Source organism: Candidatus Thiothrix phosphatis, assembly GCF_035668035.1.
In the GTDB taxonomy this organism is placed as follows: Bacteria; Pseudomonadota; Gammaproteobacteria; order Thiotrichales; family Thiotrichaceae; genus Thiothrix; species Thiothrix phosphatis.
This window is the reverse complement of the sequence record NZ_JAYMYJ010000160.1, coordinates 1-115343: the sequence shown is the minus strand read 5'-3', so window position 1 is coordinate 115343 and position 115343 is coordinate 1. Positions and strand designations below refer to the sequence as shown.

General features: G+C 56.2%; 114 protein-coding genes and 1 riboswitch (1 of these 115 running past the window's edge). Of the genes, 53 read left to right on the top strand and 61 right to left on the bottom strand.

Features of this window, described 5'->3' with window-relative positions; translation table 11 throughout:
* From VSS37_RS21285 to VSS37_RS21270, 4 genes are all read right to left on the bottom strand, one after another.
* Positions 1-1291 carry the 5' portion of an ATP-binding protein gene (locus VSS37_RS21285; protein WP_324698512.1) on the bottom strand. Its footprint begins 590 nt before the window's first position, so 1291 of the gene's 1881 nt are visible here — the first part of the coding sequence; its start codon is at positions 1289-1291; the stop codon falls past the left edge of the window.
* 147 nt (positions 1292-1438) lie between these two features.
* Positions 1439-3043 carry a hypothetical protein gene (locus VSS37_RS21280; protein WP_324698511.1) on the bottom strand — a complete coding sequence of 535 codons (1605 nt, stop codon included), beginning with the start codon at positions 3041-3043 and terminating at the stop codon, positions 1439-1441.
* A 107-nt stretch (positions 3044-3150) separates the two neighbouring features.
* Positions 3151-3546 (bottom strand): hypothetical protein, encoded by a 396-nt coding sequence (locus tag VSS37_RS21275; protein WP_324698509.1) that lies wholly within the window; start codon positions 3544-3546, stop codon positions 3151-3153.
* 168 nt (positions 3547-3714) lie between these two features.
* Positions 3715-4062, bottom strand: coding sequence for an FUN14 domain-containing protein (locus VSS37_RS21270; RefSeq protein WP_324698507.1), 348 nt, complete (start codon positions 4060-4062; stop codon positions 3715-3717).
* 106 nt (positions 4063-4168) lie between these two features.
* On the opposite strand from VSS37_RS21270, the gene VSS37_RS21265 reads away from it, so the two are divergent.
* The 6 genes from VSS37_RS21265 (at position 4169) to hisH (ending at position 10782) form a co-directional block, all read left to right on the top strand.
* Positions 4169-5443: a hypothetical protein gene (locus VSS37_RS21265; protein WP_324698505.1), complete on the top strand. Its 1275-nt coding sequence runs from the start codon at positions 4169-4171 to the stop codon at positions 5441-5443.
* Between the two features lie 13 nt (positions 5444-5456).
* The gene (locus VSS37_RS21260) at positions 5457-7232 is read left to right on the top strand and encodes a trypsin-like serine peptidase (protein ID WP_324698503.1); all 1776 of its coding nucleotides are present in this window, start codon (positions 5457-5459) and stop codon (positions 7230-7232) included.
* Between the two features lie 301 nt (positions 7233-7533).
* The gene (rnd, locus tag VSS37_RS21255; protein ID WP_324698501.1) at positions 7534-8673 is read left to right on the top strand and encodes a ribonuclease D; all 1140 of its coding nucleotides are present in this window, start codon (positions 7534-7536) and stop codon (positions 8671-8673) included.
* 29 nt (positions 8674-8702) lie between these two features.
* Positions 8703-9488 (top strand): sulfite exporter TauE/SafE family protein, encoded by a 786-nt coding sequence (locus VSS37_RS21250; RefSeq protein ID WP_324698500.1) that lies wholly within the window; start codon positions 8703-8705, stop codon positions 9486-9488.
* 62 nt (positions 9489-9550) lie between these two features.
* On the top strand, positions 9551-10144 hold the full coding sequence (gene hisB / locus VSS37_RS21245) for an imidazoleglycerol-phosphate dehydratase HisB (protein ID WP_324698498.1): 594 nt from the start codon (positions 9551-9553) through the stop codon (positions 10142-10144).
* Entirely contained in the window at positions 10144-10782 is a 639-nt protein-coding gene (gene hisH / locus VSS37_RS21240; RefSeq protein WP_324698497.1) for an imidazole glycerol phosphate synthase subunit HisH, read from the top strand. Before hisB ends, hisH begins: the two co-directional genes overlap by 1 nt.
* Before the next feature lie 157 nt (positions 10783-10939).
* On the opposite strand, the gene fusA is transcribed toward hisH, so the two are convergent.
* Positions 10940-13030, bottom strand: coding sequence for an elongation factor G (gene fusA / locus VSS37_RS21235; protein ID WP_324698495.1), 2091 nt, complete (start codon positions 13028-13030; stop codon positions 10940-10942).
* A 129-nt stretch (positions 13031-13159) separates the two neighbouring features.
* Positions 13160-14203 (bottom strand): tRNA (5-methylaminomethyl-2-thiouridylate)-methyltransferase, encoded by a 1044-nt coding sequence (locus VSS37_RS21230; protein WP_324698494.1) that lies wholly within the window; start codon positions 14201-14203, stop codon positions 13160-13162.
* A gap of 68 nt (positions 14204-14271) precedes the next feature.
* Between VSS37_RS21230 and VSS37_RS21225 the strand changes: the two genes are divergently transcribed.
* From VSS37_RS21225 to VSS37_RS21215, 3 genes are all read left to right on the top strand, one after another.
* Positions 14272-14775, top strand: a complete 504-nt coding sequence (locus tag VSS37_RS21225; protein ID WP_324698492.1) for a fatty acid desaturase — start codon at positions 14272-14274, stop codon at positions 14773-14775.
* 121 nt (positions 14776-14896) lie between these two features.
* Positions 14897-15286: a ribosomal maturation YjgA family protein gene (locus tag VSS37_RS21220; protein WP_324698490.1), complete on the top strand. Its 390-nt coding sequence runs from the start codon at positions 14897-14899 to the stop codon at positions 15284-15286.
* A gap of 186 nt (positions 15287-15472) precedes the next feature.
* Complete coding sequence (locus VSS37_RS21215) at positions 15473-15736, top strand: hypothetical protein (RefSeq protein WP_324698488.1); 264 nt, start codon at positions 15473-15475, stop codon at positions 15734-15736.
* On the opposite strand, the gene VSS37_RS21210 is transcribed toward VSS37_RS21215, so the two are convergent.
* The 11 genes from VSS37_RS21210 to VSS37_RS21160 all read right to left on the bottom strand — a co-directional run bounded on the left by VSS37_RS21210 (position 15726) and on the right by VSS37_RS21160 (position 29416).
* Positions 15726-16571 carry a ferredoxin reductase domain-containing protein gene (locus VSS37_RS21210; RefSeq protein ID WP_324698486.1) on the bottom strand — a complete coding sequence of 282 codons (846 nt, stop codon included), beginning with the start codon at positions 16569-16571 and terminating at the stop codon, positions 15726-15728. The two genes, VSS37_RS21215 and VSS37_RS21210, sit on opposite strands and share 11 nt — an antisense overlap.
* 128 nt (positions 16572-16699) lie before the next feature.
* Complete coding sequence (locus VSS37_RS21205; protein WP_324698484.1) at positions 16700-16891, bottom strand: chemotaxis protein; 192 nt, start codon at positions 16889-16891, stop codon at positions 16700-16702.
* A complete protein-coding gene (locus VSS37_RS21200) occupies positions 16888-17475 on the bottom strand; it encodes an electron transport complex protein RnfA (protein WP_324698482.1) in 588 nt (195 codons plus the stop codon). Before VSS37_RS21200 ends, VSS37_RS21205 begins: the two co-directional genes overlap by 4 nt.
* Positions 17468-18121 carry an electron transport complex subunit RsxE gene (gene rsxE / locus VSS37_RS21195; RefSeq protein ID WP_324698481.1) on the bottom strand — a complete coding sequence of 218 codons (654 nt, stop codon included), beginning with the start codon at positions 18119-18121 and terminating at the stop codon, positions 17468-17470. The genes VSS37_RS21200 and rsxE overlap by 8 nt, the downstream gene beginning before the upstream one ends.
* Positions 18118-18777 (bottom strand): RnfABCDGE type electron transport complex subunit G, encoded by a 660-nt coding sequence (locus tag VSS37_RS21190; protein ID WP_324698479.1) that lies wholly within the window; start codon positions 18775-18777, stop codon positions 18118-18120. Before VSS37_RS21190 ends, rsxE begins: the two co-directional genes overlap by 4 nt.
* Entirely contained in the window at positions 18774-19823 is a 1050-nt protein-coding gene (locus tag VSS37_RS21185) for an RnfABCDGE type electron transport complex subunit D (RefSeq protein WP_324698477.1), read from the bottom strand. Before VSS37_RS21185 ends, VSS37_RS21190 begins: the two co-directional genes overlap by 4 nt.
* Positions 19823-21187 (bottom strand): electron transport complex subunit RsxC, encoded by a 1365-nt coding sequence (gene rsxC, locus VSS37_RS21180; protein WP_324698475.1) that lies wholly within the window; start codon positions 21185-21187, stop codon positions 19823-19825. Before rsxC ends, VSS37_RS21185 begins: the two co-directional genes overlap by 1 nt.
* Positions 21188-21315: 128 nt before the next feature.
* Positions 21316-26247 (bottom strand): 2-oxoacid:acceptor oxidoreductase family protein, encoded by a 4932-nt coding sequence (locus VSS37_RS21175; RefSeq protein WP_324698473.1) that lies wholly within the window; start codon positions 26245-26247, stop codon positions 21316-21318.
* Between the two features lie 33 nt (positions 26248-26280).
* Positions 26281-27174, bottom strand: a complete 894-nt coding sequence (locus tag VSS37_RS21170) for an RnfABCDGE type electron transport complex subunit B (RefSeq protein WP_324698471.1) — start codon at positions 27172-27174, stop codon at positions 26281-26283.
* Between the two features lie 447 nt (positions 27175-27621).
* Positions 27622-27789, bottom strand: a complete 168-nt coding sequence (locus tag VSS37_RS21165; RefSeq protein ID WP_324698470.1) for a PIN domain-containing protein — start codon at positions 27787-27789, stop codon at positions 27622-27624.
* A gap of 4 nt (positions 27790-27793) precedes the next feature.
* Positions 27794-29416 carry an ABC-F family ATPase gene (locus tag VSS37_RS21160; RefSeq protein WP_324698468.1) on the bottom strand — a complete coding sequence of 541 codons (1623 nt, stop codon included), beginning with the start codon at positions 29414-29416 and terminating at the stop codon, positions 27794-27796.
* Positions 29417-29554: 138 nt separating this feature from the next.
* Between VSS37_RS21160 and VSS37_RS21155 the strand changes: the two genes are divergently transcribed.
* The 3 genes from VSS37_RS21155 (at position 29555) to hemF (ending at position 31741) form a co-directional block, all read left to right on the top strand.
* Positions 29555-30184, top strand: coding sequence for an MBL fold metallo-hydrolase (locus tag VSS37_RS21155; RefSeq protein WP_324698466.1), 630 nt, complete (start codon positions 29555-29557; stop codon positions 30182-30184).
* Positions 30185-30319: 135 nt separating this feature from the next.
* Complete coding sequence (locus tag VSS37_RS21150; RefSeq protein WP_324698465.1) at positions 30320-30760, top strand: CAP domain-containing protein; 441 nt, start codon at positions 30320-30322, stop codon at positions 30758-30760.
* 60 nt (positions 30761-30820) lie between these two features.
* A complete protein-coding gene (hemF, locus tag VSS37_RS21145) occupies positions 30821-31741 on the top strand; it encodes an oxygen-dependent coproporphyrinogen oxidase (RefSeq protein ID WP_324698463.1) in 921 nt (306 codons plus the stop codon).
* A gap of 278 nt (positions 31742-32019) precedes the next feature.
* Here the strand turns inward: hemF and VSS37_RS21140 are convergent, their stop codons facing one another.
* From VSS37_RS21140 to purE, 7 genes are all read right to left on the bottom strand, one after another.
* On the bottom strand, positions 32020-33252 hold the full coding sequence (locus tag VSS37_RS21140; protein WP_324698462.1) for a S8 family serine peptidase: 1233 nt from the start codon (positions 33250-33252) through the stop codon (positions 32020-32022).
* A 67-nt stretch (positions 33253-33319) separates the two neighbouring features.
* Complete coding sequence (locus VSS37_RS21135) at positions 33320-34072, bottom strand: hypothetical protein (RefSeq protein ID WP_324698461.1); 753 nt, start codon at positions 34070-34072, stop codon at positions 33320-33322.
* 23 nt (positions 34073-34095) lie between these two features.
* Positions 34096-34704: a sigma-70 family RNA polymerase sigma factor gene (locus VSS37_RS21130; RefSeq protein WP_324698459.1), complete on the bottom strand. Its 609-nt coding sequence runs from the start codon at positions 34702-34704 to the stop codon at positions 34096-34098.
* Between the two features lie 827 nt (positions 34705-35531).
* Positions 35532-36122, bottom strand: coding sequence for a class I SAM-dependent methyltransferase (locus VSS37_RS21125; protein WP_324698458.1), 591 nt, complete (start codon positions 36120-36122; stop codon positions 35532-35534).
* Complete coding sequence (locus tag VSS37_RS21120; protein WP_324698457.1) at positions 36122-36499, bottom strand: SirB2 family protein; 378 nt, start codon at positions 36497-36499, stop codon at positions 36122-36124. Before VSS37_RS21120 ends, VSS37_RS21125 begins: the two co-directional genes overlap by 1 nt.
* Positions 36500-36510: 11 nt before the next feature.
* On the bottom strand, positions 36511-37638 hold the full coding sequence (locus tag VSS37_RS21115; protein WP_324698455.1) for a 5-(carboxyamino)imidazole ribonucleotide synthase: 1128 nt from the start codon (positions 37636-37638) through the stop codon (positions 36511-36513).
* 13 nt (positions 37639-37651) lie between these two features.
* Complete coding sequence (purE, locus tag VSS37_RS21110; protein WP_324698453.1) at positions 37652-38155, bottom strand: 5-(carboxyamino)imidazole ribonucleotide mutase; 504 nt, start codon at positions 38153-38155, stop codon at positions 37652-37654.
* A 74-nt stretch (positions 38156-38229) separates the two neighbouring features.
* On the opposite strand from purE, the gene VSS37_RS21105 reads away from it, so the two are divergent.
* The 3 genes from VSS37_RS21105 to gspC are packed head-to-tail and all read left to right on the top strand — an operon-like array spanning position 38230 to position 41189.
* On the top strand, positions 38230-39129 hold the full coding sequence (locus VSS37_RS21105; RefSeq protein ID WP_324698451.1) for a phosphoribosylaminoimidazolesuccinocarboxamide synthase: 900 nt from the start codon (positions 38230-38232) through the stop codon (positions 39127-39129).
* A 13-nt stretch (positions 39130-39142) separates the two neighbouring features.
* Complete coding sequence (locus VSS37_RS21100; protein ID WP_324698450.1) at positions 39143-40159, top strand: NAD-dependent epimerase; 1017 nt, start codon at positions 39143-39145, stop codon at positions 40157-40159.
* A gap of 22 nt (positions 40160-40181) precedes the next feature.
* Positions 40182-41189, top strand: a complete 1008-nt coding sequence (gene gspC / locus VSS37_RS21095) for a type II secretion system protein GspC (RefSeq protein WP_324698449.1) — start codon at positions 40182-40184, stop codon at positions 41187-41189.
* Positions 41190-41195: 6 nt separating this feature from the next.
* Here gspC and VSS37_RS21090 read toward each other — a convergent pair whose 3' ends face one another.
* Positions 41196-43352, bottom strand: a complete 2157-nt coding sequence (locus tag VSS37_RS21090; RefSeq protein ID WP_324698447.1) for a RelA/SpoT family protein — start codon at positions 43350-43352, stop codon at positions 41196-41198.
* A 34-nt stretch (positions 43353-43386) separates the two neighbouring features.
* The gene (locus VSS37_RS21085) at positions 43387-44070 is read right to left on the bottom strand and encodes an HAD family hydrolase (RefSeq protein WP_324698445.1); all 684 of its coding nucleotides are present in this window, start codon (positions 44068-44070) and stop codon (positions 43387-43389) included.
* A 78-nt stretch (positions 44071-44148) separates the two neighbouring features.
* Between VSS37_RS21085 and VSS37_RS21080 the strand changes: the two genes are divergently transcribed.
* The 11 genes from VSS37_RS21080 (at position 44149) to VSS37_RS21030 (ending at position 53395) form a co-directional block, all read left to right on the top strand.
* Positions 44149-44961, top strand: coding sequence for an esterase/lipase family protein (locus tag VSS37_RS21080; RefSeq protein WP_324698443.1), 813 nt, complete (start codon positions 44149-44151; stop codon positions 44959-44961).
* 197 nt (positions 44962-45158) lie between these two features.
* On the top strand, positions 45159-46028 hold the full coding sequence (locus VSS37_RS21075; protein ID WP_324698441.1) for a cell envelope integrity TolA family protein: 870 nt from the start codon (positions 45159-45161) through the stop codon (positions 46026-46028).
* A 27-nt stretch (positions 46029-46055) separates the two neighbouring features.
* Positions 46056-46622 (top strand): YqgE/AlgH family protein, encoded by a 567-nt coding sequence (locus VSS37_RS21070; RefSeq protein WP_324698440.1) that lies wholly within the window; start codon positions 46056-46058, stop codon positions 46620-46622.
* Positions 46619-47065 (top strand): Holliday junction resolvase RuvX, encoded by a 447-nt coding sequence (ruvX, locus tag VSS37_RS21065; RefSeq protein ID WP_324698439.1) that lies wholly within the window; start codon positions 46619-46621, stop codon positions 47063-47065. Before VSS37_RS21070 ends, ruvX begins: the two co-directional genes overlap by 4 nt.
* Positions 47046-47555, top strand: coding sequence for a bifunctional pyr operon transcriptional regulator/uracil phosphoribosyltransferase PyrR (pyrR, locus tag VSS37_RS21060; protein ID WP_324698437.1), 510 nt, complete (start codon positions 47046-47048; stop codon positions 47553-47555). Before ruvX ends, pyrR begins: the two co-directional genes overlap by 20 nt.
* 60 nt (positions 47556-47615) lie before the next feature.
* Positions 47616-48146 (top strand): bifunctional adenosylcobinamide kinase/adenosylcobinamide-phosphate guanylyltransferase, encoded by a 531-nt coding sequence (gene cobU, locus VSS37_RS21055; RefSeq protein WP_324698435.1) that lies wholly within the window; start codon positions 47616-47618, stop codon positions 48144-48146.
* On the top strand, positions 48134-49177 hold the full coding sequence (gene cobT, locus VSS37_RS21050; RefSeq protein ID WP_324698433.1) for a nicotinate-nucleotide--dimethylbenzimidazole phosphoribosyltransferase: 1044 nt from the start codon (positions 48134-48136) through the stop codon (positions 49175-49177). Before cobU ends, cobT begins: the two co-directional genes overlap by 13 nt.
* Before the next feature lie 6 nt (positions 49178-49183).
* Positions 49184-49861, top strand: coding sequence for a histidine phosphatase family protein (locus tag VSS37_RS21045; RefSeq protein ID WP_324698431.1), 678 nt, complete (start codon positions 49184-49186; stop codon positions 49859-49861).
* Entirely contained in the window at positions 49861-50589 is a 729-nt protein-coding gene (locus tag VSS37_RS21040) for an adenosylcobinamide-GDP ribazoletransferase (RefSeq protein ID WP_324698429.1), read from the top strand. Before VSS37_RS21045 ends, VSS37_RS21040 begins: the two co-directional genes overlap by 1 nt.
* 157 nt (positions 50590-50746) lie before the next feature.
* On the top strand, positions 50747-52513 hold the full coding sequence (locus VSS37_RS21035; protein WP_324698427.1) for a hypothetical protein: 1767 nt from the start codon (positions 50747-50749) through the stop codon (positions 52511-52513).
* Between the two features lie 36 nt (positions 52514-52549).
* The gene (locus VSS37_RS21030; protein ID WP_324698425.1) at positions 52550-53395 is read left to right on the top strand and encodes a hypothetical protein; all 846 of its coding nucleotides are present in this window, start codon (positions 52550-52552) and stop codon (positions 53393-53395) included.
* A 27-nt stretch (positions 53396-53422) separates the two neighbouring features.
* Here the strand turns inward: VSS37_RS21030 and cobO are convergent, their stop codons facing one another.
* The 6 genes from cobO to VSS37_RS21000 form a co-directional block, all read right to left on the bottom strand.
* A complete protein-coding gene (gene cobO / locus VSS37_RS21025; RefSeq protein ID WP_324698423.1) occupies positions 53423-54028 on the bottom strand; it encodes a cob(I)yrinic acid a,c-diamide adenosyltransferase in 606 nt (201 codons plus the stop codon).
* A complete protein-coding gene (locus tag VSS37_RS21020) occupies positions 54025-54996 on the bottom strand; it encodes a tRNA dihydrouridine synthase (protein WP_324698422.1) in 972 nt (323 codons plus the stop codon). The genes cobO and VSS37_RS21020 overlap by 4 nt, the downstream gene beginning before the upstream one ends.
* 26 nt (positions 54997-55022) lie before the next feature.
* Positions 55023-56003, bottom strand: a complete 981-nt coding sequence (locus VSS37_RS21015; protein ID WP_324698420.1) for a nuclease-related domain-containing protein — start codon at positions 56001-56003, stop codon at positions 55023-55025.
* A 266-nt stretch (positions 56004-56269) separates the two neighbouring features.
* Complete coding sequence (locus VSS37_RS21010; protein ID WP_324698418.1) at positions 56270-56833, bottom strand: hypothetical protein; 564 nt, start codon at positions 56831-56833, stop codon at positions 56270-56272.
* A 14-nt stretch (positions 56834-56847) separates the two neighbouring features.
* Positions 56848-58686 (bottom strand): TonB-dependent vitamin B12 receptor, encoded by a 1839-nt coding sequence (gene btuB, locus VSS37_RS21005; RefSeq protein ID WP_324698416.1) that lies wholly within the window; start codon positions 58684-58686, stop codon positions 56848-56850.
* A gap of 57 nt (positions 58687-58743) precedes the next feature.
* A riboswitch (cobalamin riboswitch) is annotated at positions 58744-58943 on the bottom strand.
* A gap of 20 nt (positions 58944-58963) precedes the next feature.
* The gene (locus VSS37_RS21000) at positions 58964-59791 is read right to left on the bottom strand and encodes a metallophosphoesterase (RefSeq protein ID WP_324698413.1); all 828 of its coding nucleotides are present in this window, start codon (positions 59789-59791) and stop codon (positions 58964-58966) included.
* A 173-nt stretch (positions 59792-59964) separates the two neighbouring features.
* Between VSS37_RS21000 and VSS37_RS20995 the strand changes: the two genes are divergently transcribed.
* Both VSS37_RS20995 and VSS37_RS20990 read left to right on the top strand, forming a co-directional pair.
* On the top strand, positions 59965-60741 hold the full coding sequence (locus VSS37_RS20995) for a TatD family hydrolase (RefSeq protein ID WP_324698410.1): 777 nt from the start codon (positions 59965-59967) through the stop codon (positions 60739-60741).
* A complete protein-coding gene (locus VSS37_RS20990; protein WP_324698408.1) occupies positions 60738-61232 on the top strand; it encodes a hypothetical protein in 495 nt (164 codons plus the stop codon). The genes VSS37_RS20995 and VSS37_RS20990 overlap by 4 nt, the downstream gene beginning before the upstream one ends.
* Positions 61233-61236: 4 nt before the next feature.
* Here the strand turns inward: VSS37_RS20990 and VSS37_RS20985 are convergent, their stop codons facing one another.
* The 10 genes from VSS37_RS20985 to VSS37_RS21935 form a co-directional block, all read right to left on the bottom strand.
* Positions 61237-61923 carry a helix-hairpin-helix domain-containing protein gene (locus VSS37_RS20985; RefSeq protein ID WP_324698406.1) on the bottom strand — a complete coding sequence of 229 codons (687 nt, stop codon included), beginning with the start codon at positions 61921-61923 and terminating at the stop codon, positions 61237-61239.
* 2 nt (positions 61924-61925) lie between these two features.
* Entirely contained in the window at positions 61926-62666 is a 741-nt protein-coding gene (locus VSS37_RS20980) for an OmpA family protein (RefSeq protein ID WP_324698404.1), read from the bottom strand.
* Between the two features lie 163 nt (positions 62667-62829).
* Positions 62830-63903 (bottom strand): FimV/HubP family polar landmark protein, encoded by a 1074-nt coding sequence (locus VSS37_RS20975; RefSeq protein WP_324698402.1) that lies wholly within the window; start codon positions 63901-63903, stop codon positions 62830-62832.
* 2 nt (positions 63904-63905) lie between these two features.
* Positions 63906-64652, bottom strand: a complete 747-nt coding sequence (locus tag VSS37_RS20970) for a PhnD/SsuA/transferrin family substrate-binding protein (RefSeq protein WP_324698400.1) — start codon at positions 64650-64652, stop codon at positions 63906-63908.
* Between the two features lie 4 nt (positions 64653-64656).
* Positions 64657-65142, bottom strand: a complete 486-nt coding sequence (locus VSS37_RS20965; RefSeq protein ID WP_324698398.1) for a PAS domain-containing protein — start codon at positions 65140-65142, stop codon at positions 64657-64659.
* A 145-nt stretch (positions 65143-65287) separates the two neighbouring features.
* Entirely contained in the window at positions 65288-65650 is a 363-nt protein-coding gene (locus VSS37_RS20960) for a roadblock/LC7 domain-containing protein (protein ID WP_002708840.1), read from the bottom strand.
* A 38-nt stretch (positions 65651-65688) separates the two neighbouring features.
* Positions 65689-66336 (bottom strand): hypothetical protein, encoded by a 648-nt coding sequence (locus tag VSS37_RS20955; RefSeq protein ID WP_324698395.1) that lies wholly within the window; start codon positions 66334-66336, stop codon positions 65689-65691.
* Positions 66336-66878, bottom strand: a complete 543-nt coding sequence (locus VSS37_RS20950) for a GTP-binding protein (RefSeq protein WP_324698394.1) — start codon at positions 66876-66878, stop codon at positions 66336-66338. The genes VSS37_RS20955 and VSS37_RS20950 overlap by 1 nt, the downstream gene beginning before the upstream one ends.
* A gap of 4 nt (positions 66879-66882) precedes the next feature.
* Complete coding sequence (locus tag VSS37_RS20945) at positions 66883-68262, bottom strand: hypothetical protein (RefSeq protein WP_324698392.1); 1380 nt, start codon at positions 68260-68262, stop codon at positions 66883-66885.
* A gap of 22 nt (positions 68263-68284) precedes the next feature.
* Positions 68285-69076: a hypothetical protein gene (locus VSS37_RS21935; protein ID WP_324698390.1), complete on the bottom strand. Its 792-nt coding sequence runs from the start codon at positions 69074-69076 to the stop codon at positions 68285-68287.
* 111 nt (positions 69077-69187) lie between these two features.
* Here VSS37_RS21935 and VSS37_RS20935 point away from each other — a divergent pair, with 111 nt between their 5' ends.
* The 10 genes from VSS37_RS20935 to VSS37_RS20890 all read left to right on the top strand — a co-directional run bounded on the left by VSS37_RS20935 (position 69188) and on the right by VSS37_RS20890 (position 75743).
* Positions 69188-69583: a hypothetical protein gene (locus tag VSS37_RS20935; RefSeq protein ID WP_324698388.1), complete on the top strand. Its 396-nt coding sequence runs from the start codon at positions 69188-69190 to the stop codon at positions 69581-69583.
* 67 nt (positions 69584-69650) lie between these two features.
* The gene (locus VSS37_RS20930; protein ID WP_324698386.1) at positions 69651-70007 is read left to right on the top strand and encodes a bactofilin family protein; all 357 of its coding nucleotides are present in this window, start codon (positions 69651-69653) and stop codon (positions 70005-70007) included.
* A gap of 217 nt (positions 70008-70224) precedes the next feature.
* Entirely contained in the window at positions 70225-70446 is a 222-nt protein-coding gene (locus tag VSS37_RS20925; protein ID WP_324698384.1) for a hypothetical protein, read from the top strand.
* Between the two features lie 123 nt (positions 70447-70569).
* Positions 70570-70887, top strand: a complete 318-nt coding sequence (locus VSS37_RS20920; RefSeq protein ID WP_324698382.1) for a (2Fe-2S) ferredoxin domain-containing protein — start codon at positions 70570-70572, stop codon at positions 70885-70887.
* Positions 70887-71741, top strand: coding sequence for a 4-hydroxybenzoate octaprenyltransferase (gene ubiA / locus VSS37_RS20915; RefSeq protein WP_324698381.1), 855 nt, complete (start codon positions 70887-70889; stop codon positions 71739-71741). The genes VSS37_RS20920 and ubiA overlap by 1 nt, the downstream gene beginning before the upstream one ends.
* A gap of 54 nt (positions 71742-71795) precedes the next feature.
* Positions 71796-72311, top strand: a complete 516-nt coding sequence (gene fabA / locus VSS37_RS20910; protein WP_324698379.1) for a 3-hydroxyacyl-[acyl-carrier-protein] dehydratase FabA — start codon at positions 71796-71798, stop codon at positions 72309-72311.
* Between the two features lie 95 nt (positions 72312-72406).
* Positions 72407-73096, top strand: coding sequence for an SIMPL domain-containing protein (locus VSS37_RS20905; RefSeq protein ID WP_324698377.1), 690 nt, complete (start codon positions 72407-72409; stop codon positions 73094-73096).
* 51 nt (positions 73097-73147) lie between these two features.
* Positions 73148-73396 carry a type B 50S ribosomal protein L31 gene (locus tag VSS37_RS20900; protein WP_324698376.1) on the top strand — a complete coding sequence of 83 codons (249 nt, stop codon included), beginning with the start codon at positions 73148-73150 and terminating at the stop codon, positions 73394-73396.
* 82 nt (positions 73397-73478) lie between these two features.
* On the top strand, positions 73479-74459 hold the full coding sequence (locus VSS37_RS20895; RefSeq protein WP_324698375.1) for a M48 family metalloprotease: 981 nt from the start codon (positions 73479-73481) through the stop codon (positions 74457-74459).
* Between the two features lie 60 nt (positions 74460-74519).
* Positions 74520-75743 (top strand): malic enzyme-like NAD(P)-binding protein, encoded by a 1224-nt coding sequence (locus VSS37_RS20890; RefSeq protein WP_324698373.1) that lies wholly within the window; start codon positions 74520-74522, stop codon positions 75741-75743.
* Here the strand turns inward: VSS37_RS20890 and VSS37_RS20885 are convergent.
* From VSS37_RS20885 to hemC, 4 genes are read right to left on the bottom strand one after another with little or no spacing between them, the layout of a single operon-like run.
* Positions 75738-77021, bottom strand: a complete 1284-nt coding sequence (locus tag VSS37_RS20885; RefSeq protein WP_324698371.1) for a heme biosynthesis HemY N-terminal domain-containing protein — start codon at positions 77019-77021, stop codon at positions 75738-75740. The two genes, VSS37_RS20890 and VSS37_RS20885, sit on opposite strands and share 6 nt — an antisense overlap.
* A complete protein-coding gene (locus tag VSS37_RS20880; RefSeq protein ID WP_324698369.1) occupies positions 77018-78271 on the bottom strand; it encodes a uroporphyrinogen-III C-methyltransferase in 1254 nt (417 codons plus the stop codon). The genes VSS37_RS20885 and VSS37_RS20880 overlap by 4 nt, the downstream gene beginning before the upstream one ends.
* The gene (locus VSS37_RS20875; protein WP_324698367.1) at positions 78271-79047 is read right to left on the bottom strand and encodes a uroporphyrinogen-III synthase; all 777 of its coding nucleotides are present in this window, start codon (positions 79045-79047) and stop codon (positions 78271-78273) included. Before VSS37_RS20875 ends, VSS37_RS20880 begins: the two co-directional genes overlap by 1 nt.
* A complete protein-coding gene (hemC, locus tag VSS37_RS20870; protein WP_375339159.1) occupies positions 79040-79969 on the bottom strand; it encodes a hydroxymethylbilane synthase in 930 nt (309 codons plus the stop codon). Before hemC ends, VSS37_RS20875 begins: the two co-directional genes overlap by 8 nt.
* A gap of 529 nt (positions 79970-80498) precedes the next feature.
* On the opposite strand from hemC, the gene VSS37_RS20865 reads away from it, so the two are divergent.
* Positions 80499-81176, top strand: coding sequence for a DUF3299 domain-containing protein (locus VSS37_RS20865; RefSeq protein ID WP_324698363.1), 678 nt, complete (start codon positions 80499-80501; stop codon positions 81174-81176).
* A 3-nt stretch (positions 81177-81179) separates the two neighbouring features.
* On the opposite strand, the gene VSS37_RS20860 is transcribed toward VSS37_RS20865, so the two are convergent.
* Positions 81180-81575: a VanZ family protein gene (locus tag VSS37_RS20860; protein ID WP_324698361.1), complete on the bottom strand. Its 396-nt coding sequence runs from the start codon at positions 81573-81575 to the stop codon at positions 81180-81182.
* Here VSS37_RS20860 and VSS37_RS20855 point away from each other — a divergent pair.
* Positions 81574-82239, top strand: a complete 666-nt coding sequence (locus tag VSS37_RS20855) for an energy-coupling factor ABC transporter permease (protein WP_324698359.1) — start codon at positions 81574-81576, stop codon at positions 82237-82239. The two genes, VSS37_RS20860 and VSS37_RS20855, sit on opposite strands and share 2 nt — an antisense overlap.
* Before the next feature lie 3 nt (positions 82240-82242).
* On the opposite strand, the gene VSS37_RS20850 is transcribed toward VSS37_RS20855, so the two are convergent.
* The 9 genes from VSS37_RS20850 to dnaA form a co-directional block, all read right to left on the bottom strand.
* Positions 82243-83178 carry a patatin-like phospholipase family protein gene (locus VSS37_RS20850; RefSeq protein WP_324698358.1) on the bottom strand — a complete coding sequence of 312 codons (936 nt, stop codon included), beginning with the start codon at positions 83176-83178 and terminating at the stop codon, positions 82243-82245.
* Between the two features lie 3 nt (positions 83179-83181).
* The gene (locus tag VSS37_RS20845; RefSeq protein ID WP_324698356.1) at positions 83182-84303 is read right to left on the bottom strand and encodes a hypothetical protein; all 1122 of its coding nucleotides are present in this window, start codon (positions 84301-84303) and stop codon (positions 83182-83184) included.
* Between the two features lie 241 nt (positions 84304-84544).
* Positions 84545-85018 (bottom strand): hypothetical protein, encoded by a 474-nt coding sequence (locus tag VSS37_RS20840; protein WP_324698354.1) that lies wholly within the window; start codon positions 85016-85018, stop codon positions 84545-84547.
* Entirely contained in the window at positions 85015-85782 is a 768-nt protein-coding gene (gene xth / locus VSS37_RS20835; protein WP_324698353.1) for an exodeoxyribonuclease III, read from the bottom strand. The genes VSS37_RS20840 and xth overlap by 4 nt, the downstream gene beginning before the upstream one ends.
* Positions 85779-87827, bottom strand: coding sequence for a M3 family metallopeptidase (locus tag VSS37_RS20830; protein WP_324698351.1), 2049 nt, complete (start codon positions 87825-87827; stop codon positions 85779-85781). The genes xth and VSS37_RS20830 overlap by 4 nt, the downstream gene beginning before the upstream one ends.
* 8 nt (positions 87828-87835) lie before the next feature.
* Positions 87836-90259: a DNA topoisomerase (ATP-hydrolyzing) subunit B gene (gyrB, locus tag VSS37_RS20825; protein ID WP_324698350.1), complete on the bottom strand. Its 2424-nt coding sequence runs from the start codon at positions 90257-90259 to the stop codon at positions 87836-87838.
* On the bottom strand, positions 90256-91383 hold the full coding sequence (recF, locus tag VSS37_RS20820; RefSeq protein ID WP_324698348.1) for a DNA replication/repair protein RecF: 1128 nt from the start codon (positions 91381-91383) through the stop codon (positions 90256-90258). The genes gyrB and recF overlap by 4 nt, the downstream gene beginning before the upstream one ends.
* A gap of 18 nt (positions 91384-91401) precedes the next feature.
* Complete coding sequence (dnaN, locus tag VSS37_RS20815; RefSeq protein WP_324698346.1) at positions 91402-92511, bottom strand: DNA polymerase III subunit beta; 1110 nt, start codon at positions 92509-92511, stop codon at positions 91402-91404.
* A 223-nt stretch (positions 92512-92734) separates the two neighbouring features.
* Positions 92735-94132, bottom strand: a complete 1398-nt coding sequence (dnaA, locus tag VSS37_RS20810; protein WP_324698344.1) for a chromosomal replication initiator protein DnaA — start codon at positions 94130-94132, stop codon at positions 92735-92737.
* Positions 94133-94365: 233 nt separating this feature from the next.
* Between dnaA and rpmH the strand changes: the two genes are divergently transcribed.
* From rpmH to VSS37_RS20760, 10 genes are all read left to right on the top strand, one after another.
* Complete coding sequence (gene rpmH / locus VSS37_RS20805; protein WP_324698342.1) at positions 94366-94500, top strand: 50S ribosomal protein L34; 135 nt, start codon at positions 94366-94368, stop codon at positions 94498-94500.
* 25 nt (positions 94501-94525) lie between these two features.
* Positions 94526-94909 carry a ribonuclease P protein component gene (gene rnpA / locus VSS37_RS20800; protein ID WP_324698340.1) on the top strand — a complete coding sequence of 128 codons (384 nt, stop codon included), beginning with the start codon at positions 94526-94528 and terminating at the stop codon, positions 94907-94909.
* 26 nt (positions 94910-94935) lie between these two features.
* Positions 94936-96606, top strand: coding sequence for a membrane protein insertase YidC (yidC, locus tag VSS37_RS20795; protein ID WP_324698338.1), 1671 nt, complete (start codon positions 94936-94938; stop codon positions 96604-96606).
* A 13-nt stretch (positions 96607-96619) separates the two neighbouring features.
* A complete protein-coding gene (gene mnmE, locus VSS37_RS20790; RefSeq protein ID WP_324698337.1) occupies positions 96620-97960 on the top strand; it encodes a tRNA uridine-5-carboxymethylaminomethyl(34) synthesis GTPase MnmE in 1341 nt (446 codons plus the stop codon).
* 4 nt (positions 97961-97964) lie between these two features.
* On the top strand, positions 97965-98330 hold the full coding sequence (locus tag VSS37_RS20785; protein WP_324698335.1) for a cupin domain-containing protein: 366 nt from the start codon (positions 97965-97967) through the stop codon (positions 98328-98330).
* 220 nt (positions 98331-98550) lie between these two features.
* Positions 98551-99156, top strand: a complete 606-nt coding sequence (gene lexA / locus VSS37_RS20780) for a transcriptional repressor LexA (protein ID WP_324698332.1) — start codon at positions 98551-98553, stop codon at positions 99154-99156.
* Between the two features lie 151 nt (positions 99157-99307).
* Positions 99308-99649 carry a hypothetical protein gene (locus VSS37_RS20775; RefSeq protein WP_324698330.1) on the top strand — a complete coding sequence of 114 codons (342 nt, stop codon included), beginning with the start codon at positions 99308-99310 and terminating at the stop codon, positions 99647-99649.
* Between the two features lie 82 nt (positions 99650-99731).
* Entirely contained in the window at positions 99732-101219 is a 1488-nt protein-coding gene (locus tag VSS37_RS20770) for a hypothetical protein (RefSeq protein WP_324698329.1), read from the top strand.
* Positions 101220-101338: 119 nt separating this feature from the next.
* Positions 101339-102604, top strand: a complete 1266-nt coding sequence (locus tag VSS37_RS20765) for a FimV/HubP family polar landmark protein (RefSeq protein WP_324698328.1) — start codon at positions 101339-101341, stop codon at positions 102602-102604.
* A complete protein-coding gene (locus VSS37_RS20760) occupies positions 102594-103253 on the top strand; it encodes an esterase/lipase family protein (RefSeq protein ID WP_324698327.1) in 660 nt (219 codons plus the stop codon). Before VSS37_RS20765 ends, VSS37_RS20760 begins: the two co-directional genes overlap by 11 nt.
* Here VSS37_RS20760 and waaC read toward each other — a convergent pair.
* Positions 103219-104193: a lipopolysaccharide heptosyltransferase I gene (gene waaC / locus VSS37_RS20755; RefSeq protein ID WP_324698325.1), complete on the bottom strand. Its 975-nt coding sequence runs from the start codon at positions 104191-104193 to the stop codon at positions 103219-103221. The genes VSS37_RS20760 and waaC overlap by 35 nt on opposite strands.
* 427 nt (positions 104194-104620) lie before the next feature.
* Here waaC and VSS37_RS20750 point away from each other — a divergent pair, with 427 nt between their 5' ends.
* Positions 104621-105616, top strand: coding sequence for an adenosine kinase (locus VSS37_RS20750; protein ID WP_324698323.1), 996 nt, complete (start codon positions 104621-104623; stop codon positions 105614-105616).
* On the opposite strand, the gene ribF is transcribed toward VSS37_RS20750, so the two are convergent.
* The gene (ribF, locus tag VSS37_RS20745; protein WP_324698321.1) at positions 105592-106530 is read right to left on the bottom strand and encodes a bifunctional riboflavin kinase/FAD synthetase; all 939 of its coding nucleotides are present in this window, start codon (positions 106528-106530) and stop codon (positions 105592-105594) included. The two genes, VSS37_RS20750 and ribF, sit on opposite strands and share 25 nt — an antisense overlap.
* A 129-nt stretch (positions 106531-106659) precedes the next feature.
* Here ribF and VSS37_RS20740 point away from each other — a divergent pair, with 129 nt between their 5' ends.
* A complete protein-coding gene (locus VSS37_RS20740) occupies positions 106660-109677 on the top strand; it encodes an NAD-glutamate dehydrogenase domain-containing protein (RefSeq protein ID WP_324698319.1) in 3018 nt (1005 codons plus the stop codon).
* Positions 109678-110000: 323 nt separating this feature from the next.
* Positions 110001-113108 carry an SdrD B-like domain-containing protein gene (locus tag VSS37_RS20735; RefSeq protein ID WP_324698317.1) on the top strand — a complete coding sequence of 1036 codons (3108 nt, stop codon included), beginning with the start codon at positions 110001-110003 and terminating at the stop codon, positions 113106-113108.
* A gap of 40 nt (positions 113109-113148) precedes the next feature.
* Here VSS37_RS20735 and pyrC read toward each other — a convergent pair whose 3' ends face one another.
* The 3 genes from pyrC to VSS37_RS20720 form a co-directional block, all read right to left on the bottom strand.
* Entirely contained in the window at positions 113149-114192 is a 1044-nt protein-coding gene (pyrC, locus tag VSS37_RS20730) for a dihydroorotase (protein ID WP_324698315.1), read from the bottom strand.
* Positions 114193-114233: 41 nt separating this feature from the next.
* Complete coding sequence (locus VSS37_RS20725) at positions 114234-115109, bottom strand: Dyp-type peroxidase (RefSeq protein ID WP_324698314.1); 876 nt, start codon at positions 115107-115109, stop codon at positions 114234-114236.
* A partial coding sequence (locus tag VSS37_RS20720) for a hypothetical protein (protein ID WP_324698312.1) occupies positions 115106-115343 on the bottom strand: 238 nt, incomplete at its 5' end. The genes VSS37_RS20720 and VSS37_RS20725, both read right to left, overlap by 4 nt.

The window sequence follows — 115343 nt, the reverse complement described above, 5'->3', positions numbered from 1 at the left end:
ATGGGACGGTGCTGAACGGGATGCGCGGCTGCATAGCGGACAGCGGCGTAATGTCCAGCGCTTCCGGCTCTTTCGGCAAGGTGGCGTGGAACAGCATCAGCCGCTGGTTGGCCTCTTTCCACGCTGTCGGCCAGTCATACCGGAACTGCCGTTGGTAAGCCTCCCGCACCCATTGCGGCAGCCAGAAACAGCGCCCGGTCAGCGACAGCAAGCCCAATTCCCGTAATTGCAGGGTGGCCTCGTAACGTTTTTTCTGCCCCAAACGCCCAAACGACGCCACCAGGCTGCTGTAATTGTCCTGGTTTTTTTTCTGGAACAAGCGCAGCAATGGCCAGCCGCGCTTTGCTCCGAGCAGGTTTTCCAGCCTGCTCCAGTGGGTCGGGCGATACAGCATGCTGAGGAGGTACAGCAAGGATTCGCCAGGTTTCCCCGCCAGCTCCGTCGCGTTGGCGACCAGGATGCGGCGAGCCTGGCGCCCATCCTGCTGCTGGTCCATCAGCACCGGAATCCGATCCATCCGCCGCCAGTCACCGCCGTGCCAAACTGCCAGATAGCCGCCCAGCAAAGTCAGTGTCAGGGGATTTTGCCCATAATCCACCGCCATCTGCCGCAACCTGTCATCTTCCCCCTGCACGCCTTTGTAACGCAGCAGTCCGATGCAATCCTCTTCTGGCAGATTTTCCAGGCCATACCGCTGCACGCCCGCCTTTGTGGCGAACCCGCCTTCCAGCGGCTCCCGGCTGACGGCGACGCACAAGCCTGGATTGTGTTCCGCCAACCGCTCCAGCAAGGTCAGCATGCGCGGGTCGCCCAGTTTGCCGATGCTGCTGCCGCTTCTGGCTTGCAGGATTTCCAACCCGTCCAGAATCAGCAGGGTATGGTGGGATTGCGACAACCGCGCCAGCATTTCCCCTTGCAGCAAATTGGGGCAGGCAGCGGCTTCCTCCCCGCCAAACCAGAGCAAGGCATGGTGAAAAAATTCTTCCACTGGATCTTGGATGGAGTGGGCGAGGTCGGGTGGGTAAAACGACCAGCAATAAACCGCGTCGGCATCAAGCCATTGCTTGCTTTGCATCGAATGCAGCCATTTTTGCAAGAGGGCGGTCTTACCCACGCCGGTCGCGCCGTTCAGCAGCAACAGATGCGATTGAGAGCTTGTCCAAGCCTGAGTGAGCAGCCCGATTTCCTCACTGCGGCCAAATACGCCCGCCAGTTGCTGCTGCCTGACAGCATCGCGTGTGTCAACAGCCGCATTACATCCGTCCTCATCACGGATAAAAATCTTGATCATTCTGTAAAGTCCCCAATGCCCGTAAAATATTTTTATGTGGCTACAAAGTAGCAAATCATCCCCCGATGTCAAGCGGCTTGCCAACGGCGATAGCCCAATCAGCCCCCAGTCATTCAGTCACCCCCCTGTGCAAAAAGTTCAGCAGGCCTACGCTGTCAGCCGTGGCGCAGAGGTTTCCTTGCCACAAACCGTCCGGGTGCGCTGCAATAGGAATGCAGCTTCACGCGTCCCGCCAGTCAGGCGCAACAGGCGGGTCAACAGTTTCATGTTCTGCAACAGGCTAGGCTGGTCGCGGCTGAGTTCCGCATACGCGACCCCACGGCGGGCGCAGTACATGGCGGCGGACAGATTGCCAAGGATCAGGTGATGTTCGCAGAGGTGATTGGCGATAATGGAAGCCCGGTACCAGTGCTTTTGTAAGGCAGATTTTTCCAATTTGACGCCCAGTGACCGGGTCGCCTTGATGGCTGCCTGCATGTCGGCAAACCCCAAGCGCCGTTCAACACCGGCACCAGGCAAAACAGGCGCGGCGGGCGGCAGGATGGCCGACAGGGTTTGCGTGCATTTTTCCAGTACCGGCTGCAAGCGCTCCGGAATGCCGGGAAACCGGGCCCTGACCCGCTCGCGGAAATAAGTCCGCAACAGGGCGTGCATTTCCAGCGCGCCGGTATCCGGGGCGGATGAAATCAGGCGCAGTTTATACAGGTGCCGCTGTACCCGGGAAAAATCACGCAGGCTAAGTTTGCTCAAGGGCGCAAGGGCTTGCAGGGTTTCATCCGGCCGCAACCAGCGCTGAAACCACGCCTGCCGCTGGCTATGCAGCAGCAAATACAGGTCTTTCTGGGTGGCAGGGCGGTCAAGCAGGCTGACCAGATACAGCAATAGCAACTCCGGCGTTTGCCACAGCCAGTTTTCCAAGATGGCCAGCGCCCGCCGGGTTTGCAGGCCTTCACGCTCCTTGTCGCGCCAGGCGAGGATCGCACTCACATCCGCCAGTTCCCCGCCATTGCCCAGGTAGGAGCCTAACAGATCCAACGTCAGCGGATGCCCGCAAAAATCGTGGGAAAGCTTACGCAACGTTCCCGGCGGCAGCATGACTCCGCGTTGGCGCAGCAGGTCAGCGCCCGCATCCATCCCTAGTTCCGGCAAGGTGTATTGGATGATGTGCTGTTGGAAAATTTCGCTGACGGGCAATGGCTCACGGGCGGCGATGACACAAAGGCCGGGGTTGTAAGCTGCGAGGGAATTTAGCAAAACGCCCAAAGGATGGGCGTTTTGGGCGTTGTGTTCACCTTCGATTTCCAGCTCAAAACTGGGAAAATTATCCAGCACCAGCAAAGTGCGGTGGCGTTGGGCCAATTTGCATAATAAATTGACCCGTTCAAGGGGGCGGGAGGGAAGCTTCAGATCGCAAGCGAACCAATTCAGCGCATGCCCAATGAATTCATCTGTCAACGCCTGCACATCAACATCATCCGTGACATCGGGAAACGACCAGCCATAGACTTTGTCCGCGTCCCGCCAGCCATCCCGCTCCAGCGAGCTCAACCACGCTTGCAGCAAGGAAGTTTTACCGGAGCCGCCCAATGCATTGAGCAGGAACAGATTGGTGGATTCATCCCGCCATGCCTGGTCCAGCATCACCAGATCCTGCCGCCGTCCGATCAGCTTATCCTGGATGGGTTCCTGCAAACCGTTTAGGGCGCTTTTTGCCTGCCGATGCCGCCAGAAGGTGACGAATACCCCAATCATTTGCGTTTGCCCGATAAGTTAATCAAATATACTTATTTATCGGCAATTCCGTGGCACAAGTAAAATAAAATATTTAAATTAATTTATTTTAATATTGATTAGCTGAATTATTTACCAGCATTCAACTGCTCCGCTGCGGGGTCAGGCGTTTCAACCAATTCCCCTTGCACCAGTTTTTCAGGGCTATTGCGGTTAACCTGCTCAGAAGAAGGGGCTGCGACCGCTTCACCACTATCTTCCGCCACCAAGGGCAAATCTTCCTGAATGCCTTCGCTCAAATCGGTCATGCTGTTCAAACAAGCGTTCAGGTAACCAGCTTTTTTGTCGGCGGCGACGCCGTCTTCTTTCGCATACGTATTGCATAGGTCAGCAACAGCGGAAGCATTGCTTTCCGTTGCGGTGCCAGCATCAGCCGACTGCTGCATGGAAACCGCATCATCAGCCAGAACCATTGGGTGAATCATCATTCCAGCCATTACCAGCAGGGCAGTCAGGTATTTCATGGGTTCAACCTTTTTTGGGCGTATTCGGTATGGATTGGGGAGGTAACATTTCTCTATCGACACCAGCTGTACAGATTTGTTCATTATAGACAATCAGACAATCCCAAGGGGAGTTAACGGAAACATCCCGCCCTAACACGTCTGGCGAACCATTGCAAATGCCCTGGCCTAGCCAATTTTTAGGCCAACAAAGAAGCCCGCCACTGCGCTGACGCCCTTGCTGGTGATGTGCGACAGACGCTCCATCAGAAAACCACCGGACTGTTTGGCGATGCCGGTAGCAGCGGTAGCCGCGCTTTGCAGCTTCTCATCTGTCATTTCTGTAATACCGTAATACTCGGTGACGAATAACAACACAATCGCTGCCCCTCCCAGAAACAGGGCCAGCCGCAACATTTTTTTGGCGAAATAGCCGACAGCCAAACCAATGACAAAAGGTGCCCCCACATTTCCAAGCAAGAAGGCAGAAGACAAAATGTCACTTTGAGGCGACGAATGGATGGGGTAGTCGTTCATTATTTGCCCTTTATGATACCGTTTGGGTAATTTGAGTTTTAATCGCCGAGATGGTTCTGATAAGTTTACCGCTAATCATAAAAAATATCATGGATAACCCCTCGGCATGAAGCACTCTGTCACGCTGACTTGCGTCCTGTTATGGCTGGCGCTGCCTGTTCACGCCGCTCAAATTATAACACCTGCCCAGCCTAACCAATCGGCCAGCAGCGGCACAACGATTACTTTTTCACCTATCTATACACTTTCCGCCCCACAAGATGGCACGGAAACCGGGCTAGGGTTGCGCGTCCACTTCAACTCCAACGCCTTGCAGTCAAGTAACGTCAGCAACCGTTTCGCCTATGGCCTCCAACCAGTTGGCGAGATCACGGCAGATACGCAGGATTTTGACGCCGACCCCACCACTGACAAGTATTTCATCATGCCGTGGGTGGACGTCACTGCGCAATGGCCGGGGGCAGATGAATTGCCCCTCAATCTGGCGACAATTACCTTTGCTGTGAAAACTGGCTTTGTCGGCACAACCTACATCCGCACCTCGGCTGTGGACACCGCTGATGGGGCTGCGTTCCAGACCACGCCCATGACGGTCAAAATCGCAGCTGAAAACGTCAGCATCAACATCAAGGCATTCCTGCAAGGCGCGTATGAAACAACCACCAGCCTGATGCGGGACAGCCTGCGCAGCGCGAACCTGATCCCCTTGGCGCAGCCTTACGCTGACCTTGGCTATACGGGCGCGGAAACCACCACTGCCAGCATACTGAACACCTCCGGTGCCAATGCCCCGGTTGACTGGGTGCTGGTGGAGCTGCGCGACAAGGCCAACCCGATAACCCGGTTGGCCGCCAAAGCCGCCCTGCTGCAACGCGACGGGGATGTGGTGGATGCGGCCACCGGCAGCAACGCCCTGGTGTTTGCAAACACAGCATCAGGCAATTATTTCATCGCCTTGCGCCACCGCAACCATTTGGGGATCATGAGCGCAGCGCCGATTGCCCTCTCCAGCATCCCACGACTGCTGAATTTCGCCTCCCCCACACAAGCCGTTTACGGGCAAGACATCCGCATCCAGCAAGGCTCCATCCGGCTATTGCCAACCGGCGATGTCAACCACGACAACAGGTTGATCACAGAAGGGCCAGGCAATGACAAAAACGCCATCCTGAGCACCGTCGTGACCAGCGCCGCCAACCCAACCGCCCATATCAACTACCAGTTGGTTGGTTACAACCCGGCTGACCTGAATTTGGATGGCAAAACGCTGTACTCAGGGCCGGACAATGATGTCAACACCCTCCTGGGCGACATTCTGCTGGCACCGGATAACGCCACCAACAGCACCAACTACATTATGCCCGGCAGCCTGCCTAATTAAGGGTAATACATCAATGAAAGCCGCTTCTCTTGCCTGTCTGCTCCTGCTGCTGACCAACACCGTAGTCGCCGCCAGCGACAGCCATTCCAGCCCGGCCAGGGCTGAACCGGAAACATTTCAAGCGCCTCCGGCGTCACCGGTTGCAACGCAACCGACCTTACGCCTGAAACCTGCCACGGCAGCGGCGCGTTCAGCCTCTGCCGCCAGCAGCACCCCCGCCAACGCCATCACCTTACCGGCCTTGACCGACAGCGAAATCCAGTCGCTGCAAAACGCCAGCAACGAAAAAGCCTACCGGGCCGGCATTGGGCGCAACCTGCCGGACAGCCTCAGCCAACCCATTGACCTGGGCAGTTGGCAATGGACGCCCGTCAGCGGCGGCAAGGTTGCGCATTACAGCCTGACCTCCACCGGCGCGGCGCGGGTACGGGCGCAAGTCCTGTTGGGCAAGGCTCCTGCTGGCGTTGAGCTGCGTTTTTACGCGCCCAGCGACACCGCCACGGTGTTCGGCCCCTACACCGAATCCGCCGAACCCTTCTGGTCACCAACCGTGACGGGCGAAACCTTGGGCATGGAGCTGTTCCTGCCTGATGGCGTCACGGCGAGCGACGTGGCGTTGAGCGTTCCCCGCCTGTCCCACCTGGTTGTCGACCCGGCCAGCAGCCAGATGAAAAGCAACCCCAACATTTACAAGTCCGCCGATTATGCCAGTTGCCAGGTGGATCTCGCCTGCGCCAGCGCCGCATGGCAGGAAACCGGCAAATCCGTGGCGCGCTATGTCTTCACGGACAGCAACGGCGCAAGCTATCTCTGCTCGGGAACGGTATTGGCAGATCAAGACCCGTACACCCAGGTTCCGTATTTTTTCACCGCCTCGCACTGCGTTGACAACCAGTTGTCGGCCAGCAGCATGGATCTGTTCTGGCTGTATTCCAACCCCACCTGTGGCGGCAGCGGTGCCAGCGCTGTCCAGACCAGCGGCGGCGCGCAATTGCTGATGACCAAGACAACCCTCGACACCACCCTGTTACGCCTGAACAACAACCCGCCTGCCGGTGTCACGATGTCCGGCTGGACAACCACGCCATTGACGGAGAACCAGGAGGTTGTCGGCATCCACCACGCCCTCGGTTACCCCAAGAAATATGCGCAAGGCAAGTTCCAAGCCCATGCACGCCTTTCCCTCAGCAATGGCGGCTACACCATTATCGCCGACCCTAACGGCGACTTTTCCAAAGTGGTGTGGAGCACCGGCATCACGGCACCTGGCAGCAGTGGTTCGGGTATTTGGGTGGAGCAAAACGGCACCCGTTATCTGAATGGCACGCTCTTGGGCGGCTCGTCCGACTGCTCCAACACAAGCGCCCCCGACGAATACAGCCGGTTTGAAAGCACTTGGCCCTATATCAGCACTTGGCTGGGCGCTGCCGGGTCGCCGCCTTCGTTGCGGCTGATCGATTCCGGCAAACCCGCCGCCGCATTGGTGGAAGGCGTCATTATCAACCGTTACCTGCAAGGCACCCGAGGAACGCAGCTATTGGATGGTGTCACCAGCCAGACCCCGGATATTGCCACGCTGGAATCCCGGCTTGCTTCCGTCATGCAGATCATGGACATCGACAACGACGGCAGCAAAGACGCCAGCAAGGATGGTGTGCTGCTGCTGCGTTACCTGATAGGGCTGCGCGGCGCACCCCTATTGCAAGGGCTGGATGTCAGCGCCTCGGGACGCAACACCCCCTCAGCGGTCGCCGCCTATCTCAACCCTGTCCTAAACGCTTCAAACTGAATAAAAAAAGCCCGGCCTATAGGCCGGGCTTCCCGCTCAGAACCATACGCAACCTAGCAATACTGCGCATGGCGACTACCCTCACTAGCGGTTTAAAACGGGTGTATAAGGCTTTGTATACAATATTTTTGGATTCCCAAAATTCGCATAAAAGCCAACTTGCTGTCAACAAACAGTTGATATTTAAAATATTATTAAACTCTCACTTTGCAGCGCACAAATCCAGGCGCTTTCCATGCAAATGGATTAATTTCCGGTTTGCCGTACAATCACCAACATTCATTCCCTCAAACCAACGCTCATGTTTGACTACATCGACAACAACCAAAAACTGGCCGACCTGCTTGCCCGTCTCGACCATGCGCCATGGGTTACGCTCGACACGGAATTCATCCGCGAGAAAACCTACTATCCCCGCCTGTGCCTGATCCAGATCGGCAGCGCTGATGTCCTCGCCTGTATTGACCCGTTGCAAATTGACGACTTGCAGCCGTTTCTCGACTGGCTGGACGAACCACACCGCCTGAAAGTCCTGCACGCCGCGTGGCAAGACCTGGAAATTTTCCACCACCTCAGCGGCAAGGTCCCCACGCCGGTTTTTGACACCCAGATCGCCGCCGCCGTACTCGGCATGGGCGACCAATTGGGTTACGCCCGGTTGGTGGAACATTTGCTTGGGGTGCAACTGGACAAATCCCAGTCCCGCACCGACTGGGCGCGCCGCCCGTTGACCAGCAAGCAACTGGAATACGCCATTGATGATGTGCGCCATCTGCGCACCGCCTACCTGCTGCTGCGGGAGCAACTGGAACAACTTGGCCGCATGAAATGGCTGGACAAACCCTTCCAGAAACTGACCGACCCTGCCAGCTACGCCATTGATCCGCGCACCATCTGGCAGCGGGTCAAGGGCGTGCAAATCCTCAAATCCCGCCAGCTGGCCATCCTGCGCGAACTGGCTGCTTGGCGGGAAGAACGCGCCTTGCACAGGGACATCCCCCGGCGCTGGATACTTTCCGACGAAATCCTGCTGGACATGGCCAAGATGCAGCCCAAAAACGCCGACGCCTTCAACCAGATTCGCGGCCTCAGCACAGAACAGATTGAGCGCAACGCCGGTGAATGGCTTGCCTGCATCCAACACGGGCAAAGCCTGCCGCAGGAGGAATGGCCGCAACTGCCGCGCCGCCGCAAGCTGGACGACAATATGGGCGTGCTGGCCGACCTGCTGACCGCCCTGCTCAATCAGGTCGCCAGTGAAAATGACATTTCCGCCCAAATGATCGCCACCCGCCCGCAAATCGAAAAAATGCTGGAGGAAGGGCGCACGACGGTATCGGATGACTGGCGCGGCGCGCTGGTCAACGACCTGTTCACCGAAGTGCTGACCGGCGCGGCCAGCTTGCGCGTGCGCAATCAGCGGCTGGTGGTGGAGCACTGACAAGGAGCAATCCCCTGGACATCCATTTATTGTTGATCCTGCTGGCGCTGGGCGCGGCGGTAGGCTTTTTCGCCGGATTATTCGGCATCGGCGGCGGCGGCATGATGGTGCCTGCGCTGACCACCCTGTTCATTGCCAAAGGGTTCCCCAGCGGACAAGTGGTGCATCTGGCGCTGGGAACCTCAATGGCGGCGATCGTTATGACTTCCCTGTCCAGCCTGCGCGCGCATCACGCCAAGGGTGCGGTGTTGTGGCCGGTGGTGCGCCACATCACGCCGGGGATTCTGCTGGGGACTTTCGCCGCCACCTTCTTGGCGACCTACCTGTCTTCACGGCATCTGGCGACCTTTTTTGCCTGCTTCATGGCCTATGTGTCCCTGCAAATGGTTTTGAACGTGAAGCCCAAACCGCACCGTGAGCTGCCGGGCGCGGCAGTGTTGGCTTCCGTCGGCGCGGCGATCGGTGCGGTGTCGGCGCTGGTGGCGATTGGCGGTGGCTCGCTGACCGTGCCTTACCTGACCTGGTGCAACGTCAATATCCGCAACGCCATCGCCACCTCCGCCGCTGTCGGCCTGCCGATTGCGCTGGCAGGCGCGCTGGGCTACCTGCTGAACGGCTGGGGGCAAGCCGGGTTGCCGGAACATACGCTGGGCTACATCTATTGGCCTGCGGTCGTGTTGATTTCCGGCGTCAGCTATTTCACCACACCGTTTGGGGCGCATCTGGCGCATTCATTGCCGATCCCCACGTTGAAAAAAGCCTTCGCCTTGCTGCTGATCCTGTTGAGCCTGAAGATGCTGCATTCAGTGCTGTAACTTGCCGCCCGTCAGCGGGGTTGTGGTAATATCCGGGGAGATTTACCACAACAGGCGCACCCATGACCGAACGCACCGCCAGCGTGGAACGCAACACGCTCGAAACCCAGATCCGCATCACCATCAACCTGGATGGGACTGGCAAAGCCCGCTTTGACACCGGCGTCCCGTTTTTGGAGCACATGCTGGATCAGGTCGCCCGCCACGGCATGATCGACCTTGAAATCGAGTGCCGGGGCGACCGCCACATCGACGACCACCACACGGTGGAAGACATCGGCATCACCTTGGGGCAGGCGTTCGCCAAGGCAGTTGGCGACAAGAAAGGCATCCGCCGTTACGGGCACGCCTATGTGCCGCTGGATGAGGCGCTTTCCCGCGTGGTCATCGATTTTTCTGGCAGGCCAGGGCTGGAGCATCATGCCGACTACTTGCGCTCGCATATCGGCGCATTCGACACTGATTTGTTTTACGAATTCTTCCAGGGCTTTGTGAACCATGCGCTGATAACGCTGCACATCGACAACCTGCGCGGGCGCAACGCCCACCACATTGCCGAAACCATCTTCAAAGCCTTTGGCCGTGCGCTGCGCATGGCGCTGGAGCTTGACCCACGCATGGCAGGCATCATGCCATCCACCAAGGGGAGCCTGTAATGCAGAAGATCGCCATCATCGACTACAACATGGGCAACCTGCATTCGGTGGAGCGCGCCGTCACGCACGTAGCTGGCGGCAAAGCCAGCGTCGCCGTCACTTCCGACCCCGACATGATCGTGCAGGCTGACCGCGTGGTGTTTCCGGGGCAGGGCGCGGCGCGCGACTGCATGCGCGAGCTGGAAACGCGCGGCATGGCCGAAGTGGTGCGCGAAGTCATCCAGACCAAGCCATTCCTTGGCATCTGCATGGGGATGCAAGTGCTGATGCAACATTCCGAAGAAAACGGCGGCATCGAATGCCTCGGCGTCTACGCAGGCAATGTGCGCTTTTTCCGCAATGTGCATCAGGAAATCGGCGTGCGCCTGAAGATTCCGCAAATGGGCTGGAACCAAGTTTGGCAACAGATGGAGCACCCGCTGTGGCAAGGCGTCAAAGATGGGGCGCGCTTTTATTTCGTGCACAGCTATTACGTGGAGCCGGTCACGCCGGATTTGATCGCCGGGTCAACCGATTACGGCATCAGCTACGCCTCCGCGATAGCGAAGGACAACGTGTTCTCGATCCAGGCGCACCCGGAGAAATCAGCGGATGATGGCCTGAAACTGCTGGAAAACTTCGTCAACTGGGTGGTGTAGGGCCACGTTTGCCCGAATTTCACTGCCAGTGCAGCTTTTCCTTTCTTAACCCAAATTCAGGTTTACAACAAAAAATCCCCGCCAGTCGCCCAGCGGGGATTTTTTGTTGTCGCCAGGAACGGAAACGGCGTAAGCCGCTTCCGTCCATTGGCCTGCCTTAGTTTTCGGCAGCCTTCTTGCGTTCCTGGGCTTCCTTGATGACCTGGTCAGAGACGTTCCTTGGGCACGCCGCATAATGCGAGAACTCCATGGAGAACTGGCCACGGCCAGAAGTCATGGTGCGCAGGTCGCCGATGTAACCGAACATTTCGGACAGCGGCACATCAGCCTTGACGCGCACGCCGATAGGCGCAGTGTCCTGGGACTTGATCATGGCGCGGCGGCGGTTCAGGTCGCCGATGACGTCGCCGGTGTAATCGCTGGGCACAAACACGTCGACTTTCATGATCGGTTCCAGAATCTGCGGGCCAGCTTTCGGCATGGTCTGACGGTAGCCGCCTTTGGCTGCAATTTCAAACGCAATGGCGGAAGAGTCAACCGCGTGGAAAGCACCTTCGCGCAGGGTCACTTTCACGTCTACGACTGGGTAGCCAGCCAATGGCCCCCTGCCCATGCTTTCCCGGAAGCCCTTGTCGATCGCAGGCCAGAATTCGCGTGGGACGGAACCGCCCACAACCACGGATTCAAACGCATAACCAGCGCCTGCCTCGTTCGGCTCAATGGTGTAATCGATCTTACCGTACTGGCCGGAACCGCCGGACTGCTTCTTGTGGGTGTAGCTGTCTTCCACCCGCATGGTGATGGATTCACGGTACGCAACCTGTGGCTTGCCGACTTCAACTTCAATACCATGGGTACGCTTGAGGATGTCAACCTTGATGTCGAGATGCAGCTCGCCCATGCCTTTGAGGATGGTTTCGCCGGTTTCCTGGTCGGTCTCGACACGGAAGGACGGGTCTTCCTGAATCATCTTGTTCAGTGCCATGCCCAGCTTCTCAGCAGCGCTCTTGTTTTTAGGCGCAACGGCAATGGAAATGACCGGATCAGGGAACACCATCGGCTCAAGCGTGGCGGGCTTGTTCACGTCACACAGGGTGTGGCCAGTCTGGACGTTTTTCAGGCCGATCAGCGCAATGATGTCGCCCGCCTGCGCCGTTTCAATTTCAGAACGGTCGTTGGCGTGCATTTCCACCATACGGCCAACACGCTCGGTCTTGCCGGTGAACGTGTTCAGCAACGTGTCGCCTTTTTTCAGGGTGCCGGAATACACACGCACGAAGTTCAGCGCGCCAAAGCGGTCATCCATGATCTTGAACACCAGCGCACGCACCGGGCGGGCAGGGTCAACGATGGCAAATTCGCCGGTCGGGTTGCCTTCCAAGTCGGTTTCTGGCTGCGGGTTGACTTCAGTCGGGTTCGGCAGGTAATCAACCACGCCATCCAGCACCAGCTGCACACCCTTGTTCTTGAAGGAGGAGCCAGGGAAGGTCGGGAAGAAGTCCAGCGCGATGGTGCCTTTGCGGATGCAACGCTTGAGGTCGTCGATGGATGGCTCTTCACCTTCCAGGTACATCATCATCATCTCGTCGTCCTGCTCAACCGCAGTCTCGACCAGCTTGTGGCGCCATTCCTCGACCTTTTCGGTCATGTCGGCAGGCACCTCCTGAATCTCGTAGTTCATTGGGTCGCCGGAGTTGTCCCATACCCATGCCTTACGGGTCAGCAGGTCAACCACGCCGACAAAGCTGTCTTCGAAACCGATTGGCAGGGCCATGACGACTGGCTTCGCACCCAGCACATCTTCCACCTGCTGCACAACGCGGTAGTAATCGGCACCGATACGGTCCAGCTTGTTGACATAAATGATGCGCGCAACCTTGGATTCGTTGGCGTAGCGCCAGTTGGTTTCTGACTGTGGCTCAACACCGCCGGAACCGCAGAATACGCCGACACCGCCATCCAGGACTTTCAGTGAACGGTAAACTTCGATGGTGAAGTCAACGTGCCCCGGGGTATCGATGATATTGAAACGGTGGCCTTTCCAAAATGCGGTGGTCGCTGCGGACTGGATGGTGATGCCGCGCTCGGCTTCCTGCTCCATGAAGTCCATGGTGGATTCGCCTTCGTGTACTTCACCGATCTTATGGATTTTGCCCGTCAGTTTCAGGATACGCTCAGTTGTTGTCGTTTTGCCCGCGTCGACGTGGGCAAAAATGCCGATGTTTCGGTAGAGTGTTAAGTCAGTCATTAGTCCAAATCTCAAAGAAAACGCATGAATTGCGGTAAGGGGGCGATTGTAAAGCATCTTGAAGCACGGAGTAAGAGGAATTTCAAGCCCAAATCCGTCGTTTCAATGATTTTTTCGTTAAGGAATTGCTCATAACAGCCAGCTTGCAGGAATCTCGCCCGCCAATGGCGCAACGCTGATTTCGCGGAACGTTTCCCCTGGCCTCGCCGCCTTGCACACCACGGCTGGTTCGCTTTTGCCCTTGCTGTATTTGGCGGAAATTTGCGCCGCCAGTTCAATGTCATCATCCGTGATGCCATCGCCATCCAGAATGGTCAGGGGGCCGGAATGGCTGGCGGTTTTAATCCAGGTGAACTGGTTCTTGTAGCCTTCGAGGAAATTGGTTTCGCCCTCTTCACGCGACACGATCATCTTGAAATGCGGGCGTGGGCGCAGGTGCCGACCAATTTTCAGCAGCATGATGTCATCCAGCTCATAGTCGCGACTGGGGCGGTGCGCCCACAAATCTTTCAGTTTGTGGGTGTAATTGGCGTCCGTGAGGAAACAGCAGCCGCCCGCCGGTTGGGCGTATTCCTCAATGCCCCATTGTGCGGCCAGCGCCATCTGCGGCTTGCGGCTACGCCCACTGAAACCGAACAGCCTTTCCCGATCAACCCAACCTTCGCGCTCCGGCAGGCTCGGCGGCAGGTTATGCGCGGACAGCGGACGCAACAGCAAGTCTTCCGCCCCTGATTCCCGTGCGACTATCGGCATGGTGGCGGAACGCTGCGACATGGGGCGCTGCCCGACGACTTCACCCGTAATAATGAAGTCGAAAGCGTGTTTCCGGATCCACTCGTGCGCCTTCTTCACCATGAAAATCTTGCAATCGAGGCAAGGGTTCATGTTCGCGCCGTAACCGTGCTTCGGGTTCAGCACCACATCCTTGTATTCATCCACGATGTCGACGATGTGCAGCTTGATGCCAAGCTGTTCCGCCACCCACAGCGAATTGTTGCGTTTCGGCTTGGCCTTGTCCTGCTTGCGGATGGCGTGGGTATGGCCTTCCACGCAAAAGCCGGTGTAGAAATTGATGCCTTCCACCTGTACGCCTTGCTCCAGCACCGCTTTGGTCGCAAGCATGGAGTCAAGTCCGCCGGAAATCAGGGAAACGGCGCGGTATTGTCGGGTCATGGGCGTCTCTGTGCCTATTGGGGAGGCGACATTATGCCAGAAAGGCTTCAGCCGAAATATTTTCCTGGATGATCATAGCGGAAGCCTTGCCTGCGCATCCGGCTGTATGCTGCCTGCAATCCAACCACCAGCAGGTTGTTGCGCGCCAAGGCTTGAGGGAAACCTTGCTGAAAGGCCCGCTATTCCCGCTGCGCCTGCACCTCGACGCATGGCGCTTCGCCAGCCGCCGCCAAAAGCGCTGGATTCGCGCAGAACTGCTGGGGAATGCCATCGTCCTGGGCGTCATCTGGGGCTGGCTGGACAGTCCTGCCCTGCAAACCCACAACCTGCTGATGCTGGCGGCTTATTGCCTGTCCGCCTTCTTCGCGGTGTGGACAGTCCACCATGATTGCGCAACCGACCACTGGAACAACGCCCGCACCTTGCGCTCGCCGTGGAAAAGCCTGCTGTTTTACAACATGTTTTTCCACATCGAGCACCACCTGTTCCCGGCGGTTCCCACCTGCCATCTGCCGGAACTGGCGCGGCGGCTGGATCAGGCGGGCTATCGGGAACACCGCTGGGTTCTGTAAGGCAGAAAGCCACATTCATAAAAGATACGGCAAGCTTGCATATTATCTGCAAAGCTTTCGCCGATAATGACGCCTGGCGGGTTCAACCGGCAAATATTTAGGCTGACCAATAGGGGGATTCATGCGTTTACATTTACCCTGGCTGCTTGCTGCCATCGCGTTGTTTGCGGTGGAAGCCATCATTGCCACCAAGCTTAACCACCTGCATTTCATCCGTGCCTATTTCGGCGATTTTTTGGTGGTGATGCTGGTGTATTGTGCGGTGAAGGCATTCTGGAACGTGGAGGCAAAACGCCTGGCGCTGGGTGTGTTCGTATTCGCCTGTACGGTTGAACTGGCGCAGCTATTCCGGCTGGCGGATGTGCTGCACCTGACCGGCTGGGCGCGGGTAGTGCTGGGGACCAGCTTCAGCGTCCACGACATCCTGATGTATGCCGCAGGCTGCCTGGGCATTTGGTGGCTGGACACCCGCTGCGCAGTCATCAAGGCCAAGCGAGTTATCCTGGAATGAGTAGAGGCTAATGGGTTAGCTGGGCTAACCGCTGTTTTGGTGTAATACGATTTATTCGGCACAAGCCAAACTGTCATTTGCGGATCATGTGAATGCGGCGGCAAGGCTGATCGAAGAAACCGGCCACCACCGCCGCGACAAGGAGCTGCTAGAATTACAGCAAGCCCTTGCCAAGGACAGCAGCCCATGAAACAAGCCTTCCACTATAATCTGATCCGCCTTCAGCCCGATGTGGAAATCGGCGAACTCTCTGATATTGATGAATTCGTAGCCCTGAGCGGGCAAGGCAATTCTCACGACTGGAAGTTTGACCGGGATGAGTTACACGAAAGAATATTTGGCAACAAACAGCACGGTTTGGAACCATTGAAGAAACTACAAAACCATTTCGGAGATATTGAAAAGGGCGACCAAGAGAATAGCCGCCCTTCTCACCACGTCAATACGTGAGTTCCGCCCAGCGCCCCTCTGCCTGCAACCGGCTTTTCAACGCCTGCCAGTTCGCCGTCGAACCCGCCAGCTCACTCATCACCCTGTCCAGCACCGCCACCTGTTTCTGCAACCCTGCGAGGTAGACATAAGTGTTCGGCATCTGCATCAGCACCCAGGTTTTCGCCCCATTCTGTGACAGGCTTTTGCCCAGCGTTTCCGCCACATCCGCATAGGAATACGGGCTGATCGCCTGATACGCCTCGAAAGTGGCTTCATCGTAGTAGTTGGCCAGATCATTGTTCTGGTCGTTCATGTACAGGTTGTCCAGACCGCTTTTCGCGCCGTAGAACAGCCGCACCTTGCCCTGCCAGCCGCCGTGTGTGGCGTACACCGACCTGATCAGGCTACGGAATGGCGCAATCCCGGTGCCCGTGCCGATCATCAACAGGTTGCTGGATTTGTCGGCGGGAACCCTGAACGGTGCCTTGTACGGCCCGGTCAGGGTAATCTGCTTGCCGGGCGCTGCATCACACAAGAATTGTGAAGCAATACCAGGGTATTCCTCCCCCGATATTTCATCGATGTAGGAACAGCGCCGCACCAGAATCTCGATGTCAGTGCCTTCGCCACTCGGCTGCGCCGACACCACGCTGTAATAACGGTGATGGAACGGGTTGCCGAACGGATGTGGCCCCGGAACCAACACGCCGATATTCTGCCCAGCCAATGCCCGGAACGCCGGTTCATCAACACTCAGCACCAGCTCGCGCACTTCGTCCGTGCTGCTGCTGGTAATGCGGGTACTGGCCTTGAGGGTCGCCTGGCAGGTAGCGCCAACAGTTTCTTCAGTCATTATTGTCTCTCCCAAATAGTCAATTAAGAAACCCCTCCCAACCTCCCCTTATCAGGGGAGGAGCCGGATGCGACTCCGAACCTCTGACTCCCTCCCCTGATAAGGGGAGGGTCGGGGAGGGGTTTCTTCTAATGTCCACGATTCTTGCACGCGCCCTTGCCGCTGCACCCGCACGACGAACCGCAGCCGCCGCCTTCTTCCCGTGGTGGGCCGAACTCGGGGTGGCGCAAGGCGTATTCGCGCACAATCCGCTGCACCACAATCCACGCCAGCAACAACACCGGCATCGCCAGCATGGCAATCACATAATCCCGCATCATTCCGCCCCCAATCCTGCAAAGCCCATGAACGCCAGCGACAGCAAGCCGCCCAGAATCAGGCTCAGAGCCGCGCCTTGCGTCACACTCGGCAGTTTCGCCAGCTCCAGCCGCTCACGCAGGCCCGCCATCAGCAACAGCGCCAGGATAAAACCTGCGCCCGCGCCCAACGCATACGCCAGTGACTGCATGAAGTTGTATTCCTTGAAGGTCTGGAACAGCGCCAACCCCAGAATCGCGCAATTGGTGGTGATCAGCGGCAGGTAAATCCCCAGCGCGCGGAATAATGTCGGGCTGAGTTTCTTCAGGGTCATTTCCACCAGCTGCACGGCGGAGGCGATCACCACGATGTAGCTGATCAGGCGCAGGTACTCGATGCCGAACGCCACCAGCAATTCATTCAGGAAATAAGCGCACACCGAGCTGACCAGCATGACGAAGGAAGTCGCCAGCCCCATCGGCAGCGCGGTATTCAGCTTGCCGGAAACGCCCAGGAACGGGCACAAGCCCAGAAACATCGCCAGCACGAAGTTGTTGGCCAGAAAGGCGTTGAAAAAGATGAACGTAATACTGTCAGCGTTACCCATGTGTGGCACCCTCCGCGCCCAAAACCTGATCCTGTTTGCGTGTTTTCAGCCATTCAAAGAACAGCAGCCAGCCGCCCAGCACCAGGAAACCACCCGGCGGCAACACCATCACCACCCACGGCTGGAAATGTTCGCCGAACAGCGGCAGGCCGAATAATGAGCCGCTGCCCAACAGTTCGCGCACGCTGCCAAGGCTCAGGAGCGCCAGGGTGAAACCCAGCCCCATGCCTGCCGCATTCACCATCGATTTCAACGGCTTGTTGCGCGAAGCACAGGCTTCCGCCCGCCCGAGGATAATGCAGTTCACCACGATCAACTGGATGAAGGCACCCAACGCGTGGTACAGCGGCTGGCTCACCGCCTGCATGGTGTAATCGACGATGGTGACGAAGGTGGCAATGATCACGATGTAAGTCGCAATCCGCACCTCCGACGGGATCAGGTTGCGGAACAGCGACACCAACAGGCTGGAGGCAATCAGCACGAAGGTGGTCGCCACCCCCATCGCCAGCGCGTTCATTGCCGAATTGGTGACGGCCAGGGTCGGGCACATCCCCAGCATCATCACGAACACCGGGTTTTCGCGCCAGACGCCTTCGAGGAAGGTGTCCAGCGTAATGCGGTCATCCTGTTTGATCAGGCTCATGGCTTGGCTCCTTCAATCTTGGACAGTAACGGCACAAGCTTGGGCAATACGTCCTGCGCGCTGCCGTTCAGCCCCTTGGCGATGGCCTTGGAGGAAATGGTCGCGCCGCTGATGGCGTCGATTTCCCACGGGTGCTGCTTGGAGCCGTGCTTGACCGCGACAATGGCGTTGGCCAGTGCTTTGCCCGCCGCATCCAGCTTTGCTTCCAGATGCTCGAAGTTGGCGACGAAAGCCTTGTCGGTAATGGTCTTGTCGCCCAGCCCCGGCGTTTCGGTCTGCTTGATGACCTTGACGCCGGTGATGCATCCGCACGCCGGGGTGTAGGCGTAAATGGTGTCGACCGAACCGGAATAACCCTGCGCGCTGCCTTCCGCCGCGACCCCCAGCAGTTTGCCCTGCGCATCGTAACCGGCATACACATTGACGCCTTTCATGCCAGGGGCGGCCTCCAGCAGTTCGCCTTGCCCATTGATGATGAAATGCTTGTCGGCGGTCGCGCCCGTGATCACCTCCAGCACGGTTTGCTGGATAGCCAGACGCTTGTTTTCCTCAATCGCCGGTTTGGTGGCCTGGAACACCGTCACAATCAGGAAGCCGGACAGCGCGGTCACAAACCCCAGCGTGGCGACCATCGCCATACTTGTTTTGCTGCTCATGCGGATTTCTTCCTCGGTAGCGCGCCAAACAGCCTTGGCTGGGTGAAGGCGTCAATCAACGGGGTGGCGGCGTTGCCAAGCAGAATGGCGTACATAATGCCCTCCGACAGGCTGCCGTAGACACGGATCACCACCGTCAGGCCGCCGATCAGCAGCCCGTAGATCATCACGCCCCTGGGTGTCAACGGCGACCCCACCATATCGGAGGCCATGAACATCGCCCCCAGCATCAACCCGCCGGAAAACAGCATAAACAGCGGATCAGCGCATTTGGCCGGATTGATCAGGTGCAACACCCCGGAAGTCACCACCACACCGATGAAAATCCACGCAGGAATCTTCCAGTTCATCATGTTGCGCGCGATCAGATACAAACCGCACAGCAGGATCAGGATGGCGGAAGTTTCCCCCGCCGAACCCGCCACCGCGCCGCTGAACAGATCCAGCGGGCTGGTGGCGACATGCTGGAACTTGTGCAGCGCCAGCGGGGTAGCCCCGGTAAAACCATCCACCGCGACCTGTTTCACCCACTCTGCCGTCTCCGGCGGAATCAGGAACGGCAGGGTCAGGGTGGAAGGCACAAATTCGGTGAAGCGCCCACTGAAAAACGCTGGCGTCCAGGTGGTGATCGCCACCGGAAACGCCGCCTGCACAAATGCCCGCCCAACCAGCGCCGGGTTGAACACGTTGAAACCGATCCCACCGAACACCGCCTTGCCGATGGCGATCCCCGCAATCCCGGCCAGCGCCCCCATCCACAACGGAAAACCCGGCGGCAAAGTCAGCGCCAGCAGCATGCCGGTAATGGTGGAAGACCAATCCCCCAGCGAATTAGGCTTGCCGCCCATCCAGCCGAAGAAACGTTCGGTGCCAAGACAAGCCAGCGTGGTGACAATCACCAGCGCCAGCACACTGATGCCGAACTGGTACACCGCATACGCCACAATCGGCAACAGCGCATACACCACGTTGCGCATAATGGTCGGCACATCCTGCGGCTTTTTCACATGCGGGGCGGTGTGTAGAACGACGTGTTTATTGGCCATCAGGCAGCCCTCTCCTGCAATTCGCGGTTAACCGCCTTGGCGATGCGGAAGTATTGCACCAATGGAATATTCGACGGGCATACGAAACTGCAACAGCCGCATTCAAAACAGCTTTTGAGATGGAATTCGGTTTCCATCAGTCCGTACTGGCGTTTGCCAGCAAGCCAGCCCATCTGCGCCGGGTTGAGGTGCATCGGGCAGGCATCCACGCAACGCCCGCACTTGATGCAGGGGTAAACCGCTGCGGTATTTTCGCCATCCATGAAAGTGCGGCCCTGAAACACCAGCACGCCGGAAGTGCCCTTGGTAATCGGCACATCCAGTGAAGCCAGGGAAGCGCCCATCATTGGCCCACCGAGGATGACTTTCTCGTGGTCGGCTTCCACCCCCATTTGTTCGAGGATGAAACGCACCGGCGTGCCAATCGGCACCCGATAATTGCCAGCCTTGGGCATATCGACGTTGTAACCAGTAATGGTGACCACGCGCTCAATCAAGCCTTCGCCAGACGGTAGCAGCCTGCCCAGTTGCGCCAGCGTACCGACGTTATTAACGACGATCCCCAGATCAATGGGCAGGCCGCCTTCCGGCACCTCCACGCCTAGCAGCGATTTCAGCAGCATCTTTTCCGCGCCCTGCGGGTACTTGGTTTCCACCAACTCCACCGTAATCCGGTCATCAGGGCGCAAGGCGGCTTTGAGTGCAGCAGCAGCATCCGCCTTATTGTCTTCAATCCCGACGATGGCCCGTTCTGCTCCGGTGATGCGCAGTGCGTAGCGGATGCCTTGCAGCAAATCCTGCGGTTGTTCCAGCATCACCCGGTGGTCACAAGTGAGGTAGGGTTCGCATTCGCAGCCGTTCACCACCAGCGTGTGCGCAGCCTTGCTGGCAGGGATTTTCAGCTTCACATGCGAAGGGAAAGCCGCCCCGCCCAACCCGGCCAAGCCGGTCGCCTGTACGCGCTGGATCAGTTCCGCGCGGGTCAGCGTTTCCGGCTCCACCGGCTCGCCGTACAACACCTGCTGGGAGGCAGCCTTGTACACATCGATCACAATCGACAGCACCCGTGGGCCAGCCGCACTCGCCATCAGGCCGATGTCGCGGACGATACCGGTGGCTGGCGCATGTACCGGCACGGACAGAAAACCATCCGCTTCGGCAATCACCTGCCCGCGCACCACTTCCTCACCCACTTTGACGATGGGTTTGGCAGGTCTGCCAATGTGCTGCATAACGGGCACGATCAGACGCGGCGGGAAAGCCAGCCGCTTGATGGCTTTCCCCTGGGTCGCTTCCTTGTGGTAATGCGGATGGATGCCGTGCGAGAAGCGGCCTTTGCGCAATTTGTCAAACAGAGCAAGCATGAAAAATCCTCATGATTCCCATCTTAAGAAACCCCTCCCCGACCCTCCCCTTATCAGGGGAGGGAGTGAAGAAAGATGTGCCACCTTCTTGTTCCTCCCCTGATAAGGGGAGGTTAGGAGGGGTTTCTTCACTGATACTTCGCCGCCCGTGCTACCAGCTTGTCGAGGCCGGGTTCGTTCGGGTTGTGCGGAGTGCCGGGGTGCAAGCAGCCTGCCGTGCATTTTTCAGCCGCTTTCACGATGTCCTTGAAAGGCCCGCCCTGCGGATTGATGACGATGGCTTTCTTGGCATCGTTGTAAGCAAAGATGCCCGGGTTGATATTGATGCACTCGTCGCAGGCGGTGCATTCCGGCGTTTCCACCCACACCGGCTCATAATCGGCAGCATTGGCGGCAGCACCATTGGACGCCGTTGGAGCCAGTGCGCCGTTGCCGCCGCTGGCCAGCAGATTGGCCGGAACACTGCCTGCCGCCATCCCCATCAGGGTGGCGGTCAGTTGCTGGGCAACTTCGGCCTTGGCTTGCAGTTTGATGGCATCCAGATCAACTACCTGATCCACACCTGTCAGCGACTTGAGCTGATGCCAGAAACCACGGCGCTCTTCGGTCGAAGCCACGATTTCCTGCGCTACCAGCACCCGCATCAGCCGGTTCTTGCCGTCCACTGCCCAGATGTACGGGTACTTGCCGTCGCGCTCGTCTTCGTCCAGTTCGATGAACTCGTGCAACTGCACCATATTGTTGTTCCAGGTTTCCGGCGGCGCTTTGCGGAAGCTCTTGCGGAAACGGCCTTCAGTCAGGGCGAAATCGGCGAAGGTCATTGGCACTTTCATGCTGGCGGCTTTGCCTTTTTCGTCGGTATATTCCAGTGCGTAGGTCGGCCAGTCTTCGTCCACGAACGGGTTGCCTTCGATGCTGGCGCAGTCTTTCAAGGTTTCACCGGCATCCGGGTCGAAGCGGAACAAGGGGTAGGCGCGCGATTCGACCGCCAGCTTGCTCTGCTGTTCGGCGGCGTCATCTGCCACCCCATGTTCCGGCTGGCACACGGCGTAGATATTGAACAAGGCCGGACGGCGGCTGTTCAGACCATCAATGAAGCCTTCGATCATGTGGGTCATATTGGAAATGGAGGCTTGCAGCACGAAAGAGGTGCGGTGTGCCATACCAATCAGGCTCATTTCCTTGCGGATTTCGGTCTTGCCTTTCCACGCCTTGCCGTATGGCGCCATGTCGGATACCTGGCCGATAAAGCCGGAAGTACAGGCCTGGCCACCGGTGTTGGAGTACACCTGCGTATCCAGCACCAGCACCTTGATTGGCATCCCGGACATCAGCGCGCGCGACAGGTTCTGGAAACCGATGTCATACATTGCGCCATCGCCGCCAACAGCCACTACCGGCGGGCACAGCCGCCATTCTTCATCGCTGAAGGCTTTCCAGTTGAAGTAGGTCAGGAAGTTGTCGTGCTCAGCCGGGTCGTACTTGTCAGCAATGATCAGCTCGGCCTTGCGGATCGCCTTGAAGCCTTCCGCCATTTTCGCCATGTGGCCTTCGAAGATACCCATCGCCATCGATGGCGCATCCTGGAACAAATGGTTAGCCCATGGGAACGGGTACGGGTTGAAGGGGAAAGTGGACGCCCACACGGAAGTACAGCCGGTGGCGTTGATGATGCCCATTTCGGCACGGCCCTGGTTGGTCTGGCCTTCGGTGTATTTCCACTTCAGGCTGCGCAACGCATCCAGCAGCTTGGTAATGTCTTTCAGCCATGCCTGATTGAGCGGATGGGTGTGGCCACCTGCCTCCTCCAGTGAATGCGACAGAATGCCCAGCGTCAGGTCATGTTCCTGGTTATTGTCGATGGCATTGCGGAAAGCGGCGGTGTTGCCGAGGTCGATATTGCTCGCCAGCTCCATGCGCACCTTGGTTTCCAGCGCATTGATCAGCTTGTCGATCTTTTCCAGATGCACTTTGACGCGTGGTTGCAGCAAGGCTGTCACGGTAGCGGTGAACAGGTGGATACTGGTTTTTTCACCGCAACCCAGGCACGCGCCATCGCCGGACATCATGGCGTGGTAGTTGTGCTTGTCGAGCAGCAGGGTTTCCAGCGCGCCGACCTTTTCGTCCAGATCGTCGATGCGGCTGAAATCCGGGCTGGTGGTGGGCAGGTCGAGCCAGAATTTCCATTCCTTGCGCATCCGCTCCACGCTTTCGGCGGTTTGCGGTACGGCGACCAATGCGCCATCGTCACAGACTTCGATACATTCCATACAGCCTTTGCAGGTGTACGGGTTGAGGGTGACGGCGAACAGCCCGCCGCTGCCTTTCTGCTTTTTCTCGCGGTTGGTGTAGTACGGCTTGGTGACGGCGAAACGGAAGTCGCCGATGACTTCGAGCAGGCGGGCGAATTCGCGTTCCAGGCTTTCCTTTTCCTTGCCTTCCAGTTCGGACTCGGCCAGCAGTTCCAGCACCGCGTGGTCGAGGAGCTGGTTGACGTTGGCTTCTTCACCCTTTGCGTCGATCAGCGCCCGCAGTTTCTTTTCCACGCCACGCACTTCACGGCGCAGGAAACGGGTCGGGTTGCCGCCGCGTTCGATGCGCATGATGGCGGAGTTGAATACGTCGGCGATGGAGTTGACCAGCCCCGGAATGGCGCTATCCGGGCACACGCTGTAGCAGTTGCCGCAGGCGGTGCAGTTTTCCGGCTTGAATTCGGGGTACTCGAAGCGGATCTGGGTCATGTCGCGGTAGAAACCGGTCGCAACCGGCATCAGGCCAGTGGCCATGTACGGGTCGGCGAGGTTGCCGCTGCCCTTGCCCGCGATGTAGAAGCTGCCGGTCTGCTCCCAGAAACGGTGGATGTCGGAAACGTGGCCGTCGCCTTCCGGCAATTGTTTCAGCATGACCGGCAGACTGCTGGCCTGCTTGCGCACGGAATCCGGGGTAACACCGACGGTTTTCTCGGTGATTTCGACGATTTCATCGAAACCGCGACGCACGACCTTCAGGTTGTCTTCTACCACCCGTGCGCCCTTGCCGCCGAACTTGTCGCGCAACTGCTTTTCGATCGCGCCGAACAGGGTTTCGCGGGTCATGTTGTTGCGTTCCATCAGCGGGGAAGCGGCGAAGAACGCGCCCTGGAAGGCATTGCCCTGCATACGGAATTGCAGCTCGGCGTTGGAGGCTTCCTCACGCGCAATCTTGAAACCGTCGACGTAGAACACGCGGATACCGTGATCAACGATGTATTTCTGTGCGTTGCGTGGAATTTGCGCCCACACTTCCTGCGGCGAACCGAGGTTGCTCTGGATGATGAACACGCCATCCTTGTCCAGACCGTGCAGCGGGTTGGAATGCTGGAACACGTTCGGGTCGGGCGACAGCACCACGTCAACGTAGTGGTATTCGCAGTTCAGACGGATCGGCTCCGGCGCTGCCGACAGGTAGTAAGTGGTCGGCTGGCCTTTCTTCTCGGAACCGTATTTCGGGTTGGCACGGATGTCGAAACCGAGCAGGTCGTACAAGGTCATCGCCAGATTCTTGCCGGTGGTGATCGCGCCCCAGCCACCGACCGAGTGCATCCGCACGGTGATGGAACCTTTCGGCATCAGGTTGGGGTTTTCGCTACCGTAAATCGACAGGTCTTTAATTTGCGGGTAACGGCTCAGCAGGTCGCTGAAATACACTTCCTGACGCGGGGTGGCTGCGTCGCGGAAGAAGTCGATGCCGAGGTAGAAGAAACGCTTGTTTTTGCCTTCCGGCAGCATGTTTTCGACTGCGCCGATAATACCTTCCGGTTGCAGGTCGCGGCTACCGAGGCCATAGCAGCCGGAGTACAGCGCAGGCGCATCGCCCGGCTTGTAAGCAGCATACAGTGGGTATGGCAATTCGCCACGCGCAACCATGCCGTTTTCGATGCTCTTGGTGAGGGAAGCGCGTACTTCACGCATGATCGGCAGGTCTTCGGCCAGCGGCTGGTCGGTACGCTCCAGCACCACGCAGCCTTTCTTGCCTTTCAATGCCTTGCTGACCAGATCGCCGGGGAACGGGCGGTACATGGTCAGGTTGATGACGCCAATTTTCAGCTTGCGGGTGTCGCGCAGGTAATCGGCAACGGCTTCCGCCTGCACGATCATGCTGCCCTGGCCGAGGATCACGTAGTCGGCGTCATCGCAGCGGTATTCGGCAATGCGGCCATAGTAACGGCCAGTCAGACCGGCGTATTCGGACATGACCTTTTCAGACAGGTCACGGATGTGGTCGAAAAAGTACGGGCGCTGCGCGGCGGTGGCCTGCATGTAGGCGTCCTGGTTCTGTACCGTACCGGCCACCATCGGGTTGTCGACGCTCCACACTTCCGGCACGCGGCGGCGTTTCGGGCCGTAGATCATTTCCTGCGCCGGGGTCGGGCAGTCGATCATGTCGGATGGGCTGCCGAGGAATTCGTCGATCAGCGCCCGTTCCGGCACTTGCAACGGCTCGATCAAATGGGTGGTGAGGAAGCCATCCTGCGCCACGGCGGCAGGCGTCAGCGACAGTTCGGCAATCTTGCGCCCGATCAGGTTGAGGTCAGCGGCTTCCTGCGCATTCTTGGCAAAAATCTGGAAGAAACCGGTGTCGTCAATGCAGTGATAGTCATCATGCCCGCAGTGCACGTTGAGGCTGGCCTTGGTGATGGCGCGGCAACCGATATTCAGCACGTAAGGCAGACGCTTGCCCACCGCCGCGTACAGGGATTCGTGCATGAACGCCACACCCTGCGCGGAAGAGAAGTTGGTGGCGCGCAAGCCGGTCATGGACATACCCGCAGTCACGGCAGCGGCTGCGTGTTCGGATTCCGGCTCGACGAAAATCAGCGGCTGGCCGGAAGTATTGATGTGACCCTTCGCCACCTCTTCCGCCCAGTATTCGCCCATCTGGGTGGAAGGGGTGATGGGGTATGCACCCGCCGCGTCAGATGCCTCGCGTTCACACATGATGACGGCGGCGTTGCCATCCATCGCCATGCGCGTACCGGGGTACTTGACGGTAGGTTTTGCTGGTTTCTTGCTTCCGAACATTTTGACTGCCTCACGGAAAGAATTTTTAAAGGGTTACGCGCGGCCAATGACCGGCAAAGCCTGTTTTCTGATGACGGCTTTTGCCTTCTGGCCTTTTTCAATGTTCCCTTTGTCATCCAGCCAGACGATGGCGCCGGTCGGGCACCGCTGAATACTGACCTTGGAGGCCAGGGAATTCTTGCTGTAATCAATGATTGCCAGGTTGTCCCTGACCGTTATCAAGCCTTCGGGGGAATCGTTGGCGCAGCGCTCACAGGCGGTGCAAGCCACTTCGCATTCGGTTTCTGCTTCATTGCCATGGTGAAGATTTTTGCAGGCCACCCACAATTGATGGCTAATGGGGTGCAGTTCAAACAGTTGTTTGGGGCAGACATCGACGCAATCGCCGCAAGCGGTGCATTTGGTGATGTCGACGACCGGCAGGCCATTTTTATCCATGCTGATTGCGCCGAATTCGCAGACATCCTTGCAATCGCCCATGCCGAGACAACCCCAGGCGCAGCCTTTGCCGCCGCCGCCCACCATCGCCGCGCCCCGGCAGGATTGCAGGCCGGAATATTGCGCGCGCATGTAGGCGACATGGTTGCCGCCCGCGCAGGCCAGCCGCGCCACCCGCTTTTCCTGGTTGCCGAGGTCGACGCCGAGGAAATTGGCGATGGCAGCATTATTTTCCGGCGCATTGACCGTGCATTGGGCAGGGCTGACTGCACCGGCAATCAGCTTTTCGGCGAAGACGCGGCAACCGGCTTCCCCGCAAGCGCCGCAATTGGCATGTGGAAGGGCGGAATCCACTTCGTCAATACGCGGGTCTTCGTAAACAAACAGAAACTTATTGGCGATAGCCAGCAATATAGCCAGGGTTACCCCTAAGGCGAGCATGTAGCCCAGCGCCACGCCCATATCGGCAGTAAAGAGAGCATTTACCACGGTGAAAGTCCTGCGATCCTAATATGACATTCACGTTACTAAGAATGGTGCGGCGCAATAATGACATGGATCAAACTTTTATATTGCGTCGCACAACAAAAAGAGATATGGGCATAGCCGAAAAGGGATAGAACGAAGATATTCCATGCACCACAGAGATGCATCACATATTGCGAATTATCAATGCCTTGAAGATAAACCCATAATAACAGTCAGATATAAGCACGGAAACAGGGCGAAACGGAAGGGGAGTCACAGGCGCGCGGCAGGGCAGGAGACCGACGACGGCAAAGGCGTCAATTTTGAAGGCGTGGTCATTACGCAGACGCTGTACGACCACTATATCAGACTGTCGAAATAGCTGTAGCGATAACGCTCCCCCAACAACAGCGCCTGCTCAATTGTCCGGGTCGTCACGGTCGTGACCTGAAAATTGCCTTGCAGCTCCTAGATGACCTTCAGGGTGTCCGGGTAAGCCTGTTGTTGCTTGCGGCGCAACACATTGCTGACTTCGTTCAATACCTGCGTGCTGATCCACGCATCCGGCTCCTGGGCGCATTGCAGGGCAAGAGCCGCCTTTTCCGGCTCATCTTCGGAATACAGGTAAATCAGCACAAGGTCATTCCAATCCCTGGCTTTGCAGGTATTCGTCGTAGGCGCCACGGTAGTCAACAATCACGCCATTGCCTTTCACGTCGAAAATGCGGGTGGCGAGCGAGCTGACGAACTCGCGGTCATGCGACACGAACAGCAGCGTGCCGTCGTAGCGGTCAAGCGCGCCGTTGAGCGATTCGATGGATTCCATGTCCAAGTGGTTGGTCGGTTCGTCCATCAGCATGACGTTGGTGCGGGAAAGCATCATGCGCCCGAAGATCATGCGGCCTTTCTCGCCACCGGACAGCACTTTCACCGGCTTTTTCACCGTGTCGCCACCGAACAGCAGACGGCCCAGCGTGCCGCGAATCTGGGTTTCGGCGTCTTCGCCTTCGTAGCCTTCCTTGCGCACGTAGTCGGCGATCCAGTCGGTCAGCGGCTTGTCGCTCTTGAATTCGTCCTCGTGATCTTGGTCGTAGGTGCAGAAACGGGCTTTTTCCGCCCATTTAATGCCGCCTTTCTGCGGTGCCAGCTTGCCTTCCAGCAGCTTGAGCAGGGTGGTTTTGCCGACACCGTTTTCGCCGATGATGGCGATCTTCTCACCTGCCTCGACCGTGAAGCTGAAGTGGCGGATCAGGGTCTTTTCCATGTTCTCGTAGGCGAAGGTGAGGTCTTCCACTTCCACCGCGAAACGGTGCAGGCGCTCTTTCTCGTCGTATTCAAAGCGAATCCACGGATACTGGCGGCTGGACGGCTTCACGTCTTCCGGCTTGAGTTTTTCGATCAGCTTGCGGCGGCTGGTGGCCTGCTTGGCCTTGGATTTGTTGGCGGAGAAACGGCGCACGAAATCCTGCAATTCGGCAATGCGCTCCTTGGCCTTGGCGTTGGCGTTGGCCTGCCGCTCACGCGCCTGGGTGGCGGCCTCCATGAAATCGTCGTAGTTGCCGGGGTACACCTGAATCTTGCCGTAATCGAGGTCGGCGGTATGGGTGCAGACCTGGTTCAGGAAGTGGCGGTCATGCGAAATGATGATCATGGTGGAATCGCGGTTGTTGAGCGTTTCCTCCAGCCAGCGGATGGTGTTGATGTCGAGGTTGTTGGTCGGCTCGTCGAGCAGCAGGATGTCGGGGTTGGCGAACAGCGCCTGGCACAACAGCACGCGCAGTTTCCAGCCGGGCGCAACCTGGCTCATCGGGCCGCTGTGTTGTTCAGTGGGGATGCCGACCGCCAACAACAGTTCACCGGCGCGCGCTTCGGCGGTGTAGCCGTCCATTTCCGCGAACTGGCCTTCCAGTTCCGCCGCGCGCATATAATCGTCTTCAGTCGCCTCCGGATTCATGTAGATGGCGTCTTTTTCAGCCATCACTTTCCACATTTCCTCATGCCCCATCAGCACCACATCCAGCACCCGCTGGTCTTCGTAGGCGAACTGGTCTTGGCGCAGGTAGGCCATGCGTTCGTTCGGGTCTTTGGAAACATTGCCGTGGGTCGGGTCTTGCAAACCACACAGGATTTTCATGAAGGTGGACTTGCCCGCGCCATTGGCCCCGATCAGGCCGTAGCGGTTGCCGTCGCCGAATTTGACGGAAACATTGTCGAACAGCGGCTTGGCGCCGAATTGCATGGTGATATTGGCAGCGACTAACATGGTCAATCCTTGGGCGAATCTGGGGCTAAAATCAAAGAGTGCGTACTTTAGCATTTTCTGGATTACTGAACCATGCTTCGCAGGGTTTCATTCCCACGTATAATCTGTGCCCTGAATAACCAAACGCGGGGCCAACCTATGCAGTACCTGACCATTCCCGTAACCGCTTTCGAACAAAATTGCAGTCTTGTCTGGTGCGAGGAAACCAGCGAGTGCGCTTTTGTCGACCCAGGCGGCGATGCCGACAAGCTGATCGCCGCCGTCGCCCAATATGGCCTGAAACCCGTCGGCGTTTTTCTCACCCACGGCCACCTGGATCACGTCGGCGCGACGCTGGCGTTGGCCGGGCATTACCAAATCCCCATTTCCGGCCCGCACACCGCTGACCAATACTGGCTGGACGCCTTGCCGCTCCAAGCCAGACAGTTTGGGCTGCCGCATTGTGACGCCTTCGTTCCCGGCCATTGGCTACAGGAAGGCGACGCCCTGCATTTTGGCAAGCAAACGCTGGAGGTGTTGCATACGCCAGGCCACACGCCAGGCCATGTGGTGTTTGTCCACCGGCAGGCGGGCGTGGTGTTCGCAGGGGATGTGCTGTTCAACGGTTCAATCGGCCGCAGCGATTTTCCAGGCGGGAACCATCGCCAACTGATTGACTCTATAAAGACTAAGTTGTGGCCATTGGGTGATGATATAATTGTCATTCCTGGTCATGGGCCCAACACAACCATCGGCAAGGAGCGCCATTACAACCCCTTTATTCCCTGATATGAGGACAATAAAGTGCGCAACGTTTCCATCCTGAGCCTCGCGCTGCTGTGTACAGCGTGCGGCGGCGGCTCATCTTCCGACACAAATGAAGCCCCAACGCCCACTACAACGACCCTGACTGATCCGCCCGATATGACAGGCATGCTGGATATACATAACCAGGAGCGGGCTTTGGTCGGTTCCATCCCTTTAATTTGGTCGGAACAGCTGGCTGAATACGCAAAAAGCTGGGCCGATCACCTTGCCAATACGGGCTGCCAATTAACGCACCGCACTTCAGCCGAAGACACCCTGAACACGGGTGAAAACATTGCGTGGTACAGCAATTATGGTGGGGCTATCCAGGCAATCGATTCAGCTCGCCCGGCGCAGGCCTGGGCTGCGGAGAAAACGGACTATACGTATGCAACGGACACCTGCGCCGCTGGAAAGCCTTGCGGGCATTACACACAAATGGTCTGGAGCACAACGCTCAATATCGGCTGCGCCCGCACAGTTTGTTCAGATAACAGCCAAATATGGGTATGCAACTATAGCCCGCCAGGAAACTACATTGGAATAAAGCCATACTGACCCACATAGCCCTCTTTTCCGGCTACAATAGGGAGTTTTGCAACCAAACAAGGACGCCCCATGCCGCAAGTGGATATTGCCGCCGTCAAAGATTACCTACTGGCCTTGCAGGATGACATTTGCAGTCAATTGGCGGCTGAAGATGGCGGCGCGGGCTTTGCAGAAGATGCGTGGGAACGCCCCGGCGGCGGTGGCGGACGCACCCGCGTAATCAGCAATGGTGCCGTGTTTGAGCAAGGCGGCGTCAATTTCTCCCATGTGTTTGGCGATAAATTGCCGCCATCCGCGACAGCGCAACGCCCGGAACTGGCCGGACGCAGTTTCCAGGCCCTAGGAGTATCGCTGGTTATTCACCCGCATAACCCGATGGTTCCCACCTCCCATGCCAATGTGCGTTTTTTCATCGCGGAAAAACCCGGTGAAGAGCCGGTCTGGTGGTTCGGCGGCGGCTTTGACCTGACCCCCTACTACGGTTTTGAGGAAGATTGCGTTGCTTGGCACCGCGCGGCAAAAGCCGCCTGCGACCCATTCGGGGAGGGTGTGTACGCCCGTTACAAGCAGTGGTGTGATGATTATTTCTTCCTCAAGCACCGTAACGAACCGCGCGGCATTGGTGGCCTGTTCTTCGACGACCTGAATGAATGGGGATTCGACAAAAGCTTTGCATTCCTGCGCAGTGTCGGCGATAGCTACATCCAAGCTTACCGCCCCATTGTCAGCGCCCACAAAAACCTGCCTTTCACCGAAACACAACGTGACTTCCAGCTTTACCGCCGGGGCCGTTACGTGGAATTCAACCTGGTGTATGACCGAGGCACCTTATTTGGCCTGCAATCCGGCGGCCGCACCGAATCCATCCTGATGTCCCTGCCCCCACTGGTCAAATGGCGTTATAACTGGCTGCCTGCCGCTGGCAGCGAGGAAGCTAGGCTTTACACCGATTTCCTGCGCCCCCGTGATTGGCTGACAGAAAATGCCTGAACCTTACCAGGTTTTTTCGCCCGGCTGTGGCTTATGGCCGGAAAGCTTATAGAATTTCCACCCTAGGTAGCCCAGGAAACCTAAAATGAAGACGATGGTAAACACGGACATAAACACAATGCCTTGAGCGCTAGAGAAAAAGTGTGCCATTTATACTGCTCCTTACGAAAAACTGCGGCTATCGTAAAGGCAGGAAGCGCTAATCTCTTTGAGCAAAATCAAAACGTTGCCGCATCTCCAAGTTTTCTTGCTTCAAGTCAAATTTTTGCAGAAATGAGTTAATAGGCTGACAACACTCGCTCCGCATTGATCAGGCCATAGCCGTAATCGCTATCCCTTCCCGGCTGGCCTAAGTCAGTCGCAGTAAAGTTGAGCCACTCAGGATTGAACGCCGGGTTCAGCGATTTCATCAAGGCGATCAAACCACTGACATGGGCAGCCGCCATCGAAGTGCCGCTAGCGGTGCGAAAAGAATCACGCGGCGCAGTCGTTAAAACGCTGACGCCAGGTGCAGCAAGATCAATGTAATCACCCCGGTTCGCCCGGCTAAAGACATTTTCCGTCTGATCCACCGCAGTCACGGCAATAACGCCAGGCAACGCCGCCGGGTAAGCTGGTTGCGCCCCAGGCCCGCCATTGCCAGCGGAAGCAACCACCACAATGCCTTTTTGCACAGCAGCCTCCACCATTCTGTCCACCAGTGGGTCTGAATGCCCCTCAAAACTCAGGTTCAGCACTTGCACATTCTTTTGCATGGCTATTTCCAAAGCTTTGGCGATCAGGCCTGAATTGCTGCGGCGTTCATCCGGATTGTTCGGGTTGGTGCTGAAAGCGCTGATGGCGACCAATAGCGCATCCGGAGCAATGCCAATAAGCGAATTTCGGCTGATCAAGATACCCGCCACTTCCGTGCCATGCAGACGATTAAGCGCATCGCCTTGGGGAACCAAGTCAATGCGGTCAATGGTGGAATGTAATGCGGCATGGTCAATGTCGATTGGTGTGTCGATCATACCAATGATCACCCCACCACCCGCAGTACGTTGACGGGCCGCGCCCACTCCCGTCAACCCCAAAGGCCAGATAGGCATACCACCGGTCTGGATTGCCGCAGTAGTGAAAAAGTTGCTGGTATTGGCATCCACTTCCTTTTCATTATGCTTGATCGCCTTAACCACATCATACGGATCCTGCCCATTGGTGGCCGCTGTAATCATGGTCGTGTTAATAGAATCTAAGTTGTCACTGCGTTTAGCCCGCAATTTGTATTTTTTCAATACAGCATCGGCTATTTCCGATGGCTTTTGGCTATTATAGGTGATCAACATTTCGTCTTTTTCATAATTCACTGGACGAAACTGATAAGTGGCGACGCAAATATTTTCGTTAATTTGGCATGCTCCTGAATCTTCAGCAGTACCTAAAACTTTATATTTGATGGGAGCACCACTACAGGCCACAAGCAGTAATGATAAAATAGACGGGATAAAAAAATAATGAAGAGATTGCATGGTATATCCGGGCTACTGAATTGCGGGTAACAGTATAACGAGACCATGAAGAAAAAGCAGGCAGGAATTAGAACTCCCGTCCGACGAAACCAACCAACACCTGATTCTGTCGGATTTGCTGCAAAATTGACTCCGATCGCTGGTCAGAAGAAGGCACATCCTTGATTTCAATCCTGAACAGGTTACTTGCATCCGGGCCATCCACAATATGGGCGTTCCATTGCTTCAGAAAATCCCGCACTTCACGCATTCGGGCAGACTCATTGAAGCTTATCAGCAGGATCATTCCGCTAACCATTGGCACTTTTGCTTTCTTATCAACGGTATCCACTGCGCTCGCAGTAATATAAACATTACTTTGTGGGTCGAAGTATGAATGGGCAAACCAACCAATCAAACCAGCTTGCGCCAGTAACAATACAGCAAAGACAGCTCTCGCCGACATCAACCAACTGCCTTGCGGCAACAAGCTGCACCAAAGCTCCCGCCAAGCAAAAGCTGCCTTTTTTCTATTCGCCTGCCTTATCGCTTGCTCCGGAAACGTGTTTTTCTTCGTCTGCTCCTCACGCTCAATACGCTTCATCAACTTATCCAAGCGCTGCTGGGTCGTATCAACCGCAGTTAACTGCAAAAGGCTGCTATTGGAGCGAATCATATCCACCATTTTAAGTTCGCGGAGATATTCCTCTTTTAACTCAGCATTCTGCTCCAGCATGCTTTCCACCAGTTTACGCTCTGGTTCGCTCAATTTTCCGGTAATGTACCAAGGAAGAAGGAGATGCGCCTCTTCGACAGGACTACCACTTGGATATAGGCTCATAATTAATTGCTTTCCTGACTGTATCAAAGGTCAAATCCGACTATTCCTGCTTTTTCCAGCAATTGTGCCAATCGCTTGCGAGCATAAAACATTCGGGTTTTGACTGTGTTTTCGGAAATATCCAGAATTTCGGCAACTTCCTTGACTGATTTGTCCTCAAAATAAGTTAGCCTGATAACCTCTCGATGCTCATCCGTAAGTTGATCCATCAGTCGCAACAACTGCTGTTTCATGTCATCCAATGCCAATACCTCATGAGGGTTGGCGGCAGGGTCAATCATGGCGTCCAATATCGACTCATCTTCCAACGTCAGCTCCGAGGTTTTGCGTAACCACGACACAACCTTGTTGCGGGCGATAGAATAAATCCATGTCGAAACCTTGGATCTGCCTGCAAAATTTTCTGCTGACCGCCAAACATCAAACATAGCCTCATCCACAAGATCAGCAGCCTGAGCAATATCATCCCGCAATACACGAGAGCAATATTTCACCAACCTGGGTTGGTAACGTAAATACAAATGGCTGAACGCTTGCTGGTCTCCGCTGCTGATGAGTTCCATCAACACTTCATCACTGCGCTTGCCTACTACTTCCGCTTGCTGCTTGCTGCTTGGTGAATGGCCTTTCATCGTGTAAGTCGCTCTTGTTGGCTGTTTGGTTCTAAATTTCACTCGATTAACAAACAAAAAAGTTTAAATGACAATTTTTGCAGTTTTGTTTGAACCGACACGCTGGTGGCAGCGACTTAATCAGCACACTACACACTCAACTAGTAATTCTTAAAAGTTATAATACTCCCTCGCAAGTCTGGCGGATCTTCGGATCCGCCTTTTTTTAGTTACGAATCATTGACATCACCACATCATCATTAACTTATAGAGTATACAGTTTTTATCTAAATAAGATTGTGTATCACTTTCAATTTTAAGATTTTTTACCTTTTGAAACCAGGATTTTTATGTATCATGGTCGGCGCTACATTGACACAATTTATAGTTAAAAAGCGGCGCAAACATGTAGGACGCACCAACCATCAGCCAGGTACGCCACGCGGTCACTACCTAGCGGCCTTTGATCCGCTGAATAGTTCATCCACAATATGGATATGAATGTACCCATTGACACTATTTTTTCCATCATCAAAACGCCTGAAGGCGTGGAAATCCCGACTGGTGCTGATTTCATTCAGCCTGACGTCAAACACATAGCCACTAGGCTGAAATGGCAAGCGGCGCTTATTTATTCGAAGCCAATCCGAGGGGCTGCCATGCTGAACAAATAATCAGCATGGCAGCCACCGCCAATAAGCGCCGCGCATTATGGGAATCCAGTCAACCGGGTTAGCCCAACATGTGTTGGTGTGATGGGATCACGGAATAGGAGGCATTGGTGACGGAATATCACGACGCCGCCTGATTCTGCAGTGTTGACGGGATGAATAGATATTAACCAACCCCTAAAGCTTTTCGGCATAGGAAACCGTATACGCCGCACCCTGCTTCAGCTTGTCGAAATTGCCGAAAACCTCTTTCAGATTGCGCTTCATGTATTCCCGCAACCCATTGATGGTGACAAGGTAAACACGCCCCCCCGGCTTAAGGCGCTGTTTCATGTCGTGCAGCAGGATGCTCATCATTTCCTTGCCGACTTTCGCCGGGATATTGGACGCGATCACATCAAAGCGCAAATCCCTGTCAATATGCTGGAAGCCATTACTGAGCATAGCCCTGGCGTTCGGCAACCGGTTCAGGGCGGCGTTGCGGTTGGCGTATTCCACCGCCATGAAATCTTTGTCCACCATCAGCGTCTGGCCTTGAGGGGCCAATTTCGCCATTGCCAGACCAATCGGCCCGTAGCCGCAACCCAGGTCGAAACAGTCGTCAGCCGGATTGATTTTCAGGTATTTCAGCAGCAACGCCGTCCCCTCGTCGATTTCACGCGGGGAAAAAATTCCCCAGGTCGACAGGAAGGTGAAATGCTGCCCGCAAAGCTCTGCCTCCAAACGGAGGTCTTCGCGCAATTTATCAGTGTAGGGGATATCTGCCATTACAATAACGCCGGAGCCATGCCTTTTGCGAACAGGAAAGTATAGATGAACGCCGCCAGCCCCAATAGCCACAGCACAATGGCGATGGGTTTGTCCAGGCCCGGCTTCAATGCGATCACACCCAGCACCACATACACGATCAGGCCAATGGATTTGATGATCACAAAGGCATCAACACCATGGGTTGTGCTGAAAAACGCCAGCCACAAGCCAGTCCCCAGCAGGAGCAACATGGAAAGCGAAGCGCCCGCCAGCACCGCCTTGCCCATTACCGCCTGGCTGTTGGCCAACATCCAGAAGCCCCTGAGCAGGTAAATGGCGACAGACAACAACGCGACGATGGCGTGTAACTTAAGCAAGAGGGTGTGTGCTTCCACGTGGCGCATCCTTATTGCAATTGTTGAAAAATCCGTTCGGCTTCGGTAGTGGCGGCACTGACACTTTCCGCCAGTGTGCAGTAATGGCCCATTTTGCGGCCAGGTCGGGCATCGCGCTTGCCGTACAAGTGTAGTTTGGTGTTGGCGCTTTGCAGCAACGCCAGCCAATCCGGTTGCATGCCATGCCAGACATCGCCCAGCAAATTGACCATCACCACCGGGGAAAGCAGGTGGGTGTCGCCAAATGGCAACTCACACACCATGCGCACCTGCTGTTCAAACTGTGAGGTCAGGCAAGCGTCCAGGGTGTAATGCCCGCTGTTGTGGGTGCGCGGGGCCATTTCGTTGACCAGCAATTCGCCTTGCTTGGTGACGAAGAACTCCACCGCCATCACGCCGATGAAATCCAGCCGCCCCGCCATGCGGGTGGCGGCAGCCTGAGCCGCTTCCGCCAGTTGCGCATCAATCCGTGCAGGAACGATGGTCTGGTGCAGGATGCCATTGCGGTGCTCGTTCTCCGCCACCGGGTAACAACGCGCCTCGCCGCCGACACTGCGGGCCAGGATCACGGAAATTTCGCGCGCCAACTCCACCCGTTGCTCCAGCACGCAATCCACCCCGCCCAATTTGGTGAAGGCGGCCTCCGCTTCTGCTACGGATTTGACCGTCGCCTGCCCCTTGCCGTCATAACCGAAACGCGCGGTTTTGAGGATGGCCGGGTAATGGAAGGAACCTTCTGCTGCGGCAATATCCTCCAGCTTGCGGATGGCGGCGAATGGCGCTGGCGATAAGCCGCAGGAACGCACGAATTCCTTTTCCACAATCCGGTCCTGGGCCATTTGCACCGCTGCGGCGGATGGCCGCACCGGGCAGTATTGGGCAAGAAACTCCAGCGTGGACGCCGGTATGTTTTCAAACTCGGTGGTGACGACGTCACAGGTTTCGCCAAACATCGCCAGCGCGGCCTTGTTGTCGTAAGCGGCGGTAATGTGGTCATCGGCAAGCTGGCCAGCGGGGCTATGTGGATCAGGCTCCAGCACGATGACGCGGTAGCCGAGCGTGCGGGCGGCCACTGTAAACATGCGGCCAAGCTGCCCGCCCCCGAGCATGCCGATAGTTGATCCGGGAAGTAGAGTCATAAAATAGAATGGGTCAAGACGTTGGGGGTAACTTCATGTTCAGGGCGTGCTGGCGCTGTTCCTCACGGAATTGCGTCAGTTTTTCCAGTAGCGGCGGGTCTTCGTTCGCCAGCAACGCCACAACAAACAACGCAGCGTTGGCGGCGCCCGCCTCACCAATGGCAAAGGTCGCAACCGGCACGCCTTTGGGCATTTGCACGATGGAATACAGGGAATCGATCCCATTCAGCGCGCGGCTCGTCACCGGCACGCCCAACACCGGAACCGTTGTTTTCGCCGCCAGCATCCCGGGCAGGTGCGCCGCGCCGCCAGCTCCGGCAATAATGCACTTCAGGCCGCGCTCACGGGCGGTTTCCGCGTATTCAAACAGTAAATCTGGTGTACGGTGAGCAGAAACGACGCGGTATTCGTGAGCAACGCCGAACTTTTCCAGCTGCTCAACGGCTTTGGCCATGACAGGCCAATCGCTGTTGCTGCCCATGACAACCCCCACGACCGGCTGGACGGGTTGAGTCATGATGCTACCCTTGTTTGCTACAAAATCTGATATTATACCGTGGTCTATACTTTCGCACTAACTAACAGTCACCAATGAACACAACCGGCACTCCTGCAACCGTTTTCGAGACGCACGTTTCCTCCCTTCCCCTGCTCGCGCGCGGCAAAGTCCGCGACATTTATGCCGTCGATGAGCAGCACATGCTGATCGTCACGACTGACCGCCTGTCGGCTTTCGATGTCATTATGCCCACGCCGATCCCGCAGAAGGGCGTCATCCTCACCCAGGTCGCCAACTTTTGGTTTGGCTTGCTGGAAGAGGTGATCCCCAACCACCTGAGCGGCAAAACCCTGGACGGACTGCCCTTGAGCGCGGAAGAAAAGGCTGGACTGCAAGGCCGCAGCATTATCGTCAAACGCTTGCAACCATTGCCGGTGGAAGCGATCGTGCGCGGCTACCTGATCGGCTCCGGCTGGAAGGATTACCTGCAAACCGGCGCGGTGTGCGGCATCACGTTGCCTGCCGGGCTGCGGATGGCGGATCGCCTGCCCGAACCGATTTTCACCCCATCCACCAAGGCCGAAGTCGGCACACACGACATCAACATCAGCTTCGGGCAAATGCAGCAGCAGATCGGCGCGGAACTGGCCGAACAGGTGCGCAGCGTCAGCCTGGAGCTGTATAACCGTGCCGCCGCATACGCCCTTAAGCGCGGCATCATCATTGCCGACACCAAGTTCGAGTTCGGGCTGGATGCGGATGGCAACTTGGTGTTGATCGACGAAATCCTGACCCCGGACTCTTCCCGTTTCTGGCCAGCCGATCAATATAAACCGGGCATTAGTCCGCCATCCTTTGACAAACAATTCGTCAGGGATTATTTAGAGACCCTGGACTGGGGGAAAACAGCTCCAGGGCCAGAATTACCTGCGGACATCGTCGACAAAACAGCGGCAAAGTACCGCGAAGTGGCGGATCGGCTTACCCAATAATTAGGAACATAACATGCGTACATTGATCACGGGGGCGGCGGGTTTCATCGGCATGCATCTTGCCCTGAAACTGCTGGAACGCGGCGACGAAGTCGTCGGCATCGACAATTTCAACGACTATTACGATGTCAGCCTGAAAGAGCGCCGTTTGCAGCGCATCATCGATGCTGACAAGCAGGGCAGGTTCACGTTTATCCGTCTTGACCTTGCTGACCGTGACGGCATGGCGAAACTGTTTGCGGCGGAAAATCTGGATGCCGTCGTCAATCTGGCCGCCCAAGCCGGGGTGCGCTATTCCATCGAAAATCCGCTGGCTTATGTGGACAGCAACCTGGTTGGTTTCGCCCATGTGCTGGAAGGCTGCCGCCATCACGGCGTAAAACATCTGGTGTACGCATCCTCCAGTTCCGTGTATGGCGCGAACGAATCCATGCCGTTTTCCGTGCATGACAATGTGGATCACCCGCTGTCGCTGTACGCCGCCTCCAAGAAGGCCAACGAGCTGATGGCGCACACCTATTCGCACCTGTACGGCCTGCCGACCACCGGCCTACGTTTCTTTACCGTGTATGGCCCCTGGGGCCGGCCGGACATGGCACTGTTCAAGTTCACCAAGGCGATGCTGGCGGGACAACCCATCGACGTCTTCAACTATGGCAAGCACCGCCGTGACTTCACCTATGTCGACGACATTGTGGAAGGTGTCATCCGCACCCTAGACCACACCGCTGCGCCCAACCCGGACTGGAACGGCACCAATCCCGACCCAGGCACCAGCAAGGCACCCTGGCGGGTCTACAATATCGGCAACCAAAATCCGGTCGAGCTGATGGACTACATCGGCGCGATTGAACAGGAACTGGGCGTCAAGGCCGAGATGAACCTGCTGCCGCTGCAACCGGGCGATGTGCCCGACACCTATGCGGATGTGGAAGCACTGGTGCAGGATGTCGGTTACCGCCCAGCCACCCCAGTGGGGGAAGGCGTGCGCCGCTTCATCCAGTGGTACCGGGAATATTATCAGGTCTAAAACCGGCAGGAGGGGCTTGAATATGCCAAGCAGTCAACACATGCGCCTGTTCAATCGCTGGCTGGAACATGCGCCGGATTACGTCAGTTTCGGACTGGTCATACTCTGCGGTTTCCTGCTGGCGCATTTGACATGGATGCTGTTTCCTGCCGAACCGCGTCCGGCGCTGACGGAATCAACAGCCCCTGCCTCCTCCCTCCCGGCCTCGCCGACCCAAAGCCTGGGCGATAAAATCGCCGGTTACCACCTGTTTGGCAATTACCAGCCCGATGCAGGCAAACCCGTTGCAACCAATATCCAACCCACCCAATTGGCGCTTAAGCTGCAAGGCATATATGCCCCTTCCCGCCAAAAGGGCTATGCCGTCATTGAGGAGAACGGCCAACAAAACATCTATGCAATTGGTGAAAATATCGGCAACTCCAACGCACAACTGGAGCAGATACTGGCCGATCATGTGCTATTGCGGCGTAATGGCTTGCTGGAAAAACTGGACTTGCCCAAACCCGAACGCAGTGGCGGAGGCGGTGACGCCCCTCCCGGCGGCTTCATGGATAGCAGCAGCGGGGGCGAAGCGGATTACATCGCATCCACCGACACCTCACCGCCGGACAGCATGCCGCCCCCGGATATGGTCAACCCCGATTCCGCTGGCGCAGTCCCGCCCCCCTTATCCGCCATGGAAACGCAGGAACCCCCTCCAGGGTCACCTGACGGCAACAACCTGAACGAATTTCGCCAATCCGTATTGAACAACAATGCACGGCTGCTGGAAGTCGCCAGCCCACAACCGTATGAACGTGACGGCAAATTCCTCGGTTTTCAACTGAACCCAGGCAGCAACGTCGGCTTGTTCAACCAGTTGGGTTTGCAGGCGGGCGACATCGTGACCTCCATCAACGGCACAACCCTGGACAGCCCCGCCATCGCCATGAAGCTGTTGCAGGATGCCTCAACCTCCCCCCAAGTCAACTTGAACATCACCCGCAACGGCCAGGCAATCAGCCTGCCCATCAATTTCCAGCAATAGCCGTGCTTACCCTTTGCGCTGGGCGTCGATCACGGAAGAAAGCTGCAACAGCTTTTCCAGCACATCGCCCAATTGCTCCACATCACGGATTTCCAGGGTAAAGTCCATGACGGCAAGGCACGGGTCGTGGATTTCCCGGGTGTGCAGGCTGTGGATATTGACCTTTTCCTTGTCCAGCAGGCTGGTGATGTCGCGCAACACGCCGGTCTTGTTGTAGGTCGAAACCGTAATGTCAGCGGCGTAAGCGGCGGCATTAGCACCCCAATCCACTTCTTCGATAATCCGTTCCGGACGCTCCTTGCGCAAATTCGCCAGGTCAGGGCAATCGGCGCGGTGCACAATCACCCCGCGCCCTTGCGAGAGGTAGCCGATGATGGGATCACCATTGACCGGATGGCAGCAAGTCGCCATCTGCGTGTAGAGCTTCCTGACCCCGCGCACCTCCACATCATTGCGGACGGTTTCCCGGCTTCTGGTGGTGCGCAGCTTGAATTCCGGCTCATGCGAACGCAGCAGGAAACTGCGGATCTGCGCAGGGGAAATTTCATTCCTGCCGATGGCAATCAGCAAATCGCGCTCCGTATTGCGGTTGAACTGGCGCGCAAGCTCCGCATGATCCAACTTGCCAAGATTGACCAAGTGGCGCTCTTTTTCCAGGATGCGCTCGCCGTCCCGGTAATTCTGCTCGTAGTTTTGCTGGCTGAACCACTGCTTCACTTTCTGCCGGGTGCTGCCGGAGCGGATGAAACCCAGTTCCGGATTGAGCCAGTCCTGGCGTGGCCGCTCTTCCTTGCTGGCCAGGATTTCCACCTGCTCGCCGTTGTTCAGGACATAATTGAGCGGCACGATGCTGCCATTGACCTTGGCCCCACGGCAGCGGTGGCCAATGCTGGTGTGTACATGATAGGCAAAATCCACCGGCGTGGAGCCTTTCGGCATGTCGATGATCCTGCCCTTTGGCGTGATCACAAACACCCGGTCACTGAACACCTCAGTACGAAAATCCTCCAGCAATTCACTGTCGCTTTCATTGGACTCCAGCAGGCGGCGCATCGAATTGATGGCCTCATTCATCGCCTTGTCCTGCTTGCCGCCCTCCTTGTAATGCCAGTGGGCAGCCACCCCCAGCTCGGCGAAACGGTGCATTTCACGGGTGCGGATCTGCACTTCGACATATTTGCCGTCGGGGCCAATCACCACGGTGTGGATGGACTGGTAACCATTGGGTTTCTTGTTGCCGATGTAGTCGTCGTATTCTTCCGGAATGTGCCACCACTCTTCGTGCACAACATCCAACGTCTGGTAACAGATATTGGTGTCTTCGACGATGACGCGCACGGCGCGCAGGTCGTAGAGTTCCTCGATGCCGACGTGCTTGCGGCACAGCTTTTTCCAGATGCTGTACAGGTGTTTGGGGCGCCCGTAGACTTCGGCGCTGATATTGTGCCGATCCAGCAAGGCCCTAAGGGTTTGGATGAAGTCGGCGATGTACTGCTCACGTTCAATGCGCTTGTCCGCCAGGGAAGAGGCGACGCTTTTGTAGGTTTCGGGATTCAGGAAACGGAACGACAGGTCTTCCAACTCCCATTTGACCTGGCTAATGCCCAGCCGGTTGGCCAATGGCGCATACAAATCCATGGTCTGGCGCGCCACGCAGCGGTGCAGGTCGGAGGTGTCCACCCGCGCCAGCAGACGCAGGTATTGCAGGTTCCAGGCCAGCTTCAACAGGACGGCACGAATATCCTTGATCATCGCCATCAGCATGCGGCGCAACTGTTCGCCCTGCTCCTGGCGGGAAATGCCGGTGTCGGTCGTTTCCACACAATCGCGGAAACGTTGCAGGTTGCGGATATCCTCACACAAGCGCCGCACCGGCTGGCCGTAATATTGTTCGATGTCCTCCAGCGTCAGGAAGTCATGGAAACGCTTGTCGCACAACAGGGCGGCGAACAAGGTGGTCTGGTCAACGTCCAGATGGCGCAAGATTTCCGCCACATCCAGGCTGCATGGCTGCATCAGGTCGGTGGGTGGAGGCAATTGCATAATACTTTCAATTATCTGCCCCAACAGATAATAATCCCGCTCGCTGTCTGACACCCAGAAACGGTCAATCCAGGCCTGACGGGTACGGGACTCGGTATTGGTGGTTTTGCTATGTCGCATGTCGGCAAGGCATCCTCGTTGCCATATTTATTATTTATAGCGTTGTAATGACAGCTTCCAATTGCGCCAGATGGGTGATAATGGCGTCCGGTTCCTCTCCCCCGGGCCATTCCGCGCCTGCCGGATTAAACCAAACAGTACGCAAACCGGCGCTCGCTGCCCCTTGTATATCCCTTATCGGGTCATCGCCCACGTAAACAGCCTGCCCCGGTGGAATGTCCACTTTCGCCAGCGCCTGACGGAAAATGTCCGGGTGCGGCTTGGCGACCCCGGCCTCTTCAGCGCTGTGGGCAAACTGGAACAAATGTCCCACCCCGATGTGATGGACACTGGCGTTGCCGTTGCTGATAACCCCCAGCATGTACTGCTCCGCCAATCCATGCAGGACTTCCAGCGCGCCTGCAAAAAAGCTGACTTCATTACGGGCCAGCCAGAAAATTTCAAATCCCGGCTCCACCAGCGCCACAGGATAGTCATGCTCCTGCGCCAAGTCCGCCAGCCAGTTTTTACGCAAGCGGGTAAGATTATACAGCAATTCAGGGTATTGCTGCATGTAGTTGATGCGTTTTTTGATGAGTTCCGTTGGCGTATGGCGTTCGGTAATGCGCGGATAATGCCTTTCCAGCCATTCATAAAAGCGCTGTTCGGCGCGTTCAATCACCGGCTTACAAGCCCACAGAGTGTCGTCCAAATCAAAAGCGATGCATCGTATAGTCATGATGAAACCCAACATTCACTTGCAGTAGAATCCAATATTAGCAATAGCTAACACAGTTAAATACAAACGGAGGTTTGCATGAAAATCCGTAGCCTGATAATTCTGGCAATAGGCTTGCTGGTATTTCCTGTTTCCCTGTGGGCAAAGACGACGGTGCTGATACACGGCTTCCAAGGCAATGGGATGAGCTGGCGGATGGATGGCGTGACACCGGCGCTACAGCAAAATGGCTGGGTGGATGGCGGCAATTTCATCCCCACGCCGCAAGGCCCCTATGACCCTGTCAGCCCCCAGGGAAAGCCGGAACGGATATTCTACACCGTGGAACTGCCTTCCCACGCACCCATCATGGCGCAGGCCAGAATGCTGGATGCCTACCTGCAACGCATTTACGCCCTGCGGCAGGAACCGCTGACCCTGGTTGGGCATTCAGCAGGCGGGCTGGTGGCACGCGCCTGGCTGGTCGCCGTCCGCAGCGTCCCCGTGGAAACGCTGGTCACCATCGCCACGCCTAATATCGGCACACCAACAGCGGACATGGCTTGCCTGGCCAATGACACCCCACTGTCCATGTTCGCCGGAGCCATCATGGGAATGGGCCAGTGGGTCGATGGTACCGATGATTTGTACCGCGACCTGCGCACTGAAAAGCCGGGCCGTTTCCTGTACTGGCTGAACCACCAGCCGCATCCGCCTATCCGCTATGTTTCAATCGTGCGCGACAATCAGCTGCGCCCTGACCGGTACGACTTTGTGGTTCCCGAGACTAGCCAGGATATGAACAAGGTGTTCGCCCTGCGCGGACAATCGGAATACTGGGCAGTGAAAGGCTCACACTTTCTGGGCGTCCCTGACGGTTATGCGCTGGCGATGGCGTTGAGCCGCCCGTAAGCCAGCCTACACCAGCGCCAAGTTGCCGCCGCCACAACACGGCGGCGACCTGTTTCCACATAACCCCCTACTCAATTGCCCAACAATAGTGTTAAGATGACTTTATTCACAGGGGTATGACCTTGAAAAAAAGCAAGCAGGATAATATTAAAATCAACATCCTGTCCGTAGAATAAGCTGTCTGCGTACCAAACACCATGCACGTATTACCCATGAACTTGGCGGATGAGCCACTGACCATCACTTTTCCGATTGCGGCTGTGCTGCACCTGATGCTGATTTTCGGCATTGGTTTCCTGCCTGCACCGGATCCTTCCAAACAACTGGCACCGGTGCTGGACATTACCCTTGTCCAGACCCACTCCGAACAAGCGCCCGACAAGGTTGACTTCATCGCCCAGGCCAATCAGGAAGCCAGCGGCAGCAGCGATGAAAAGAACCGCCCGCAAAGCCCGCTGTCATCGCTGCAACCCATTGAATCCACAGGGGAGTCGCCGGTACAGTCGGAAGCCAGTTCGCCAGACAGCCAGCTCAAGCTGCAACCGCAAATCCTCACCACCAAAGGTGAAACCTTCAAGCACGTCGACAAGGCACCCGAGCAGCCTGAAGAAGAGGACGTGCCGGTAGCCGACGAACGCACCGACTCCACCCAGGAAATCGCCCAATTGCTGGCAGAAATGGATGAGGAGGAAGCCCGTTACGCCCGCCGCCCGCGCATCCACTTCATTGACGCCGTCAGCGCCAAAAGCGCGGTGGAAGCCGAATACATCGACGCCTGGGTGAAAAAGATCGAACGCATCGGCAACATCAATTTCCCCGAGGAAGCCATTGCCCGCAACCTCAGCGGCAAGTTGATCCTCAACGCCACCCTGGACCATGATGGCCGTGTCGTGAATGCGCAAATTAGTCTATCATCAGGCTATGACGTGCTGGACAAAGCTGCCTTGCGTATTGTCAGGCTCGCAGGCCCTTATCCGCCGCTGCCAGAAGAAATCCGCCGCAAGTGGGACCAGTTGAACATCACCCGCACCTGGATTTTCCATAGCGGGACGCTCAACACCCAATAAATAGCCTGACTGCAAGCTGGTAACGCCGTGACTCAAGACATCCTCAATCTGCGCAACCATTTGCTGATCGCCATGCCCAGCATGGGTGATCCGAATTTTGACCATACGGTCAGCTTGGTTTGCCAGCATGACGAATTCGGCGCATTTGGCGTCACCATCAACCGCCCGCTGGAGATGACTGTCGGTGAACTGCTGGAACAGCTTGACATCAACATCCATGACCCGCACATCGCCGGGCAGGCCGCCCTCAGCGGCGGGCCGGTGCAGGCCGAACAGGGGTTCGTGCTGCATGACGGCGAACGCAGTTGGGAAAGCACGTTGCGCATTACCGACAATCTGGCGCTGACCTCTTCCCGCGACATTTTGCAGGACATCGCCAACGGCGCTGGCCCGCGCCATTTTCTGCTGGTTCTGGGTTGCGCAGGCTGGAGCCCCGGCCAGTTGGAGCACGAAATCAAGGAAAACGCTTGGCTAACCTGCCCATCAACCAGCTCAATCCTGTTCGAAACGCCTTACACCGAACGTTGGCGTGGCGCCGCGCTGACCATCGGCATTGACGTCAATTTGCTGGGAATCGCCGCAGGCCACGCATGAACCATCTGACCGTGCTGGGATTCGATTATGGCAAGGCGCGGATCGGCGTCGCTGTCATCAACACATTGGCTGGCGTCGCCATCCCGCAATCCGTCATCGCCGCGCGTGATGGCGCGCCAGACTGGGAGGCCATCAGCCGTTGCTTGCAGGAATGGAAACCCGCCCGGCTGGTGGTGGGCATGCCGCGCAAACTGGACAATTCCGCCAGCGCCATGCAGGAGCCGATTGAACGCTTTATCCGCCAATTGCAGGGCCGCTACCAACTGCCGGTGGATGTGGTCAGTGAACAACTTTCATCCCGTGAAGCCGAACAACGCCTCAAACTGGCGCGGCAAGCGGGCCGCAAGCGCAAAATACGCAAAGAAGAGATCGACCAGATGGCCGCCGCCATCATCCTCGAAAGCTGGATGCAGGAATATGCCCATGGACAACAAGAACCATAACGTCAACACACTGATCGGCCAACTCGAACAACAAACCCGCCAGTGGATACAGGACAAGGGCATCACCAACCCGGTCATGGTCGGCATCCACACCTCCGGCGTCTGGATTGCGCAGGAATTGCATCAGCGCCTGCAACTGCCGGAACCCTTGGGTGAACTGAGCGCCACCTTTTACCGCGACGATTTCGACCAAGTTGGCCTGCACCGCCAGAACAAGCCTTCCCACCTGCCATTTGACATCAAGGATCGCCATGTATTGTTGGTGGATGATGTGGTCTACACTGGGCGCACATTGCGTGGGGCCATGAATGAGCTGTTCGACTTTGGCCGCCCTGCCAGCATCACCGCCCTGGTGCTGATTGCGCGCGGTGGCCGCGAACTGCCGATTGAGCCGCAAGTCGCCGTGCTGCATGAGGAGCCCGGCCCGCGCTTCCGCTACGAACTGTCCGGTCCGCAACCGCTCGCCTTGCAACTGGTGGAGCTGGCGTAAGCCGCCTACGGGGAAGCTGTCGGTTTGGCCGCAATTCCCCCAACTTTAGCAGGACTCCCTATGCAAGCCCTCATCCTCGGCGGCGCACGTTCCGGCAAAAGCCGCCACGCCGAACAGCTTGCCCGGCAATCCGGGCGCGAAGTCATTTACATCGCCACCGCCGAAGCACAGGATGGTGAAATGCAGGCGCGCATCGCCCATCACCGCGCCAGCCGCCCCGCCCACTGGCGAACTGTCGAGGAACCATTGGCGCTGGCGGCGGCCTTGCAACAGCACGCCGCCGCCAACCGCTTATTACTGGTCGATTGCCTGACCCTGTGGCTGGCCAATCTGTTGGGCGTGGACGCAGGGCAGTGCCTGCACACCGAAACACAGGCCTTGCTTACAACCCTTCCCAGCCTGCCCGGCGATGTCCTGCTGGTCAGCAACGAAACCGGCCTCGGCGTCGTGCCGCTCGGTGAACTGACCCGCCGTTATGTCGATGCGGCAGGCCGTTTGCACCAACAACTTGCCGCGCAACTGGATGCCGTCGTGTTCATGGTGGCAGGCTTGCCGCTTACCCTGAAAGGAACCCCCACATGGAATGGCTGAACACCCCTTGCCAAATCCCCAACGCCGCCGCCATGGAAGCTGCCCGCTGGCATCAGTCGCAGCTGACTAAACCCGCGGGTTCACTGGGGGAACTGGAAACTATCGCCATCCGGCTAGCAAGCCTGCAAGGGCGTGAACGGCCAACCGCCGACAAGGTATTCATCAGCGTGTTCGCCGCCGACCATGGCGTGGCGGAAGAAGGCGTCTCGGCCTTTCCGCAAGCGGTCACTGCACAAATGGTGGCGAACTTCCTCAACGGCGGGGCTGCCATCAGCGTACTGGCGCAGGAACTCGGCGCAACGCTGGAAGTGGTGGATGTCGGCGTCAAAACCCCCATTGCCCACCCCAGGCTGATCAGCCAGCGGGCGGGCGCTGGCACTGCCAACAGCGCCATTGAAGCGGCAATGGCCCACAACCAGCTTGCCCTCGCCTTGCAAGCCGGAGCGGACGCCACTGCACGCGCCCAAGCCGCCCAAACCGACCTGTTCATTGGCGGGGATATGGGCATCGCCAACAGCACCGCCGCCACCGCCATCTATTGCGCCCTGCTGGATACGCCGGTCACGGAGGCAACAGGTTCCGGAACCGGCTTAAACAGCGCAGGAGTATTGCACAAAGCCGAGGTGGTGCAACGCATCCTCAATCGCCACCACCAGCATTTCGGGCAACCGCTGGAAGTGCTGCGCCGCCTGGGCGGCTTCGAAATCGCCGCCCTGACTGGCGCGTATGTGCGGGCGGCGCAACTTGGCTTGCCGGTGCTGGTGGACGGTTTCATCAGCACCGCCGCCGCCTTGCTCGCCAGCAAAATTCAGCCTGCGGTGGCAGACTGGCTGATCATGTCCCATACTTCTGCTGAACAGGGGCATCACTTCGTCATCACGGAGTTGGGACAGCGCCCCTTATTGGATTTGGGCCTGCGCCTGGGCGAGGGCAGCGGCGCTGCGGTCGCCGTCCCCCTGCTGCGCATGGCCTGCGCCCTGCATAACCGGATGGCGACCTTCGCTGAAGCCGCCGTCGCCAGCAAATTGTAAGCGAATATGGACCAAAAAAACGACAATCCCGAACAGGACAACCGGCCGGAATCCACCCCTGAACAAGAGGCGCAGGAATCCGCCCCCATTACGGCCCCGACCACCATTGACCTGCTGCGCCACGGCCAAGTCGCCACCCCCAACCTGTTCTGCGCCCCCAGCAACGAACCGCTGGGCAACAACGGCTGGAAACAGCTCACCCGAGCCACCCAAAGCGGACGTTGGGATGCCGTCATCACGTCCCCCACCCGCCGCTGCCATGACTTCGCCAGGTTGCTGGCGCAACGGCAGGGCTGCCCATTCACAATCGATGAACGCCTGAGCGAAATGAATTTCGGCGACTGGATCGGCAAAACCCAGGCGGAAATCTGGGAGCAAGACGCCGAACTGATGCAACGCCTATGGCGCCAGCCACGCCGTTTCATCGCCCCCAATGGCGAAGCGATGGAAGATTTCATCATCCGCATCCACACCGCCTGGAATGACCTGCAAGCGCAGTACGCCGGGCAACAGGTGCTGGTGTTGACCCATGCTGGCGTCATCCGCGTGGTGCTGGCGCGGGTGCTCGACATCCTGTACCAGAAAAGCCTGCGCTTTGAAGTCGGCTACGCCCAGTTGAGCCGGGTGCGCGTTTATCCGGATGGGGAAGCTTCCCTGGTGGGGCACGGCCTGCCGCAAGCCTGATGTGGAAACACGCCTGGCTGGCGGTTGCTTTCCTCACCCGCCTGCCGACGCCGGATCTGGGCAAGCTGGAAGCGGAAGATTTCGCCCATTCCGCGCTGTTCTACCCCTGGGTTGGCGCGCTGGTCGGCGCATTGCTTTGCCTACCGTGGCTGCTGTTTCCCCACGCCCCAGCGTTGCTGCTGGCCGCGATCCTGACCGCATTGTGGGCCGGGCTGACTGGCGGGCTGCATCTGGACGGCCTGGCCGACAGCGCGGACGCTTGGCTGGGCGGCTTTGGCGATGAGGAAAAAACCCACCGTATCCTCAAGGATCCGCTGACTGGCGCAGCGGGCGTGATTGCCGTCGTCAGCGTCATGCTGCTGAAATTCGCCGCCCTTGCCGCATTGCTGGAGGGCGGGCAAGGGTTGCTTATTTTATGTGCGCCTATTATGGGGCGGGCGTTGATCCTGTTGTTATTCCTGACCACGCCGTATGTGCGGGCTGGCGGGCTGGCCAGCGCCGTCACAACGCATTTGCCGCGCGCCACCGCCTGGGGGACGGCGTCAGCCTGTTTGGCGGCGGGGATAGTTGTTTCCGCCTGGGGAACAGCGGCCATGCTGACGGGATTCTGGCTGCTGCGGCGTCTCATGTTGCAACGGTTGCAGGGCTGCACCGGCGACACCGCAGGCGCCACCGTCGAATGCGGTGAAATGTTCTGGCTGGTTGGCACAGCCTTATCCATGCCGTAAAGCAAACCATACCCGACCAAAGATTTCATTTTTTAGACAAACCGTCATAATCCGCCGAAAAAAATTGGCGTGAACTGGTTCACCCATCTAACTTTATAAGAATCTGTCGATCTATATAACAACACTGGGCAAACAATAATCTGTGGGGAGCACCGTTATGCCACAAACCATTTCCGTCAGCGCTGACAACCGCACTGCTGTCAAAACCCGGATTCAGGAACTCAACCGCTTGGCGCAGGACGCCGATACGCAGATGCGTAACGCCCTCACCGCCCACAACCAGGAAGCAGCCACCCAATGGCGGCAACGCCGCGACGCCTACAATGCCGAGGTGAAAAAGCTGACTGACTGGCTGAACAACCCATCCGGCCCAATGCCCGACCTGGGTGGCGGAAGCGCCACAGGCACCGCCGCCGGGCTGACAGCAGCGGAAGCGCAACGTCTGGCCAAACTGCCTTATGACATCCAATACGCCGAACAACAACTGGCCAAAGGCGACTCCCGCTATCAGGCCATCCTGCAAAACCTCCAGGCGGAACAGGCAGCGCTGCTGCGGAAGCAGACAGGTGGGGCGCCAGATCCGGTCAGCCGCATGACGCCGGACGAAATCAGGAAACGCCTGGGCGAGTTGCCGTACAAAATCCAATACGCCGAAAAAATGCTGGCAGAATACCGCCGCTACAACAACAGCCCCAAAATCGCCGAATGGACGCAGGAACTGCAAAACCTGCAAGCGGAGCAGGCGCGGCTGACCCAACTGAGCGGCAGCGCAGGCAATACCGGCACCACGGGTGCCGTCGGCGATAGCGGAAACGCATCCGGCGGGAGCTCCGGCAACCCAGCCGCCAGTAGTGGCGACTTCATCACCACCACCGCCGACACCTTCAATGCTGATGGCAACCAGGATTTCGCCCACAACGCCATCCTCAATGAATTGCTGGCGAACAAATACAGCGTGGCCAATATGCGCAACGACGCCAATGCGCGCGCCTATGATGCAGTCCGCCAGAACAGCGGCCAGCCTTTGCACTGGATCCGCAACCAGCAACAGGCGGATGCGCTGTCCAACAGCCTGCCAGCCGCTGGCGACCTGGAAAGGCGCCGTTTCCCGCGCCTGAACCTGAGCGGCAGGCGCAGCGGGCAGGCGTTCTTTATCCGTGATTTCATGCAGGTTTACAGCGCAGGCAACCTGAGCGTAGTCAACCTGGTGGCCGTGGATGACACGGTTTACTCCGCATTCGCCCAGGATTTCGACAAACTGGTCAGCGGCATCAACGAGCGCCAACGGCAACGCGGACGCACCTACCGGGTGTTCCCTTTCATGCAGATGGGCCACCGCGACGCCTTCCAGCTGATTCCGGAGCCAGCGAATGGCGTTGACCGTTTCGGTGGCGTACAGATGCGCAATGTCAGTGTTTCCGGCAATGTGGTGTATTCCGACGGCGCATTGCAGGGTGTTTTTGCCTCCGACGGCGCGTTCCGCAACCTGCACATCCGTGACAACAGCTTGCAGATTGGCGGGCAGCACACCATTTCCATCAGCGGCATGTTGAGCGGCTCCATCATGGGCAACACCGACATCAACAACAATCCGTTGGCGGACAGCAAAATTGCCCTGTATCCTTTGCGTCTGGGTGGCGGAGCCAATATTTATGTACTAAGTTTCCGCAATAAATCCACGTTGAGGCCAACGGACGACAATTATTACCAGTATGAGGACATTTTGGGCGTACCGGCCACACGCGATTTCCGGCGGCAGGTCACGCCTGAAACGGCGGGGCGGAACAGCGTGTTTTACCGCAATGTGGACATGCCCGAACTGCATGCCCTGTTGAAGCGCCAACCACCCCAGACGGCGGCCCAATGGCGGGGTATCATGACAACGCTGGCCAGCCAGGGCTTCGCCCAGTCCGCCAGCAGCTAGAGGCGACCAGATTGATTATGGAGGATCGGCCAGACCATGGTGTGCAACAACAAGATCTTTGCCCTGTTACTGTTGGCCGGGCTTTCCTGCGCCGCCAGCGGCGACAGTCTGGCCGACAGCTCCCGGCGCACCAGCACACTGCCTTCCAGTTGGTACAAAGCCGCCTTTGAAACCCGTTTTCCGCCCGTTATCCCCAGCCTGCCGCCCGCCAATGGCTGGGCGGTGCTGTACAAGAACAAGGCGGACACCATGGGCAAGGAATACGAAAACATCTTCCAACCCATTGGCAAGGAGCTGGACGCCGCGTTGTCCGCAACAACCACCGAAAACCCATTCCGGAACCTGTTTTTCGCCATTTATGCGCCCACCAACATCGAAAAGCGCCAGCAATGTCTGGTGTTGGGCACACCTTTCGAGCTGGATGACAAACCCGCCACCAAGGAGTGGATCGTATCGTTTTCCGCCGTGCAATGCCTGAGCCAGGATGAAAGCCTGAAACTGCGCCAAGGCGACAATGACGCCCACAAATGGGTGGTGCAGAAAACCTCCACAGGCAAATACCGGGTGCTGGCGGAAGGCGACGGTTCCCTGTACGTGACCAATCACAACAAGGAGCAGGGCTACAAGGAAATCCGCACCCGCCTGCTCCTCAAATACGCCTTTCCGGACGACCCGCTGCAATGCGGCGGGGCTGAATTCACTTGGCGCTACCGCAACAATGGCTATTATCTGGCTGACACAGCCTACATGGCGCAGGATTGCCAGCCGCTGCATTTTCCCGAGCTGACTGGCGAAGCATGGCAAAACGCTTACGATGAATACGAGCGCCGCGCCAAACTGCTGGTGGATGAATGGCTGAAGCCGTTAAAAAAGGCTGACTGAAGCAACAAAACGGCAAGCGGTTTTCCCCTACAGGTCAATGCCCTTTTGCGCCTGGATGCCGCTGCGGAAGGCGTGTTTCACATCGGCGATTTCCGCAACAGTGTCAGCCAGCCCGCACAGGGCGGGGCTGGCGGCGCGCCCTGTGACAACCACATGTTGCAGTGGTGGGCGGGCGGCAATGGCCTTCAACACCTCTTCGGCGTCCAGATAACCGTAGTTGAGCAGGTAGGTAAGCTCGTCCAGCACCACCAAAGCGTAGTTAGGATCGGCCAGCATCTGCCGGGCGACCTCCCAGCCGTGCTGGGCGGTGGCGATGTCCTGTTCGCGGCTTTGCGTTTCCCAAGTGAAGCCGTCGCCGAGCACATGCCATTCGCAGCCGGGCTGGCGGCCAAAAAAGGCTTCTTCGCCGGTGTCGGTGCGGCTTTTGAGGAATTGGCAAACGCCGACCTGCATACCGTGCCCAAGCGCACGCCCAACCATGCCGAAGGCGGAAGAGGATTTGCCCTTGCCGTTGCCAGTCAACACGACCAACAGCCCCTTGTCCTGATTGGCGCGGGCGATGCTGGCATCGATGACGGCTTTTTTGCGCTGCATACGGGTCTGGTGGCGTTGGTGCTGGTCGGAGCCGGTCATGGTGGCGAGTCCTTCGTAAAGCCGCAGGGAGGGAGGATAATAGCCTCTTTAATCTCCATGGGCAGTTTCAAGCGTTTTATGTGTTGGAAAAGGGATTCGGCTTCCGGGTATTGGCGGCGCAAGTAGGTGAACCACTGCTTGATGAAACTGGCGGCGTATTTGGGGGCATGCCCCGTCAGCGTGTCCGCATAGCGGACAACCAACGGCAGGATTTCAGGCCAGGGCATGGGCTGGTAGGATGCGCCACCCTGTTGCGCCTTGATCGCCAAGGCCAAATCGGGGAAAGCGAGCGCGCCACGGCCCAGCATCAGGTCAGCACAGCCGCTGTCAGCCTGAGCTTGAAGGGCGGCACCCGGAGACCAGATGTCACCATTGGCAATGACCGGGATGTGCAATTTGGGTTTGACCTTGCCGATTTCTGACCAATAAGCGGGCGGCTGGTAGCCTTGCTGACGGGTGCGGGCGTGGACACAAAGTTCGTCAGCCCCAGCTTGCTGGATGCCCAAGGCAATGTCTTCGAACAGGCTGCCGTCGTGAAATCCGAGGCGGATTTTGGCGGTGACGGGAACCTGCGGGTCAACGGCGGCGCGCACGGCGCTGACAATGGCGCACACCCGTTCCGGTTCGCGCAGCAGGGCGGAGCCGCCATCACTGCGGTTGACGGTTTTGGATGGGCAGCCAAAATTGAGGTCGATGCCGGGCGCGCCCAATTGTTGCGCGACGTGCGCATTGGCCGCCATGACCGCAGGGTCGCCGCCCAGCAATTGCAGGAAAACCGGCATCCCGGCGGGTGTGGCACCCCCCGTCAGCAATTCCGGGCAGGCACGGTAGAACACGCGCGGCGGCAATGGCCGGTCAGTCACGCGCACGAATTCTGTCACGCAACGTTCATAGCCGCCGACGCGGGTCAGAATGTCGCGCAAGGTATGGTCAAGGACGCCCTCCATCGGGGCAAGGATCAGGCGCATGCAGGCAACATGGAGGCAATCATGCTTCAAAGATTGGTGAAAAACAGCGTGCTGCCATTGCAGGCGACGCACTCCCGGTAAAAATTATTCCCTTCCTTACGGATACGCGCTTTGCAGCCATCCTTATCGCAAGCCGCCTTGAGAGGCGTATTGCCATCACAGTCAAAGCATTTGAAATAATAGCCGAATTTCCCGTATTGGATGCCAATATTGGCGCTGCCGCACTTACGGCAGACAGGCGCATCGGCTTGCGATGGCTGCCCAACAACCTGCCGATCTGGCAAACCGAACTTTGCTTGGTAATCGACCGTGATGGGTTTATGCAAGGCAACCAGTTGCTTGGCGATGGCTTCCAGGGTTTCGGTTGAAACCATCCGGGCCGCTGCCCCCAATGTGTCCATAACCCCCAGTTTGTCGAATTTCTGCATGATGGTGTGCTCCAGGACATCCGCCTTGATGATCTGGCTGGTGTCCAGATGTTTGGGGCGGTCAATCCTGGAGGACGCGGAAACCAGCACATAGGGGACAAACGAAGGCTTTAACCTGATCCCCAGGCGGACTGGCATATCCAGCAAATTGAAAGCCTCTTTCAACACCACAATATGGCGCTCATTCTGCGCTACCGGCGATGGCATGCCTTCGTAGGTTTTCTTAAAATCATTCCAGCGTAAAAACTCAGCGTTCTCGTTAATTTTAATGCCGCAATTGAAATGCTTGGTTTCCAGCACAAATACCATCAGGCTACGGTTAATGAGCAAGTGGTCAATTTGTGCAACCCGGTCGTTGATCTCCAAACGTAAATCATGGATCACCGCATTGTTTTTGGAGCCTTTAAAGTGGAAATCGATCAGATAAGCCGCTTCCTCTTCGCCTTTTATCCCCGCCTTCAACAGGCGTATTTCTTTTTCAATGGCTTTTTGTTGGGATTCCGTAATGTTTGGATATTGTTTAAACCGCTCAAGAAGCTTCAAAGCGCCAGTTTTGCTGTCAGCAGATTTGATCAACATGTTTTTGCCCTGTATTTATGCAGATTTTATTGATTTTCTGTCCAGCAAGAAGAAGCCATAGACAGACCGATACGATCATAAATCAAACAGATTGTTCCCTCAAATGGTACACCGCCAAGAGGGCGACAGGTATTTCAACCCCTTCCGCCTCCCCGCATTTCACAAAGGGGCGCATCAAGGCAAAAAGCAGAGCCGCCCGCCACCGGAGCCGGATACAGCGGGCAGGTTGTTTGGGGCATGGCCACCCCACACAAGGCAAGCAATGTTCAGGCAGCAGTATGCCCCGTCAAACGGGACACTTGCATGACAGCGGCATGCGCCAGCGCAGCGATGCTGACGTAGAAACTGGTGACGCCCAAATCATGCGGCAGGTATTTAATCATATCCTGCGTAAAACCAGCCCAACCCTCTGCCGCAAACCGTGGCGACATGGCATAGAAACTGCCGCTGGAAACGGCTTCGCACACCACCACGCCCAGCAGCAAAGTAGCCGCCAACGGCAACAGCGCCGACAGGTTGTTGCGGTATTGGCCGCCAAACCAGCGCCCTGCCGCATACAGCGCGCCATACGCCGGAACCAGCGCCGCATATGCATCCGTCACGCAGAAACTGCTGACACCCATCTGCTTGATGGCAATGTAGTCAATCGCCACCGCCGCCGCCATGAACGCGCCAAAACCCAGCCAGTTGCGCAGGTAGAAACCCGCCAGAAAAAACACCGCCCACGATGCATCCTGCAAGTGGTCACCGACATGGATGCGGGTGGCCAGCATCGCCAGCAACAGCACACCGCCAACCAGCCATTGGTTTTTACGTGAAAGTACAAACATAAAATTTCTCCTTGTTACTTCGGCGCGTATTTCAGCGTCACCAAACCATTGACGCCATCCTGATTATAACCCTTGTTGGTCTGGTAATCTTTGTCCAGGACATTGCCGACCTTGACGCCAATTGTCCAGTCCTTCACCAGTTTATAGCTGGCGCGCATATCAAGCGTGGCGTAACCCGGCAATTTTCCACTGTCCGTGTTGGCTTCATCGGCATAGCGTTTGCCTTCGGCGTGCAGATCCGCACCCAGGCTAAATTTGCCGAAATCACGGTCGACCGCCACATTGGCAATCCGTTGCGGACGGTAAATCAAGGTCTTGCCCGCATTCACGCCATTGCGGTCTTGTGGCTGTTGCAAGGTCAGGTTGGCGTCGACATCCCAGCCCGCCAGACGGGTGCCCGCGCTGGCTTCCAGGCCACGGATGCGCGCCTGATCCACATTGGCAGGAACCCAGTCGCCGTTTGCATCCGGTGCCCAGGCAACCAGGTCTTCCACCCGGTTCTGGAACGCATTGGCCGACCAGTGGCCGTTGGGTAACGTTCCCTGCAAGCCCAGCTCCAGATTGCGGCTGGATTCCGGCCGCAAATTCGGGTTGCCGGAAAATGGGTAATACAGGTCGTTGAAGCTCGGCGCCTTGAAGGCAGTGGCGTATGACGCAGTGGCCCGCAGGCCATTGGCCAGATCGCGTCCGATAGCGGCCCCTCCGGTGTTGTGGCCGCCAAACTGCCCGTTGTCATCATGACGGGCAGATATATCCAGCCGGTTGCCGCCCGCCTCGGCCTGGTAGGCGGCAAACACGCCGGTATTGTTGCGGGAAGTGCGCGCATAGGCGCTGTCGCTGGTGACATGGTCATTCTGCTGGTCCAGGCCCAGCGAGAGGGAGCCAGCGGCACCCACGTTGATATCCGCCTGCAAGGATGCCGTATCCCGGCGGGTGTCGTAGGTGCGGAACATCGCCAGCGGTTCGCCATTGAGGTAATTGTCCGCCTCATCGCGCCCTTGCCCGACCTGCGCCGTCAGCAATACCTTGTCATTCAACGGCTGGCGAAATTTTCCTGCCAGCACGGACTGGGCAAAACGGGTTTCATTGTTGAAACTGTTGTCGAAATGGTTGTTCCCGGTGGCCTGCAAAGCACTGACTTCCACTTCCGCACCATTGCTGAAACGGTGCCCTGCGTGCAGGGACACGCTATCGTGCCGGTAGCCATCCTGATCCGGCTCCGAATTGTCCGCCAGCACGTTGAAGCCATCCGTCTGTTCGTGTCCGGCGTTGAAGCTGTACCAGGCATTGGCGTCGCCACCAGCCAGATTGATGTCCGCCTTGCCAGTATTATGGCTACCGGCACCGAACGTGATTTCCGGCTGGAAACCGTGGCCGCCCTTGCGGGTAAATATCTGGATCACGCCACCGATGGCTTCCGAACCATACAGGCTGGAGCGCGGGCCACGCACCACTTCGATACGTTCCACCTGGTCCAGCGGCAGATCTTCAAACGCCACGCTGCCGGTCGTGGCAGACCCAACCTTGACGCCATCCACCAGCACCAGCACATGGCTGGAATTACTGCCACAGATGAAAACAGAACTGATCTTGCCCATCCCGCCGCTGTTGCTGATGTTGACGCCGGGAATGCGTTGCAGCAATTCGGGAATGCTGGCGGCTTGCGAGGTTTCGATAGCCTGACGGGTAATGATGCTGACCGGGGCAAGGGTCGCATCCACGGTGCGCGCCTTACGGTCAGCGGTCACAACCACATCATCCAAGGGCGTGGCGTCTTCCGCCAGCGTTGCCGCCGATGCCAACAAACCAATACAGGATACGCCGCAGCAAGCGGCCACAGACAATAGTTTCATGGGGTAAAGTCCTAACTGTGCGCCCACCGCGCACGTTGAGTGAAAGTGATGTGGGGTGACATCACGCCTTGTCAGGCCGGTATCCGGGCTTGCAAGTGGAAAAAATCCCTTTCCGTCGCCACGCCTTCCCATGCTTGTGCACAGTGGCTTTGTGTAGCGGTTTGGCTTGCTTACCGTTGCGGGGGCAGCGCTGGCATTGCACCAGCTTCCCGTTTAACGCCTGCCAACGCAGACGCACCTGAACGGCTGGAGAAGCTACGGGATTCCAACAAGGCTGTCAAATGGAGGCGGTGATAATGTCCGTGAACAAAGTGCCAGGCAGATAATGCACACGGGTTTCCACATCACCATCGGCCAACAGCGCAATATCCCGCCACGCAGGGCGGCTATGGTCGAATTCAATGTGCTTGTGCAGCGGTTTCATCTGCACACAAGTCGCAGGCGTACCGTAGACGCCTACTTTGCGCCCATCCGCATATTCATAGTGGCCGTTGAACTCCTGATGGATATGGCCATTGAACACTGCCTTCACCTGTGGAAAATGCTCCAGCAGATTCCAGAAATAGCCTTGTTCACGCAGCCCCATCACATCCATCCACTCACTGCCGATAGGCATAGGGTGATGGTGCATGAAAACAGCCACAAAATGATCCTCAGGAATGGTGCCCAACAGCGTTTCAAAGCGGCTGAATTGTTCATCCGTAAGGCGCCCATTTGGTTTGCCGTCAGCATGGGTGTCGAGGAACAACAAATGCCAATCACCCAGCGCCACGGCTTCCGGCATTTGCACATTGCCCTTCAGGTGCGCGCGCATCATTTCTGGAATGTCGTGGTTGCCAGGAATCGTAAACACCGGCAAAGGAAAAGCATTCAGCATTTCATTGATGCGCTGGTAGGTGGCAAACGTTTCTTCCTGCGCAAGATCGCCCGTCAGCAATAACGCACTGTATCCATTCCTCCGGTCTTGAAGATGGGACAGGACAGCCTGCAAGGAACGGTTGGGATAAATTGGCATGTCCGTCCATGTCAGACGGGCATCATCACTAGCGTAACAATGACTATCGCTTACCTGAAACAAGCGAACGGTGTCAGGTGCTTTTCTCATATTCATAGCCCCCTCACGAGACTGGTATTAGGATAACTGACCACATAATTACATTTTATAGTGAATTCAGTTTCTTTGGCTAGTTCCTTTTTTCGGGCAATAATATCCTTGCCCTAGACAGGCACCATTAAGTTTCACCACGAAACACACTTAACTACGTTATCTTACTGCAAATGAAACTGATCGATACACATTGCCACTTTGACGAACCTGACTTCACAGATGACCGGGTATTATTAGTGGAGAAAATGCACAAAATTGGAGTGAGCGACCTTATATTACCCGCCATAACGGCCCGCTTCTGGCCTCGTTTGCGCAATATTTCTTCTATGTCGCCAAATATTCATGCTACTTATGGCCTTCACCCTGTATACCTGACACAACACTCTCCCAAAGATATTGTGGATTTACGTCATTGGTTGGAACAGGAACGGCCCGTGGCTATCGGTGAATGCGGGCTGGATTTCTATCTGCCCGAACTGGACGTTGCGCAACAAGAATGGTTCTTCACCAGTCACCTGAAATTGGCACGGGAATATGACCTCCCCTTGATCATCCACGCCCGCCGTTCAGTAGACAGCGTCATCAAACAGCTCCGTCGCTTTTCTGGGCTACGCGGCGTTATCCACAGTTTTGCTGGCAGCCAGCAGCAAGCTGACACCTTGATCAGGCTAGGTTTTTATCTGGGCGTCGGCGGAACATCGACGTATCCGCGCGCCCAACGTTTGCGAAAAATACTGGCGACCGTACCCTTGGAAACCTTATTGTTGGAAACCGACGCCCCTGACCAGCCGGACAGTGAGTGGCGCGGCCAACGCAACGACCCAACACGCCTACCCGTAATCGCCGCCAATCTGGCAGAATTGCGCCAGGAAAGCTTTGAGCGGGTCGCTACGGTGACCACGGCTAGTGCAATGCAATTGTTCAACCTTACACACACACCCATATGAAATATGCTTCCCCTATCCTAATGGCCCTGGTTATCCTGGCCGGACTCAGCCTGATTGTTACCCCTTATATTGCCGAAGTGTTTTTTCCAGCCCAGCAAACAACCCTGCGGACAGCCAATCCCCAGCAAGTTGCCGAAGCGCTGGCCAATTGGATGGAGACAACGCCAGATAAACTGGCCGGAACACAAGGCGTTAACCAAACTTCCGCTGACGGCAAAACATCCTGGTTTATGTTTACAGTTGAACGGCAACCGGTCGAGCACTTCATCCGCAAAAACCGCTTGCAACAGCAAGATCTCACCCCTCAGCTCCTACGGGAGGTATTCACCGGGCAAAATCCTCCCGCAGAGTGGTGGCAACCCGCCTCACTGGAACGTGAAACCTGCTTTATTGGTACGGATGAAGGCCGTGAACTTGGCCTAATTTATGATGCCGAACGGCAAAAAGGGTTTCTGGTAATCAGAACCCGCACAAAAACCAGTAACTTTTAGTGAATCACCCTGCCTGCAATTGCTGGCATTTCTGCTGAAACAGGGAACGCGCGCTTTGGATCCATGCATCTGGCGCTTGTGGGACATCAACGTCAATGATCCTTTGAACATTGCGCACATCATCCACAGTAAACTCGGCCAACTGCCGATAGCTCAGGATGCCTAACGCCTGCAACTTGCTTGCCAGTCCCGGATTGACGCCCTGAATACAGGTTAGGTCGTCACGCTCATGTAACTGCACAACGTCGTCAGCTTGTGAAGCTGCTGATAAAACTGAAGTTTGTTTATGACTTTCCACCCGCAGCACATCCAATTGCCGCCTGCTGTCCTGTAAATCCCTTTTTAGTCCAGCCAACATTTTTTCCTGTTGGTGGAATTGCTCCAGCAAGCTTTCATACTGACGCCGGTTCTTTTCCAACGCCTTACGAAGCTGTAAGAATTTGCCATAATCAGTCTCAGAGGGGGGAACACTGGCTTTACGCACCACTTTTTCCAAACACCGCAACTTATGACGTAAACTGATATTTTCCTGCAGCGAGTCATCATAATTGCGGCGCAACCCAGCCAACTCAATCCGGCCTTTCACTGCATGCTGTTGATACAGGAATCTTGCCATCCACCAACCTGCCATTATTCCTACAATCACAGAAACGGCCATAAAAGTAGCAACCTGGATAGCAAGATAACCCATGCCTATTCCTCGAGCACAGTAATTTCAATACGTCGGTTTTGCCTAGCCCCTTCTTCGTTGGCATTATCGGCAACCGGCCGGGTAGAACCATAACCTCGCGCCTTGACCTGTTTGGCATCTATGTCTTGCGATAACAGGTAATTGCGGATCACCTCCGCGCGCGCCTGGGTGACAGCCATATTGCCCAGCGCTGTCCCTTGGTTATCGGTATGGGCTGAAACTTCAATTTTCATGCTGGGGGTTTTCTTCAATTCAGCAATGACCTTTTGCAATGCGTTAATGGCTTCAGCATTCAATTCAGCCTTGGAATATTCAAACTGGATAGCGCTAAGATCTATTTGCTCAATTGGATATTTTTTAGACGGTGCGTGCAGGCCACCGCTTGGAGCAGGAAGAGGTTCCGGTGTTCCTTGCGTGGTCACCACTATCGGGACATTAACCGGAATCAGCCGGTTGCTAACAGCCCTCACCCCATAGACACCACTAACGACCGCCAGCAGACGCTCGGCGTCAGCATCACTGGCGACAGTTCCGGTAAGGATTCCATCACGCCCGCTAAAATGGACAATATCCGCAGGCAACCCGGCTTCCACCAATGCCTGCCGGGTACGTTGCAACAAATCCGTTTCAATTACCGATTGTTTAAACAGCAGGCTCAACAGAGTCAACACGCCCACTACAACCAACATGGTCAATGCGGTCAGTGGCAATAATTGCTGTCTGTTAAAAGCGAGGATGGCCATGAAAAACTCCGAATCTCGTTACTCAAACCATTGAATATAGACCAATGGTTCAGCATCGAGATTAGAAACTTTGATGGCTATCTACTAGCAATGACTGGATGGAGGGGAATAATGGCCGGATTAACAGAACAAGTAGTTAATTTTTAATGATTAACGGAGTAATTTAAGTAATAAATGACAATATTTCACGTGCCTCTTGGCGTTGTTGCTCACCACCTTCCACCAGGACATCTTGTAAAATATCGGCTGCCGCCTCGGAATCACGCAAATCCAAATAGGCCCGGGCAATATTCAGCTTAAGGTCAGCATCAGGGTTCCCTGGTGTGGCCGCCGCCACAGCAATCTGATGCTGGTTCTCTTCGATAGAAACAGTGTTAGATTCTTCCTCTTCCACCATTTGAGCAGCAGGAACAGGCGACGTGATCGGTGCAACTTCCCCTGGAGTTTCAACCTTAGCCGCCAACGGAGCAGGCGCAAGAGCCTGCCCCTGCTTGCGGCGTAACAACCAGATCAATGGCAGCGTCAGCAACGCCAACAACCCCAACAAACTCCAGGGAAGTATGCTTGAGGCAGAATCCTTGTCTTCAGCTACTGCCGCCGCCGCCCGAATCTGCTGCAAATCGTTTTGCAGGGCTTCGTTCTCATGCTTGGATCCAGCCAACTGTTCTTCAAGCGTTTTGGCTTTTGTTTGGCTGGCCTGCAGCTCCTGTTTAGTGCTATCTAACTGTTTTTGTAGATCATCACTGTCTGCGCCAGCCGCCGACTTGGCTTCCGCATACCCTTTAACCATTTCTTGCAAAGAAGCATTTTCTTCCTCCAGCATTGCGATGGTTTCTTTTTGTTCCGCAACCTGGGTTTTCAGGGACTGCAAAGTATCCTGACTTTCGCTGCCAGCGTTTCCTGCTTTTTCCGGTTTCGGCGCAGGAGCCTCAAGTTCAGGAATTTCATCAGGGGCAGGCAATTTCAAAGTTTTGCCTACAATCAAACGATTCATATCGTTATTCAGGAAAACATCCGGATTGCGGCTGAGAATTTCCTGCATGATGGCGGTACGATTGCTGTAGCCAGGGTACTGGCCAGCTACAACCTTGCCAAGAGAATCTCCTGCTTTGACTTCCCATGTCTTATCTTCAGCCTGGGCAACCTCAGCCAACCCTACGCTCAATAGGGCGGTCAAAACCCATACGCTTGAAAATTTCAGGTACGCCCATTTGTTGAAAGGAATAGACATATTCATGTTCAGCCAACCAATGTATCCATCAAATCAATCATAAATTCAGTATCTTCTTGCTCCTGAATTTCCCAACCGTGCAAACCCAAGCTGGCGAGCACGCTTTTGCCTTTGGGATCCGTGCTCATGGCAGGCAAGATACGCCGCAAATCAGCGTGCCTGTCGCGAATGCGCGGGCCCGCCAGTAAAACATGACGAATAACATGAATCTCACTATGCACCAGTTCCCGTAATTGCCGCTGGATCATAGTGGACAGTCCTGTAAAAGCATCCCGCAAAAAGAAACCGATGTCCGCCTCCCCCTGCAATAATTGTTTGGCCACCAATACATAGGTATCAACCGTTTGTACCTGAACATTCTCCATAGACAAATCGGCAGGCTCAAGCATGATCATCGAAATCAGGTTCACATCCGGGTCGTCCGTTGCCGCAATTCGGGTTCCTGGAAGCAAATCCTCCACATGACGCACAGACGAATCCTTCAATACAGCGATAATGGCCTCATCTGATTTGTGCTGTGGCGTTGCAATCGCCGTAAAGCCTTTTTCACGCACCAACATAGCCGCATCAAATGGGTTAGCATAAATCAGGTCAACACCATCCATCTGAATGACCCTACGCTGGCTGGCGAAGTCTGGAAACAGCTCCATATGGATCTGTTCGTTCAATTGACGTTGTAACCAAGTATTGAAAATATACCATCCGGCAATCTGGATGGGAGGAAAATCCGGGCTAACTGTCATGGTGTAACGCATGGCTTTATTCCTCTTCCTGTTTCATGCGAGCGTAAAGCGCCGTACATGCTTTCACTTGAGCGCGGGAAGGCTTGCGTCGCACTGATGTGCAACTGATTGCCTTGCCATCACGGATATTAAGGATGATGGTGGCGTACACCCAGTAGTAACGCCCATCTTTCCGCAAATTTTTGACGTATCCATGCCATTTTTCGCCTCTTGCCACCGTCTCCCAAGCATCCTTAAAAGCAGCCTTAGGCATATCCGGGTGCCGCAAAATATAGTGGGGCTTCCCTATCAGTTCCATCTCAGTGTAACCTGACATCTCCACAAACGCCCGGTTACAGTGAGTGATCACCCCTTGCAAATCCGTGCGGGAAACAATCAACTTGCCTTCCGGGAAAGGAACCTCTTCATCTTTAACAAGGACACGCCGAGAGCTGCCATCGTAATAATGCAGGAGATGTTCCGTATAGGGAGCTTGCACATCCTTGCTAGTCATGTCTTCCATCGCATCACTCCACAATGACCAGCACCATGTGTGACGCGCCACAACGCCACACCCAGTGACTGCATTCACTGATCAATTATTTTATTGTTTTCAGGTCATTGAAATTTCTATATATTTGCCTGATTTCTTATCAGAGTTCAGACAACTAAATAATTTTGGCGATATTTTCTGCCGCACGTTTGACATCCAGGAAAATTAGGCCCAGGCGGGCATTTGGTTTCGCCAGAACGGTAACCACCGCTTCCTTACCTGCATGCGTCATCAGGATGTAGCCCCGATCCCCTTTGATCAGCACCTGTTCCAAAGCGCCACGCGCCAATTCTTCCGCAGTGCGGTCACCCAGCGACAACATAGCGGCGCTCATCGCACCCACACGGTCTTCATCCATCCCTCCAGGAAGCAATGAAGCCATCATCAAACCATCAGTCGACAGAACCGCCGACGCTTCGATATCTGCAGAAGAACCGTTCAAATCACTCAGGATGGAGTTAAGCATTTCAGAGCGCATCTCGTTTTCTCTCCTTGGTTATAGTTCGTCGTTCATATTTAAACAGGTATTTCAGTATCACCGTAACGCATTTCCAGCGCCCAGACCAAACGTTTGAAGCCTGGCTGATTGAATTGCGGAACACCGCCAATGATCAGGGTAAACCGGTTCTGCCCAATATAGAGCGGCCAGAACCCCACTTCACTATTGCCACTAGCATCTATCAGGCCCCAAGCATGCTGCCGGTAGCCAAGGTTGCCATGTAACAGCTCCTTGTGGCGCGCATATACCGAAGCCAAGTTGGCGCTGAGTGCCGCCAATTCCTCAGCCGCCTCATGGGTAAAACCGGCGCTGCCAAGATAAAGGCCACGGCTTTCCGCCAGAATCGCCTTACCCTCATCTGACATGGTGCGTAACAACTGGGGCAATAGCCGTTCCAAGGTTTCTTCTGGCGCAGACTCGCTTTGATCCAACCCCTGAACCAGACCGGCCTCCTGCATCCAGTGCACGAACTCCAGCGCCCGTTTTTTCTTATAGCCACTCAATTCACAAGCCACATCGACAGTGAATAGCGGCGTAGTCGGCTCCTGCAACAGACGGTGCAAAAACAACCGTCCAGGCTCTTCAGCACTATCCTGCACCGCATAAAAAGTTCCTCCCGGCGTAATGCCCAGATGCAGGTTCTCCGTGAGTATGTATTCGCTCATCAGTTGGTTACCCCCGGATCCAATGAGAACAGCAGAGCCTGAATCAACATGGTGACATCCCGGTGACTGCGGGCGTCCACATCAAACACAGGAGCTTGCAGAGATAACGATTCCAAATAGTGGCGATAATCTGCCAATCCAGGCTTACGTTGCAGATCCATTCGCGTCACACCCACCACCATTTGCTGCTTTTCAATAAAGTCGCGGAAAGCATTGGTGTAAAAACGGATATCCTGAAATGGATCTTTGCGGGTATTGTCCAACAACAGGATCAAACCAATTCCGCCTTTGGTGAGGATATCCCACATGAAATCGAAGCGCTCCTGGCCTGGAGTGCCGTACAAATGAACACGTTCATTTTCACTCAGGCGGATCAGGCCATAATCCATCGCCACTGTAGTTTGCGGTTTGCGGCTTTTGGTCATATCCGAAGCATATTCATCAGTCGTGATCGGTCTTATATCGCTGATAGAGGCGATGGCTGTTGTCTTGCCTGCTCCAACAGGGCCGGTAAAGATGATTTTGCGGTTGATCATACTCATAAAACTATTTCGCGCCCCCTCCCAGCAAACGCTTCAACAGACGTGAGAAGAAACCCCTGCTCTCCTTCGGCTTCTCTTTTTCCCGGCTCTTGAGTTTGCTTTGATCCATTTCAAACAGGTTAAGTGCATTGGCTGCCGTGTGGAATGAAAACACGTAGCGTTGCGGCACACTCAGCGCTTCGGCGATTTCAATCGGGCTGGCCGGACGCTGATGCCATAATGCAGCAATACGCATAATGTGCGGAAACTGCTCCAGACGTGTCAGATTAGGCCAGTGTTTCAGGGAAATTTTCCGATCAATCTCAACGCTACGCCCCAACCGTCCCTTAGCGGCCAACAGGCAACTGACCCAAACAAACGCCTCCAGATCCAACAGGGTGTCAGCATCCTCTCCAGCCTGCTGTTCCAACTGATCCAGCTCTGTGCTGCTCGGTATATGTAGCGCAACTTGCCCGGTTTGTACGGGATTACCGCATAACACGGCGAATTCATCTGACCGAGTGTCAAGCGTGCAGAAGGCAAGATCCTGTTTGGGCATCAATAACGCATAGTCACTCGCCGAAAACTTGACTTGAACAGTTTGCTGAGAATCCATGGATAATCTCATGCCATCCAAAATGCTGGCCAGCACATAATTTTCCGGCGTAAACAGCACAACTTCAGCACTTGAGCGCACATCATCTTGCTCACCGCACAGCATCTTCCACCTATGTTCCGCCACTTCCTGCGAAATAGATGGCTCAATCGGCCGGTCAACCTCTTCCAATGAAATATCAGTTTCCGCAGGGTCAAACACCTCAGGGGCAGGGGAGGCCTTAACTGCTGTTGGCTCAACAACGGAAACGGGCGCAACAGCTTCCTCCACATCATCGTCATCATCCGGCAAACTAATCACCAGTGAACGCAATTTACGCTCAGGCCGGGCAGGCACACCAAACGGGGAAGCCGGGGGAGCTTGAAATTGCTGCCCCGCATGTTTAACTAGATTTTTTTCAGTGGCCGATACAGGGGGTGGGGTAATGGCTGGGCGGTTAACCACCGACGCCTGCCCCTCCAGCCTGGCCAGCACTTCATAAACCCGGCTTGCCGCATCACCCAATGCACGGGATGTCAGTGGCTTGGGGATCCAGACACAATCTGGCAAATCCGATTGGTGAACCGATAAAATAATGCCCGGCTTGTGCAGATCTGCATGTCTGTCCCAATCCTCTTTTGCATCCGGGTGATCATAGTCCAGAATAAAGGCATCTGCTTCAGCAGGCTGCACCACCTTGAACAGGTTGCGACCGGCTCCTGAGAAAAAAAACTCAAGAATCGCCCTGTTATGCGGGCTAATCGCCAACAAGGCAACCCTTAACGGGCCTGATTTGGAATGTTTCAGCATAAATCCATATCTCGTTATTTTTTTACCATTGTTCAGATTCTTGCTGCTTTTCTCGCCACATGGCGGGAACATTGCGGCCTGCTTCCTCCATATGCCTGATCATATTCGACAGGCCCTCTTGGTTGCGGGTGTACTGATAAATATTCACAAGTTCCTGCTCCATGGCCTCGTCCGACGTTCCAGCCAGCACTTCAGCCTCCAGTAATTCCCTCGCTGTATCCACCTGGCCATACTCCAGACAGGCAAATACCTCCTCCATAATATTCGAATATTGAGCGCTCTCTTGTGTGCGCTCAATGTCCACTAGCTTTACGGCCGCACCCTCTTGTCCCGCAGATAATACAGATCCACTGCGCCAACGCTGACCCTGCCCAATCTCAATGTTGTCCTGCAACCATCGCTGAAAGAGCAACTGATCCTCATCATCCAGGTCATCTTTAACTAGGCTGAACAGATGTTCACGCAACAGCTTGCCGCCATTGCCCAATGCAAGAAAAACGTCCTGGAGGCTGCCAGCCAAGTACCCACGCAACGGCTCACTCTGAGCCAACAGGATTCGTTGGGTATGCGCACGCAAATCCTGTGGATAGCGACGAATCTGATGTGAAAGAAAACGCCACGCACCAACTGGATCATAATTTTGGTGAACACGCAGTTGCCTATCAGACGCTAGGCTAAAGGCAAAAGGCAAATCGGGTGGAGGATATTTGTTTCCTCCGCGTAATAACTTTCCTAACATGTTTTTAAGACCATCAACACTCAACTCTTGTTTTATAGTACATTCTACGCGGATACTAGAAGACTTTTTAATCATAGTCCATAAGTCTTTGGCAAAAATCTTTTTCTGACAAAAGGGTACGTTCTCTATTTGCCTGAGACTGCGTACAATAATGCTGGCTGGACGATATGGCAGGAGGGAGTCTGAATGTTTTATCTTATTTTACAAATTGCTTTCCTTTTATCCATTGCTGTAGTGATTGGCTTGATTTTAGGTTGGTGGGCACATGGCAGAACATCCCAATCTATGCCACCTGGCAAAGAATTAGGCGACAACCCGTTCGACGCCCGCTTCCGACTTGAACAATGCCATCGTGACAATGCCGCTTTACGCCGTGAATTGAAGGAGACAGAGGAACGCGTTGACAAACTGAATGCCCGCCTTGACCATACGCCTCAGCAAGATAATGACTTACTGGAGCGCCTAGAAACTTACGAGATCCGCGTGCAGGCCTTGATGGAGGATCTGCAAATGCGTGACGACACCATTGCCGTACTAGAGCAAGAACTGGAAGAAATGCGCCAGGCCCGCAATAAAGCATGATGTTTTCCCGCACTCCTGCTACTATCAGCTCCATCCAATTTATGAACTCGAAAATCACAATAGCTTCATGGTCACTAGAAACACATCCTCCGCCTCCCTGCTCGAAAAAGATTTAGGAATTGTTGGCGACATTTCCTTTCAAAATAATTTATATATCCATGGAAGAGTAAATGGCAACATTGTCGCCCCAACAGACTCACGGGCCACTCTGTATATTCAAGAGGACAGTGAGGTTATCGGCGAAATCCGTTCCCCAGTCGTTATCATTGCAGGCAAAACTTCAGGCGACATAATTGCCTCCCGTCATCTATCGCTTAAATCAACTGCCCAAGTAACCGGCAACATTCATTACATCGAGATGCAGATAGATGAAGGTGCCGAAGTTAATGGCAGCCTTACCTGTATTAATGGCAAACAACACTAAAACATAATCTATATTAAGGACTTCTTAAAAACTTGATACAAAAAGTCCAAAAGAGTGCTAGGATTACGTGCGAAGGAATCCCCCTAATCGGGAAGCATGGATTGCTCAAACAACTCACGGTTTTCAAGGAAACTGGAAAATCGGTAAGTCTTGGTTATTACTTTATTATATAGCCGACACTTAGAATTTATAAGTCAACATTTGTGGAGATGAAACAATGACTCAATATCGTCTGCTGATCGCTGCTCTGCTGGCTGCTTTCGCCCTGTCTGCCTGTGGCGAGAAAGCTGCCGAAGCTCCTAAAGCTGAAGCCCCTGCTCAGGAAGGCATGAGCGGCATGGCTGGCCAGGCCCCTGCCCAGGAAGGCATGAGCGGCATGGCTGGCCAGGCCCCTGCCCAGGAAGGCATGAGCGGCATGGCTGGTCAAGCACCGAAGTAATCTGACAGCCCCAAGCTGACTGATGATTACAACAGGGCGGGTTTCCGCCCTGTTTTATTTTATGGGTATCTATCGATCTGGCATAATCGACCGCTGAACCTCCTAATTAGCACACGGTAACTCATGAGTTATTACCACTATCACGTTTTTTTCTGCACCAACCAACGCGAAGATGGTGAGGTCTGCTGCGCCAACTTTGATGCGCAAACCATGCGTGATTACGCCAAAAAACGCATCAAAACACTTGGATTGCACAAAGACGGCCGCTGCCGCATCAACACCGCTGGCTGCTTAAACCGTTGCGCTGAAGGCCCAGTCGCCGTGGTGTATCCTGAAGCAGTTTGGTATACCTGGGTCGACCAAGACGACATCGATGAAATCATTGAAAGCCATCTACAAAATGGCCAACCCGTCAAACGCCTGATGCTTGACCCACAATAATGGGAAAACTGCACCATTATATCCGGTTGGTGCGGCTTGATCGTCCTATCGGCATTTACCTCTTGTTATGGCCCGCCTTGTGGGCATTGTGGATTGCCGCAAAAGGCATGCCGGATTTCCGCATTTTGTTCGTATTTGTCGCTGGCGTGGTGTTGATGCGCTCCGCTGGTTGCGCCATCAATGACTACGCTGATCGCCACATTGATCCGCATGTGGCGCGCACCAAGACCCGTCCGCTAGCAACTGGCGACATATCTCCACGGGAAGCAGTGGGCGTATTCGCTGTTTTAACGTTGATTGCATTCCTGCTGGAGCTGCAATTGAACACGTTGACTATTATTTTATCGCTGGTCGCTGTATTACTGGCGATGACATACCCTTTCATGAAACGTTTTCACCACTTGCCCCAAGTGCATCTCGGGGCTGCATTTTCCTGGGCCATCCCAATGGCGTTCACCGCAGTCACTGGGGAGATGCCGCCGGTATCCGCTTGGCTACTGTTTGTGGCGGCCGTATTGTGGACAACCGCCTATGACACGATGTACGCCATGTGCGACCGTGATGACGACCTGAAAATCGGCGTCAAATCAAGTGCAATCCTGTTTGCCCGACATGACCGCCTAATTATTGGCATATTGCAATTGCTGACCCTGCTGTTACTGGGAATAGTGGGCGTCCTGAACGGGCTGGACAATTGGTATTGGCTAGGCCTGCTGGTCGCCGCTAGCTTTGCGCTCTACCAGCAATGGCTGATCCGTGACCGTGAACCCCTGCCCAGTTTGCAAGCCTTCCTCAACAATCACTGGCTAGGGATGTCCGTATTTGCAGGATTGGCATTGGATTATGCTTTCTGAGCGCCATTCCGTTACAATCCGCCTTCTGCCAATCAAACCCTGAGCCTTTGTATTATGTCCAGACAGTCCGCTTATAACCGTGAAGAACTCCTGCAATGTGGCCGTGGTGAAATGTTCGGCCCGGGCAACGCCCAGTTGCCTGTCCCCAATATGTTGATGATGGATCGCATCCTGCATATCAGCGATGAAGGCGGCGCATACAACAAAGGCCAGATCCTGGCGGAATTGGATATTGTCCCCGACTTGTGGTTTTTCGAGTGCCATTTTCCTGGCGACCCGGTGATGCCAGGTTGTCTGGGGTTGGATGCCATGTGGCAACTGGTCGGTTTTTATCTGGCATGGCTGGGCAACCCGGGGCACGGGCGCGCCCTGGGTGTTGGGGAAGTCAAATTTTTTGGCCAAGTACTGCCAAAAGCAAAAAAAGTCACCTACAAACTTAACCTTAAGCGCGTCATTACCCGCAAACTGGTCATGGGGATCGCCGACGGCAGCATGGAAGTGGACGGGCGTGAAATCTACACGGCACAAGATTTGCGGGTCGGCCTGTTCACCTCGACAGACAATTTCTGACAGGCGACACTCCTGTATTCAAAACATGAACTTCCTGCCTGGCTGTTTTGTCCAAGCTGGCAGGATGCAACACTCAATTGATCAGGAGCGCCACCATGAAAAAACAACTTGCCGTCTTGCTGCTGGGGCTTTCCGCCTTGGGAATGGCCTACGCTGAAGACAAACCAACCTATGACCGGGTCAGCTTTTCCGTCAGCGCCGCCAAGGAAGTGGCAAATGACCTGTCAAGCGCTGTCCTTTACGCCGAGCAGCAGGGACAAAATACCGTCACAATGGCCGATACCGTCAACCAAGCCATCACCTGGGCGATGGACATCGCCAAGCAGGAATCCGCTGTAGAAAGCCGCACCCTGGATTACACCACCAACCCGATTTATACCGACGGAAAAATTACCGGCTGGCAAGTGCGCCAGAGCATCCAGCTCAAAAGCAAGGACAGCAAAGTCCTTAGCACCCTGTTGGGCACGTTGCAGGAAAAACTGCGCATTGAGGGCATCAGCTACAGCGTTTCCCCAGAAGTCCAGAGCAGCACGGAAGACGACCTGATCAACACCGCGCTGGCCAATTTCAAAAAGCGTGCTGATCAGGTCAAGGCCAACCTGGGCCGGGCGGAATACCGGGTCGTCAAACTGGATGTGCAATCCATCAGTGGCGAATACCCCCAACCCCCAATGTACCGGATGGCCGCCATGGAAGCACCAGCTCCTGCCCCCCCGACATTGGCAAGTGGCAAGCAGAACCTGCAAGTCAATGTGCAGGCGGAGATTGAACTTTCAACCAATTAGCGGTAGAATGCCGCCCTTTTCGCATATACCGAGTAACTTGAGGATTTCAGCATGAAGCCCGGCATTCATCCAAAATACAGAGAAGTCGTTTTTCAGGATCTGACCAGCGGCTTCGCGTTCCTGACCCGTTCAACCGTAGAAAGCCGAGAAACCATCGCATGGGAGGACGGCAACGAATATCCCCTGATCAAAGTGGAAATTTCCAGCCATTCCCACCCGTTTTATACCGGCAAACAGGCGATGACGACCACGGCAGGCCGTGTCGAGAAATTCAAGAATCGTTATGCCCGCGGCAAGTAAGCGCTGGCAGACTGTTCTGGAATCATGCATGATTGAAAGGCGTCCGATGGACGCCTTTTTTGTTTTCCAATGGAGAAGCGGAATGCGGCTGGCCCTTATTTTTTTCAACCTGTTAGTTGGCTCCGCCATGCTGGTAGGCTGCGCCGCCAACCCTGTGACCGGCAAAAGCGAACTGGCGTTGATGTCGGAAAGCGAAGAAATGCAGGCAGGGCAACAGGCCAATCAGGAGGTTCTCCAACAGACCCCGGCTTACCGTGACCCAACCCTGCAAGCCTACGTCAGCCGCATTGGACAAATGATGGCGGCGCAAAGCCCGCGCCAAAATCTGCGCTTTTCCTTCACCGTCCTGGATGACCCCGCAGTCAACGCCTTCGCCCTGCCTGGCGGCTATGTCTACATCACTTCCGGCCTGATGGCTTACCTCAACTCGGAAGCGGAACTGGCGGGTGTGCTGGGGCATGAAATCGGCCACGTTTCCGCCCGTCACAATGTCAGCCAAGCGTCATGGAGCGCAGTGGGTGGCATACTGGCCTCAGTTGCAGGTGAAAAACTGGGTAACAAGGACTTGTTCAATACGATTGGCGAGCTGGGCTTGACCCATTACAGCCGTCAACAAGAGCTGGAAGCTGATGGCCTTGGCGCACAATTTCTCGCTAGCGCCGGTTATGACCCGGTTTATATGGCGAACGTCATCGCCACCCTGCAAGCTTATGACCAGTTTACCGGCGGCTCCACCGACCCTTACCGCGACCTGTTTTCCACACACCCCAGCAATGACGTCCGCCTGCAACAGCTCATCAGTCAGGCCCGCCAGTACGGGCGTGGCGGGCGCGACCCTGGCCATGAGGCCTATTTGCGCCAAACGAATGGCCTGCGCCTGCCGCTAGGCAACGGCGAAACCGTACAGATACGCCTGGTCACCACCCGCCCCGGCGACACTTTCGAGTCACTGGCGCAATCCAGCCGTTTGCGCAACAACGCCGCCATGCATCTGCGTGTCTTCAACGGCATGTACCCTAGTGGCGAACCTCGCCCTGGGCAACTGATAAAAACCATCCAATAAACTAGCCAACGCACACAGTTAGCACGTATTTTTCAATTGGGATACACCGAAGGAGGAGATATGTCCACATTAAAAGAAGATGCGTTGAAATATCACGCCGAACCGCGTCCTGGCAAAATCGCCACGGAAATAACCAAGCCAACCCTGACCCAGCGCGACTTGTCGCTGGCCTATACGCCGGGCGTGGCCGAACCTGTGCGTGAAATCCATAAAGACCCGGAAGCCGCCTACCAATACACTGGCAAGGGCAATCTGGTCGCGGTCATCTCCGACGGCTCTGCGGTGCTGGGCCTTGGCAATGTCGGCGCGCTGGCGGGCAAACCCGTGATGGAAGGCAAGGGCGTGCTGTTCAAGCGCTTTGCAGACGTGGACGTTTTCGACATCGAAGTCGCCACCCAGGATGTGGAAGAGTTCATCACTGTAGTGAAAAACATTGCAGGCACCTTTGGCGGCATCAATCTGGAAGACATTTCCGCCCCACGTTGCTTCGAAATTGAAAAGCGCTTGCAGGAAATGCTGGATATTCCGGTCTTCCATGATGACCAGCATGGCACTGCTGTCATTATCTCCGCTGGCTTGATGAATGCGCTGAAAATTCAGGGGAAATCCCTGTCCGAAGCCAATATCGTCTGCGTTGGTGCAGGCGCGGCGGGCATCGCTTCCATGAACCTGCTATCCGCATTGGGAGCCAACCGGCAAAAGATGTTGATGGTGGACAGCAAAGGGGTGCTGCACACTGGCCGCACCGACCTGAACAGCTTTAAGCGCGGCTATGCAGTCGAAACCGACAAACACACGTTGGCGGATGCTTGTAATGGCGCAGACATTTTCATCGGATTGTCTGGCCCCAATGTGCTGAGTGTCGACATGCTCAACAGCATGGCCGCCAACCCGATCGTATTCGCGCTTTCCAACCCCGACCCAGAAATTGCGCCCGACATAGCGCTGGCGGCGCGCGACGACTTGCTGATGGCCACCGGACGCAGCGATTACCCCAACCAGATCAACAATGTGCTGGGCTTCCCCTTCCTGTTCCGGGGAGCGCTGGATGTCCGGGCGCGTTGCATCAATATCGACATGCTGAAAGCGGCGGTCTATGCGCTGGCGGAGTTGGCGCACGAACCCGTACCGCCAGAAGTGCTTGCCGCCTATAGCCTCGACAGTTTGGCGTTTGGCAAAGATTACATCATCCCCAAACCATTCGACCCGCGCCTGCGGGAGCGTGTGCCGACAGCGGTTGCGCAGGCTGCGGTGGCCAGCGGCGTCGCCCGCTTGCCGCTATAGGCCATTGTAAGGGGTCAACTCCGGCAATTTGGTCGCCTGCGGGTTAGCCTGCGGGCGTTGCGTCGGCGTCAGGCTAAGTTTTTCCCCTTCACTGCGGATACAGTAACGCAAGCCCAGCCGGTAACAGCGCTGGGCGTTTTCCGGCTCCTTCATGGTTTCCAGCAATTCCGCCAGCTCCAGGTATCCTTCGGCATTCGGTGCCTGGTTGAGGCTGGATTCGTAGTAGCTTTTCGCCATTCCCCATAATTTCTGCTGATTGTATAACCGCGCCAGCAACAACAGCAGGGCCGGATTGTTGTCAGGCTGGGAAAGCTGCCATTTTTCCGCCTGCTGGATCGCATTGCCCAAACTGTGGTGCTGGATGCTCCCGTACAGACCGGCCAAACCATCATCCCAACGTTTGTTGAGGAGATTGCTGATCAAACTGGCACAAGCAAGATCGTCGCCCCCATCATGCAGCGCCTCAGCATACAGCAGGATAGCCTCCGGATTCTCCCGAACCGGGGCGGGCAATTTTTTCCACATCAATTGCAGTTTGTCGGTTTGCCCATCCTTGGCGTAGTGCTGGAACATCGCCTTCAGGGTCGCGCCCTGCACCTTGTGCATATCTTCGTTTTTCAGCAGGTTCTGTTTAACCAGATCAGGCAACAACTCCAGCAGCGCATCCCAGTTTTCTTGCCGGTACAATACTTTTGCCAGCAACTTAAGTACGTAAGGGTGTTTTGGCGACAGTTCACGCAGCCGCGCCAAGGTTGCATATGCCTGTTCAAGCTGCCCACTGCCGAATTGCATATCGGCCTGGGACACCCCGACAGCGACACTGGCCTTGCTGTCGCTTTCAATCGCCTGCTTGAGCAACTCATCCCGGCGTTCATACGCTTCACGCATATGGGCGGCGCGCGCCCCAGCCAGATAATTAAGCAACGGTGTGTCGCTAAAAGGCGCATTGTCAACCAGCAGCTTTTCCGCCTTATCCCAATGCCCTTCGGTCAACTGGATCAACCCCTGGGTAAGCGCGCGGTTGGCCTTGCTGCCTAACCGGGCAGCACGATAGCGGCTAAAGTTCCTGCGTATCCCCAGCACATACCTCACCAGCGCCACCAGCAGATAAAAAACGACACACATCAGCACGACCGCCGCAACCAAGGTGGCGGTTTTCATTTCCAGGCTCCACACGCCCCAAGTGATAGTGGCCGCACCGGGGTTGGACAACACCAACTGCCCGAGCCATAGCGCGGCGGCAATCAGGAATAGCAGGACGATTATGTAAAGGATCATTCGCGCCTCCTCTCTTGCTTTTCGCTGGCACCCGCCTCGGGCTTGTTGGTTGCTTCAGGTTTGTCGGCTGATTGTGTTTTTTCTTCTTGGGCTTGTGTGGTTTCAGTGCGGCGGGCATTTTCCAACTGCTTGAGGCTGGCTGATATATCCGGCAGTTTAGGTTGCAGATCCAATGCGTCAAACTCATTCAGCGCCGTCAGCAAGGGTTTATCTTGACCCTGCGGGTAATAGGCGTTGATAGCCTCCCTGATCAAGCCCAGTTCAGCGTGAAAACCGGCATTATCACGCTGGAGCGCCAGCAGGCGCAGGCTCTCTAAGCGCAGACGCAATAACTGATAGAGATTCAGGCGCGCCTCAGCATCCAGTTCCAATTGGATTGGCCTGTCGTGCCGACGGATAACGATCGCCTCATCCAGCGCATTCATGAATTTTCGCTTGTAATCAGCCCACAAAGAATTCCCCTCGTCCGTTGTTTCTTCCCCTGCCAGTTCCACCTGCTTGCCAGAGCCTGAAGCCAGCGTAGGCAACGGCTTCAGCTCCAGCATCAGCGCATTGATATGCTGGGAAATCCCGGCAACATCCGGTGCTGGCGCGGCTTCCACGGCGGAAATGTCACGGGCGATCTGTTGGCGCACGGGCAAGTAAACAACCGAACCCACCTCTGCCAGTATGGAGTCTGCTTCCTTCAACGCCACAACCGAGGTGCGGGCGTCCTGGCCAAGATGCAAGGAACGGTTGGCCAGCTGCAACAGGAATTCGACTTCCGCCACCCGCCATTCCTTTGAACTGGCTGGGGCGGCGTTTTGTTGCGCCTTTGCCTGCAAGAAGGTGATCTGCTCCATCTGGGAGGCTACCGTATCGGCAAACTGGCGGGTCTGGTTCAGCATGCGTGCCATTTCCTGCTGCATCTGCTCATTGTTGGCATGCGATTGCGTCGTTTTGTCCTCCAGCTCTTTCTGCAACCTGTCCAATGAATCACGGGCAGGGGTCTCCTGCAACTGTTTGCGCAACTCGGCAATATCTGCGGCATTGTTGCGCGCCCTGTCATTCATACGCTGCCAATGCTTGTAACCGGCGGCGATGCCGATCAAGGTGAACAGCAGGGCCAGCACTGCCAGGAACAGGGCGAAACGCGCGCTCCCTGCTTTCGGAGCCTTGCCTGCATCATTGTCCAGACTGTCGATGGCGTCGACCTTGCGATCGAATGTTGATGAATCTTTTGCTTCGTGTGTCGCTGGTTTATCGATCATTATTGGCATTCCTGTACCCAATGCGAAAGCGCTTGCATCATGGCCTTATCACTCGGGTTATCTGCGATGACTATGCTGCCGGTAAAGCCGGTCTGCCGCGCCGTTTCCCCTATCCTCTGGCTACCAACCAGTAAGGGAACCGTTTTTATCCAGTCAGGATTATCCAGCATGGCGAGCAGGTTCAAAAGCCCCTCGCTGCTAGTGATGGCAATTATATCAAGCTGTTGTTGTTTATGACGCTGTTTCAGGCAGTTGGCGTCAATTTTCGGGCGAACCCGCCGGTAGACTTCCACATAATCCACACTCGCGCCGCGCCGCTGCAAAGATTCCGCCAGCAACTCACGCCCGCCTTCACCACGGAAAATCAGGATGCGCCTACCCGCCAGTTGCTGGGTTTCCGGCAATGCCAGAAACGCTTCACTCGTGAACGCCCCACCAGGGACCCATTGGACAGGATAACCGCACTGCTGCAATGCCTCGGCGGTTTGTTTACCGACAGCGCCAATGACAAGCCGCCGCAAACACTGTTGCAGTGTTTCATCCAACAATTCAAGACCAAACCTGACGGCGTTGGCGCTGATAAAAATAGCGGTGTCATAAGCATCCAACCCAGCCAGCACCGCCTTCGCAACCGCTTGATTTTCAGGCGGAACAATGGCAATGACCGGAAATAAGACAGCCGTTGCCCCGGCCTCTCCCAACAAATGCTGAAAACCGGCAGCCTGTGAAGCAGGGCGGGTCACGACAACAGACAAACCGCGCAAGATGTCAGGCATGGATGCCCAGTGAATTCAACACCTGGTCACCGCCTTGAGCCAGCAGATCCTCGGCCACTTCCAGACCAAGCGCGCCTGGATCCACCACACAACCGAACTTTTCGCAGGCGTACAGCGCAGAACCATCTGGAAAGCCGATCAGGCCGCGCATCCTCAGGGCACCGTCAACCAGTTCCGCAAAACCAGCCACCGGAACCTGGCAACCGCCATTAAGGCGCTGGTTCATGGCGCGCTCGGCCCGCACCCGCACGGCGGTTTCCGGATGCAGCAATGGAGCCAGCAGGTTTTCCACCCGGGGATCATGGCGGCGGCACTCAATGCCGACAGCGCCCTGGCCGATCGCGGGTAGGCTTTGTTCAGTAGAGAGGTATGCTGTGATGCGGGATTGGAACTCCAGACGGATCAACCCGGCGGCAGCCAAAATAATGGCGTCGTACTCGCCGTTGTCCAGTTTGCCTAGGCGGGTGTTGACGTTGCCGCGTAAATCCCGGATTTGCAAATATGGGTAACGCGCACGAATCTGGGTCTGACGGCGCAGGCTGGAAGTGCCGACAATCGCGCCTTCCGGCAATTCATCCAGATCACGGTAACGGTTGGAGACAAAGGCATCGCGCGGGTCTTCACGCTCCATGATGACTGGCAGGTGCAAACCATCTGGAAACTCCATTGGCACATCTTTCATGGAATGCACGGCGATGTCAGCGCGGCCTTCCAGCATACCCATTTCCAATTCCTTGACAAACAAGCCCTTGCCGCCAATTTTGGATAAGGGGCTATCCAATATCTTGTCGCCACGCGTGACCATACCCACCATTTCAACCTGGAGGCCGGGGTGAACTTCCTGCAGGCGACGGGCAACGTGCTCGGCTTGCCACATGGCGAGGGGACTGGTGCGGGTGGCGATACGGATAGTGTCGGACATCAATTCCTCTGCGTGCCTGATCCAAATGGAATGCCTCACTTTACGGCAAAGCGATCATAACTTCCATGGCCGTAAAATATTTATGACCAATCTTTGGTCTTAGCCCTTGAATTTTTTCCCATTCAGGCTACATTAAGGATACGACCAACGGAATGAAAAAATAACATGGAAGTTATCCCTATTTCTTCCTTCTAACGTGGTTGTGCGGGGACAGGCGAAGTGATCAGCCCCCATAATGCTTCGCTTGCAAACGCGCCGGATCTTTAGCCCGGATCCGGCGCCTCCCTGTTTATCTCTAGCGTCCCTCTTCCCGCCTTAAACAGGGCGATTATTGGTAAACCAAACCAGTATTACCCTTGTGTGCCTGACCGATGACATACTATCAAGAAACTCACTGCCCTGGATGCAGGCTCCCTAGCCAGCCTACTGCTTGCAGTCGCAGCGGCGCTTGCGTTACTGTTCAGCCTGATTCCGGGAGCGGCCGCTTACCGCCGTTCCCTGCAAGATGGTTTGACCGTAAGGGTGTGAGATGAAAAAACGGATTCTGTCCATAATGTTGTCCGCCAGCCTCAGCCTGCTGCTAGCTGCTTGCGGCAAGGAAAAAGCCGAGAGCGCGACCGCACAAGCCGACCTGCCCGCCAATGCGCCGGCGGTTGGGACTCCAATCCAGGACGTCGCCAAGCAAGCCGACGGCAAACCCAAGCAGGGTGGCGAATACGCCACGACCGCCTGGGAAGACCTTGAACTGCCAGGACAGGGGCTGGAAGACATCGTCAAAAAATATCAGCCGCAAATCGACTCCATTCCAGAAGGCGACCCGGCGGAAAACGCCGTGATGGAAAAGATGCAGTCCGAACTCAATTCCGCGCCGGTCAACCCCGCCCTGGATGGCAAAAAGATCAAGATCGCGGGCTTCATTTCCCCGCTGGAGGTGGATGACAAAAAGGGCATGGTCAAGGAATTCCTGCTGGTGCCTTATTTTGGCGCCTGTATCCATGTGCCACCGCCGCCGCTCAACCAAACCCTGTTAGTCAAACCGCAGGAAGGCAAAAGCATTGGCATGGAGCAGATGTATGAGCCTGTATGGGTTTCCGGCACCATCCTCACCAAACAGGTTCACACCAATCTGGCTGAGGCCGGTTATCAAATCACGGACGCCAAGGTGGAAATCTACCAGGAAAGCGACGCACAGCAGCAGGACAACTGACCATTAACCGTTGGCGTGCGGGAGATAACGTTGCAGCCAGACCCGCCACAACAGCCAATAGAGCAGCAAACCGGTAGCGTCTGCGGAAAAGTCCGCCACAGAAAAAGAACGCCACGGCGTGAACGCTTGCAATATCTCAATGAAAGCGCCATAAAATAACAGTAAAGGTACTTTCCAGCACCAGAAACTGCGGGCAGTCGCCAAATCCAATAGGAGGGTGAAGCCGAAAAAAACTGTGGCGTGAATCAGTTTATCGGCGTTATCGACATCAAGGTTAATGCCGCGCATGGGCATCAATGCGACCACCAAACCGACAAGGATCAAGCTGATGAACAGAAACTTCAGCGCCTTGCGGAATTGTGGCTGATCCGCCAGTAACCGTGAGAGAATTGCTTGCATGGACATACCTGCTAGTGTTTTCAATGAAGACTGGCTGTTAGTCGCCAGTTTTGCCTTTATAATCTTATTGGGAAACGCCTTGCGGCGCGCGCCCTGGGGTTATGTGCGCGAACACACGCATGTTTACCTAGGCACCATCGCATTTGCAAGCCTTATCTGGATATTAAGGGCTGGCATCGGCGACAGGCTCAATTTCCATTTCCTGGGCATCACGGTCATGACCCTGATGTTTGGTTGGCGCTTGGCGCTGATTGCGGCCACCGCCATTGTCAGCATAACCTTCTGGCGGCTGGGGTCAGGGTTCCTCGCCATCCCTGTCAACACGTTGGTAATGGGGGGGATTCCAATCCTGGTCACCTACGGTTTGCTGCGCTGGAGCCAGCGCCACTTACCCACCAATATTTTCGTGTTCGTCTTTGTGAACGCCTTTTTTGCGGCGGTGTTGGGCGTCATCTTGGCCGTCTGCGTCGGCAGTCTGCTGCTTTGGTGGACAGATGCCTTTTCCGGCTATTACCTGCAAACCTATTATCTGCCCTACATTCCATTGCTGATGCTGCCGGAAGGGCTGCTCAACGGCATGTTGACCGTCATTGCCATCGTGTATGCGCCGCAATGGATTCCGCTGTTCGATGACGCCCGTTATCTGCGCAAGCGCGGGGAATAACCGTCACAACTCCAGCAAGCCATTGATTTCTGCCTGCATCCGCCCCACCACAGCGCGGCCTTCGCTGATGGCCTCTTCAGCACGGAAAAACTCCAGCAAGCCAATGTTTTCCAACCGTGGCACCAGCAGGATTTCCGGCGGGTCGCCTGCCATACGGCTGCGGGTGATCTTGTCCTGCATAATATTGATGGAAGCCGCCAACGCATCCATCAGGCCAGGGACATATTCCTTGTCACGGCTGCTGTCCGGCAGCAATGCAGAGGAATATTCACGCAAAGAAGCCGCCAAGCTATCCACCAGCCCCTCGGGCTTGGCACTGGCCGGTTGGACAGCCTTTTTATCCACCCGAGCCTTTTGGGTGTGATGGGCGTAACGCCGGGCGACATTGCCATTCAGATTGACAGCGATGACCACCTCCGCCCCCAAAGCACGGCAAAGGGAGACGGGCACCGGATTGACCAGGCCGCCATCCACCAGCCATTGGCCTCGGTGACGGAACGGTGGGAACAAGCCGGGCAGGGCGATGGAAGCCCACACCGCATCCATCACCAACCCTTCGCTGAACCAAAGTTCACGCCCATTCTCCAAGTTGGTGGAAACCGTGGCGAATGCGTGCGGCAGTTCCCCAATCAACAGGGTTTCATCACACACATGGGAATGGAAAAATTGTTGCAGCTTGTCACGCTTGACAAAACCATTCAGGGAGACATTAAGCTCAAAAAAGCGCATCAATTCCAACCGGGACAGGGAAAGCACCCAGCTTTCCAGCGCATCCAGATTGCCCGCAGCATAAGCGGCCCCGACAATGGATCCTACTGAACAACCACAAACGATTTCTGGATGAATCCCCATCTCCGCCAATGCACGCAGGACGCCGATATGCGCCCATCCGCGTGATGACCCGCTACCCAGGGCAATGCCAATACGGGGGGAGGGCATGGCTTAATCCATCGCCATGACAATGTTGTTATTGCTGCCGTTCAATACAGTAAACTCCCGCCGCCGTTCACGGCCATCCAGATTGGCGACGGCTTCATAATGGCCGGGAGCCACCACTAGGATGGCGGAATGCCGTCGGGGGGAAGCCACTTCCTGCCTGCCTCCATCCAGCCGGTACAAAGTCCAGCGCATGGGACGCATGGCGGGGGAATTCCCCAGCGTCGCCACCAAACTGACCGTACCAGTTGGCACCGAGATACTGGCGGTGCTTACTTCGCCACGGTTGACCCGCACCCGTTGCGTTTGGCGGGCGCTGTTGACGGTCGCGGTCACATCATATTCACCCACTGGCACAATCGTGTTGATCTGGTCGCCACCCGCGTGTTCCAACACATTACGTCCCACCACTGGGCCACTCGCAGCCACCACCCGCCAATCCGCTTGCATATTGCTGGAAACCCGCAAGCGGCCAATGTCAGCCGCAAAGTTGGGAGCCGCCAGCTTGCCATCCACCACTTCAACAGACGCCTGCTCCTCATACCCGCCAATTTGCAGATTGACCTCGTAACCCCCAACCGGCAAAGACAATTGCAGGGAACGCCCCGCCATTTGCCGGTCTTCCCCCCCATCCCGCGCATGAATCTCCCAAATCACATCCGCATTGCCAAGCTGCAGGGCTGCGGGGACATTCGCGGACAGCAATAGGTTAGGCTGCTGAATTATCAAACCTTCATGCCCTTGACGCTGGGGCAAATCCTCTTTCAGTGCAGCCGGAGTATTTTCAACCCTCCGGAACATCCCACCTGGAGCCACCACCCGTTGCAGTGTGTCAGGCAAGGGCAGGTGCGCCAACAAATGTTCCCGTTTTTCGTTGTTTACCTGCTGCAAACGGGGATCATCCTGCACTGGCGGCGTTTCTATCCAATAAAATGCGGGGGAATGCCCGGAACCCAAAGACGCAGCACTGTTCACCCAGCCAGCGACTTCTTCCAACAAGGTTGGTTTGCCTTTTTCAGGTTCAGGTTGTTTATAAACTTGTGGATCAATCCCTGCCATGCTGACGGATCCCGCCACCAACAAACCGCAGGCACCTAGTTTGCTTGCTGCACCAAGCCGAGTTTTCATGGAGTATTCCTCCGTCAGCACATGACGGGGCTGATTTCCGCTCCCCCTGCCTGTTGTAGTCAAAAAACACTCTTTTAGCCATTTTCGCAGAGGAAATGGTGAATTTTTATTATTTGTTGTCATTTAAATCTATACCGCGTTCCGACACATTCCCAATAGAAAGCGATTATGGATTCAATAACAATATTTGCCAGACAGGCCACCGCATTTTTGCGGCTGATGGCAAAGGGACAAAGGAATTTTAGCGGGAGGTCGTAAACGGGAAGTCAGCGCGATACTGTTGGCCATCGGCGGCAACCACAAGCACCGAAGCTTTCCACTGCATGGTTTGCATCGAGCACACCGGCAGCGTAAATTTACCCTGTAATACTGTTGTAGAATTGCCCGCCTGCAAATCTGCCGATTGAAACCCCATGAACATATTCACGCCTTCGACCGTCAGATTGGCGGAAACTGGTTGCCCCAGCCCGGCAGTTTCAACACTGGCAACCAGTTCCTGCATCAAAGGAATGCTATTGGGTGTAATGCTGAAACGGATAGATACGCCTGCATCATTACGGGCGGAGCAGGCTCCCTGACGCAAGTCGCAAAGTTCCTGTAGGGACAGCAGAGTAGCATGGGAATCATTTGGAGCAGATGACGGCGACAACAGAAAATACTTACCCGCCAGCGCCAAAACAAAAACACACACACCCAGCAAGATATAGGGCTTCACCCAACAAACTCCGCCACAACCGGAGCATGGTCGGAAGGCTTTTCCCAGGTGCGTGGCTCACGGTCAACGATGCAACTTGAACAGGAATCAGCCATCACTTTGCTGGCAAGGATCAGGTCAATACGCAGGCCGAGATTGCGCCGAAAGCCGCCAGCGCGGTAATCCCACCAACTGAACGACTTGTCCGGCTGCTCGAACTGGCGAAAGACATCGCTCAAGCCAATGGCTTGCAGGGCAGACAATGCGGTGCGCTCAGGTTCGGAGCAAAGGATCTTTCCGGCCCAGGCCGCCGGATCGTGCACATCACGGTCTTCCGGCGCAATATTGAAATCACCCAGCACTATCAGTTTCTGATATTGGGCGGCCTGCTCCTGCAACCAGGCAGTGACTTTTGCCAGCCAGTCCAACTTGTAAGCGTATTTGTCGGAGCCAACCTCGGATCCATTGACCACATACAAATTGACTATACGCAGACCGCCAACCGTTGCGGCGAGGATGCGGCGTTGCGGGTCGTCCAAATGGGGGATGTCCGTCACAACATCAGCCGCCACTGACTTACTGAGGATAGCGACGCCATTGTAGGTCTTTTGCCCTGAGAACACAGCCTGATAGCCAGATGCCGCAATTTCCTCTGACGGAAATTGCCCATCAACCATTTTGGTTTCTTGTATGGCCACAATATCCGGCTGCGCCGCCGCCAGCCACTGCAATACATGCGGCAGCCGCACCCGCAGGGAGTTGACGTTCCAGGTGGCAACTTTCATCCGTTTTTTTCCGTCAGCCCATTGTGGCGCAGCAGTGCGTCCACCGTTGGCTTGCGCCCCCTGAAGGCAGTAAAGGACTCCATCGCTTTCCGGGAACCGCCCACTTCCAGCACTTCATGCAGGAACGCTTCCCCGACGCCCGCGTCGAACAGCCCTTCCTCTTCAAAGCGGGCAAAAGCGTCGGCAGACAGCACTTCCGCCCATTTGTAGCTGTAGTAGCCTGCGGCGTAACCGCCCGCAAAGATATGCGAAAAGCTGTGCGCCATGCGGTTGAAGGCAGGTGGCTTGACCACTGCGACCTCATCGCGCACTTGCTGCTGGATGGTTTCCAGCCTGCCCGGCTCTGCCGCCTGCGGATCAAGGTGCAGGCGCATGTCGAACATAGCGAACTCCAACTGCCGCACCGTCGCCATCGCTGTCTGGAAATGGCGGGCCGCCTGCATTTTCTGGTACAGGTCTTCCGGCAATGGTTCGCCAGTTTGCCAATGGGCGGCGATCATATCCAACACGCCGCGTTCCCAACACCAGTTTTCCATGAATTGGCTCGGCAGTTCGACGGCATCCCATTCCACGCCATTAATCCCCGCAATGTCGGGGTAGTCGACTTGCGTCAGCATGTGGTGTAGCCCATGACCGAACTCATGGAACAGGGTGACGACTTCATCATGGGTGAACAGTGCAGGTTTGTCGCCAACCGGCGCGCTGCTGTTGCAGGTCATGAAGGCGACCGGAATTTGCAACCCATCATGGCGACGGAAACGCCCGCAGAAATTACTCATCCAAGCACCGCCCCGCTTGTGCTGGCGCGCATACAGGTCGAGGTAGAAACAGGCCTGCACCGTACCGGTACGGTCATGAACCAAATAGAAACGCACGTCAGGATGCCACAGGTCGATGTGCGCCTGCTGTTGTTCGATGCGCACGCCAAACAGTTTTCCCACCAACGCAAACAAACCACTGATCACCCGGTCGGCAGGGAAGTAGGGTTTGAGGTCTTCCTCGGAAAAATCGAAACGCGCTTGTTTCATTTTTTCGCTGATGTAGGCCACATCCCACGCCCGCACATCGTCCAAACCCAATTGGCTGCGGGCGAATGCTTGCACTTCCGCAAACTCCGTTTCAGCGAAAGGCTTGGCTTTCCCCGCCAGACTTTGCAGAAAATCCAGCACTTCCTGCGGGCTTTCCGCCATCTTGGTCGCCAGCGACAAGGCGGCATAGTTGTCATAACCAAGCAGTTCGGCTTCTTCCTGACGCAAACGCAAGATGTCGCGCATCACCTGGGTGTTGTCCCAATCCGGATTAGCCCCAAGTTCAGAGGCGCGCGTCGTGTAGGCACGGTACATTTCCGCGCGCAGTTCACGATCGTCAGCATAGGTCATCACCGCGATGTAGGAGGGAAATTGCAGGGTCAGCAACCAGCCTTCCAGATCACGTTGCTTGGCCGTTTGTGCCGCCATTTCAAGGGAAGATTCAGGCAGCCCTGCCAGTTCTGCGCCATCGGTAATGTGTTTGCTCCACGCATTGGTGGCGTCCAATACATTATCGGAAAAGCGGGAATTCAATTGCGACAATTGCTGGCTGATGGCACGGAAGCGTTCTTTCTGCTCAGGAGGAAGTGCGACACCGGATAGCTTGAAACTCAGCAGGCTGTCATCCAGGCTTTTCTGCTGGGACGTATCCAGACTGCCGTCCTGTTCGCGGATGTAGCGGATGGCATTGTACAACTGCTCGTTCTGCCCCAACTCCGTGTGATAGTCACTCAGCCGCGGCAAGTTGGCGTTGTATTCCTTGCGTAATTCATCCGTGTTGACCACTGCATTCATATGGCTGACCGGCGACCAAGTACGATCCAGCCGATTTCCCGCCTCATTCAGTGGAGCAATTAAATTATCCCACGCAAAGTGGATATCACTGGCCAAAGTCCTGGCCAACCAGTCACGGTTTTCCTGCAGCACAACCTCCAGCGCTGGGGTAATGTGTTCAGGCCTGATTTGGGAAAACAGCGGCAGCTTGCCGATGTCCAACAAGGGATTTTCCTGTTTCACGTGAAACCTCAAATGTCCAGATTGGCAACGGACAATGCATTCTTTTCAATAAAATCGCGGCGCGGCTCGACCTCATCACCCATCAGGGTAGTGAAAACTTCATCGGCGGCGACGACATCCTCAATGCGCACCTGCATCAGGCGGCGGCTGTTCGGGTCAAGCGTGGTTTCCCACAACTGGTCAGGGTTCATTTCGCCCAGACCTTTATACCGGCTGATCTGCAAACCACGGTTGGCCTCCTGCATCAGCCACTCGACCACCTGATCAAAACGGCGGGCGTCCTGCTTGCGTTCGCCCCGCAGAATGGTCGCCCCCTCACTGAGCAAACCTTCCAGTTCCCGATTGGTTTTCAGCAACAGTTTCATTTCCGGCATCAGAAAGAAATCACGGTCCAGATTGATGCGATGATCCAACCCATGCTGACGGCGGTTGACTTCAAGTGTCCAGGCGCTCTCATCCACCTTGTTCAACACCGAAGAATAAGTGCGTGCGCCATTGGCCCCTGCATTCAGGGTGGCAATCGCGGCTTCCACCCAAAGGGTAAAAGATTCCGCGTTGATGGAGGCAGGCTCATCAACCGATGGCAGGGATTCAAACAACATGGCTTCCAGCAAGCTGCGGTCGTAACGGCGCGCCAGACGGGCAATCACCTGCTTGACGGCGTTGTACTGCCGCACCAACGTTTCCAGCGCTTCGCCGCTAATGGCAGGGGCCTCCGCATTGACGTGCAGGCGGGAACCATCCAACGCCAGTTGCAACAGGTAACGCTCCATTTCCGGATCGTCCTTGACATACTGCTCCTGTTTGCCGCGTTTGACCTTATACAACGGTGGCTGGGCGATGTAGATGTGGCCGCGCTCCACCAGTTCCGGCATTTGCCGGTAGAAAAAGGTCAGCAGCAGGGTGCGGATGTGGGAGCCGTCGACATCCGCATCCGTCATGATGATGATACGGTGGTAACGCAGTTTGTCAGGGTTGTAATCTTCACGCCCGATGCCACAGCCAAGCGCCGTGATCAGGGTGCCGACCTCCTGTGAACTGATCATTTTGTCGAAGCGGGCTTTTTCCACATTCAGGATTTTACCTTTGAGCGGTAGGATAGCCTGAGAGCGGCGGTCCCGCCCTTGTTTGGCGGAGCCACCTGCCGAATCCCCTTCCACCAGGAACAGTTCCGACAGGGCAGGATCCTTTTCCTGACAATCCGCGAGTTTGCCTGGCAATCCAGCTATGTCAAGCGCGCCCTTGCGCCGGGTCATTTCACGGGCCTTGCGGGCGGCTTCGCGGGCGCGGGCGGCTTCGATCATCTTGCCCGCAATCAGTTTGGCTTCGGTTGGGTTCTCCAACAAAAACTCAGCCAAGCGCGAATTCATGGCGGATTCAACTACGCTTTTGACTTCGGAAGAAACCAGTTTGTCCTTGGTCTGGGATGAGAATTTGGGGTCTGGAACCTTCACGGACAGTACCGCAGTCAATCCTTCCCGTGTGTCATCGCCAGTCGGGCTGACTTTTTCCTTTTTCGCCAACCCAGCCTCTTCAATATAACTGTTGAGTGTGCGGGTCAGGGCAGCGCGGAAACCGGACAAATGGGCACCGCCATCACGCTGGGGGATATTGTTGGTGAAGCAGAAAACATTTTCCTGGTAAGAATCATTCCATTGCAGGGCCACCTCCACCCCCATGCCGTCCTGCTCAGTGCTGAAATACACAATATTGGAATGGATCGGTGTTTTATTGCGGTTGAGGTGCTGCACAAAAGCGCGGATGCCGCCTTCATATTCAAACACGTCCTCACGGCCTTCCCCTCGCCGGTCGATCAGGTTGATGCGCACGCCGGAGTTAAGGAAAGACAACTCGCGCAGGCGTTTCGCGAGGATATCGTAATGGAATTCGGTCTGGGTAAAGATAGTGGGGCTAGGGTGGAAACGCACCGCAGTCCCAGTCCCTTCGGTTTCCCCCACTTCCGTTAATGGTGCCTCCGGCTCGCCCAGATGATAAACCTGCCGGTACAGTTTGCCGTCACGGCGAATGGTAAGCTCCAGTTCATCCGAAAGTGCGTTCACCACCGACACCCCTACGCCATGCAACCCCCCGGACACCTTATAGGAGTTGTCATCAAACTTACCGCCTGCATGCAGCACAGTCATGATGACCTCGGCGGCGGAACGGCCTTCTTCCGGGTGAATGTCGACCGGAATCCCACGCCCATCGTCTGAGACTTTTACCGAGCCATCACTGAACAGCTCCACCTTGACTTCCGAACAGTAACCGGCGAGAGCTTCGTCAATGGAGTTGTCGACAACCTCAAACACCATATGGTGCAAGCCAGTGCCGTCATCCGTATCACCAATGTACATGCCGGGGCGTTTGCGCACTGCCTCCAGCCCTTTGAGCACCTTGATGTTCGATGAGTCGTAGGTGTTTTTGTCAGTCATGTCTTATCCATTTTTGTGTAACGCTGCGCTTCTTGGCAGACCATTTTCCCCTGTTTCACGTGAAACACACGGGCATCGGCAAACCATCTGCGCAAGGGTTCGTAATGAGCGCCGGTAATAATCAACTGCTGCTGCATTGTGCGCAGCGTATTGTACAATGCTTGCTGATTGGACTCATCCAGTTCTGAAGCAAGATCGTCAATCGCTATTATACCGCGTTTTGCCTCCGTCTCGGCAGTTGTATGGCTTTGTGCAAGCAGCAAGGCGACAGCCAGCAATTTGAGCTGGCCCCGTGAGGCTACCCGAACCGCCGGAACCCCATCCAGCAAGATATGCAAATCCGTCCGGTGGGCACCATAGAGGCTGAAACCCTGCTTCTGTTCCTGTCCTGATCGTTCCCGGAAGAATTGTTCCAGATGTTGGCGGTTCTCCACATCGACATTGGCCGGAAAGCCCGTGCTGAGTTGCAACAAGGGCAAGCCTAAATTCGCCAGTAATGCCGAGTTGCCTTGCAAGGTATATTGCAGGACATCTAATGCCTGAAGCCGGTACCGATACAGTATTGGTTGCAACGCGATCAATTGTTCTGTCCATTGGGGCAGTGCGTGGCGTTGCTTGGCATCGCGCAAGCAAGCGTTCCTTTGCTTAAGGATGCGTTGATAGTTGCGCCAAGTTGAGTTGAAATCTGTGAAGCGGTAAAACGCAATCCAATCCAGGAATGCCCGCCGTATGGCAGGCCCTCCGGTCACCAAATCCACCGACGCGGGATGAATCAAGGTAAGTGGGATATGGGCGCTCAGTTCCGCCTGTTGCGCCACATCAGCATGGTTGATGCGGATACGGGTGGCTTGGCTGCTTTTGCAGATGCCAGCAGGGTAACTGCCACCTGCAACGCCATCTTCCACCCTGACGCTGACTGTTAGCTCATCCGCACCGCGTGTTATCAATTCGTTGATGCGCGGCGTGCGAAATGAACGGCCACGGGACAAAACCGCCAACGCTTCCAGTAAGCTGGATTTACCGGAGGCGTTATCCCCGTACAACACATTGACATGTGCCGCCAACTCCAGTTCGGTGTAAGCGACAATACGGCAATTGCTGACAGCGACCTTGCTTAACCACACACGCTAAGTTTCCGTTGTTTACAAACGGATCGGCATGATGACGTTGCGTATGCTGTCATCGTTCGGGTCAGTCAGCAATGCGCTGCTTTCCGGCGAGTTGCATTGCAGTTGCAGCGTGTCACTGGACAGGTGGTTGACCGCATCCAACAAATACGTCACGTTGAAACCAATGCTGAATTCGTTGCCGTTATAGGCCACATCGAGCTCATCACTTGCCATCTCTTGTTCCGGATTATGCGCTTGCACTTGTAGCAGGTTATCGCCCAATGTCAGGCGCACACCACGGAATTTTTCATTGGAAAGGATTGCCACCCGGTTAAGCATGTCACGGAAAGCCTTGCGGTCTAAATCGACCTGGACCTGCCCACCGCCAGGGACAGCGGCGCGGTAATCAGGGTAACGCCCATCCACCAGCTTGGTGGTGAAACGCAGGTTATCCAGTTTTGTCCGCAGATGGTTCTGGCTCACTTGCACCTGCACAGGTGTTTGGGAGTCAGCCCGCAATAAACGTGACAACTCCAGCACCCCTTTACGGGGAATGATCATCTGCCGGGGCTGTCCCAGTTCTGGCATTCCAAGCTTTTGAAAACATAGGACAAGACGGTGGCCATCAGTGGCGACTGTCCGTATCCCTTCCGAACCCACTTCCAGCAACATGCCGTTCAGGTAATAGCGGACGTCTTGGTTCGCCATTGCAAAGGAGGCGCTGTCCAACAAATGCTTGAGGGCGTTTTCCGGCAGCTCAAAGTTTTGGACTTCCCCAATGTCATCCAGATCAGGAAATTCACTGGCAGGTAGGGTGGCCAGTTCAAACCGGCTACGCCCTGAGGTGACACGGGCGCGTTTGTCATCTTGGACGTCTAAGTTGACGATGCTTTCAGCAGGCAAGGATTTGCAAATATCGGCCAATTTGCGGGCAGGCAAGGTAATTTCCCCAGCAACACCATCCATAATGGGCGCATGGGTGGCAATTTCCAATTCCAAGTCAGTTCCTCTCCAGAATGACTGTTTGCCCTCAATGCGAAGCAGCACATTTTCCAGAATAGGGGAGGTATGCCGCTTTTCAATGGCTCCTAGGGTTGCTTGCAAAGACTCAAGCAGATGTTCACGGGTTTGGATCAATCTCATTATTCATCTATCTTAATATATAAAAGAACTCATAATAATAATAAAGCGTCCACAAGCTTGTGGATAAATATACTATCTATCTGATTTGCTGTCCTAAACACAGCTTTATGTTGTGGAAAGAACTTGTGTCTGCCTGGCCTGTCTTGTTGTCAACAAGCTGTGGATAACATTCCATGCAAAACTTATCCACAGCTTGTCAGCAGGTTTATCCCTGGGGTTATCCTCAGCTTGTTAAGGTGCGGAACAAGATGCGGTATTCCTCCTCCAGCTTGGGGTCTGACCCCCGCAGTTCTGCAACCTTGCGTTGGGCGTGCAGTACGGTGGTATGGTCGCGGCCACCAAATTCATCGCCGATTTCGGGCAAACTGTGATTGGTCAGCTCCTTGGCCAATGCCATGGCAATTTGGCGCGGCCGCGCCAGTGAGCGGGTGCGGCTTTTGGAATCCATATCGGTTATCCGGATATTGTAATATTGCGCCACCACCTTCTTGATGTTGGCGACCGACACCATCTTGTCCTGGCTGGCCAACTGGTCGCGCAGGGCATTCTGCACAAAATCCATGGTCACATGGGCGACGCACTTGAGGCGCATGCTGGCGATTACCCGTTGCAATGCGCCTTCCAAGTCGCGGATATTGGAGTGGAAGCGCTTGCCGATGAAGAAACTGACATCGTTGGGCAGGCGCAAACCGGCGTCTTCGGCTTTCTTGCGCAGGATGGCGACACGGGTTTCCATATCCGGCGATTCGATCTGTACAGTCAACCCCCAGTTGAAGCGGGTCTTCAGGCGGTCTTCAATCCCTTCAAGGTCGCGTGGGAATTTGTCGCTGGCAAGGATGATACGTTTCTGGCCTTCCAGTAAGGCATTGAAGGTATGGAAGAACTCTTCCATTGAGCGGTCTTTGCCAGCAAAAAATTGGATGTCGTCAATCAGCAGCGCGTCGACGCTACGGTAGTATTGCTTGAATTCTTCCATCCGCGAATTGCGGATGGCGGAAATCATGTCATTGACGAAGCGCTCGGCATAAACGTAAATCACCCGCGCCCCAGCCTCCCGTTCCATGATGCGGTTGCCAATGGCATGCATCAGATGGGTTTTGCCAAGCCCGACCCCGCCATAAATGAACAGTGGGTTATACGTGGTGTCAGGGTGGTCGCCGACCTGTTGGGCGGCGGCGCAAGCCAGTTGGTTGGATTTGCCTTCGATAAAATTGTCAAAGGTCATGCGCGGGTTCAAGGCATTGGTGAAACGCTCGCTGATCGGCGTGGGTGTGGAAGGCGCTGGCGTTTGCCCAGTGTTTGTGTTTGGTCCGGGCAACACCGCAGGATGGGCAGGCGTTGTCGGCGGTGTTTGGCTGGCAGCGGATGGCGTCACCGTGGGCGGCGCAGAAGAGCCAATCTGCAGCAACACGTCAAATGCGTTGTCGCCGGTCAGGATGCGGGAATGGAACAGGATGCGCGGCAGGTATTGTTCATGCACCTGTTGCAGGACAATGGTGTTAGGTGCCAGCAGATACAGGGCGTGCCGCTTTTCAACCGCATGCAGGGACCGCAGCCAAGTGTTGATTTCATAGGCAGGGACTTCCTGTTCAAGCTGTTGTAAGCATTGTTGCCAGAGCATAGCAAAACGGTTCCAGGGTGATTGAAACGGATGGGAAATGCGGTGTTGGAACCCTCAATTATAGACGTCCGGCAGAGTTATCCACAAGCGCAAGCTAGCGCCGCCACTTGATCACGGGCTTGACAAAATTAGTGCAATCCCTTAATGTGCCTCACCTTTTTGGCTGGTCAGGAAGTTGAAATTTTTTCTGGGCAGCACAATCAACGGTTTTATGAATCATCTGGTGTTTTGTCATGAAAAGAACCTATCAACCAAGCAAGCTGCATCGCGCCCGCACCCACGGCTTTCGCGCCCGCATGGCGACGGCTGATGGCCGTAAGGTATTGAGCGCCCGCCGCGCCAAAGGCCGCGCACGCCTGATCCCGTAAGGCGCTGGTTACCGACCGGCAGGAAGTGGCGAGCTTCCCGCGCAATGTGCGCCTGACCCGCCCGGAACAGTTCCAGCGGGTTTTCCAGCACGGCAAGCGCCTTCATGTCAATGGCCTGGGAGCGCGCGTAGTTTTGAACCAGGATGGGTTTCCCCGGCTGGGGATGGCGATTGCCAAGAAAACGTTGCGGCGGGCTCATGAACGTAACCGCATCCGGCGGCTGGTGCGTGAAAGCTTCCGCCAACATCAAGGATCCCTTCCATCTGTCGACATCGTGGTCATGTGCCGCGCTGAAGTCCTCACCATGAGCAACACGGAGCTTTTCCAGCAACTGGAAGGTTTATGGTTGCGTTTGCACAAGCTATACTCTGCCGGGTCTGGGCAAACCGCTGGATCTGCCCTGCCCTAACCGTTAATAACCGGATTGCGTTACCCATGGATTCCCAACGTCCCCTCCTGTATCTCATGCTGCTGTTCGTCTTGTTCCTGACTTGGACAACTTGGCAGCAAGATCATGCGCCAAAACCGCCGACAACGGCAGCCACCTTGTCCAGCGCACCTGCTGCCAACGGCAATGTGCAGGATGTGCCAACGGCAAGTGCCGCCGCTTTGCCAGGCCAGGAGGCTAACGCCGCTGGCGGGCAAACAGTCACAGTGCGCACTGACAAACTGTTGCTTAGGATCAATACCCGCGGCGGTGAAATTCTCGAGGCCGATTTGCCGACCTATCCGGTCAGTTTGGATGAGGCAGACAAACCGGTGAAAATTTTGGACTTGCAAGGCCGCAACTACGTGGCCCAGTCCGGTTTGCAGCATCAGGCGATGCCAGGGACAGACGCCAAGGCGCTGGCCCCTGACCATTTGGCTGCCTACACGGCGGCACAGCCTGAATACACATTGGCGGAAGGCCAGAATGAACTGGTGGTGCCGTTGACCTGGCTGGGGGCGAATGGCGTCATGGTGACGAAACGTTTTATTTTTAAGCGCGGCAGTTTTCTGGTGGGGGTTGAACACGAAGTGGCCAACCACTCCGCCAATGTCTGGAGCGGCACGGCTTACGCCCAACTCAAGCACGGCCCGCCCCCGCCACGGACTGGCGGCATGTTGGGTGGTGTCAGTGCCTATGTTGGTGGGGCTTATTATCACGAAGGCAAATTCGCCAAGCTGTCTTTCAGCGACATTGAGAAACTGGCGAAGGAAAATACGCCATTGAATGAAACCGCCAAGAATGGCTGGGTGGCGATGCTGGAGCACTATTTCGTTAGCGCCTGGGTGCCGCCGAATGGGCAGGATGAACAATACTACAGCATGTTGACCCAAACCCAGGGTGTCCCTGGCTACGTGTTGGGGATGCGCAGCCCTGCCCAGCAGATCGCGCCAGGCGCTACGGGCGTTTTCAAGGATAGCTTTTACGTGGGGCCGAAGGATCAGGACACCTTGGCGAAGATTGCCGATGGCCTGGACCTGACGGTGGACTACGGCATTTTCGCCTTCATTTCCAAACCGATTTTCTGGCTGATGCAGTTGATCCACAAGGCTGTGGGCAACTGGGGGTGGACCATCATCCTGCTGACGGTGATCATCAAGGGCGTGTTCTTCTGGCCTTCGGCTGTCAGTTACAAGTCGATGGCGAAAATGAAGGCGATTTCGCCCAAGTTGAAAGACATCAACGAACGTTTTGCAGAGGATCCGCAAGGCAAGCAGCAGGCGATGATGGAGATTTACCGCAAGGAAAAAATCAATCCGCTGGGCGGCTGCCTGCCGATCCTGTTGCAGATTCCGGTGTTCATGGGCTTGTACTGGGTGCTGCTGGAAAGTGTGGAGCTGCGTCAGGCTCCCTGGATCCTGTGGTACAAGGATTTGTCCATCATGGACCCGTATTTCGTGCTGCCGCTGATTTACGGCGCCTCCATGTTCTTCCAGCAGAAGCTCAACCCGCCGCAGGTTGACCCGATGCAGCAGAAAATCTTCCAGTTCATGCCGATCATTTTCACCGTGATGTTCCTGTTCTTCCCGGCGGGCCTGGTCTTGTACTGGGTGGTCAATAGCGGGTTGTCGATGGCCCAACAGTGGTACATCAACAAGAAACTGATCGGCCACGCCTGAGGGTTGGCGTTTCATGTGGGACAATCCCGACACCATCGTAGCGGTGGCGACCCCACAGGGGCGCGGCGGGGTCGGGATTGTCCGGGTTTCCGGCAAGCTGGCTCCTGAGCTTGCTGTCAATATCCTGGGGCTGTCACCTGCCCCGCGTAAAGCACTGCACCGGGTGTTCCGCGCCGCCGACGGGTCGCCGTTGGATGATGGCGTCGCCCTGTTCTTCCCTGCCCCGCATTCGTTTACCGGCGAGGATGTGCTGGAATTGCAGGGGCATGGCGGCCCGTTGGTGCTGGATATGCTGCTACGGCGCTGCGTGGAACTGGGCGCCCGGCTGGCGCGGCCAGGGGAGTTTTCCGAGCGCGCATTCCTCAACGGCAAACTGGATCTGGCGCAAGCGGAAGCCATCGCTGACCTGATTGACTCCGGTTCGGAACAGGCGGCGCGTTCGGCGTTGCGCTCCTTGCAGGGGGAGTTTTCCGCCGCAATTGACACCCTGTTGGCCGGACTGGTTGAGCTGCGCGTGTATGTGGAGGCAGCCCTCGATTTTCCAGATGAGGAAATCGATTTCCTGGCGGACGCCGAAGTCACCCGGCGGCTTGAAAACATCAAACAGCAACTGCAAGTCATTTCCGGCAAGGCGCAACAAGGCAGCCTGCTGCGTGACGGCATGCATTTGGTGATCGCTGGCCGCCCCAACGCAGGCAAATCCAGCCTGCTGAATGCGTTGGCCGGGCAGGAAACCGCGATTGTCACCGACATCGCCGGGACTACCCGCGACGTGTTGCGTGAACGCATCAATCTGGACGGGATGCCACTGCACATTGTCGATACAGCTGGGTTGCGTGATAGTGACGATCCGGTGGAAAAGATCGGCATTGCGCGCGCCTGGCAGGAAATCGGACGCGCCGACCTGCTCCTGTTGCTGGTGGATGACACGGGCCATGAGGAGCCGGAAAACGCCGACATCCTCGCCCGGCTGCCGCCCCACCTGCCACGCATTACCGTGCACAACAAGATTGACCTCAGCGGCAAGGCACCCGGCAAACAGGGCGGACACCTCTACATTTCCGCCAAATACGCCCAGGGGATTGACGCCTTGCGCGCCGAACTCAAGGCTTGCATGGGCTATCAGGGGGAAGTGGAAGACACCTTCATCGCCCGCCGCCGTCACTTGCAGGCATTGGCGGAAACCCAGGCGGCAGTTGGGCGCGCTGAAATCCAGTTGCGCACCTTTAACGCCGGTGAACTGATGGCGGAAGAATTGCGGGCGGCGCAGGAGGCTTTGGGGCAGATCACAGGCAGGTTTACGCCGGATGACCTGCTGGGGGAAATCTTCAGTTCATTCTGCATAGGCAAGTGAGCGCATGAAATTGGCCAGCCTCGCCCAAACGCTGGTGACCACCGTCAGCCATAATGCGCGTATCCGTAAACAGGCCTTGTTCGCTGATGGCGAATTGCCGCCCCTGACCAATTTTTCCCAAGCTACCTTTCCGCCGGGTGAGATCGCCTATGCGCACGCCCACGCCGATATGTTGGAAGTGTTCCTGATCCAGTCCGGCAGCGCCGTGATGACAGTGGATGGTGTGGAATATGCCCTCTTGCCGGGCGGCTGCATTGCGGTGGAACCCGGTGAAACCCATGAATTGCGCAACGCCAGCGCCACTGACCCGCTGGTCGTCACCTACTTCGGCATCCAACTTCCCGCCAACGCCCAACGCGGCGCATCGTGACACGGACGCTGCCCCGCCGCCGTACCAGTACACTGCTGACATAACAGGCAAACCCTCCAAACACCGCCGGTAAGCGGGGTTTGTTCAAGTGGATTCTACCGTTCATCGGTAAAAACGAACAAAAAACGAATCTACGGCAAGTATTTTTGATTTGCCTGCTTCGGTTGTTGTTCGTATATTTGATTCGTGTTTTGTTCGGTTTGTTGGGAAGGAAATCAATATGCTCACACGACGGCAACAACAGATTTGGGACATCATCCAGAACCTGTACGCCCGCAATGGCTACGCACCTACCCTGGATGAAATCGCTGTGGCCAGCGGGATCAACACCCGCAGCACCGTCCACCAACATGTGCAGGCGCTGATCCGGGAAGGCCGCCTGCAACCGGCAGCGGGCAAGCGCGCCTACCGGATGCCGGAGTCGGCAGCGGCGCGTCACCCGCAACTGGCGCTGGGTTTGCCGTTGGCTGGGCGCATCGCCGCCGGTAAGCCGATTGAGGCCATTGCGGGCAAGGACGAAATCAACCCGAGCGACATGTTCAGCGGCAATGGCCGTTATGCGCTGGAAGTGCGTGGCGATTCAATGATCAATATCGGTGTCATGGATGGCGATTTCGTCGTCATCCAGCAACAGGACAGTGCCCGCAACGGCGACATCGTGGTGGCGTTGGTGGATCGTGAGGAAGCCACCCTCAAACGCATTTACCGCCTGCCGGATGGCCGTATTGAATTGCGGCCGGAAAACAGCGCCATGCAGCCGATGGTGTATCCCGCCGAGAGCGTACAGGTACAGGGCAAAATGGTCGGCCTGTTCCGCAGCTACTAGGCGTTGGGGGGCTGCCGGGGCGCAGCTTCCCAGGCGTTTGCCAAACCTCTACTCAAAACGGCCCGCAAGCCCGGCGGGTCGGCTCTTGGGCAGCCGCCACCCCGCGCTGCCCATTTTTTTACTATCCAACGCAGATGAAGGAGCCATCGTTATGAATGTGAATCCCGAGATGTCGGCCAGCAATCTGGCCGCTGTTGATCCCGCCACCAACCTGCCCGTGGCGCAAGATACGCCGGATAAGCCGGAATGGGGGCAAGTCTGGAAAGTCACCCGCGCATTGCTGGTGGTATGGGCAGTCGCCGTATGGGGGGTGCTGATCCTGCTGCCAGGCGTGGGGCAGATTGATGATGTGGCCAGCGCCACCTTGCATTTGCCTTACATGCTGATTGGCCTGGTGCTGGTGGGCGCGGTAGTGGCGGCGCACAACCTGCGCGCTGACCGCCATCTGCTGTGGTTCCTGGCGGTGCTGCTGATGCTGGCGGGCTGGATGTAAAAGAAAGGCGTGATGGAAGTTGCCGCTTTCACCACGCCGGGTTCCCGTATCACTGGATAAGTTATGACAGGAGGGATTCATTATGACGGATTCCAATACAAATACCAACCTAGACCGGCCCGCGTATCTGGTTAAAGCCAAGTCATTGCACGACCTGTTGGCGGACTTGCGCAAGGCAGAGGCGTGGTTGTTGCTGGCGGCGCTGGCGGCGTTCTTGGCGTCGGCTTTTTTTGTCATGAAATACTATGTCGGCGGCGAAATGACGCCGCTGGCCTGGACGGGCGAACAGTGGGCCAACGCCATCCTGGGTTTGGGGATCACCGCCGTCATCACGGCGGCGCAGGCATTTTTATACGCCAGTGGTTATAAAGGGCCGGCGGCGGTGATGGCGACTTTTATTGTGGTGTTTTTCGGCCTATTTTCGGAGGTGTCGCAATCGATGGAGCGGGAAGACGCCACGGTGCGCCAGCGTTCGGCCAGCTCGCCGGTCTTTCAGGCGGCGTTGGGCAGCATCCAGAACCTGAGCGCGCAAGCTGCCACCCCAGCCAGTTCCGGGGCACTTTCTTCCGCCAGCGGCAAAGTGGCGCGGCATGAAGCGGAACTGGCGGCGTGCCGGGGCAAATACCGTAGCGCCAGCCGGGTTCAGCAATGCGAGCAGTACGAATACGGCAAGATCGCCGAAGCCAAGGGGGAACTGGCCGCTGCCGAAGCCGCCGCCAATGGCTCCGCCGTGGTGATGGGTTCAGCCCTTACCGCCGCCATCAGCCAGGCCAAGACGCTGGAATATGACGAGGACAAGCACTATGCCATGATCCGCCTGCTCAAAGGCTTGTTCAATATTGGCGGCATTTGGGCTTCGTTTCTGTTTTCAATGATCATTATCGGCACATTTGAATACGCCTTCCATTTTGTGGGCGGTTATGTGGCCGACCATAAACGGGCACTGCTGTTGATGGGGCGCGACACCCGTGGCGAACTGATCCATCCGGAAGCCGGGAAACCGGCTATGGCCGCAGGAACCGCCACCATTTCCCGCGATGTTGGCAAGGCTGAGGAACGCCTGGATCAGGTGGTGCCGGAACGTGCTGTCACTGATGCCAGCAATATGCGCCTTAGCATGAAGGGGGCGGATGGCGCCACTTTCGCCAATGTGTCGGCGGCTTCCTCGCCCGTAAATGTTCAGGCGGTGGAGATGCAACAGGATTCGCGGCCAGAGCCGCCGCCCTCCGGCGTCCGTGATCTGACCCGTGAACGCTTTTTCAAGCTGATCTATTTGGAAGTGCGCCCGCGCATCCTCAATGGCGAACTCAAGCCGACGGTGCGGCCCGTGACGGAGGCGGTGACCGATGTCATCCGGAGCCACACGCAAACGCTTGGCCTGCAACCTTCCCTGATCGGCAAACCGGAACGGCAAAAAATTGCTGAAACCATTCTGGAAAAACTGGAGCAGGAAGCCGTGCTGGAACTGAACCCTGACAGCGGTGTCGGAAAATCCAAGTACCTGTTGGCAAGCCGTTGGGTGAACCGGCCTCCGTCGGAAATCCCGCCGCCAAGTCAGGCTGTTCGCTAAACCGTGCATAACAGTCTGACAACGGGTTATTATTAACGCTATTGCCGATCTGGCTGCATTTTATGGCCGGATCGGCTATATATAACCAATTAACCTTTGACTGTCTGCGCGGAAAAGTCATGAAACATACAACATTTGTCGCCACTGCGGGGCTGCTGCTGGCGGCGTCCATTGTCCTGCAACCTGTCCAGGCGGCGCGTTACGGGCCCGTCAAAAGCAATGAAACCTTGTGGGACATCGCCAGCCGCTACCGGCCTGATCATGGTGTCAGCGTGGGGCAAATGATGGAAGCTTTCCGCACCAAAAATCCACATGCATTTGTCCCCGGCCACCCCGGATTGTTGAAGCGTGGCGTTTATTTGGAGATTCCTGCCTTGGCGGGGGAACCGGAGAAGCCCACCGAAGCAGGGCAACAAAAGGCTGCGGAGCCACAATCCCCGCCTGCCAGTGAAAAATCGGCGGGCAAGCCGGATAAATCCGCCAGCGTCGCCAGTTTGCAGGCTGAAATCCAGACCCTGCGCACCCAGCTCAAGGATGAGCAGAAACACAGTTCCAGTTTGGATGAGCAGCTCAAGCAATTGCAGGACACGTCGAAAGCAACGGCTAAAACGCCTGCTGACAACCAACAGGTGACCAAATTGCAGTCTGACCTGTTGATTAAATTGCAGACTGATGTGGCGGATCTCAAACAGCAGTTGGAAAAGAAGGATGCGCGCATCACCGAATTGCAGGCTGCTTCCGCCAAAGTCGCCAAACCGGAGGCCGGTGAGACAGGTGCGGGGGCCTCCAAGGCGAAACAAGCCAATGCCGCCCTGCAAGCTGAACTGACGGAGCTAAAGCAGTTGTTGGAACAGCGGGACACCCATATCCAGAACCTGCAAGCATCCCTGCGTGAAGCCAGCATTTCCATCAAACGCCAGTTTACGGAAAACCAGGAACTGCATGACCAACTCAAAACGCTCAAGCCTGAAGCCGCCACCGTTGAACCCAAACCGCCAGCGGAGCCGGGCGCGGCGGCTGCGCCCAGCCTGACCCTGACTGCCCCGGAAACGGAGCCTGCGTCCGTCACCGGAGAGAAACAAGCGGCGGAGAGTACGCCGGTTTTTGCTGATCAAATTCCACCCGCCCCCACCAACACCGAGGATAAGCCCCAGCCGGACAAGAAGCCGGTTTCCCTACAGAACATGTTGGAGCAACAAGTGGCTGGCAAAGGTGGCGTGGGTACGGATGAAAAGCCGCTTTCCCCGTCCCGTGTATCCGTGGCGGTGGCGTTGATTTCCTTGATGTTTGTCCTGGCGTTGGCGTGGCGCTCTTACTCGCAGCAGCGCGCCTTGCGGCAGGAGGAAACCCGCCTGCGCAATTCCTTGGGCAACGATGCTGGTTGATTCCCCGCCAGCAACCGTGGTCTTGTTGCACGGCATCTGGATGCGCCCGCTGATGTTGCAATCCCTGGCAAGCCGGTTGGGTGCCGCCGGTTATGCGGTGAAAACGCCAAGTTATGCTTCCGTCAGTTGCACGCCTGCGCAGAATGCTGAGTCCTTATTCCGGTTTATCCAGACATTATCCACCGATGCCCTGCATATTGTCGGCCATAGCCTGGGGGGTGTCGTTGCTTTGCACCTGTTGGCGCAGCATCCAGAATTGCCGCCAGGGCGGTTGGTGACGTTGGGGACGCCGGTGCAAGGCAGCCGGGTCGCCCGAGTCCTGCAACCTTTGCCGGGATTGGGGATGGCGTTTGGGCGCAGCATGACGGAGGGCCTTTCCGGGGATGGTGTCCCCACAACTCTCAAGCGTGAATGGGGTGCAGTGGTTGGCGTTGCGCCGTTTGGCCTGGGCGCGCCTTTTTTGTGGGGCGAGGCGAATGACGGTGCAGTGCGGGTCTGTGAGGCGGAGCATCCCGCACAAACGGAACGGACTTATCTGCGCCTTTCCCATACTGCCCTGCTGTTTTCCGCGCAGGCTTACGGGCAAGTTCTGAGTTTTCTGCAAACCGGGCATTTCAGCCGCCAATCAACTCCAGCAAGCGGCGGGTAACAGCCGCTGCGTCTTGTGTCTCTGCCCCACTTAGGTTTTCCAGCCGGTTATGGCTGTTGCTGTTGCCCAGGATGCCGGTCAGCTCGGGTTCGGTGGCCGGGTAAAGCGCCAACCCTGGTTTGTCCAATGCGGCGGCAATATGCATCAGGCCGGTGTCCATGCCGATGACGCCAATTGCGCCTTGCAGTATGGCGGCCAGATCGTTCAGGCTGCTGCGGGGCAACACTTGTACGTTGGCGTTGGTTTGGAGCAGCCGTCCGGCGCGTTCCCGTTCGCGCTGGTTGCCCCACGGCAACAGGATATGGATGTCATGTTGCGCCAATGCCTGAATCAGTGTCCGCCAGCAGCTTTCCGGCCATTCCTTGTCTATCCGGCTGGTGCCATGCAGGGCGACGATGTAACGCTTGGGCAACGGCAATGCCAAATGCAGGTAATGTGTCTTGGCGACGCCATAGTTGAGCGGCAGGCTTTCAATCGTGTAATCCAGCGCATGCGCCAACAACAGGCGGTTGCGGGTAATGGCGTGCCGTTGCCGGGAAACACTGAACGTCCGCTGGTAGGACAGGCTGGCGATGGGCTCACGGATACTGTTGCGGTCATAGCCATAGCGTTTGCCCTGCGCCATCCAAGCCAGCAGGGCACTTTTCACCAAGCCTTGGGCATCGATCACAGCGTCGTACTGCGCTGCTTGCAAGTGTTGGCGGAAAGCGCCGATCTCCTGCCAAGTTGTTGTATTGAAAAGGTGTTTGCGCCAACGGCGGATGGCGACCGGGATGACGTTCTTGATGGCCGGATGCCAAGCAGGCGCTTCGGCAAAGCCTTCTTCCACTACCCAGTCGAAGGTCAATCGGGGATGGTAGTGGATTGCGTCAGTAATGGCGGGCAGCATATGTATGACATCGCCCAAGGATGAAGTTTTTATAATCAGAATTTTACGCATGTTGTCATGCTGGCTCCACGTGAAACATTGTCGTGACCTTGCCGCTACGGATTGTGGATAAGTCTGGCAGGCTGTTGAATATCAGGCGGTTTGGATAGGCTTTACCGTTTATCAGGCCAGCGTATGTCTGGCTTAATCCACAATGAAAAAACATATTTTTCAGACGAAACGTAGTGTTTGTCAGACAATGTGAATATAAAAATAATGTGTAGAGATACTGGGCTTTAAATGATGGGTTGTTTTTCCAGCACCTACCATGAATTATCACAAAGATTTCTCCTGTGGATAACTTCGTGGATAATTGCGGTGAACATGTTCTCGTCCATACCCCCCGAAGTGTATCAGATTGCTGGGGTAATGCTGGAAAAGAAACCCTGGATAAGGTACAAGGCTTGTTTTATGTCATTGATGGGCAACTGGAAAGCAAATGAAATACGACGTATACGGCATCGGCAATGCGCTGGTGGACAAGGAGTTCGAGGTTACGGACGCGTTTTTGGCGGCGCACGGCATCCAAAAAGGCATGATGACGCTGATAGACGAAGCCAGGCAGCAGCAATTGCTGGCCGGGCTCAGTGAGACGTTCGGCATGAAAAAGCGCGCCAGCGGTGGCTCCGCCGCCAACAGCATCGTGGCGGTCAGCCAATTCGGCGGCAAGGCTTTTTACGCCTGTAAGGTGGCGAATGACGAAACCGGCGAATTTTACATGCACGACCTGCATGCGGCGGGAGTCGTCACCAAGCTGGATCAGGTGCGTTCCGCCAACGAAGGCGTCACCGGCAAGTGCATGGTGATGGTCACGCCGGACGCCGAGCGCACCATGAACACGTTCCTGGGGATTACGGCGGATTTTTCCGAAGCGGAACTGCACCTGGAAGAGCTTAAACAGGCCAACTACTTGTATATCGAAGGTTATCTGGTGACATCCGAATTGTCGCGGGCGGCCGTGCTGAAGGCGCGTGCAGTGGCGCGGGAGCACGGCGTAAAAACTGCCATGACCTTTTCCGACCCGTCGATGGTGACGTATTTCGGCGACGGTGTGCGCCAGATGTTGGGGGATGGGGTGGACATCCTGTTCTGCAACCGCGAGGAAGCCTGCACCTTTACCGGCAAAACCGACCTGGAAGAAGCGGTCAGCGCCATCAAACCCTATGCAGACAAACTGGTGGTGACCTTGGGCAGCAAGGGTGCCCTAGTGGTGGACGGCAGTGGGCGCACTGAAATTGCGGCGCATCCGGCCAAAGCAGTGGACACCAATGGCGCGGGCGACATGTTTGCAGGCGCTTTCCTGTATGGGGTTGCGCAGGGCATGGACAATGCGCGCGCAGGCAAACTCGCCAGTCTGGCGGCGTCCCGCATTGTCACCGTGTTCGGCGCACGCCTGAGCAAGGAAGCCCATCAGGAAGTGCTGGCGGCGGTCTGAAACCCTGCCCTGGCCTGTGCCGCATCTTGGGCGATCTGCGCTTTCAGTTCGTCCAGTGAGGCGAATTTCATTTCATCACGGATAAAGGCGACCGGCTCCACGCAGATGTGCTGGCCGTAAACTTGCCGGTCGAAGCCGAACAGGTGGGCTTCCAGCCGGTTTTCCAGCCCATGCACGGTCGGGCGTGCGCCCAGGTTGGCCACGCCTGTGACGGGATGCGTTTCCAGCCCGTAGACCTGCACGGCGTACACGCCCCGGCGCAGCGCCACATGTTGCGGCACCCGCATATTGAGGGTGGGGAACCCCAGGGTGCGCCCGCGCTTGTCGCCATGCCGCACCCGCCCGGAAATGCGGTAAGGCTTGCCCAGCAGTTGCGCCGCCAGTTCCAGTTCCCCCGTGCTCAAGGCCAGCCGGATGCGGGTGCTGCTGACGCGCTCGTCATCGTGCAGGAACGTGGGCGTGTCCACCACCTGCATCCCCTGTTCCGCCCCCATCTGCTGCAACAGGCGGTAATCGCCGCAACGCCCCTTGCCGAAACGGAAATCATCGCCCACCACCAGATAACGCACCTTCAGCCCATCCAGCAGGACATGCTGCACGAAATCTTCCGCCTCCATGCTGGCCAGCCGCCGGTTGAAGCGCAGGCAGACGAAACGGTCGACATTCATCCCGTTCAATAGGCGCAGTTTGTCGCGCAGGGCGTAAATGCGTGGCGGTGGCGGCGAGCGGAACAGCTCGATCGGCAACGGTTCAAAACTGATCACGGTGGCGGGCAGGCCCAAGGCCTGCGCTTTCCATTCAACGTGTTGGATGACGGCCTGATGCCCTTTGTGCAGGCCATCAAAATTGCCGATGGTGGCGACGCAACCGGGGTCGGAAGCAGGGGCTGGGAAGATGCGGCGTATCAGTTTCATCCCGGAAGTTTACCGCAAATCTGCGTTCAGGGGAGAGGCGATGCCCTGCCATTACAAGGGTTTTATGGCTATCTGTTACGCTATGCCAGCGCGCTTGGGCGCGCCCACCAAACAAGAAGGAGAGAACCCATGAACAGCAATAACGCCTCCACCGTCCTGCAAAATGTCGAGCAGCTTGCCCGGCGGCAGGAGGGGCGCATCGGCGGCAATCTGGAATGGCTGCAAACCGCCATGCATCCGTTCTTTTTCAGTTTCAATGAAGATGAGGCCGAAGCGTTGGCGGTATTGGCCAGCGCCCTCAACCGCATACACCGGCTGTCCTACCTGCGCCTGACTGACCGGCCAGAGCGCCTGATGATCGCCCTGCGCGGCTACCCCAATTCCCTGTATGACACCTTGAACCTGCTCAGGAACCGCAGTGCCAGCGGCGGCCTGTCCTACGCGGAGATCAACACCTCGTTGGCACCGCTGCCCGACGACGAAGCGCGCCTGGAAGTCATGCGTTTCGACTATGTGCGCAAGTCGGATGCGGAAATCGCCGAACTGATCCAGGCGCACGCGGCTGAGGAACTGCCGGAGGCGCTCCAGCAGGCGGTCGCCGCCGAATTTACCGGCCAGTTGGCGGATTTTGACCGCAGCAAATTGCACAAGCTGCTGAAATTGTTGTGGATCAACAACCCGCACTACGTCAGCGTCTCCCACCCGGAACGGATCGCCCGCGTCATGTACCTGTACCAGCAAACCTTGCGGCATGGCGGCATCCACCTCGACGTGCAGCCGTTCGACAGCGCCGAAACTGGCGAGACGGCGCGGCTGATGTTCGGCGTCAGCAACCCGCCGCAGCACGATTTCCTGTTGCAGGTGATGGAGGTGTTCAAACGGCTGGGGATTGCGGTCAAACGCGCCTTCATCGTCACCGTCAGCAATGGCGTGTTCCCCAACTTCCTCGCCACCTTCTACGTGAAACCGCGTCAGGAAGGCGCGGTGCTGGAGCGCGGTTCGGCGCTGTTCACCCAGTTGCAGCATGAGCTGTACAACACGCAGATCCTGTCCTCAACCTCCAGCAGCTTCGTCAATCTGGTCGCGACCGGTGCCATGAACGGGCCGGACGCCAGCCTGGTGAAAGCCTTCATCACTTTCGCCCACACCAATCTGGCGCACAGCAACCCGGAACGCTTCGAACCGGCGGGCATCCAGCGCGCGTTCCACAATAACCCGGACTTGAGCATCCATCTGGTGCAATTGTTCCATGCCCGTTTCCAGCCGGACTTCCCCGACCGCGAACAGGCCTACAACCGTTTGCTGGCGGAGGCGCGGGAGACGGTGGCGAATTTCAATACTGGCCGCCGCTTCCTGGATGAAACCCGGCGCATTATTTTCAACTGCACCATCAGTTTCATCACCCGCTGTTTGAAAACCAATTTCTTCGTCCATGAGAAACATGCGCTGGCGTTCCGCCTCGACCCGGCCTATCTGGATGACCTGGCGGCGGAATTCACCAGCGACCTGCCGCCGGAGCGCCCGTTCCGCATCACCTTCTTCTCCGGGCGCAGCGGTTCCGGCTACCACATCGGCTTCTCCGACATCGCCCGGGGCGGCTGGCGCACGCTGATGACGCAGGGGCATGACGATTACATCAACACCGCCAATACCCTGTTCCGCGAAAATTACGTGTTGGCGCACACCCAGCACCTGAAAAACAAGGACATTTACGAAGGTGGCTCGAAAATGGTCACCATCCTCAGCACCCGCCCCGACACGCCGCGCCCGACCGTGTTGCAGTATTTGTACAAGCTGCAATTCGCTTTCACCCACGCCTTCCTCGACCTGTTTGTGACCGAAAACGGCAAGGCCAAAGACCCGAACGTGGTCGATTACTACGGCGAGGAGGAGCCGATCGAGCTGGGGCCGGATGAAAACATGCACGATGTCATGATCGAGCTGATTGCCCAGCAGGCGGTGGAACGCGGCTACATCCTGGGCAAAGGCATCATGTCCAGCAAGAAGGTCGGCATCAACCACAAGGAATACGGCGTCACCTCGATTGGCGTGATCCGCTTCGCCGAAGTCACCCTCCAGGAGGTGCTGGGCATCGACATGCACAAGGACGCTTTCAGCGTGAAATTCACCGGCGGCCCCAATGGCGATGTGGCGGGCAATGGCATGCGCCTGCTGCTGGAGCGCTGCCCCAAGGTGCAGATCAAGCTGATCATCGATGGCACGGGGGCGATTTTCGACCCGCTGGGTCTGGATCATCAGGCGCTGTCGGCGATTGTGCTGCAAAGCGACCTGGACGCGTTTGACCCGCAAGCCCTGCATGTCGGCGGCTATCTCCTGTACCGCAATGTGCAGCGCACCGAGGGCATGCGCAAGCTGCACAAAAAACTGGTCCAGACCAAAAACGGGCTGGAAGAGCACTGGATTTCCCCGGATGAATTTTACACCACCTACAATCGGCTGGTGTTTACGGTGGATGCGGATTTGTTCATCCCGGCGGGCGGGCGGCCAGAAACCATCGCGGCGCACAATGCCGAGCAGTTTTTCAGTAGCGACGGCGCGCCGACGGCACGGGCGATTGTGGAAGGGGCGAATTCCTTCATCACCCCGGATGCGCGCATCGCCCTGCAAAACCGGGGTGTGGTGATCATGCGCGATGCTTCGGCCAACAAGTGCGGGGTGATTTCCTCCTCCTACGAAATCATTGCCAACCTGATGCTAACGGATGAGGAATTCCTGGCCAACAAAGACCGTTATGTCAGCGACGTGCTCGTCATCCTCAACCGGCTGGCAGAGCAGGAGGCGAACCTGATTATCCGCCGTCACCGCACCGCGCAGGGCAGCCTGCCTTACACGGAAATTTCCAGCCAGCTCAGTCGGGAAATCAACACACACTACGCCAAGATGTTCGCCTACTTCCAGGCCAGCCCGGAACTGGCACAGGATGCGCGTTACGAGAAAGCGATCCTCAGCCACATGCCTGCGCTGCTGGGTGAAACGGCGGAATTCCGCGGGCGGGTGGCGCACCTGCCAGCCAAGATCAAGTCTGCGATCCTGGCCAGCAAGCTGTCATCCGCACTGGTGTATTTCAGCGATGACAACAGCGTGTACCGCGACATTATCGAGGCGCAACTGGCGCGGGTGGTGTAGGTTGGCTTGGCCTCCCGATCCCTGCTTTTGCATGGGGGGATCGGGAGTGGCCTATCCCATTAACAGTGGAAAGGCCAGCCAGCTCATGGGCTGGGTTTGCGTTGTGACCATGCATACATGTATTTGTCCCTTGCTTGAAAGGGGGGGGCTAAATGGTGCGGTGCTGGCGGCAAAGCCGAACCGCTGCCGCCTGTTCAGTTAGAATCAAGGAAAATACTGGCAGTATTGCCTGTAACATTCATCATGCATTAAAATTATTATTCCGGGGCAAGCATTCTCTGGCTTAAGCAGTGGTTGAGACTAAATAATAAGGCAATATTAAAATGAATAAAGCATGCCAGCATTCAGCGTTGATACTTGTTGCGTTACTGATCTGGGTTATTCCATTAAGGGCTTCGTTCGCCGCGCCATTTTCCTTTGAAGCCGTTCCTAAACAGGCCATCACCGACAATGGTTGCCCCACCACCAACAACTTTACCATCAACGTGACCGATGACTTTAAAGTCAGTGATTTAAACGTAGGCTTGGCCATCACGCATGCCTACCGTAGTGACCTGGATGTGACGTTGCGCTCCCCTGCTGGGACCAGTGTGGCCCTATTCACTGACGTTGGTGGCAGCGGCTCCAATCTGGATATCCTGCTTGATGATGAGGCGGGGACGGATATTGGTTCGCTGGGCAATTCGCCAAACCATACGGTTGGAACCTCTTTTTACGAAAATGTTTTTAATCCCGAAGGAAGCGCCGCTTTAAGCGCATTCGATGGTGAGAATGCCATCGGTACCTGGACACTCTCCATTTGCGACGATACTAACCAGGATGCGGGTACTATGGAGCGTATTTTGCTTCAGTTTGATGGTGTATCCAATATTGTTGCCGTTCCGGGACATATCTTGGGGACGGTATTCCAGGATTTTGACAGCGACGGCGTCAAGGATAGCGCCAGCGCCACGGATCAACGGACGGATGCGGGTGTGGCGGGCGTCACGGTCACCGCCTACGATGCCAATGGGGCCACTTACTCCGCAGTCACGGATAGTTCAGGGGCTTACAACATTAATGCCAGCGCCGGTACAGGCCCCTTCCGGGTGGAATTCACCACCTTGCCAACAAATTTCTACCCGACATTCCATCAGAGCAACAGCGGCAGTAACAGCAGCGCCCCTAACAGCACGGGCACGACAGCAGGCGCTACGGTGCAATTTTTACCTGCCTCTGTGGTGAGCGCGGGGGCTGCCAATGTCAATCTGGGGGTTAATGAACCTTGCGATTATTGCCAAAACGACCCCTATATGGCCACGCCTGTTGCTATGGGTGGTGACCAGACATCATCAACCTATACGCTAAAAACGTCTGACGCCATCAAGGTCTTCAAGTCGTCAGTCTCAGGCACGTCACCCAGCGTAGTGCAGGGGGCTTCCCAACAGGAAGTGGCGACGACCTATGGGCAAGCGTATGACCGTATGAACAAAAAGCTCTATACGGCAGCGTATATTAAACGTCATACCGGTTTGACAGCGGGTGGCGCTGGGCAGATTTTCCGTACAGATTTGAGCAATCCCGCCGCGCCGGGAGCACCCGCTGCTTGGGTGACGATCCCCAATGTTGGCTTTTCTTCCTCAAACAGTTCGCGTGGGTTGCCTGCTAGCCCGGCAACGGTAGCCTCACGGGACCCGTTGGTCATGAGCGCAGTCGGAAAAGCGGGTTTGGGGGACATTGATATCAGCGATGACTTGTCCACCCTGTATGCGATGAACTTGTATGACAAGAGCATTTATCCGGTCGACACCAAGACCGGAACGGTGGGGACGCCTATTGTGGTGCCTGCCGCGACGTGCACACAAGGGGTATGGCGGCCATTCGCCTTGAAGGTGCGTCGGGGCACGCTGTATGCCGGGGGGGTCTGTGACGGTTCCGGTGCCAGCGCGACGACGCTGAACCTGAGCATGCAGATTTTCCCCTATGATCTGGTCACCAAGACTTGGGGGGCTGGGTTGTTTGCTGGCAATGGCGCTTCGCTGGATTATGACGGTGTTGCGGGCAATGCTGACCGTGGTTGCGGGCTTGTCTATTCCCAGCAAGGCTATACGCCGCCGCCGCCCGTAGGGTGCAGCTGGGAGGTATGGAACGATAGCCTGACGACAACAGATACTTTTGGCATGTACGGGTTACGCCCTATGCCGATGTTGACGGATATTGAATTCGACCAGAAGAATAACCTGGTTCTCGGGCTACGTGACCGTTGGGGTGACTTGACTGGATACAAGCAATGTACCTTGAGCGGTTCGGGGAGCACTTGCTCCAGCCCCAACTTTTCCGGCATTTCAGTCGGTGATATTTTGCGCGCCACACCTAGCGGCAGTGTCTGGGTATTGGAAACCCTGACGCCGCAAAGGACTGAGTTTTTCACCGATGATGAAATTGTCAGTACGATTATCAATAGTAGCGGCAATGAGCGCATTGAGCACCAGGAGACGGCTTTAGGGTCACTGGCTTACCAGCCTGGGGCAACGGGTGTGGCCTCCACCCTCTATGATCCGCTTAACCTGTATTCAGCAGGCGTCACTTGGTTTTCCAACGATACTGGCCAGGCGGCGCAGGAAGTTGAGCTGGTGGCCAACACGGATAATTTGTCATTGTTTGGTAAGGGCAACGGGCTGGGCGATATTGAATACCTGTGCGACCCTGCGCTTATCGAAATCGGCAACCGGGTGTGGGTGGACAGTGATGGGGATGGCATACAAGACCCTAATGAAGCGCCCATCAGCGGCGTCATTGTCGAGCTGTATAAGAATGGCGTTAAAATAGGCCAAACCACCACGGATGCTTTGGGCGAATATTATTTCACGAGCGGGACCAATGCCACCGATGCCAATACCAATGACAATGTCATCCATAACAATGGTGTTGGCATTATTCCGGGGACAGGCGTGGCAGGCGGCAATTCTGAATACGAAATCCGGATCCCCAATGTCATTGGCGGCAGCAAGCAGGCGGTATTGGGGGTCAACGGGCTGACGCAGGCCAATGCCATGGCGAATGACAGCATTGATTCGGATGGCAGCATTCCTGGCGGGCAAACCTACGCCAGCTACAGCATCCCTTACGCCGACTTAGGCAGTTTTGGTTACAACCACCATACGTATGATTTCGGCTTCGCACCGCCGCAAAACGTCGATATTGCACTGGTTAAAACGCTGGACAAGTCCACTGCCCGACATGGCGACACGGTGGTTTATACCTTGACCGCCAGCAATACCAGCAGCACGAACGCCAGCGGCGTACAGGTCACCGATATGCTGCCTGCGGGCTTGAGCTACGTTGCTGATGATGGCGCGGGGGCTTATGACCATAACAGCGGATTATGGAACATTGGCAACTTGGGGGCTGGTGCCAATGCCGTGCTGAACATCACCGCACAAGTCAACTAAGTGGGCAGTTTGTAGGGCTGCATGGCATTGGCGGGCAGCGTCAGCTGTCGCCAAACCGCCACGGCAGTGTTTCCCCCGCCCGGTACGGCGCTACCGCCAAGCCACCTTCACCGATCACCGCAGGCACCGCCTGCGGCTGCTTCCGCAACGTGATCTTCCGTGGATTGGCTGGCAGGCCATAGAACGCCGGGCCGTTCAGGGAGGCAAACGCTTCGAGCTTGTCCAGTGCGTTTTCTTCGTCAAATACCTGCACGTAGTTTTCCAGCGCATGGGGCGCACTGAAAATGCCTGCGCAGCCACAGGCGCTTTCCTTGTCGGTGACGGCATGGGGGGCGGTGTCGGTGCCGAGGAAGAATTTGGGGCTGCCGGAGGTTGCGGCTTGGCGCAACGCGAGGCGGTGCTGTTCCCGTTTGGCGACCGGCAAACAGTACAAGTGCGGTTTGATGCCGCCAACCAGCATGTCGTTACGGTTGATTTGCAGGTGATGCACGGTGATGGTGGCGGCAAGGTTGGCGCTGGCTGCCGCGACAAATTCCGCCGCATCTTGGGTGGTGATGTGTTCCAGCACCACTTTCAGTTCCGGCATATCGTCCAGCAGCGGCTGTAAAACGGCGTCAAGGAAAACCGCTTCACGGTCGAAAATATCAATGTCGTTGCCAACCATTTCGCCATGCACCAGCAAGGGCATGCCGATCGCCTGCATCACTTCCAGCACCGGGTAGATTTTCCTGATGTCGGTGACGCCTGCGGCGGAATTGGTGGTGGCGTTGGCCGGGTAAAGCTTGGCGGCGGTGAAGATGCCTTCGCCATGCCCGTTTTTCAGCTCCTGCGCGTCGATGGTGTCAGTCAGGTAAGCCGTCATCAATGGGGTGAAATCCGGGTAAGCCTGGGTCGCTTGCAGGATACGCCCACGGTAAGCCGCCGCTTGTGCGGTCGTGGTCACGGGTGGCTTGAGGTTGGGCATGATGATCGCGCGGCCAAACTGGCGCGCGGTGTAAGGGGCGACCTGTTTGAGCATGTCGCCATCGCGCAAGTGTGCGTGCCAGTCGTCGGGCTGGGTGATGGTCAGGGTGTCTGTGGTCATGGTGGTTGCCTCCGCCAGTGATAGTGGGGGTTTCAAGCCGTTTAGGAAAGCGCAGCCAGATTGAGCTTGCCGTCACGCACTGGCGGGCACCAAAAATAACTGCCAGTCACCGGCTGGGTGAAGCTGAACAGGCCATCCACAATGCCATCATCCGCGCCGACCATGTGCGCCAACAATGTCTCGAACGCGGCGAAACTATGGCCAAAGGCGACAAACACCAGCCCTTCCTGGGTTTCATTCGACCAGGGCATGGAGCGGCGCACGACAAAGGCTTCCGGTTCGAAACTTTCCTGCGCGGTGCGCTTGACGTGCGCGGACTCGGGCGCATCTTCCAATTCCTCGTTGCTTTCCCGGTCACGGCCAAAGGTGTCATTTTGCGCCTGCGGCGTTTTGGCTTGGAAAGCGTCCAGATCATGTTCCCAAATTTGCACGGCGACGAAGCTGGAGCCTGCCAGCGCGCTATTTTTGGATTGCAGGAACAGGGTGTCGATGGCGTCTTCGCCTTTGGGGTTTTCGGTGCCGTCCTCATAGCCGCTGAGGTCGAGGCTGGCGGCGTATTTGAAGGCGTCACAGGTGCGCCCGAGTGTGAATGCCGGAGCCAGCACCGAGCGGACTTGACGCGCTTTGTGCAACAGCACGCCCCGGTCTGACCCACGCAGCCAGCACCACAGCGCGTAAGGTGTGGAAGGCGTGGCCACGCCTTTGCCTTCAAATATCGGCATGGTGGCCATCCCCGGAATGCTGGCGCCGATGGCGTTGAGCAGGGTTTGCCCCAAGCCAATGACAATATCACCCCCATTGGTGATGTCAGCCAGCGCGTGCAGGCATGGCCGCGGATCACTTCCCGGTTTCAGGCGAAAGAACAAGTAACGGGCAGCGAGGGGAATGTCTTCAAGGATACCGGGTTGATACGTCATGGTTTTGTTCCTGTTTTAAACACGGGCTTTATTGTACGTGGCAGGGGCGGGGTGTCCATGAGCGATAGCAATTCTGGGGCAAACAATTTTCGCCATCGTAGTGTTGCGGGGATGAGCGGCTTGACGAACATTTCAAATGGGAATAAATTCCCATTTGAAATAAAGCGGATGATGTTACCTATTAATCTATTGGGAAATCCCCCGGCTTTGCCGGGGAGACGTGCATAGTTTGAC

Bases quoted from the DNA above. Each gene is read 5' to 3' on its own strand.
- VSS37_RS20950 (WP_324698394.1), bottom strand. From the start codon at position 66,878: ATGAGTATGATCAACCGCAAAATCATCTTTACCGGCCCTGTTGGAGCA.
- VSS37_RS20765 (WP_324698328.1), top strand. From the start codon at position 101,339: ATGAAACATACAACATTTGTCGCCACTGCGGGGCTGCTGCTGGCGGCG.
- yidC (WP_324698338.1), top strand. From the start codon at position 94,936: ATGGATTCCCAACGTCCCCTCCTGTATCTCATGCTGCTGTTCGTCTTG.
- VSS37_RS20740 (WP_324698319.1), top strand. From the start codon at position 106,660: ATGAACAGCAATAACGCCTCCACCGTCCTGCAAAATGTCGAGCAGCTT.
- VSS37_RS21130 (WP_324698459.1), bottom strand. From the start codon at position 34,704: ATGAAAGGCCATTCACCAAGCAGCAAGCAGCAAGCGGAAGTAGTAGGC.
- VSS37_RS21275 (WP_324698509.1), bottom strand. From the start codon at position 3,546: ATGAAATACCTGACTGCCCTGCTGGTAATGGCTGGAATGATGATTCAC.
- VSS37_RS21080 (WP_324698443.1), top strand. From the start codon at position 44,149: ATGAAAATCCGTAGCCTGATAATTCTGGCAATAGGCTTGCTGGTATTT.
- rpmH (WP_324698342.1), top strand. From the start codon at position 94,366: ATGAAAAGAACCTATCAACCAAGCAAGCTGCATCGCGCCCGCACCCAC.
- purE (WP_324698453.1), bottom strand. From the start codon at position 38,155: ATGACTCAACCCGTCCAGCCGGTCGTGGGGGTTGTCATGGGCAGCAAC.
- VSS37_RS20895 (WP_324698375.1), top strand. From the start codon at position 73,479: ATGCGGCTGGCCCTTATTTTTTTCAACCTGTTAGTTGGCTCCGCCATG.
- VSS37_RS21270 (WP_324698507.1), bottom strand. From the start codon at position 4,062: ATGAACGACTACCCCATCCATTCGTCGCCTCAAAGTGACATTTTGTCT.
- xth (WP_324698353.1), bottom strand. From the start codon at position 85,782: ATGAAAGTTGCCACCTGGAACGTCAACTCCCTGCGGGTGCGGCTGCCG.
- VSS37_RS20990 (WP_324698408.1), top strand. From the start codon at position 60,738: ATGAAATATGCTTCCCCTATCCTAATGGCCCTGGTTATCCTGGCCGGA.
- VSS37_RS20960 (WP_002708840.1), bottom strand. From the start codon at position 65,650: ATGCGCTCTGAAATGCTTAACTCCATCCTGAGTGATTTGAACGGTTCT.
- VSS37_RS21200 (WP_324698482.1), bottom strand. From the start codon at position 17,475: ATGGGTAACGCTGACAGTATTACGTTCATCTTTTTCAACGCCTTTCTG.
- hisH (WP_324698497.1), top strand. From the start codon at position 10,144: ATGCAGAAGATCGCCATCATCGACTACAACATGGGCAACCTGCATTCG.
- VSS37_RS21125 (WP_324698458.1), bottom strand. From the start codon at position 36,122: ATGGCAGATATCCCCTACACTGATAAATTGCGCGAAGACCTCCGTTTG.
- VSS37_RS21155 (WP_324698466.1), top strand. From the start codon at position 29,555: ATGCAGTACCTGACCATTCCCGTAACCGCTTTCGAACAAAATTGCAGT.
- pyrC (WP_324698315.1), bottom strand. From the start codon at position 114,192: ATGACCACAGACACCCTGACCATCACCCAGCCCGACGACTGGCACGCA.
- VSS37_RS20920 (WP_324698382.1), top strand. From the start codon at position 70,570: ATGAGTTATTACCACTATCACGTTTTTTTCTGCACCAACCAACGCGAA.
- fusA (WP_324698495.1), bottom strand. From the start codon at position 13,030: ATGACTGACTTAACACTCTACCGAAACATCGGCATTTTTGCCCACGTC.
- VSS37_RS21190 (WP_324698479.1), bottom strand. From the start codon at position 18,777: ATGAGCAGCAAAACAAGTATGGCGATGGTCGCCACGCTGGGGTTTGTG.
- ubiA (WP_324698381.1), top strand. From the start codon at position 70,887: ATGGGAAAACTGCACCATTATATCCGGTTGGTGCGGCTTGATCGTCCT.
- cobO (WP_324698423.1), bottom strand. From the start codon at position 54,028: ATGACCGGCTCCGACCAGCACCAACGCCACCAGACCCGTATGCAGCGC.
- VSS37_RS21210 (WP_324698486.1), bottom strand. From the start codon at position 16,571: ATGACTGAAGAAACTGTTGGCGCTACCTGCCAGGCGACCCTCAAGGCC.
- VSS37_RS20975 (WP_324698402.1), bottom strand. From the start codon at position 63,903: ATGAATATGTCTATTCCTTTCAACAAATGGGCGTACCTGAAATTTTCA.
- VSS37_RS20845 (WP_324698356.1), bottom strand. From the start codon at position 84,303: ATGAAAACTCGGCTTGGTGCAGCAAGCAAACTAGGTGCCTGCGGTTTG.
- VSS37_RS21160 (WP_324698468.1), bottom strand. From the start codon at position 29,416: ATGTTAGTCGCTGCCAATATCACCATGCAATTCGGCGCCAAGCCGCTG.
- VSS37_RS20855 (WP_324698359.1), top strand. From the start codon at position 81,574: ATGGACATACCTGCTAGTGTTTTCAATGAAGACTGGCTGTTAGTCGCC.
- VSS37_RS20750 (WP_324698323.1), top strand. From the start codon at position 104,621: ATGAAATACGACGTATACGGCATCGGCAATGCGCTGGTGGACAAGGAG.
- VSS37_RS21075 (WP_324698441.1), top strand. From the start codon at position 45,159: ATGCACGTATTACCCATGAACTTGGCGGATGAGCCACTGACCATCACT.
- VSS37_RS20885 (WP_324698371.1), bottom strand. From the start codon at position 77,021: ATGATCCTTTACATAATCGTCCTGCTATTCCTGATTGCCGCCGCGCTA.
- VSS37_RS21935 (WP_324698390.1), bottom strand. From the start codon at position 69,076: ATGATTAAAAAGTCTTCTAGTATCCGCGTAGAATGTACTATAAAACAA.
- dnaN (WP_324698346.1), bottom strand. From the start codon at position 92,511: ATGAGATTGATCCAAACCCGTGAACATCTGCTTGAGTCTTTGCAAGCA.
- VSS37_RS21085 (WP_324698445.1), bottom strand. From the start codon at position 44,070: ATGACTATACGATGCATCGCTTTTGATTTGGACGACACTCTGTGGGCT.
- VSS37_RS20880 (WP_324698369.1), bottom strand. From the start codon at position 78,271: ATGATCGATAAACCAGCGACACACGAAGCAAAAGATTCATCAACATTC.
- VSS37_RS21185 (WP_324698477.1), bottom strand. From the start codon at position 19,823: ATGGCCAATAAACACGTCGTTCTACACACCGCCCCGCATGTGAAAAAG.
- VSS37_RS20725 (WP_324698314.1), bottom strand. From the start codon at position 115,109: ATGACGTATCAACCCGGTATCCTTGAAGACATTCCCCTCGCTGCCCGT.
- gspC (WP_324698449.1), top strand. From the start codon at position 40,182: ATGCCAAGCAGTCAACACATGCGCCTGTTCAATCGCTGGCTGGAACAT.
- VSS37_RS20860 (WP_324698361.1), bottom strand. From the start codon at position 81,575: ATGCAAGCAATTCTCTCACGGTTACTGGCGGATCAGCCACAATTCCGC.
- VSS37_RS20875 (WP_324698367.1), bottom strand. From the start codon at position 79,047: ATGCCTGACATCTTGCGCGGTTTGTCTGTTGTCGTGACCCGCCCTGCT.
- VSS37_RS20925 (WP_324698384.1), top strand. From the start codon at position 70,225: ATGACTCAATATCGTCTGCTGATCGCTGCTCTGCTGGCTGCTTTCGCC.
- VSS37_RS20775 (WP_324698330.1), top strand. From the start codon at position 99,308: ATGAATGTGAATCCCGAGATGTCGGCCAGCAATCTGGCCGCTGTTGAT.
- rsxC (WP_324698475.1), bottom strand. From the start codon at position 21,187: ATGCTTGCTCTGTTTGACAAATTGCGCAAAGGCCGCTTCTCGCACGGC.
- VSS37_RS20995 (WP_324698410.1), top strand. From the start codon at position 59,965: ATGAAACTGATCGATACACATTGCCACTTTGACGAACCTGACTTCACA.
- VSS37_RS20930 (WP_324698386.1), top strand. From the start codon at position 69,651: ATGGTCACTAGAAACACATCCTCCGCCTCCCTGCTCGAAAAAGATTTA.
- VSS37_RS20890 (WP_324698373.1), top strand. From the start codon at position 74,520: ATGTCCACATTAAAAGAAGATGCGTTGAAATATCACGCCGAACCGCGT.
- VSS37_RS21260 (WP_324698503.1), top strand. From the start codon at position 5,457: ATGAAAGCCGCTTCTCTTGCCTGTCTGCTCCTGCTGCTGACCAACACC.
- VSS37_RS21015 (WP_324698420.1), bottom strand. From the start codon at position 56,003: ATGTTGATCAAATCTGCTGACAGCAAAACTGGCGCTTTGAAGCTTCTT.
- VSS37_RS20760 (WP_324698327.1), top strand. From the start codon at position 102,594: ATGCTGGTTGATTCCCCGCCAGCAACCGTGGTCTTGTTGCACGGCATC.
- VSS37_RS21020 (WP_324698422.1), bottom strand. From the start codon at position 54,996: ATGCGCCTGATCCTTGCCCCGATGGAGGGCGTCCTTGACCATACCTTG.
- cobT (WP_324698433.1), top strand. From the start codon at position 48,134: ATGGAATGGCTGAACACCCCTTGCCAAATCCCCAACGCCGCCGCCATG.
- VSS37_RS21205 (WP_324698484.1), bottom strand. From the start codon at position 16,891: ATGATGCGGGATTATGTGATTGCCATGCTGGCGATGCCGGTGTTGTTG.
- VSS37_RS21035 (WP_324698427.1), top strand. From the start codon at position 50,747: ATGCCACAAACCATTTCCGTCAGCGCTGACAACCGCACTGCTGTCAAA.
- waaC (WP_324698325.1), bottom strand. From the start codon at position 104,193: ATGCGTAAAATTCTGATTATAAAAACTTCATCCTTGGGCGATGTCATA.
- VSS37_RS20785 (WP_324698335.1), top strand. From the start codon at position 97,965: ATGAAATTGGCCAGCCTCGCCCAAACGCTGGTGACCACCGTCAGCCAT.
- VSS37_RS20735 (WP_324698317.1), top strand. From the start codon at position 110,001: ATGAATAAAGCATGCCAGCATTCAGCGTTGATACTTGTTGCGTTACTG.
- ribF (WP_324698321.1), bottom strand. From the start codon at position 106,530: ATGAAACTGATACGCCGCATCTTCCCAGCCCCTGCTTCCGACCCCGGT.
- VSS37_RS20980 (WP_324698404.1), bottom strand. From the start codon at position 62,666: ATGGCCATCCTCGCTTTTAACAGACAGCAATTATTGCCACTGACCGCA.
- VSS37_RS20905 (WP_324698377.1), top strand. From the start codon at position 72,407: ATGAAAAAACAACTTGCCGTCTTGCTGCTGGGGCTTTCCGCCTTGGGA.
- VSS37_RS21030 (WP_324698425.1), top strand. From the start codon at position 52,550: ATGGTGTGCAACAACAAGATCTTTGCCCTGTTACTGTTGGCCGGGCTT.
- VSS37_RS20955 (WP_324698395.1), bottom strand. From the start codon at position 66,336: ATGAGCGAATACATACTCACGGAGAACCTGCATCTGGGCATTACGCCG.
- mnmE (WP_324698337.1), top strand. From the start codon at position 96,620: ATGTGGGACAATCCCGACACCATCGTAGCGGTGGCGACCCCACAGGGG.
- VSS37_RS21280 (WP_324698511.1), bottom strand. From the start codon at position 3,043: ATGATTGGGGTATTCGTCACCTTCTGGCGGCATCGGCAGGCAAAAAGC.
- cobU (WP_324698435.1), top strand. From the start codon at position 47,616: ATGCAAGCCCTCATCCTCGGCGGCGCACGTTCCGGCAAAAGCCGCCAC.
- VSS37_RS21215 (WP_324698488.1), top strand. From the start codon at position 15,473: ATGAAACAAGCCTTCCACTATAATCTGATCCGCCTTCAGCCCGATGTG.
- VSS37_RS21100 (WP_324698450.1), top strand. From the start codon at position 39,143: ATGCGTACATTGATCACGGGGGCGGCGGGTTTCATCGGCATGCATCTT.
- VSS37_RS21040 (WP_324698429.1), top strand. From the start codon at position 49,861: ATGTGGAAACACGCCTGGCTGGCGGTTGCTTTCCTCACCCGCCTGCCG.
- VSS37_RS21175 (WP_324698473.1), bottom strand. From the start codon at position 26,247: ATGTTCGGAAGCAAGAAACCAGCAAAACCTACCGTCAAGTACCCCGGT.
- VSS37_RS20935 (WP_324698388.1), top strand. From the start codon at position 69,188: ATGTTTTATCTTATTTTACAAATTGCTTTCCTTTTATCCATTGCTGTA.
- VSS37_RS20865 (WP_324698363.1), top strand. From the start codon at position 80,499: ATGAAAAAACGGATTCTGTCCATAATGTTGTCCGCCAGCCTCAGCCTG.
- VSS37_RS21045 (WP_324698431.1), top strand. From the start codon at position 49,184: ATGGACCAAAAAAACGACAATCCCGAACAGGACAACCGGCCGGAATCC.
- VSS37_RS20850 (WP_324698358.1), bottom strand. From the start codon at position 83,178: ATGCCCTCCCCCCGTATTGGCATTGCCCTGGGTAGCGGGTCATCACGC.
- VSS37_RS20970 (WP_324698400.1), bottom strand. From the start codon at position 64,652: ATGCGTTACACCATGACAGTTAGCCCGGATTTTCCTCCCATCCAGATT.
- rnd (WP_324698501.1), top strand. From the start codon at position 7,534: ATGTTTGACTACATCGACAACAACCAAAAACTGGCCGACCTGCTTGCC.
- VSS37_RS21115 (WP_324698455.1), bottom strand. From the start codon at position 37,638: ATGACTCTACTTCCCGGATCAACTATCGGCATGCTCGGGGGCGGGCAG.
- lexA (WP_324698332.1), top strand. From the start codon at position 98,551: ATGCTCACACGACGGCAACAACAGATTTGGGACATCATCCAGAACCTG.
- fabA (WP_324698379.1), top strand. From the start codon at position 71,796: ATGTCCAGACAGTCCGCTTATAACCGTGAAGAACTCCTGCAATGTGGC.
- VSS37_RS21000 (WP_324698413.1), bottom strand. From the start codon at position 59,791: ATGAGAAAAGCACCTGACACCGTTCGCTTGTTTCAGGTAAGCGATAGT.
- gyrB (WP_324698350.1), bottom strand. From the start codon at position 90,259: ATGACTGACAAAAACACCTACGACTCATCGAACATCAAGGTGCTCAAA.
- hisB (WP_324698498.1), top strand. From the start codon at position 9,551: ATGACCGAACGCACCGCCAGCGTGGAACGCAACACGCTCGAAACCCAG.
- hemC (WP_375339159.1), bottom strand. From the start codon at position 79,969: ATGTCCGACACTATCCGTATCGCCACCCGCACCAGTCCCCTCGCCATG.
- VSS37_RS20965 (WP_324698398.1), bottom strand. From the start codon at position 65,142: ATGGAAGACATGACTAGCAAGGATGTGCAAGCTCCCTATACGGAACAT.
- dnaA (WP_324698344.1), bottom strand. From the start codon at position 94,132: ATGCTCTGGCAACAATGCTTACAACAGCTTGAACAGGAAGTCCCTGCC.
- rsxE (WP_324698481.1), bottom strand. From the start codon at position 18,121: ATGAGCCTGATCAAACAGGATGACCGCATTACGCTGGACACCTTCCTC.
- ruvX (WP_324698439.1), top strand. From the start codon at position 46,619: ATGAACCATCTGACCGTGCTGGGATTCGATTATGGCAAGGCGCGGATC.
- VSS37_RS21225 (WP_324698492.1), top strand. From the start codon at position 14,272: ATGATCATAGCGGAAGCCTTGCCTGCGCATCCGGCTGTATGCTGCCTG.
- VSS37_RS21010 (WP_324698418.1), bottom strand. From the start codon at position 56,833: ATGTTTGTACTTTCACGTAAAAACCAATGGCTGGTTGGCGGTGTGCTG.
- hemF (WP_324698463.1), top strand. From the start codon at position 30,821: ATGCCGCAAGTGGATATTGCCGCCGTCAAAGATTACCTACTGGCCTTG.
- pyrR (WP_324698437.1), top strand. From the start codon at position 47,046: ATGGACAACAAGAACCATAACGTCAACACACTGATCGGCCAACTCGAA.
- VSS37_RS21135 (WP_324698461.1), bottom strand. From the start codon at position 34,072: ATGAGCCTATATCCAAGTGGTAGTCCTGTCGAAGAGGCGCATCTCCTT.
- VSS37_RS20770 (WP_324698329.1), top strand. From the start codon at position 99,732: ATGACGGATTCCAATACAAATACCAACCTAGACCGGCCCGCGTATCTG.
- VSS37_RS21220 (WP_324698490.1), top strand. From the start codon at position 14,897: ATGCGTTTACATTTACCCTGGCTGCTTGCTGCCATCGCGTTGTTTGCG.
- VSS37_RS21105 (WP_324698451.1), top strand. From the start codon at position 38,230: ATGAACACAACCGGCACTCCTGCAACCGTTTTCGAGACGCACGTTTCC.
- btuB (WP_324698416.1), bottom strand. From the start codon at position 58,686: ATGAAACTATTGTCTGTGGCCGCTTGCTGCGGCGTATCCTGTATTGGT.
- VSS37_RS20900 (WP_324698376.1), top strand. From the start codon at position 73,148: ATGAAGCCCGGCATTCATCCAAAATACAGAGAAGTCGTTTTTCAGGAT.
- VSS37_RS20985 (WP_324698406.1), bottom strand. From the start codon at position 61,923: ATGGGTTATCTTGCTATCCAGGTTGCTACTTTTATGGCCGTTTCTGTG.
- VSS37_RS20945 (WP_324698392.1), bottom strand. From the start codon at position 68,262: ATGCTGAAACATTCCAAATCAGGCCCGTTAAGGGTTGCCTTGTTGGCG.
- VSS37_RS21230 (WP_324698494.1), bottom strand. From the start codon at position 14,203: ATGACCCGACAATACCGCGCCGTTTCCCTGATTTCCGGCGGACTTGAC.
- VSS37_RS21265 (WP_324698505.1), top strand. From the start codon at position 4,169: ATGAAGCACTCTGTCACGCTGACTTGCGTCCTGTTATGGCTGGCGCTG.
- VSS37_RS21150 (WP_324698465.1), top strand. From the start codon at position 30,320: ATGACAGGCATGCTGGATATACATAACCAGGAGCGGGCTTTGGTCGGT.
- VSS37_RS21140 (WP_324698462.1), bottom strand. From the start codon at position 33,252: ATGCAATCTCTTCATTATTTTTTTATCCCGTCTATTTTATCATTACTG.
- VSS37_RS21090 (WP_324698447.1), bottom strand. From the start codon at position 43,352: ATGCGACATAGCAAAACCACCAATACCGAGTCCCGTACCCGTCAGGCC.